Origin of the sequence: Fructobacillus fructosus KCTC 3544 (assembly GCF_001438695.1) — a bacterium.
In the GTDB taxonomy this organism is placed as follows: Bacteria; Bacillota; Bacilli; order Lactobacillales; family Lactobacillaceae; genus Fructobacillus; species Fructobacillus fructosus.
The window spans coordinates 1-115343 of the sequence record NZ_JQBH01000002.1 but is presented as its reverse complement, the minus strand read 5'-3'; the positions used below and the strand labels follow the sequence as shown (position 1 = coordinate 115343).

108 protein-coding genes, 2 riboswitches and 1 other annotated feature are annotated in these 115343 nt (G+C 45.7%); of the genes, 87 read left to right on the top strand and 21 right to left on the bottom strand.

Annotated features, from left to right (window positions below):
- Positions 1-153 precede the first annotated feature (153 nt).
- Positions 154-375, top strand: coding sequence for a YneF family protein (locus tag IV71_RS01605; RefSeq protein ID WP_010690686.1), 222 nt, complete (start codon positions 154-156; stop codon positions 373-375).
- A gap of 49 nt (positions 376-424) precedes the next feature.
- On the opposite strand, the gene IV71_RS01600 is transcribed toward IV71_RS01605, so the two are convergent.
- Entirely contained in the window at positions 425-1054 is a 630-nt protein-coding gene (locus IV71_RS01600) for a lysophospholipid acyltransferase family protein (RefSeq protein WP_010690687.1), read from the bottom strand.
- Between the two features lie 61 nt (positions 1055-1115).
- Here IV71_RS01600 and IV71_RS01595 point away from each other — a divergent pair, with 61 nt between their 5' ends.
- The 13 genes from IV71_RS01595 to IV71_RS01535 all read left to right on the top strand — a co-directional run bounded on the left by IV71_RS01595 (position 1116) and on the right by IV71_RS01535 (position 14381).
- Positions 1116-1883, top strand: a complete 768-nt coding sequence (locus tag IV71_RS01595; RefSeq protein ID WP_010690689.1) for a tRNA1(Val) (adenine(37)-N6)-methyltransferase — start codon at positions 1116-1118, stop codon at positions 1881-1883.
- Positions 1884-1894: 11 nt separating this feature from the next.
- Positions 1895-2191, top strand: a complete 297-nt coding sequence (locus IV71_RS01590) for a GIY-YIG nuclease family protein (RefSeq protein ID WP_010690690.1) — start codon at positions 1895-1897, stop codon at positions 2189-2191.
- Between the two features lie 54 nt (positions 2192-2245).
- Positions 2246-2455 carry a hypothetical protein gene (locus tag IV71_RS01585; RefSeq protein ID WP_010690692.1) on the top strand — a complete coding sequence of 70 codons (210 nt, stop codon included), beginning with the start codon at positions 2246-2248 and terminating at the stop codon, positions 2453-2455.
- Between the two features lie 44 nt (positions 2456-2499).
- Positions 2500-3327: an SPFH domain-containing protein gene (locus IV71_RS01580; RefSeq protein ID WP_029489768.1), complete on the top strand. Its 828-nt coding sequence runs from the start codon at positions 2500-2502 to the stop codon at positions 3325-3327.
- A gap of 196 nt (positions 3328-3523) precedes the next feature.
- On the top strand, positions 3524-4297 hold the full coding sequence (gene rpsB / locus IV71_RS01575) for a 30S ribosomal protein S2 (protein ID WP_010690696.1): 774 nt from the start codon (positions 3524-3526) through the stop codon (positions 4295-4297).
- An 86-nt stretch (positions 4298-4383) separates the two neighbouring features.
- On the top strand, positions 4384-5262 hold the full coding sequence (tsf, locus tag IV71_RS01570; protein ID WP_010690698.1) for a translation elongation factor Ts: 879 nt from the start codon (positions 4384-4386) through the stop codon (positions 5260-5262).
- Positions 5263-5353: 91 nt separating this feature from the next.
- Positions 5354-6079 (top strand): UMP kinase, encoded by a 726-nt coding sequence (pyrH, locus tag IV71_RS01565; RefSeq protein ID WP_056994995.1) that lies wholly within the window; start codon positions 5354-5356, stop codon positions 6077-6079.
- 2 nt (positions 6080-6081) lie between these two features.
- Positions 6082-6627 (top strand): ribosome recycling factor, encoded by a 546-nt coding sequence (gene frr / locus IV71_RS01560; protein ID WP_010690702.1) that lies wholly within the window; start codon positions 6082-6084, stop codon positions 6625-6627.
- 189 nt (positions 6628-6816) lie between these two features.
- A complete protein-coding gene (locus IV71_RS07710) occupies positions 6817-8307 on the top strand; it encodes a peptidoglycan amidohydrolase family protein (RefSeq protein ID WP_082139151.1) in 1491 nt (496 codons plus the stop codon).
- Between the two features lie 254 nt (positions 8308-8561).
- On the top strand, positions 8562-9977 hold the full coding sequence (locus IV71_RS01550) for a DUF2130 domain-containing protein (RefSeq protein ID WP_010691805.1): 1416 nt from the start codon (positions 8562-8564) through the stop codon (positions 9975-9977).
- A 10-nt stretch (positions 9978-9987) separates the two neighbouring features.
- Positions 9988-10935 carry a glycine--tRNA ligase subunit alpha gene (gene glyQ / locus IV71_RS01545; RefSeq protein ID WP_010691803.1) on the top strand — a complete coding sequence of 316 codons (948 nt, stop codon included), beginning with the start codon at positions 9988-9990 and terminating at the stop codon, positions 10933-10935.
- Positions 10935-12992 carry a glycine--tRNA ligase subunit beta gene (gene glyS, locus IV71_RS01540; protein ID WP_010691801.1) on the top strand — a complete coding sequence of 686 codons (2058 nt, stop codon included), beginning with the start codon at positions 10935-10937 and terminating at the stop codon, positions 12990-12992. The genes glyQ and glyS overlap by 1 nt, the downstream gene beginning before the upstream one ends.
- Before the next feature lie 186 nt (positions 12993-13178).
- On the top strand, positions 13179-14381 hold the full coding sequence (locus IV71_RS01535; RefSeq protein ID WP_010691799.1) for an MrcB family domain-containing protein: 1203 nt from the start codon (positions 13179-13181) through the stop codon (positions 14379-14381).
- Between the two features lie 143 nt (positions 14382-14524).
- On the opposite strand, the gene IV71_RS01530 is transcribed toward IV71_RS01535, so the two are convergent.
- Positions 14525-16483 carry a S9 family peptidase gene (locus IV71_RS01530; RefSeq protein ID WP_010691798.1) on the bottom strand — a complete coding sequence of 653 codons (1959 nt, stop codon included), beginning with the start codon at positions 16481-16483 and terminating at the stop codon, positions 14525-14527.
- Between the two features lie 183 nt (positions 16484-16666).
- Between IV71_RS01530 and lepA the strand changes: the two genes are divergently transcribed.
- The 10 genes from lepA to IV71_RS01480 all read left to right on the top strand — a co-directional run bounded on the left by lepA (position 16667) and on the right by IV71_RS01480 (position 27110).
- A complete protein-coding gene (lepA, locus tag IV71_RS01525) occupies positions 16667-18520 on the top strand; it encodes a translation elongation factor 4 (RefSeq protein ID WP_010691796.1) in 1854 nt (617 codons plus the stop codon).
- 115 nt (positions 18521-18635) lie between these two features.
- A complete protein-coding gene (locus IV71_RS01520; RefSeq protein ID WP_010691794.1) occupies positions 18636-19733 on the top strand; it encodes a zinc-binding alcohol dehydrogenase family protein in 1098 nt (365 codons plus the stop codon).
- 55 nt (positions 19734-19788) lie between these two features.
- Complete coding sequence (gene prmA, locus IV71_RS01515; RefSeq protein WP_010691792.1) at positions 19789-20682, top strand: 50S ribosomal protein L11 methyltransferase; 894 nt, start codon at positions 19789-19791, stop codon at positions 20680-20682.
- A gap of 9 nt (positions 20683-20691) precedes the next feature.
- Positions 20692-21432: an RsmE family RNA methyltransferase gene (locus IV71_RS01510; protein ID WP_010691790.1), complete on the top strand. Its 741-nt coding sequence runs from the start codon at positions 20692-20694 to the stop codon at positions 21430-21432.
- A gap of 97 nt (positions 21433-21529) precedes the next feature.
- Positions 21530-21913 (top strand): hypothetical protein, encoded by a 384-nt coding sequence (locus IV71_RS01505; RefSeq protein ID WP_033444914.1) that lies wholly within the window; start codon positions 21530-21532, stop codon positions 21911-21913.
- Between the two features lie 94 nt (positions 21914-22007).
- Positions 22008-23633 (top strand): ABC-F family ATP-binding cassette domain-containing protein, encoded by a 1626-nt coding sequence (locus IV71_RS01500; protein ID WP_010691788.1) that lies wholly within the window; start codon positions 22008-22010, stop codon positions 23631-23633.
- 51 nt (positions 23634-23684) lie between these two features.
- Complete coding sequence (locus tag IV71_RS01495) at positions 23685-24854, top strand: hydroxymethylglutaryl-CoA synthase (protein ID WP_056994994.1); 1170 nt, start codon at positions 23685-23687, stop codon at positions 24852-24854.
- Positions 24855-24970: 116 nt separating this feature from the next.
- Positions 24971-25414, top strand: coding sequence for a nucleoside 2-deoxyribosyltransferase (locus IV71_RS01490; protein WP_010691780.1), 444 nt, complete (start codon positions 24971-24973; stop codon positions 25412-25414).
- A 55-nt stretch (positions 25415-25469) separates the two neighbouring features.
- On the top strand, positions 25470-25736 hold the full coding sequence (locus IV71_RS01485) for an ACT domain-containing protein (protein WP_010691779.1): 267 nt from the start codon (positions 25470-25472) through the stop codon (positions 25734-25736).
- Between the two features lie 30 nt (positions 25737-25766).
- Positions 25767-27110: a PFL family protein gene (locus IV71_RS01480; protein ID WP_010691778.1), complete on the top strand. Its 1344-nt coding sequence runs from the start codon at positions 25767-25769 to the stop codon at positions 27108-27110.
- Positions 27111-27211: 101 nt separating this feature from the next.
- Here the strand turns inward: IV71_RS01480 and IV71_RS01475 are convergent, their stop codons facing one another.
- The gene (locus tag IV71_RS01475; protein ID WP_010691777.1) at positions 27212-27460 is read right to left on the bottom strand and encodes a hypothetical protein; all 249 of its coding nucleotides are present in this window, start codon (positions 27458-27460) and stop codon (positions 27212-27214) included.
- A 129-nt stretch (positions 27461-27589) separates the two neighbouring features.
- On the opposite strand from IV71_RS01475, the gene xerC reads away from it, so the two are divergent.
- The 5 genes from xerC (at position 27590) to IV71_RS01450 (ending at position 33593) form a co-directional block, all read left to right on the top strand.
- On the top strand, positions 27590-28513 hold the full coding sequence (gene xerC / locus IV71_RS01470) for a tyrosine recombinase XerC (protein ID WP_010691776.1): 924 nt from the start codon (positions 27590-27592) through the stop codon (positions 28511-28513).
- Between the two features lie 71 nt (positions 28514-28584).
- Complete coding sequence (locus IV71_RS01465) at positions 28585-29460, top strand: aldose 1-epimerase family protein (RefSeq protein ID WP_010691775.1); 876 nt, start codon at positions 28585-28587, stop codon at positions 29458-29460.
- A gap of 45 nt (positions 29461-29505) precedes the next feature.
- Positions 29506-30405, top strand: a complete 900-nt coding sequence (locus IV71_RS01460) for a hypothetical protein (protein ID WP_010691773.1) — start codon at positions 29506-29508, stop codon at positions 30403-30405.
- Between the two features lie 221 nt (positions 30406-30626).
- Positions 30627-32594 carry a KUP/HAK/KT family potassium transporter gene (locus tag IV71_RS01455; protein WP_010691771.1) on the top strand — a complete coding sequence of 656 codons (1968 nt, stop codon included), beginning with the start codon at positions 30627-30629 and terminating at the stop codon, positions 32592-32594.
- A 201-nt stretch (positions 32595-32795) separates the two neighbouring features.
- Complete coding sequence (locus tag IV71_RS01450) at positions 32796-33593, top strand: CPBP family intramembrane glutamic endopeptidase (RefSeq protein WP_010691769.1); 798 nt, start codon at positions 32796-32798, stop codon at positions 33591-33593.
- Between the two features lie 38 nt (positions 33594-33631).
- Here the strand turns inward: IV71_RS01450 and IV71_RS01445 are convergent, their stop codons facing one another.
- Positions 33632-34480, bottom strand: coding sequence for an N-acetylmuramoyl-L-alanine amidase (locus IV71_RS01445; RefSeq protein WP_010691767.1), 849 nt, complete (start codon positions 34478-34480; stop codon positions 33632-33634).
- 86 nt (positions 34481-34566) lie between these two features.
- Here IV71_RS01445 and IV71_RS01440 point away from each other — a divergent pair, with 86 nt between their 5' ends.
- From IV71_RS01440 to IV71_RS01415, 6 genes are all read left to right on the top strand, one after another.
- Positions 34567-36462, top strand: a complete 1896-nt coding sequence (locus tag IV71_RS01440; protein ID WP_010691765.1) for an ABC-F family ATP-binding cassette domain-containing protein — start codon at positions 34567-34569, stop codon at positions 36460-36462.
- A 67-nt stretch (positions 36463-36529) separates the two neighbouring features.
- The gene (dprA, locus tag IV71_RS01435) at positions 36530-37405 is read left to right on the top strand and encodes a DNA-processing protein DprA (RefSeq protein WP_010691763.1); all 876 of its coding nucleotides are present in this window, start codon (positions 36530-36532) and stop codon (positions 37403-37405) included.
- Between the two features lie 183 nt (positions 37406-37588).
- Positions 37589-38953: a cytosine permease gene (locus IV71_RS01430; RefSeq protein ID WP_010691757.1), complete on the top strand. Its 1365-nt coding sequence runs from the start codon at positions 37589-37591 to the stop codon at positions 38951-38953.
- Positions 38950-40182, top strand: a complete 1233-nt coding sequence (gene codA / locus IV71_RS01425) for a cytosine deaminase (protein ID WP_010691755.1) — start codon at positions 38950-38952, stop codon at positions 40180-40182. The genes IV71_RS01430 and codA overlap by 4 nt, the downstream gene beginning before the upstream one ends.
- 181 nt (positions 40183-40363) lie before the next feature.
- Positions 40364-42454 carry a type I DNA topoisomerase gene (topA, locus tag IV71_RS01420; protein ID WP_010691753.1) on the top strand — a complete coding sequence of 697 codons (2091 nt, stop codon included), beginning with the start codon at positions 40364-40366 and terminating at the stop codon, positions 42452-42454.
- Positions 42455-42529: 75 nt separating this feature from the next.
- Positions 42530-43339 (top strand): hydroxymethylpyrimidine/phosphomethylpyrimidine kinase, encoded by an 810-nt coding sequence (locus IV71_RS01415; protein ID WP_010691751.1) that lies wholly within the window; start codon positions 42530-42532, stop codon positions 43337-43339.
- Here IV71_RS01415 and IV71_RS01410 read toward each other — a convergent pair.
- On the bottom strand, positions 43311-43925 hold the full coding sequence (locus tag IV71_RS01410) for an Ada metal-binding domain-containing protein (RefSeq protein WP_056994993.1): 615 nt from the start codon (positions 43923-43925) through the stop codon (positions 43311-43313). The genes IV71_RS01415 and IV71_RS01410 overlap by 29 nt on opposite strands.
- Before the next feature lie 167 nt (positions 43926-44092).
- Here IV71_RS01410 and IV71_RS01405 point away from each other — a divergent pair, with 167 nt between their 5' ends.
- The 11 genes from IV71_RS01405 to pepT all read left to right on the top strand — a co-directional run bounded on the left by IV71_RS01405 (position 44093) and on the right by pepT (position 53302).
- Positions 44093-45391 carry a tetratricopeptide repeat protein gene (locus tag IV71_RS01405; RefSeq protein ID WP_438284661.1) on the top strand — a complete coding sequence of 433 codons (1299 nt, stop codon included), beginning with the start codon at positions 44093-44095 and terminating at the stop codon, positions 45389-45391.
- A gap of 90 nt (positions 45392-45481) precedes the next feature.
- Positions 45482-46684, top strand: a complete 1203-nt coding sequence (locus IV71_RS01400; protein WP_010691747.1) for a CCA tRNA nucleotidyltransferase — start codon at positions 45482-45484, stop codon at positions 46682-46684.
- Position 46685: 1 nt separating this feature from the next.
- Positions 46686-47186 carry a dihydrofolate reductase gene (locus tag IV71_RS01395; protein WP_010691746.1) on the top strand — a complete coding sequence of 167 codons (501 nt, stop codon included), beginning with the start codon at positions 46686-46688 and terminating at the stop codon, positions 47184-47186.
- A gap of 9 nt (positions 47187-47195) precedes the next feature.
- Positions 47196-48047, top strand: coding sequence for a DegV family protein (locus IV71_RS01390; protein ID WP_010691745.1), 852 nt, complete (start codon positions 47196-47198; stop codon positions 48045-48047).
- A gap of 26 nt (positions 48048-48073) precedes the next feature.
- Complete coding sequence (locus tag IV71_RS01385; RefSeq protein WP_010691744.1) at positions 48074-48646, top strand: YpmS family protein; 573 nt, start codon at positions 48074-48076, stop codon at positions 48644-48646.
- Complete coding sequence (locus tag IV71_RS01380; RefSeq protein WP_010691743.1) at positions 48639-48866, top strand: YozE family protein; 228 nt, start codon at positions 48639-48641, stop codon at positions 48864-48866. The genes IV71_RS01385 and IV71_RS01380 overlap by 8 nt, the downstream gene beginning before the upstream one ends.
- A 13-nt stretch (positions 48867-48879) precedes the next feature.
- A complete protein-coding gene (gene ylqF, locus IV71_RS01375; RefSeq protein WP_010691737.1) occupies positions 48880-49725 on the top strand; it encodes a ribosome biogenesis GTPase YlqF in 846 nt (281 codons plus the stop codon).
- Entirely contained in the window at positions 49718-50482 is a 765-nt protein-coding gene (locus IV71_RS01370; protein WP_010691735.1) for a ribonuclease HII, read from the top strand. The genes ylqF and IV71_RS01370 overlap by 8 nt, the downstream gene beginning before the upstream one ends.
- A gap of 97 nt (positions 50483-50579) precedes the next feature.
- Positions 50580-51266 carry a tRNA (adenine(22)-N(1))-methyltransferase gene (locus IV71_RS01365; protein ID WP_010691732.1) on the top strand — a complete coding sequence of 229 codons (687 nt, stop codon included), beginning with the start codon at positions 50580-50582 and terminating at the stop codon, positions 51264-51266.
- Positions 51266-52057, top strand: coding sequence for a Nif3-like dinuclear metal center hexameric protein (locus tag IV71_RS01360; protein ID WP_010691729.1), 792 nt, complete (start codon positions 51266-51268; stop codon positions 52055-52057). Before IV71_RS01365 ends, IV71_RS01360 begins: the two co-directional genes overlap by 1 nt.
- 6 nt (positions 52058-52063) lie before the next feature.
- The gene (gene pepT, locus IV71_RS01355; protein WP_029489909.1) at positions 52064-53302 is read left to right on the top strand and encodes a peptidase T; all 1239 of its coding nucleotides are present in this window, start codon (positions 52064-52066) and stop codon (positions 53300-53302) included.
- A 76-nt stretch (positions 53303-53378) separates the two neighbouring features.
- Here pepT and IV71_RS01350 read toward each other — a convergent pair whose 3' ends face one another.
- Positions 53379-53561 carry a YjzD family protein gene (locus IV71_RS01350; RefSeq protein WP_029489907.1) on the bottom strand — a complete coding sequence of 61 codons (183 nt, stop codon included), beginning with the start codon at positions 53559-53561 and terminating at the stop codon, positions 53379-53381.
- Between the two features lie 185 nt (positions 53562-53746).
- On the opposite strand from IV71_RS01350, the gene IV71_RS01345 reads away from it, so the two are divergent.
- The 10 genes from IV71_RS01345 to IV71_RS01300 all read left to right on the top strand — a co-directional run bounded on the left by IV71_RS01345 (position 53747) and on the right by IV71_RS01300 (position 65459).
- Positions 53747-57133, top strand: a complete 3387-nt coding sequence (locus IV71_RS01345; protein ID WP_010691726.1) for a DNA polymerase III subunit alpha — start codon at positions 53747-53749, stop codon at positions 57131-57133.
- Positions 57134-57227: 94 nt separating this feature from the next.
- Positions 57228-58646 (top strand): pyruvate kinase, encoded by a 1419-nt coding sequence (gene pyk, locus IV71_RS01340; RefSeq protein WP_010691725.1) that lies wholly within the window; start codon positions 57228-57230, stop codon positions 58644-58646.
- 92 nt (positions 58647-58738) lie between these two features.
- Positions 58739-59740, top strand: coding sequence for a PhoH family protein (locus IV71_RS01335; RefSeq protein WP_010691724.1), 1002 nt, complete (start codon positions 58739-58741; stop codon positions 59738-59740).
- Complete coding sequence (gene ybeY, locus IV71_RS01330) at positions 59740-60222, top strand: rRNA maturation RNase YbeY (protein ID WP_010691722.1); 483 nt, start codon at positions 59740-59742, stop codon at positions 60220-60222. Before IV71_RS01335 ends, ybeY begins: the two co-directional genes overlap by 1 nt.
- Entirely contained in the window at positions 60200-60754 is a 555-nt protein-coding gene (locus IV71_RS01325; RefSeq protein ID WP_010691718.1) for a diacylglycerol kinase family protein, read from the top strand. Before ybeY ends, IV71_RS01325 begins: the two co-directional genes overlap by 23 nt.
- Positions 60755-60757: 3 nt before the next feature.
- Positions 60758-61669 carry a GTPase Era gene (gene era, locus IV71_RS01320; protein ID WP_010691717.1) on the top strand — a complete coding sequence of 304 codons (912 nt, stop codon included), beginning with the start codon at positions 60758-60760 and terminating at the stop codon, positions 61667-61669.
- Positions 61670-61746: 77 nt separating this feature from the next.
- Positions 61747-62538 (top strand): DNA repair protein RecO, encoded by a 792-nt coding sequence (gene recO / locus IV71_RS01315; RefSeq protein WP_010691714.1) that lies wholly within the window; start codon positions 61747-61749, stop codon positions 62536-62538.
- Entirely contained in the window at positions 62535-63500 is a 966-nt protein-coding gene (locus tag IV71_RS01310; RefSeq protein ID WP_010691713.1) for an asparaginase, read from the top strand. The genes recO and IV71_RS01310 overlap by 4 nt, the downstream gene beginning before the upstream one ends.
- Positions 63501-63660: 160 nt before the next feature.
- On the top strand, positions 63661-64893 hold the full coding sequence (gene glyA / locus IV71_RS01305) for a serine hydroxymethyltransferase (RefSeq protein WP_010691711.1): 1233 nt from the start codon (positions 63661-63663) through the stop codon (positions 64891-64893).
- A gap of 14 nt (positions 64894-64907) precedes the next feature.
- Positions 64908-65459: a 5-formyltetrahydrofolate cyclo-ligase gene (locus tag IV71_RS01300; RefSeq protein ID WP_010691705.1), complete on the top strand. Its 552-nt coding sequence runs from the start codon at positions 64908-64910 to the stop codon at positions 65457-65459.
- Between the two features lie 58 nt (positions 65460-65517).
- Here IV71_RS01300 and IV71_RS01295 read toward each other — a convergent pair whose 3' ends face one another.
- From IV71_RS01295 to IV71_RS01275, 5 genes are all read right to left on the bottom strand, one after another.
- Positions 65518-66219: a TenA family protein gene (locus IV71_RS01295; protein ID WP_010691704.1), complete on the bottom strand. Its 702-nt coding sequence runs from the start codon at positions 66217-66219 to the stop codon at positions 65518-65520.
- Positions 66220-66303: 84 nt separating this feature from the next.
- Positions 66304-66396: riboswitch (TPP riboswitch) on the bottom strand.
- Between the two features lie 133 nt (positions 66397-66529).
- The gene (locus IV71_RS01290; RefSeq protein ID WP_056994992.1) at positions 66530-67924 is read right to left on the bottom strand and encodes a cation:dicarboxylate symporter family transporter; all 1395 of its coding nucleotides are present in this window, start codon (positions 67922-67924) and stop codon (positions 66530-66532) included.
- A 49-nt stretch (positions 67925-67973) separates the two neighbouring features.
- Positions 67974-68891: a methylenetetrahydrofolate reductase [NAD(P)H] gene (gene metF / locus IV71_RS01285; protein WP_082139149.1), complete on the bottom strand. Its 918-nt coding sequence runs from the start codon at positions 68889-68891 to the stop codon at positions 67974-67976.
- Positions 68892-68893: 2 nt separating this feature from the next.
- Positions 68894-71161 carry a 5-methyltetrahydropteroyltriglutamate--homocysteine S-methyltransferase gene (metE, locus tag IV71_RS01280; RefSeq protein WP_010691703.1) on the bottom strand — a complete coding sequence of 756 codons (2268 nt, stop codon included), beginning with the start codon at positions 71159-71161 and terminating at the stop codon, positions 68894-68896.
- 73 nt (positions 71162-71234) lie between these two features.
- Positions 71235-71481 (bottom strand) — a binding site (T-box leader).
- A 52-nt stretch (positions 71482-71533) separates the two neighbouring features.
- Entirely contained in the window at positions 71534-72328 is a 795-nt protein-coding gene (locus IV71_RS01275; RefSeq protein ID WP_010691702.1) for a homoserine O-acetyltransferase/O-succinyltransferase family protein, read from the bottom strand.
- 677 nt (positions 72329-73005) lie between these two features.
- On the opposite strand from IV71_RS01275, the gene IV71_RS01270 reads away from it, so the two are divergent.
- Positions 73006-74166: a trans-sulfuration enzyme family protein gene (locus IV71_RS01270; protein ID WP_010691701.1), complete on the top strand. Its 1161-nt coding sequence runs from the start codon at positions 73006-73008 to the stop codon at positions 74164-74166.
- A gap of 8 nt (positions 74167-74174) precedes the next feature.
- Positions 74175-74999 (top strand): MetQ/NlpA family ABC transporter substrate-binding protein, encoded by an 825-nt coding sequence (locus IV71_RS01265; protein ID WP_010691700.1) that lies wholly within the window; start codon positions 74175-74177, stop codon positions 74997-74999.
- A gap of 101 nt (positions 75000-75100) precedes the next feature.
- Here IV71_RS01265 and IV71_RS01260 read toward each other — a convergent pair whose 3' ends face one another.
- The 3 genes from IV71_RS01260 to IV71_RS01250 are packed head-to-tail and all read right to left on the bottom strand — an operon-like array spanning position 75101 to position 78578.
- Entirely contained in the window at positions 75101-76456 is a 1356-nt protein-coding gene (locus IV71_RS01260) for an aspartate kinase (RefSeq protein WP_010691699.1), read from the bottom strand.
- 17 nt (positions 76457-76473) lie between these two features.
- The gene (gene thrB / locus IV71_RS01255; RefSeq protein ID WP_010691698.1) at positions 76474-77352 is read right to left on the bottom strand and encodes a homoserine kinase; all 879 of its coding nucleotides are present in this window, start codon (positions 77350-77352) and stop codon (positions 76474-76476) included.
- Positions 77349-78578 carry a homoserine dehydrogenase gene (locus IV71_RS01250; RefSeq protein ID WP_010691696.1) on the bottom strand — a complete coding sequence of 410 codons (1230 nt, stop codon included), beginning with the start codon at positions 78576-78578 and terminating at the stop codon, positions 77349-77351. The genes thrB and IV71_RS01250 overlap by 4 nt, the downstream gene beginning before the upstream one ends.
- Positions 78579-78711: 133 nt before the next feature.
- Here IV71_RS01250 and thrC point away from each other — a divergent pair, with 133 nt between their 5' ends.
- From thrC to IV71_RS01210, 8 genes are all read left to right on the top strand, one after another.
- A complete protein-coding gene (gene thrC, locus IV71_RS01245) occupies positions 78712-80172 on the top strand; it encodes a threonine synthase (RefSeq protein WP_010691694.1) in 1461 nt (486 codons plus the stop codon).
- An 11-nt stretch (positions 80173-80183) separates the two neighbouring features.
- Positions 80184-81245, top strand: coding sequence for an aspartate-semialdehyde dehydrogenase (locus tag IV71_RS01240; RefSeq protein ID WP_010691692.1), 1062 nt, complete (start codon positions 80184-80186; stop codon positions 81243-81245).
- A gap of 139 nt (positions 81246-81384) precedes the next feature.
- On the top strand, positions 81385-82722 hold the full coding sequence (locus IV71_RS01235) for a Y-family DNA polymerase (RefSeq protein WP_010691691.1): 1338 nt from the start codon (positions 81385-81387) through the stop codon (positions 82720-82722).
- Positions 82715-83113: a hypothetical protein gene (locus IV71_RS01230; protein WP_010691690.1), complete on the top strand. Its 399-nt coding sequence runs from the start codon at positions 82715-82717 to the stop codon at positions 83111-83113. Before IV71_RS01235 ends, IV71_RS01230 begins: the two co-directional genes overlap by 8 nt.
- Positions 83100-83363, top strand: a complete 264-nt coding sequence (locus IV71_RS01225) for a hypothetical protein (protein ID WP_010691688.1) — start codon at positions 83100-83102, stop codon at positions 83361-83363. Before IV71_RS01230 ends, IV71_RS01225 begins: the two co-directional genes overlap by 14 nt.
- A gap of 93 nt (positions 83364-83456) precedes the next feature.
- Positions 83457-85274, top strand: coding sequence for a pyruvate oxidase (gene spxB, locus IV71_RS01220; RefSeq protein ID WP_010691686.1), 1818 nt, complete (start codon positions 83457-83459; stop codon positions 85272-85274).
- Between the two features lie 99 nt (positions 85275-85373).
- The gene (locus IV71_RS01215; protein ID WP_010691684.1) at positions 85374-86099 is read left to right on the top strand and encodes a 2,3-bisphosphoglycerate-dependent phosphoglycerate mutase; all 726 of its coding nucleotides are present in this window, start codon (positions 85374-85376) and stop codon (positions 86097-86099) included.
- Positions 86100-86128: 29 nt separating this feature from the next.
- Positions 86129-86782 (top strand): SDR family oxidoreductase, encoded by a 654-nt coding sequence (locus IV71_RS01210; protein ID WP_010691681.1) that lies wholly within the window; start codon positions 86129-86131, stop codon positions 86780-86782.
- A 37-nt stretch (positions 86783-86819) separates the two neighbouring features.
- On the opposite strand, the gene IV71_RS01205 is transcribed toward IV71_RS01210, so the two are convergent.
- Positions 86820-87515 carry a YjjG family noncanonical pyrimidine nucleotidase gene (locus IV71_RS01205; protein ID WP_010691679.1) on the bottom strand — a complete coding sequence of 232 codons (696 nt, stop codon included), beginning with the start codon at positions 87513-87515 and terminating at the stop codon, positions 86820-86822.
- A 161-nt stretch (positions 87516-87676) separates the two neighbouring features.
- Between IV71_RS01205 and IV71_RS01200 the strand changes: the two genes are divergently transcribed.
- Entirely contained in the window at positions 87677-88378 is a 702-nt protein-coding gene (locus IV71_RS01200; RefSeq protein ID WP_010691674.1) for a type 1 glutamine amidotransferase, read from the top strand.
- The gene (locus IV71_RS01195; RefSeq protein WP_010691673.1) at positions 88375-88941 is read left to right on the top strand and encodes an NAD(P)H-dependent oxidoreductase; all 567 of its coding nucleotides are present in this window, start codon (positions 88375-88377) and stop codon (positions 88939-88941) included. The genes IV71_RS01200 and IV71_RS01195 overlap by 4 nt, the downstream gene beginning before the upstream one ends.
- Before the next feature lie 59 nt (positions 88942-89000).
- Here IV71_RS01195 and IV71_RS01190 read toward each other — a convergent pair whose 3' ends face one another.
- On the bottom strand, positions 89001-90176 hold the full coding sequence (locus IV71_RS01190; protein ID WP_010691672.1) for an ammonium transporter: 1176 nt from the start codon (positions 90174-90176) through the stop codon (positions 89001-89003).
- Between the two features lie 267 nt (positions 90177-90443).
- Between IV71_RS01190 and proB the strand changes: the two genes are divergently transcribed.
- Genes proB through IV71_RS01175 form a run of 3 tightly spaced genes read left to right on the top strand, consistent with a single transcriptional unit; the run spans position 90444 to position 92928 of the window.
- Positions 90444-91229, top strand: coding sequence for a glutamate 5-kinase (proB, locus tag IV71_RS01185; protein ID WP_010691671.1), 786 nt, complete (start codon positions 90444-90446; stop codon positions 91227-91229).
- A 2-nt stretch (positions 91230-91231) separates the two neighbouring features.
- Positions 91232-92473, top strand: a complete 1242-nt coding sequence (locus tag IV71_RS01180; protein ID WP_010691670.1) for a glutamate-5-semialdehyde dehydrogenase — start codon at positions 91232-91234, stop codon at positions 92471-92473.
- Between the two features lie 14 nt (positions 92474-92487).
- Positions 92488-92928, top strand: a complete 441-nt coding sequence (locus IV71_RS01175; protein WP_010691669.1) for a GNAT family N-acetyltransferase — start codon at positions 92488-92490, stop codon at positions 92926-92928.
- 55 nt (positions 92929-92983) lie between these two features.
- On the opposite strand, the gene dapF is transcribed toward IV71_RS01175, so the two are convergent.
- Together dapF and IV71_RS01165 are read right to left on the bottom strand one after the other, a co-directional pair.
- Positions 92984-93967, bottom strand: coding sequence for a diaminopimelate epimerase (gene dapF / locus IV71_RS01170; RefSeq protein ID WP_056994991.1), 984 nt, complete (start codon positions 93965-93967; stop codon positions 92984-92986).
- Positions 93960-95333: an aspartate kinase gene (locus tag IV71_RS01165; protein WP_010691667.1), complete on the bottom strand. Its 1374-nt coding sequence runs from the start codon at positions 95331-95333 to the stop codon at positions 93960-93962. The genes dapF and IV71_RS01165 overlap by 8 nt, the downstream gene beginning before the upstream one ends.
- Positions 95334-95506: 173 nt before the next feature.
- A riboswitch (Lysine riboswitch) is annotated at positions 95507-95685 on the top strand.
- Between the two features lie 102 nt (positions 95686-95787).
- Between IV71_RS01165 and lysA the strand changes: the two genes are divergently transcribed.
- The 12 genes from lysA to IV71_RS01105 all read left to right on the top strand — a co-directional run bounded on the left by lysA (position 95788) and on the right by IV71_RS01105 (position 108205).
- Positions 95788-97110 carry a diaminopimelate decarboxylase gene (lysA, locus tag IV71_RS01160; RefSeq protein WP_010691665.1) on the top strand — a complete coding sequence of 441 codons (1323 nt, stop codon included), beginning with the start codon at positions 95788-95790 and terminating at the stop codon, positions 97108-97110.
- A 38-nt stretch (positions 97111-97148) separates the two neighbouring features.
- Positions 97149-97853, top strand: a complete 705-nt coding sequence (gene dapD / locus IV71_RS01155; RefSeq protein WP_010691663.1) for a 2,3,4,5-tetrahydropyridine-2,6-dicarboxylate N-acetyltransferase — start codon at positions 97149-97151, stop codon at positions 97851-97853.
- A 4-nt stretch (positions 97854-97857) separates the two neighbouring features.
- Positions 97858-99015, top strand: coding sequence for an N-acetyldiaminopimelate deacetylase (locus tag IV71_RS01150; RefSeq protein WP_010691662.1), 1158 nt, complete (start codon positions 97858-97860; stop codon positions 99013-99015).
- A gap of 1 nt (position 99016) precedes the next feature.
- Positions 99017-99901, top strand: a complete 885-nt coding sequence (dapA, locus tag IV71_RS01145; protein WP_010691661.1) for a 4-hydroxy-tetrahydrodipicolinate synthase — start codon at positions 99017-99019, stop codon at positions 99899-99901.
- Positions 99898-100668 carry a 4-hydroxy-tetrahydrodipicolinate reductase gene (dapB, locus tag IV71_RS01140; RefSeq protein WP_010691659.1) on the top strand — a complete coding sequence of 257 codons (771 nt, stop codon included), beginning with the start codon at positions 99898-99900 and terminating at the stop codon, positions 100666-100668. Before dapA ends, dapB begins: the two co-directional genes overlap by 4 nt.
- 8 nt (positions 100669-100676) lie before the next feature.
- Positions 100677-101873 carry an aminotransferase class I/II-fold pyridoxal phosphate-dependent enzyme gene (locus IV71_RS01135; RefSeq protein ID WP_338085894.1) on the top strand — a complete coding sequence of 399 codons (1197 nt, stop codon included), beginning with the start codon at positions 100677-100679 and terminating at the stop codon, positions 101871-101873.
- Positions 101874-101883: 10 nt separating this feature from the next.
- Positions 101884-102939: an aspartate-semialdehyde dehydrogenase gene (locus tag IV71_RS01130; protein ID WP_010691657.1), complete on the top strand. Its 1056-nt coding sequence runs from the start codon at positions 101884-101886 to the stop codon at positions 102937-102939.
- A gap of 255 nt (positions 102940-103194) precedes the next feature.
- Positions 103195-104145, top strand: coding sequence for a phosphate/phosphite/phosphonate ABC transporter substrate-binding protein (locus tag IV71_RS01125; RefSeq protein ID WP_010691656.1), 951 nt, complete (start codon positions 103195-103197; stop codon positions 104143-104145).
- 90 nt (positions 104146-104235) lie between these two features.
- On the top strand, positions 104236-105033 hold the full coding sequence (phnC, locus tag IV71_RS01120; RefSeq protein WP_033444910.1) for a phosphonate ABC transporter ATP-binding protein: 798 nt from the start codon (positions 104236-104238) through the stop codon (positions 105031-105033).
- Positions 105033-105815 (top strand): phosphonate ABC transporter, permease protein PhnE, encoded by a 783-nt coding sequence (gene phnE, locus IV71_RS01115; RefSeq protein ID WP_010691651.1) that lies wholly within the window; start codon positions 105033-105035, stop codon positions 105813-105815. The genes phnC and phnE (IV71_RS01115) overlap by 1 nt, the downstream gene beginning before the upstream one ends.
- Positions 105812-106606 carry a phosphonate ABC transporter, permease protein PhnE gene (phnE, locus tag IV71_RS01110; protein ID WP_010691650.1) on the top strand — a complete coding sequence of 265 codons (795 nt, stop codon included), beginning with the start codon at positions 105812-105814 and terminating at the stop codon, positions 106604-106606. Before phnE (IV71_RS01115) ends, phnE (IV71_RS01110) begins: the two co-directional genes overlap by 4 nt.
- A 39-nt stretch (positions 106607-106645) precedes the next feature.
- Positions 106646-108205, top strand: a complete 1560-nt coding sequence (locus IV71_RS01105) for a bifunctional metallophosphatase/5'-nucleotidase (protein WP_010691649.1) — start codon at positions 106646-106648, stop codon at positions 108203-108205.
- A gap of 41 nt (positions 108206-108246) precedes the next feature.
- Here the strand turns inward: IV71_RS01105 and IV71_RS01100 are convergent, their stop codons facing one another.
- Both IV71_RS01100 and IV71_RS01095 read right to left on the bottom strand, forming a co-directional pair.
- On the bottom strand, positions 108247-108777 hold the full coding sequence (locus tag IV71_RS01100; RefSeq protein ID WP_056994990.1) for a GNAT family N-acetyltransferase: 531 nt from the start codon (positions 108775-108777) through the stop codon (positions 108247-108249).
- 82 nt (positions 108778-108859) lie between these two features.
- Positions 108860-109903, bottom strand: a complete 1044-nt coding sequence (locus IV71_RS01095) for a lactonase family protein (RefSeq protein ID WP_010691648.1) — start codon at positions 109901-109903, stop codon at positions 108860-108862.
- A gap of 283 nt (positions 109904-110186) precedes the next feature.
- On the opposite strand from IV71_RS01095, the gene IV71_RS01090 reads away from it, so the two are divergent.
- From IV71_RS01090 to IV71_RS01080, 3 genes are all read left to right on the top strand, one after another.
- Positions 110187-110921 carry a PspC-like choline-binding domain-containing protein gene (locus IV71_RS01090; protein WP_010691647.1) on the top strand — a complete coding sequence of 245 codons (735 nt, stop codon included), beginning with the start codon at positions 110187-110189 and terminating at the stop codon, positions 110919-110921.
- 180 nt (positions 110922-111101) lie between these two features.
- Entirely contained in the window at positions 111102-113165 is a 2064-nt protein-coding gene (locus IV71_RS01085) for a DNA topoisomerase (RefSeq protein ID WP_010691646.1), read from the top strand.
- Between the two features lie 88 nt (positions 113166-113253).
- Complete coding sequence (locus IV71_RS01080) at positions 113254-113868, top strand: SAP domain-containing protein (protein ID WP_176603701.1); 615 nt, start codon at positions 113254-113256, stop codon at positions 113866-113868.
- 206 nt (positions 113869-114074) lie between these two features.
- Here the strand turns inward: IV71_RS01080 and IV71_RS01075 are convergent, their stop codons facing one another.
- Positions 114075-114473: a type II toxin-antitoxin system HicB family antitoxin gene (locus IV71_RS01075; protein WP_010691644.1), complete on the bottom strand. Its 399-nt coding sequence runs from the start codon at positions 114471-114473 to the stop codon at positions 114075-114077.
- A 632-nt stretch (positions 114474-115105) separates the two neighbouring features.
- Here IV71_RS01075 and IV71_RS01070 point away from each other — a divergent pair.
- Entirely contained in the window at positions 115106-115309 is a 204-nt protein-coding gene (locus tag IV71_RS01070) for a hypothetical protein (protein WP_056994989.1), read from the top strand.
- The last annotated feature ends 34 nt before the right edge of the window (positions 115310-115343 follow it).

The following is a 115343-nucleotide window of genomic DNA, read 5'->3' as shown; positions in this document are numbered from 1 at the left end:
AATAAGGCGAAAAAGCAAACACATGTTCGTAAGATTTTCTTAAGCTTGACTCACACTCTTAAGCATTTTGAAAGGAAGATTAAAAAGTCGAAACGGATGGTGATTGCTTGTGGTATACTTATCATTAGATTTTTAGAGGTAAAGGAGACCACTATGCTTGTACTAGTAGGACTTTTGGCCCTGGTTGTTGGGCTGGTTGGTGGATTCTTCTTGGCGCGCTTCACGATGAAGTCATATTTGGCCAAGAACCCACCAATCTCAGAAGAGATGATGAAGTCAATGATGATGTCGATGGGTCAAAAGCCATCACAGAAGAAGTTGAATCAAATGATGAGCCAGATGAAGGCACAAAGCCAAAAGGCACAAAAGAAGTAATTTTGCTCATCTAAAAAAGTCCCGAAGATTAATTCTTCGGGACTTTTTATTATTGCTTGGCTTTTGGATCAACGTAGACCCAATTTGGGTCGATCTCATCATCGAGCTGGGCAAAGGCTGCTTCAATCTTTTCGTTGTATTTCGCAATCACTTCGTCGGTTAATTTCACTTTCGGATCGATGACAATGGGTTCACCGAAGTTCATTGTGACGCGCTTACGCAAGAAAAGGTGGGAAAACTTGACAGGTCCCTGGTAAACGGCGGGCACGATTGGCTTTTTAGACAGTTTGGCAATCAAGATGGAACCAGACTTGAGCTTTTGTGAGTGCCTTGAACCTGAGGGGAACATGATGAGGGAACGGTCACCCGTCGTTAATTCACTGACGGGTTTGCGAATCACATCGGCACCAACGTTCTTACGGTCGACCGGAAAGGCACCTAACGAAACAATTAGCTTGCGCAGGAAGAAGTTCTTGAACAATTCCTTCTTAGCCATAAAGATAAAACGTTTGGGGTAGGCCGCCATGGCGTACCAAACGGGATCCCACCAGGTACGATGGGGCGCCACGAGGATGTAATTGTCTTCTTTCGGCAAGCGATTTTTGTGCAAATAATAAGTACGTCCGTTTATAATGGAAACCAAGGTCACGACGAAGACCCGGATAAAGCGATAAAGCATAAGCTTGTCCTTTCAATATGATTTAACTGTTTAATTTTACTATAAAAGGGGACAAAGGCAAATGACAGAAGCGAATTTACAGGCTGGCGAACGGCTCGATGGTCTACCATCGCAGCAAGTGAACGTGATTCAAAACCCCGACATGTTCTCCTATTCGTTGGATGCAGTCCTTTTAGCCCACTTTGCTAAGCCGAATAAGAAGGGAAGAGGGGTAACGGTGGACCTCGGAGCGGGAACGGGAGCCGTGGGCCTTTTCTATGCCAAGAAAGTCACGGGACGGGTCATGTTGGTCGAAATACAAGCCGATTTGGCTAAAATGGCCGAACGGTCGGTGAAGTTGAACCAGCTTGACGACCGGGTTTCCGTGATTCATTCGGATATGCAAGAAGTTTTTGACCAGATTAAGCCTGGTTCCGTTGACACCGTGCTCTGTAACCCACCTTATTTTCCGGTCAAGGAAACGACCAAGCAAAATCAGGATGAGCACTACCAGATTGCCAGGCACGAGGTGGCCATTGATTTGCCGAAGTTAGCACAAACCGCTAATAAGTTGCTGAAGAACAAGGGGAAGTTTTTCATGGTGCACCGACCGGAACGACTGGCCGATATTTTTGCTGCACTGACTGCCAGGGGATTAGAAGTCAAACACATTCAGTTCGTCTACGGCAAAGCTGATCGAGAAGCAAACATGGTGCTGGTTGAAGCGATTAAACAGGGGCGTGCTGGTGGCGTACGTGTACTACCACCTATCGTCGCCTACACGGCAACCAATGATTACACCAAGCAGGTGGAAGAGATTCTCTATGGACAACCCTGGACAATTGAATAGGAGTGCTTTTTATGACTGACAAAAAAAGTAAAACCTATGATTTTTACGTACTCTACACGGCGGATGGCTATTTTTATGGTGGTTATTCTGACGATGCCATCCGTCGTTTTCACGTCCACGAATCCGGGAAGGGTGCGAAGTTCACCCGGGTAAAGTCACGGCACCCCTTACAATTGATTTACTATGCGACTTTTGAAAGCAAGCACGACGCGATGCATGCGGAGGCGACTTTTAAAAGGCTAAGCCGTGAGAAAAAGGAAGTCTTTTTAGTCGAACGAGGGGTTCCGGCAACGGTATGGGAGAAATGAGTCGACGAGTTTGTGGAATTCTTGGTAAACTAATGGTGAGGGAGGAATTTGTGCATGCTTGCAAACTTTGAAAAACAAAACATTGTCGGTCAGGTACTGCCAGCAAGTTCCTTTGACTCGCGTGAGGGACTCGTTGAGGTCATCGGCAACTTTTATCACTACCGCTTGGTGGCTGGCCAAAACTGGCAACCGAATGCGGACTACCGGATAAAAGCAGCAGATGGTAATCAGCTGGTCGTCGAAAAAGTAGAAGCGAAAGGATAAACATGCTCGTAATTGTTTCGATTATTGTTATTATCATCTTGATTATGTTCACGTGTTTTCGGATTGTTCCCCAAAACACGGTGGGCCTTTTGGAAACGTTGGGGAAGTATTCATCGACCCGTTCAACTGGGTTGAACTTCCGCTTGCCCGTGATTCAAAAAATCAGGGTCGTGTCACTGGCTTTGCAACCTTTGAAGTTGGCAGGTTATTCCGTGATTACCAAGGATAACGCCGACATTGGTGCCACGGTCACCCTAAACTTCCACGTGACCGATCCAGTAAAGTATCTTTACGAAAACACGAATTCCATTGAGTCCATGCAGCAGTTGGTTCGTGGGCACCTTCGTGATATCATCGGACGAATGGAATTGAACGAAGCGCTTGGTTCAACGTCAAAAATTAACAAGGACTTGGCCGATGCCATTGGCGATTTAACAAACACCTATGGGATTAACGTTGATCGGATTAACATTGACGAGTTGAAGCCTTCAGCTGCCATCCAGTCATCCATGGATACGCAGTTAAAGGCGGATCGTGAACGAGTGGCTGCCATTTCACAAGCGGAAGGGGAGGCCAAGTCCATCGAATTACGGGCTAAGGCCAACAACGATGCCTTAGTGGCAACCGCAAAGGCCAATGCCGAAGCGACGAAAACCCGTGCCGATGCCGAAGCTTACCGGATTGATAAAGTACAAACGGCTCTAAAAAATGCCGACCAAAACTACTTTAATAACCAATCAATCAACGCCTTTGAAACCTTAGCTAGTTCCGACACAAACCTGATTGTTACTAACGGGAATGATTTGGACAAGACTGGTCAAAACGCGACTTTGGCAAAGTTACTAGCCAAAGAAATGAAGCAAGAAGATTAACGGAAACCCGCCAATGTTGTTGGCGGGCTTTTTTCTTAAAGAATTCCCGTAAAAAGCTTGTCAGATAGGTGACTATCCTGTAAACTAATAACCGTTGTGTGAGCAACAAAAATACACACGACCGAGGAGAACGCAGAGGTGCAGAAATGTTCATGCGAACCTTGAATCGGTCGGAGGATAACCTAGGAGGCCTATAATGGCAGTTATTTCAATGAAAGAACTCCTCGAAGCAGGAGTTCACTTCGGACACCAAACACGTCGTTGGAACCCAAAGATGGCACCATACATCTTTACGGAACGTAACGGCATCCACATCATCGACTTGCAAAAGACGGTGAAGATGGTTGATGAAGCCTACAACTTTATGCGTAACGCATCAGCTGATGGCGCAAACATCTTGTTTGTTGGAACGAAGAAGCAAGCTTCAGACGCAATCGCTGAAGAAGCAACGCGTGCCGGTCAATTCTACATCAACCACCGTTGGTTGGGTGGAACGTTGACCAACTGGAACACGATCAAGACTCGTGTCCGCCGTTTGAAGGACTTGAAGAAGATGGCCGAAGATGGCACTTTTGATCGTCTTCCAAAGAAGGAAGTTGTTTTGTTGAAGAAGCAACAAGCCAAGTTGGAAAAGTTCTTGGGTGGAATCGAAGACATGCAGGACTTGCCTGACGTGCTCTTTGTTGTTGATCCTAAGAAGGAAGAAATCGCTGTTAAGGAAGCCAACATGCTCAACATCCCTGTTGTTGCCATGATTGACACGAACGCCAACCCAGATGTTGTTGACGTGAAGATTCCTGCAAACGACGATGCAATCCGTGCCATCCGTTTGATTACGTCAAAGATGGCTGACGCTGTGATCGAAGGCCGTCAAGGTCAAGACCAAGCAGCTGAAGATGCTTTCATCGAAGGCGACGAAAACACAGAATCAATTGAAGAAATCACTGAAATTGTTGAAAAGAACAACTAAGCGATTTGTTATCTGATTTGCCGTTCCGGTGGACCTGCTTGGGACGCTGGTACGGCATTTTTATTTGAAAAAAGGAGCACACATTTATGGCTGTTACAGCAAAGATGGTTAAGGAATTACGTGACAAGACGTCTGTTGGAATGATGGATGCCAAGAAGGCTTTGGTTGAAGCTGAAGGTGACATCGAAAAGGCAATCGACTTGTTGCGTGAAAAGGGAATGGCAAAGGCCGCTAAGAAGGGTGACCGTGTCGCTGCTGAAGGAATGACTTATGTCATGGAAGAAGGCAACAAGGCAGCCATCATCGAATTGAACTCTGAAACGGATTTCGTTGCCGGTAACAAGGAATTTAACGACTTGTTGGCTGCTGTGACGAAGATCATTTTGGAAGCACAACCAAAGGATGTTGAAGCTGCTTTGGCTTTGCCTGGCGAAGATGGTCGTACGGTTAACGACATGATCATCAACGTTTCCCAGATTACTGGTGAAAAGATCACGTTGCGTCGTTTTGAAACGATGGAAAAGAACGACGACCAAGTCTTTGGTGCTTACTCACACATGGGTGGTTCAATCTCTGCCTTGGCATTGTTTGATGGTACGAACGCTGAAGCTGCTCGTGACATCGCCATGCACATTGCGGCCATTGCACCACAATACGTTTCCGATGCAGATGTTCCTGCTGAAGTTGTGTCAAAGGAAAAGGAAGTTCAATTGGCTTCTGAAGACTTGAACGGTAAGCCTGACAACATCAAGGAAAAGATGGTTGAAGGCCGTATCAAGAAGTTCTTGGCTGAAATCTCATTGTTGGACCAACCATTTGTTAAGAACGGTGACCAAAAGGTTGCTCAGTATGCAAAGGAAAACGGTTTGACGGTCAAGGAATTCGTTCGCTACCAAGTTGGTGAAGGAATCGAAAAGCAACAAACAAACTTGGCTGATGAAGTTGCCAAGCAAATCGGTCAATAAGACCAAACAAAAAGTGTCCGTTTTGGGCACTTTTTTTGAGGACGGAAGACCAATCCTTTGCTATAATGGATGGTAAGAAAAAGGAGACACCATGACTGAAAAGAAATACAAACGTGTTCTAATGAAGTTGTCCGGGGAAGCCTTGGCGGGTTCAAAGGGACAGGGCATCGATTTGGAGACAGTTTCGTCCATTGCCAACGAGATTAAAGCCGTTCACGACATGGGAACGGAAATTGCCATCGTTGTTGGTGGTGGTAACTTGTGGCGTGGCGAACCGGCTTCTAAGGTTGGAATGGAACGTTCACGAGCAGACTATACCGGAATGCTTGGGACGACCATGAATGCCTTGGTTTTGCAGGATGCCTTGGAACGTGCTGGTGTGCAGACTCGTGTCCAAACAGCCATTACGATGCAACAAATTGCAGAACCATACATTCGTGGTCGTGCGATTCGTCATCTTGAAAAAGGACGCATTGTTATCTTTGCTGCTGGAATTGGTTCACCATACTTTTCAACGGATACAACGGCTGCACTTCGTGCAAACGAAATCAATGCCGATGCCATTTTGATGGCAAAGAACGGTGTCGATGGTGTCTACGATGCTGATCCAAAGACAAACCCAGAAGCTAAGAAGTTCAGCCATTTGACTCATTTGGATATTATCCAAAAGGGATTGAAGGTGATGGACGCTACGGCTTCAACGATGTCCATGGATAATAACATGCCACTGGTTGTCTTCAACTTGAACCAACCTGGCAATATTCAAAAGGTGATTGCCGGTGAGAATATCGGAACCACTGTAACGGGAGAAGAATAAACATGGCGATTGATTTTAATCAAGCAACTGAAAAGATGAAGGGGGCGCAAGACGCGCTTCGTCGTGAATTGGGTGAAATCCGTACTGGCCGTGCCAACCCACGTATTTTGGACCGTGTGCAGGTTGAATATTACGGTGCCATGGTGCCATTAAACCAGGTGGCCTCTATTTCAGTACCAGAAGCGCGTTTGCTGTTGATCACACCTTTTGATAAGGGCGCTTTGGAAGCAATCGTGACGGCGATTAACGTTTCAGATTTGGGCTTGAACCCAGCCTCTGATGGGAATATCGTTCGTTTGGCTATCCCGCAAATGACGGAAGAGCGACGGAAGGAATTGGTTAAGGAAGTTAAGGCCGAAGCTGAAAAGTCCAAGGTTGCGGTTCGTAACGTTCGTCGTGATGCAATGGACGCCATCAAGAAGGATAAGGAACTAACGGAAGACCAAGTTCACGAATCAGAAGACAAGGTTCAGAAGTTAACGGATGACAACATCAAGGCAATTGACGAGATTGCTGAAGATAAGGAAAAAGAATTGATGACGATTTAATTTCCGAAAAAAAGATGGATTCTATCCATCTTTTTTTAGTTGTTTTAATTATTAAAATAACGTAAAAGCCATTAAGACTGGCAAAAGTAGTTGTTGAATTTAGCCGATTTCTTCTGTTTGTGTTATATTTATTCTTGAAGGTATCTTTAATGGATACAAAGAATGACAAGGAAAAGTAGGCATTTTCTTATGACAAATAAAAATAATCTAAATGGGAAAGCCTGGTTTGGTCTGGCAGTTGCCGCTACTAGTCTTTCTGCTTTTAACCAACAACAGGCTTCGGCCGATGACAACGCGAATCAAAATGGGGAAGTCGCCAATCAGCAGAGTCAACGTGATGCGGCACTAGCTAAGTATGCTGCTGAACACACCTCTGGCTATGTTTACTCACCAGAAGTTTCCACTGAAAACGGTGGTTATAACTGGTTTGAAGACGGTCAACTTTTTACTGGTTTTCGCTTTCACGCTGGTAGTTACTACTGGTTCGTGAACGGTGTTCGGCAAAATGCAGGTTGGCGTGAAGCCTGGGGAAATAAATACTACACGGATAATGATGGTCGTGCTGTGCAAGGAAAGCAGACAATCAATGGTCAGGTGTTCGACTTTGGTGATGACGACACCTTCTATTTGCGTACCTCAGGCTATCTTTACGATGGCTCGGACCAAAATGGTGGTTACCGTTGGTATGAAAATGGCCAACTCTTTACGGGTTTCCGTTATTACACGGGCACTTACTATTGGTTTGTTGATGGCGTTCGGCAAAACGCAGGTTGGCGTGAAGCCTGGGGTCATAAATACTACACGGATGCCGATGGCCGAGCCGTTCAAGGCATTCAAACCATTGACGGCAAGCAGTATAACTTTGGTGATGACAACACTTTCTACCTTCGCGAAGCCGCTTCTTACACGGTTGATGGCAAAGTCTATCACACTGATCAAAATGGTCAATCCGTACCCTGGACAGGTTACATCTACGATGGTTCCTCCCAAAACGGTGGCTACCGTTGGTACGAAGATGGAAAGCTCTACACCGGCTTCCGTTACTATACCGGCACATATTACTGGTTCATCGACGGTGTTCGACAAAACGCTGGCTGGCGACAAGCTTGGGGTCTGACTTATTATACGGATAACGATGGTCGTGCTGTTCAAGGTTCGCAATACATTGATGGCCAGTGGTATTTCTTCGGTGATGACGGTACTTACTACCGTCGTTTTGCCTCGAGTGAAGTGGCCAATTGGTTCTATAAAAATTATGGCAAAATTACCTACTCCATGTATGGTTCTCGTACTGGATCTGACGGCACGGCGGACTGTTCCGGTGCCATGGTTCAGGCGCTCGTTGAGGCCGGAGCAACGAAGCCAGCTTATATCTACAACACGGACAGTATTCATGACTACTTAAAGGCGAATGGCTACCAGTTAGTAGCAGAAAATACTAAAGTCAATAAAGAGGTTGGCGACATTGTGGTCTGGGGTAAGCGTGGTAATTCGGGTGGTGCAAACGGACACATCATGGTGATTAATCAAGCTGACAACAGCAATGGTTCTGGTGCTCGCGAAATTTCGGTTGATTACTGGACTAACGGCGGTTATAATTCCGCGGTTTCCGAACACGATTATAATTACTATGCTGCGGCAAACGATTATCCATACTTCTACGTTTATCGTCATGCCTAAGTAAAAGGGATGCTAACATTTGATTGGTTAGTATCCTTTTTTACTTGCCTTTTTTTCTTTAAAATAGCATAATATGGGTAAGCAACTTGATTGCAATGACCCGGTTTGGCACCCGGCGAGTGATGAAGGAAAACGAAAGTGTCAGGGTAAAAATACCCTGGAAATCAGGTGGAACCGCGCGCAAGCGTCCTGATGTCAAGGAAATTTGGCATTGGACCGTTTGGCGCGGTTTTTTGTCGCATAAAGGAGGGACGATGGCAAAGAAGCTAAAGTACAGTGTCAAGTCTGAGACGGTCTTGGAACTTCAAGAAGCTGGTCAGGTTGGCGACCTGATTGATTTGAAGGATAAGCAAGAAGTCGATACGAATACACTCTCCAGGGCACTTCAAGATAGTCTCGATGAGCGATTGAAGAAAGAGAAAGATGACTGGGAAAAGAGTCATGCGGCTCTCCTTGATTCGAAATTAGCGGAAGAAAAGCAGCGAGCCAGTCTGACTTTGGAAAAGGAAAAACAGGCGGTTGCTGAGAAGACACGGCAAGAGCAGAGTAAGCTGCAAGAGGAATTAGCCGAGCTAAAGGCAGCGTTGAAGAGTCAACAGGATCAGCAAAAAAACCAGCAGGAGCTAGCACTTTCAAAGCAGCGGGAAGAACTGGTTCAAAAGCAGGCCACTGAAAAGGAACAGCTTCAAAAGGAACTGCAGGACGTTCAAGCGCAACTGCAAAAGGATTTGGCTGAACAAAAGGAAAAGGCAAATCAGGAAAAGCAAGCGCTTGAAAAGCAAAAGCTGGCACTCGAAAATCAGGTACAGAACCAAGATCGTGAGAAAGAGCTGGCGTTGGTTCAAACCAAGTCGGAGTATGAAGCCCAACTGAAAGCGGCAGAAGAAAAGGTTGAGTTCTGGAAGGACTTCAAAGCCAAGCAGTCCACCAAAGAAATTGGGGAGTCACTCGAAGTCTACGCTCATCAAGAGTTCAATAAGATTCGGCCCTATGCCTTTCCAAATGCCTACTTTGAAAAAGATAACGAAGTTTCGAAGCAAACGGGTTCGAAGGGAGACTTTATCTTCCGCGATTACGATGATGGCATTGAGTTTATTTCCATCATGTTTGACATGAAAAACGAAGCGGACACAACCGAGAAAAAGCACAAGAACGCCGATTTCTTCAAGGAACTGGATAAGGATCGTCGTGAAAAAGAGACAGAATATGCTGTTTTGGTTTCCTTACTTGAAAGCGATAATGACTACTATAACACCGGGATTGTGCAAGTACCGGATTACCCAAAGATGTACGTCATTCGACCGCAGTTCTTTGTGCATTTCATTGGGTTGTTACGAAACGCTGCTTTAGATTCTGTTCAGTATAAGAAACAACTGGAAGAGGCGAAGGAGCAGAACGTTGATATTACCAATTTCGAGGATAATATCAGCACCTTTAAGGACAAGTTTGCTAAGAACTATCTATCTTACTCAAACAATTTCCAGCAGGCAATCGATGAAATTGATAAAGCCATTCGGCGGATGGAGGAGGTCAAGAAGAAGTTGACGACCTCCGAAAACCAGCTGCGCTTGGCTAACAATAAGCTGGATGATCTTTCCGTCAAGAAATTGACCCGTGGTAATCCAACCATGAAAGCTAAGTTTGACGAATTAAAAAAAGAAAAGGATTAACGAAGTAATTATGACTGATAAAAAACTTTCATTACAGGATATTATCCTGACTTTGCAAGAATTCTGGGCAGCAAAGGGTGCTAACCTCATGCAGGCCTATGATAATGAAGTGGGTGCCGGAACGCAAAGTCCGTACACATTCTTACGTGCTAATGGTCCGGAGCCATGGGCGGCTGCCTATGTACAACCATCTCGTCGCCCCGCCGATGGCCGTTATGGGGATAACCCCAACCGACTCTTTCAACACCACCAGTTCCAAGTGGTGATGAAGCCTTCACCTGACAACATTCAGGAACTTTACCTGGCTTCCTTGGAAGCCTTGGGAATTAATCCCTTGGAACACGATATCCGTTTCGTAGAAGATAACTGGGAAAATCCTTCAATGGGAGCCGCCGGTATCGGTTGGGAAGTCTGGTTAGACGGTATGGAAGTGACGCAGTTTACTTACTTCCAGCAAGTTGGTGGGATTGAGGTTGATTCAGTTACCTCAGAAATCACTTACGGTTTGGAGCGTTTAGCTTCTTATATCCAAGACGTTCCAACGGTTTACGACCTCGAATGGGGACACGGTGTCTTGTATGGTGACATCTTTAAGGAACCGGAATACGAACACTCAAAGTATGCCTTTGAGGAATCAAACCAAGAGATGTTGCTCCGCCATTTCGATGATTACGAAGCCGAAGCCAAGCACTGCTTGGAACTCGGACTTGTGCACCCGGCCTATGACTACATTCTCAAGTCATCTCACACTTTCAACCTTTTGGACGCTCGTGGAACGGTTTCCGTAACGGAACGTGCTGGTTACCTTCACCGTATCCGGACGATGGCCCGTCAGGTTTCCAAAGTCTTTATTGAGGAACGAGCAAAGCTCGGTTTCCCACTGTTGAAGGATGAAGCACTGCGTGAAAAGTACCTTGGTGAAAAGGGAAAGTACGCGAAGAAGGAGGACCAGGACTAATGGCAGACTATATTTTAGAAATTGGATTGGAAGAGATGCCCGCACACTTGGTAACCTCTTCTGAAAAGCAGTTGGTCAAGCGCGTAAAGGACTTTTTGGACGAACATCGCCTAGCTGTTCAAGAAATTAAGCCTTTTTCAACACCACGTCGGTTGGCCGTTGAACTTTCTGGACTAGCGGATGGATCAGAATCCGTTTCCGAAGTAAAACGTGGACCGGCCGTTGACCGGGCCAAGGATGACGAAGGGAACTGGTCAAAGGCGGCGCAGGGCTTTGCCCGCGGCCAGGGTACAACGCCAGAAGCACTGACCGAAAAGGATGGTTATCTCTGGGCTAAAAAAGAGATTCCTGGCGTGCCCGCCAAGGAAATCTTGTCTAAGATTGGTCAAGAAGTGGTTGAGCAAATGACTTTTACCACTTACATGAAGTGGGGTAACCATTCCTTCCACTACATCCGTCCGATTCGTTGGCTGGTTTCAATTTTGGATAACGAAGTGGTGCCATTTTCGGTGCTTGATGTCAAAGCCGGACAGACAACACGCGGTCACCGTTTCTTGTCAACGGACCACGTGGTCATACCAGCCGCAAAGGATTATGAACAGACGTTAATGGCTGCCTTCGTGATGGCCGATGCCGGCAAGCGAAAGGCAACCATTAAAGACCAATTGACCACCATTGCCAAAGATCACGACTGGCAGTTGGATTTGCAATCCGAAATGGCCAAGGACCTTCTAGAAGAAGTTAACAACATCGTTGAATGGCCAACGGCCTTCTCCGGTGACTTTGATAAGAAGTACCTGGCATTGCCAAAGGAAGTCTTGATTACTTCCATGCGTGACCACCAACGCTTCTTCTTCGTCACGAACAAGGAGGGTGACCTCTTGCCACACTTCCTTTCCGTTCGTAACGGAAACGCTGACCACATTGAAAACGTGGCTCGTGGAAACGAAAAAGTCTTGGTTGCTCGTTTGGAAGATGCGGCCTTCTTCTATAAGGAGGACCAAGAAAAGTCAATCAACGACTACATGGACCGTGTTAAGAAGTTGGTCTTCCACGAGAAGATTGGAACGGTATACGAGCACATGGAACGTGTTCAGGGCTTGTCTGCACAGTTGGCACAGGCCTTGGGCTTGTCAAAGGACGAACAAGCGGACTTGAACCGGGCAGCCCAAATCTACAAGTTTGATTTGATGACGGGAATGGTCGGTGAGTTCGACGAACTCCAGGGTGTCATGGGTGAACATTACGCCAAGCTCTTTGGAGAAAACGATGCCGTTGCCAAAGCCATTTACGAGCACTACCTGCCAACCTCTGCCGACGGGGCAGTCGCTCAAACAAAGGTTGGTGCCGTTTTGGCCATCGCCGATAAGCTTGATTCCATCGTGACGTTCTTTGCCCACGATATGATGCCATCTGGTGCCAACGACCCTTACGGTTTGCGCCGTGCAGCCACAGGGGTTGTTCGGACTTTGGAAGCCTTTGATTGGCATTTCAACCTCTTGGACATTCTGACGAGCTTTAAGCAAAAGAACGGTCAAGTTGCTGATGCAAACTTGGACCTTGTTTTGGCCTTCTTAACGGACCGTGTCCGCAAGCAAGCACTTGATGCCGGTATCCGCAAGGATATCGTTTCTGCTGGAACAGCAAACGTTGTCATCGGCGATTACGTCTATGTCGCTGACCGGACCAAAGTCTTGGCTGCCCATTCAACGGATGCGAACTTCCGTGACGTGATGGAATCCTTGTCACGTGTCACTCGCTTGGCTAAGAAGGTGCCCGTCATGACACCGGTTAACCCAAGCTTGTTGGCCAACGATCAGGAAAAAGCCTTGTACGAAGATACTAAGAATCTATCTTTGCAAGCTCTGAAAGCCCAAGGTGCCGAAGCCCTTTACGAGGCTCTGGCCACCTTGCAGGCACCAATCGCTGCCTACTTCGATAACACCATGGTGAACTATGATGATGAAACCATCAAAAACAACCGTTACGCCCAATTGGGTGCCATCAAAACCTTAATTGATGGCCTGGGTGATATTGAGGAAATTGTGATTAAGTAATTTTATCTATCTGTGAAAAAAGTCGGACTCGAAAGAGTCCGACTTTTTGTTAATCAAAATATGAAGCAACTAATAAAATAGACTAATTAAAATGGGGTATTCCTGGTCAATTAATCAACTTCTTTTATTCTAGAATTCATTATTTGTTATACAATAATTCTAGAAAAGTATAAGAGGAAGCAGAAGATGAACATACACGATACGCTGGAAACGGTATTTAATAATTATTTGGCAGAAAAGGAGAAGCCGTTTAAGGCCAACTGGTTAGCAGCAACTTTGCGTCAAGGATTTGATGCAGATGAGTTGTTCTTTAATGCAGATAACGTAAAGATATATGGATCAGGTGGAACAGGCCTGTGGGCAGCAGCCCCTTGGATTGCAATTTGTGATACCGATATTACGAAATCAGTTCAACGTGGCTTCTTCGTGGTTTATCTCTTCTCTGAAGATATGAAACGTGTTTATCTTTCACTTAACCAAGGCTGGACCTTCTGGGAAAAAGAATTTAAAAATGAAACGATTGATATGCCTGCTGAAGAAAAAGCAAGGACAGTTGCTTCGTATTTTCAAAATGAATTATCAATCAGAAATACTGCGCTTCCAATGAAGCTTTCATCAGATAACTCGAAACACAACAGCCTGGCCTTTGGTTATGAGGCGGGAGAGATCTATAGTATTGAGTATGACGCCAATCAACTTCCCACAAATACCGAACTTGTGAAAGATATTGAGTTGATGTGGTCAAAGCTCATGAGTGTTAAGGCCATGATGCAAGACACGAAGGATCTTGAAAAAAGCGCGACCTATATTTTAAATTACCAATGCACTACCACTTATACGGATAATGCTGCAGAAGCTGAAGCGATCACGGACAAGCTGGAGCACGCGTCACTTATTGAAAAGGAGCGTCCTACCCTCCGGAAAAAGTTAAAGCCTACAAAGAATAAGAAGAGAACAGTACGAAGGATAGATTACCTAGCAGAACAAGAAAGAAACCAAAAGTTAGGTTTGAGCGGTGAGGAGTTAGTTCTTGAGTATGAAAAAGAACGGCTCGTTAATTATCCTGAGTTACAAGATAAGGTGAAGCGTGTTTCAAAAGAAGGGGACGGAGATGGTTATGATATCTTTTCCTTTAATTTCGACGGTAGTCCGCTCTATATTGAGGTGAAGACCACGAATCATGAGGCAACGACTCCTTTCTTTATGAGTCAAAACGAGTATGCGTTTGCGTTGGAAAACAAAGAGGACTACGTTATTTATCGACTTTATCGGTTCACAGATCTTGCAAAGAAAAATATTGACCAAGTCAAGTTCTACAAGATTCAAGGACAAAATATTGAACATGAACTCAATCTCACACCTGCAGCTTATCAAGTAAATTTGAAATAATTGTTCTAATTGACCGTAAAGGTCTTTTTTATTTGACTTCATTGTTAATGAGACCGACCCATCAAAAGAATGATTTGAGTATGAAAAAAGCCCTCATCAATTTGATGAGGGCTTTTTGACTGTTTGTGGTCAAGTCAATTTGATTAAAACTTCTTAAACCACTCCACAATGTCTTGCATCCGCTGGACACGGAGGGAAGGCTTGCCGTTTCGTGAGAAGCCATGGAAGGACTTGGGGTAACGGATGTAGTCACATTCTGTCCCTGTTCGCTTAACGGCGGTGAAGAGCGCTTCACTTTGGCTAGGAGGACAGCGTCGGTCAGCTTCACCGTGTTGGATGCGGACAGGCGTCGTGATTTTGTCGGCATAGGCCAAAGGCGACTTTTCCCAGTAGAGTTGATAAGCCTTATCCTTGTAAAGGTCGGCACCGAGTTCCATGGTGACGAAGGGAACGCCAATGTCAGAATTGTGATAGAGATTGAACCAGTCGATGGCGGGGCGCTGCACAATAGCTGCCTGGAAGCGGTCGGTATGACCAATGATCCAGGTTGATAAGAAGCCACCGTAAGAACCACCGGCGACAAAGACTTTGTCGGGGTTGATTCCCTTAAAGTGGGTGAGGGCGTAGTCCACAGCAGTCATAACATCGGCATAGTCGTTTTCGCCATAATGGCCCATGACATCGGTGGCAAAGTCTTCTCCATAGGATGTCGAACCACGAGGGTTAACATAGAGCACGTTGAAGCCTTCTCCGGCAAGTGCTTGGAACTCCTGAAAGAAGGTGTTGGCGAAGGCAGCGTGTGGGCCACCGTGAATGTAGAGAATGAGTGGTGCGGTGTCATTGTTCGTCTGTGCCTTGGTAAACCAACCCTGAACCTCGGCTTTGCCATCCGCCGTTTTGTAGTAGAAGGATTCGGTTGGGGCATACTGGTGCGTTGATTCATAGTCGGCGTTTGGATTGGCTAGTACCCGTTCGGCTTTTGTTTCAATGTTCAGGGCCCGAATTTCGCCGGCTTTTTCGGCGGTCGAATGAACGAAAACAATGTTTTGGTTATCAATCATGGCAAAGTCAACAATGTGGCGGTCGGCTTCATGAACCTTTTCCGTAGTGTTTTCTTGGGCGTGATATCGATAGAGCTGGCTATGGCCATGGTGAACGGCTGTATAGAGATAGGTATCGTTATCCACCCAGAAACCGGAGACATGGCTAGGGTTCTGGGTCCAATCGTCTGCAATTGGATTACCATAACCAACGTTGACCTGTTCGTCTTGTGCCGGTTTTGTCAGTTCGTTGCTCTTGGTGTCATAGACATAGAGCTGATTAACCGTCGCCGAATAGGCATGATAATCCGAACCGATGATGGCCATCCGACTTTGGTCAGGCGAAAAGGCGGCATCGGTGAAAACACCGTTGGGGATGCTTGCAGTTACCCAGGTGGTTTGATCCGTCTGGCGGTTGTATACGTAAACGGCCTGACTGGTATCAAATTTGTCGGTCCAGTCGGGGTGCTCAGCCGCAAGGTAGGCAACTTCTTGGGTGTCGGCTGAAACGTCCTGTAGGTGAAAGTCATGGGAAAAACTCTTAATTAGTTTTGTTTCACCGGTTTCCTGATCAAAGGTCTTCAATTCGTAGACGTTTTCAGTTGGTAACCAGCCAATCCCGTCGGCCTTGTTTTGAACTTTGGTGAGATGCCGGGGCGTTAAACCTTGGTCTTTTTCTTCATCTTTTTCTGGACTGAGTGTGACTTTTAAGAAAGCTAATGTTCCATCTGGACTAAAACGTAGGTCGTCGACAGAGCCGTTTTCCTTTGTAACTGGTGTGGCAACACCGCCGTCCACAGGCATTTTCATCAGCTGGTAGTGGCTCTGATTATCTTGATGGCGGTAGTAAAGGCTGTTGCCAACAACGATGGGTTGCAGATTCTTTCCACCGTTGGTGTAGGGCTGAACTGTACCAGTTTCTTCAATTGCCAAGATGTTTGCCTGGTAGTCGTTTTTTTCTTTATTCATCTGGGTTTGAACAAAGAAGGTACGGTCGGACGTCCCAAAAGGTTGACTGAAACTTTTGAGCTTGTAGAGATCGGTGATTTGGATAGCTGTCATGTCGTTACTCGCTTTCTTCTTGAATTCTTTGTCTTATTTTAACAAAGTAACGGTCTTTTATGTGAAAATAATGAGAGAAATTCAAAGATGATTAAAATCACACTTCCGCCGTTAGCTCTTTTTTTGACGGCCTTTTTCGTGTAAAATAAGAAAGACTAAAAACTCTTTAAAAAGCAGGTAAACATGGCTGATTTTACAATTGACCAATTAAAAGAACGACAGAAGCGTATTCGTAATTTTTCGATTGTGGCTCATATCGACCATGGGAAGTCCACGATTGCCGATCGAATTTTGGAACAGACGCAAACGGTTGCCGAACGCGATATGCAAAACCAGTTGTTGGATACCATGGAACTCGAGCGTGAACGTGGGATTACCATTAAGCTGAATGCCGTTGAGGTGAACTATAAGGCCAATGATGGTCAGGAATATATTTTCCACTTGATTGATACGCCGGGACACGTCGACTTTTCATACGAAGTGTCGCGTTCGTTGGCCGCTGCCGAAGGGGCCATTTTGGTTGTGGATGCGGCACAGGGGGTCGAGGCGCAAACTTTGGCTAACGTTTATTTGGCCATTGATAACGACTTGGAAATCCTGCCGGTCTTAAACAAAATTGATTTGCCATCAGCCGATGTTCCAAAGGTTAAAAAAGAAATTGAAGACATGATTGGACTGGATGCTGAAGATGCTGTCTTGGTCTCAGCCAAAAAGGGCATTGGGATTCCCGAACTGTTGGAACGAATTGTTTCTGACTTTCCCGCACCTGATGGAGACCTGGATGCCCCCTTACGTGCGTTGATTTTTGATTCACAATATGACCCTTACCGTGGGGTTGTGATTAACCTTCGTGTTCGCGAAGGGGTGGTTAAGCCCGGCGATAAGGTACGCATGATGAATACCGGTGCGGAGTACGAAGTAACCGAGGTCGGAGTGATGTCGCCAAACGCCCAAAAGCGTAATTATCTGATGGCGGGGGATGTTGGCTATCTGACAGCTGCCATTAAGGATATTTCGACGACGCATTCTGGGGATACGGTGACCTTGGTCAATAATCCGGCAAGTGAACCGCTTCCCGGTTATAAGCCTATGACGCCAATGGTGTACTCTGGACTTTATCCAGCTGATAACGCCAAGTACGGTGATTTACGTGAGGCCTTGGAAAAGTTGCAACTAAACGATGCGGCTTTGACCTTTGAACCGGAAACGTCACAGGCTTTGGGCTTTGGTTTCCGTGTTGGATTCCTTGGGCTGTTGCACATGGACGTCATTCAGGAACGACTCGAGCGAGAGTTCGACTTGGACCTCGTGACGACGGCGCCTTCCGTGACTTATAAAGTCGAAACGGTGGACGGTGAAACTTTGATGATTGAAAACCCCTCAGAGTTACCCGAATCGCAAAACATTCGTCAGATTGAAGAGCCCTATGTGCACGCCCAGATTATGGTGCCAAATGATTATGTTGGTGCCGTCATGGAGTTGGCACAACGGAAGCGTGGTGAATTTGACACCATGGAATACCTTGATGATAGCCGGGTGAACGTGAAGTACTACTTGCCATTGTCTGAAATTATCTTTAATTTCTTCGACAAGTTGAAGTCCTCGACCCGCGGTTTCGCGTCGTTGGACTACGAACTGTCTGGCTACCGAGCAGCTGATTTGGTCAAAATTGATATTCTATTGAACGGGGACCGGGTGGATGCTTTGTCCTTCATCGTTCATCGCGACTTTGCTGCTGAGCGTGGTCGAATCATCACGTCGAAGTTAAAGGAAATTATTCCTCGGCAGAACTTTGAAATTCCAGTACAGGCCGCCATTGGTAACAAGATTTTGGCCCGAACGAACATCAAGGCTTATCGTAAGGACGTTACATCGAAGATTCACACGGGGGATCCCGACCGTCGTGCCAAGCTCTTGAACAAGCAGAAGCGTGGTAAGGCCCGAATGAAGGATGTTGGAACGGTTTCTGTTCCACAAGAAGCCTTCATGGCGGTTTTGAAGACGGAAGATGATGAAAAGTACGCCAAAGGAAACTAAGGGGACTGCTGGCAACGTGAGCAAACGGCGCTGACTTTGGCAAAAGAAAAACAAGAAAGACTGGGAACTGGGTTAAAATTGACCAATCTGGATGGATATTTTAAAGGAGTGAACCATGCCTTTTAAAAATGTTATGGATACAATAATGGGTGGCTTTCACCAAAAAATGCGAGCTGTTGGGATTACCCATGTAAGTCCACTTTCTGATGAGGAATCGTTTAGTGAACGAACACTGCCCGTACCAGACCCGAAGAGCAATGAGTTACTCGTTCAGGTTTTGGCCACCTCAGTGAACCCGGTCGACGTTAAAATGCGGTCGGGTTATAAGGAAAAGGGCGACTTCCGTATTTTCGGTTTGGATGTCGTTGGCCGTGTCATGGCAATGGGGCAGGATGTGAGTGGCTTTACCATTGGTGACCGCGTCTACTATGCTGGCAAGCAACAAAAGCAGGGTGCTGATGCTGAGTATCAAGTGATTGATTACCAAATGGTCGCCAAGGCCCCCGAGAGTTTGTCGGATAGTGAGGCCGCTGCGATGCCTTTGACGGCGATTACGGCCCATGATATTTTGCACCATGGCTTTAGTCTTCCAGTGGAAAAAGACGCGGCCAAGGGACAGTCGTTGCTTGTGATCAACGGAGCCGGCGGTGTTGGTTCAATCTTGATTCAACTAGCTAAATACATGGGCTTAACGGTCATTGCGACGGCTGGTCAAAAGGAATCAACGCAATGGGTGCGGCAAATGGGAGCCGACTTCGTCGTTAATTATCATGACGATTTGCCAACACAACTGGCTGATGCTGGTTTCCACCAGGTTGATTACATTGCTAATCTACAGGACACCATGACCTATTGGGACGCCATGGTGCAGTTGATTCGTCCTTACGGTCGGATTGCGGCCATTGTGGGATCGACTTTGCCATTGGAATTGGGAGAGTTGAAACCCAAGTCCGCTAGCTTTACCTGGGTCTTCATGTTGGCTCGTGGTAATAACGACCTCTTTTTGTCCGAACAGGGACAAATGCTACAACAAATGGCGACGCTCTTTGATCAGGGCGTTCTCCATTCAACGGTGACGAAGGTGTACGCTGGCTTATCAGTCGATAACGTTCGTTTGGCCTTCCAAGACGTGGCCAGTCACCATAGTCTGGGTAAAGTCGTTATCGATGTGGCAACGGATGGTGTAGAAGCCAAAGAAGGAAACAAAAACTAGGATGCAAAACGCAGAAGGGACAGTTGGTCCCTTTTTTCAGTCAAGGAGGACCTTAATGGCCACGTATCAAGAAGTTACTTGGAAAGTGCCGGCGGAGTTACAGGATTTTGTTGTCTCCGTGTTAATTGATTTAGGTGCCGATGGGGTACAACAGGACGAGCAAAAGCTGACGATTTACGAGGATCAGAGCAAAGAAGGTTGGCAGGAGCGTGTACAGGCCTACCAAATTGGCTTACAGTTATTGGAAGAGCAGGGTTTGGCGGTTCAATCAAAGCCAGTGGTGAATGAAGCGCTGTCGTCGACGACTTTTGAAAACGAATGGAAGAATTATTACCATGCCAGTCGGGTAACCAACCGCTTTACGGTGGTGCCAAAATGGGAAGAATATCAACCAGAGCAAGCGAGCGAACAACTGATTGTCATGGATCCGGACCAAGCCTTCGGGACTGGTACGCACCCAACGACGGCACTGATGTTGCAAGCCTTGGAAACGGTCGTTCGCGGTGGTGAAAAAACCATAGACGTGGGAACTGGGTCTGGCGTTCTGGCCGTGGCCGCCAAGTACCTTGGCGTTGGTGAGTTATTGGCAACCGATATCGATGCGGCTGCGGTTCAAACGGCCGAAGAAAATTTGGCACTCAATCCAGTGGCAAAGGATGTTCAAGTGGTTGCCTCGGATTTGATGCAAGACGTTCCAACCGACTTTATTAATACCGGCATCGATTTGGTGTTGGCGAATATTTTAGCGGACGTCATTTTGCCTTTAATTCCGCAAGTTCGTCAGGTCCTCAAAAAGGGCGGCTTGTTCTTGGTTTCTGGAATCTACGACGACGTCGAGGAAGAGATTGAACAAGCGCTGCAAGACGCCGGTTTCGCGATTGAACAAAAGATGCAGTCCGCCACTTGGCACGCCTTCATTTGCCGATTGCCAGAAGACGTGACGGCCTAGGAGAAACAGATGCACCGATATTTCTTAGATGAACCAATTGAACAAGTCATTCATTTGAATAAAAACCAGCCGGTTTTCCATCATTTGGTCCGAGTGCGCCGTGCCAAAGTCGGAACGAAGGCTGAATTTGTGGATAATAACCAGCGATTAGTGATTGCTGAATTAACGACTTTGTCAGGCGATGAAGCCGAGGTAACGGTACTCGAAGAGAAAGAGCAGTCGGTCGAGCTACCGGTTGATGTAACCCTCATTGTTTCACCGGTCAAAAACGACCGAACGGACTGGTTTGTTCAAAAGGCGACGGAATTGGGCGTTAACCGAATTGTTTTAACCAAGATGGCGCGGACGGTCGTGGATTGGGGCAAGCAGCAGGAAAAAAAGCTGGCACGACTACAAAAAATCGCTTTGAACGCTGCCGAACAATCGCACCGGCTCGTGGTTCCTGAAATTCTCTTTATGTCCTATGAGGACGCTTTGCAAACTGATAAAGACCTGGGCTTGGTCGCCTGGGAAGAGTCAGCGAAGGAAGGGGAGAAGGCGACGCTTTTAAAAGTCGCTGAGTCGGCCCAGGCCGGTCAGCGATTGGCGGTTCTTTTTGGTCCGGAAGGTGGCCTTTCGGAAGCGGAAGTGGCGCAACTCCAACAGGAGGGCTTTCAGCCGGCAGGTCTTGGTCCGCGAATTCTTCGAGCAGAAACGGCACCATTGTATACACTGAGTGCGCTATCCGTGGTTTGGGAGTTAGCAGATTAACTGTTGATTTCATGATTTGCTTGCCCCGTCAGTTGAAAGCACATATAATGGAGAACGAATAAACAAGAGTAAACGGGGACAGTTGATGCAAATGAACATGAACAAGTTATTTCGAAATAAGGTCGGGAATTGGTTGTTGGGGCTTCTCGTTGTGACGCTCGTTCTGCCTTTCATTGCTTCCTATTTTGATTGGTCAACCCTGACAAAGGTCACTTTTGTGTACTTTTTTCTAAATGGTGGCTTTGCATTAGCCTTTGGCTATGCCATTCGCAAACGCGGCTTTCGCTTTTACTATGTCTTTGTCCAGCCATTGGTTTTTGCTCTTTTGTCAAATTGGCTCTTTAGTTTAGTTAACGATACTTATGGCTATTATTTGGCATTTTTGTACCTGGTACTCACTTTCTTTACCTATTTGGCAAACACGAGTGATGATCCTGACGAAAACGAGCTCCCCGTCGATGGTGGCTACCGCGATATTTAATGATTCGATTGAGAAAAGCGCCCAATTAAGGGCGCTTTTCTGTTAGACTATTATAAGGTTAATATCACATTTATTGAATACGGAGGGAAACACCGTGATTACAGTTTCAGATATGTCTTTTTCATTTTCTGGTAAGAAGCTCTATCAGGACGTGAACTTAAAATTAGTTCCGGGCCACACTTATGGCATTATCGGTGCCAATGGTGCTGGTAAGTCGACTTTTCTAAAGCTCTTGCAGGGTGAGTTGGAACCAACCGAGGGCTCGATTAACATTACTGCGGGTTCTCGTATGTCGTCCTTGCAACAGGACCACTTTGCCTTTGATGAATATACGGTATTGGATACGGTTATTCAGGGACACAAACGCCTTCACGAAGTGAAGACGGAGATGGATGCCATTTATGCAAAGCCTGATTTTTCGGATGAAGATGGTGTTCGCGTCGGGGACTTGTCAGCCGAATTCGAAGAGTTGGATGGTTGGAATGCCGAAGCGGAAGCAGCTCAGCTGCTCACGAAACTGGGAATCGATGAATCCATGCACTACACGTTGATGGGCGAGTTGACTGAAAACGACAAGGTGAAGGTGCTGTTGGCACAAGCTTTGTTTGGCAATCCCGACATTCTGGTTCTTGATGAGCCGACTAACGGATTGGACGTGCAAACCATTGCCTGGTTAGAGAACTTCCTAGCCGACTTTGAAAACCTGGTTATTGTTGTTTCCCACGATCGACACTTCTTGAACGTGGTTTCAACAAACATCCTGGATGTTGACTACGGCAAGATTACGCCATTTGTTGGAAACTATGACTTTTGGCGTGAGTCTGCTGAGCTGGCCCAACGTTTGGCTTCACAGCAAAACGCCAAGAAGGAAGAGCAAATTAAGCAGTTGCAAGAATTCGTGGCCCGTTTTTCTGCTAACGCGTCGAAGTCCAAGCAAGCCACGGCTCGTAAGAAGCAGTTGGATAAGATTACTTTGGATGATATCAAGCCTTCATCACGTAAGTATCCTTACATTTCTTTCCCAATTAACCGAGAAATGGGAAACGATTTGGTTAAAGTCGAAGGCATTTCAAAGTCCATTGATGGTGAAAAAGTCTTGGACAACATCAGCTTTACCGGCCGTCCTGGTGATAAAATTGCCATTTTGTCCCGTTCGGATTTGGCCACGACGACTTTGATGCAAATTCTTGCCGGTACAATGGAACCGGATACTGGTTCGGTTACCTGGGGTGTGACGACGTCCCAGTCCTACCTTGCTAAAGATTTGAATGACAACTTTGATGATCAGGAAAAGGTCATCTTGGATTGGTTGCGCGACTTTGCCGAAGAAGAACAAAAGGACAACACATCGCTGCGCGGTATGCTTGGTCAAATGCTCTTCAAGGGCGACGATGCCTTGAAGCAAATCAAGGTATTATCCGGGGGCGAGAAGGTCCGCATCGTCTTAGCCAAGTTGATGCTTTTGAAGGCCAATGTCTTGCTACTGGATGACCCAACGAACCACTTGGATTTGGAATCCATCCAATCGCTGAACGAAGCCGTAACAGCCTTCAAGGGCTCCGTCATCATGACGTCACACGATCATGAATTCCTGGAAACGACGGCTAACCACATTGTTGAAGTTTCGAACAAGGGCGTGGTGGATCGTTTGGATACCACTTATGATGAATTTATTTCTTCTGATGCTATCCAAGCAAAGGTTAAAGCACTTTACGATTAAAAAATACGGCAAGGGCTCATGAGCCCTTTTTGTATTGAAAGGATTGTTAAAATGACTGTTGGAATCGAACAAATGACGTTTTATACGCCTGGCTTTTCGCTCGACATGGTTGAGCTAGCGAAAGCCCGGGGGGAAGAACCCGATAAGTACACAATCGGTATCGGGCAAAGTCAACAGTCCGTTCTGCCAAACTATGAAGACGTGGTGACGATGGGGGTCAATGCGGCAGCGACTTTGTTAAAAACGGTTTCAACCGTTGACATCGAGATGCTCCTCTTTGGAACGGAATCGGGCGTCGATAACTCCAAGTCGGCTGCTATCTTTGCGAAAAATTTTCTCGGTCTAAAGGATGACATCCGAGCGATTGAAGTCAAACAGGCCTGTTACGGCGGTACCTTTGCCCTGATGCAGGCGAAAGACTTTGTTTCGCTTCATCCCGATAAAAAAGTCCTGGTGATTGCAGCGGACGTGGCGCGTTATGGCTTACACACACCGGGCGAAGTTACCCAGGGAGCTGGGGCGGTGGCCATGCTGATTTCGACTGATCCAAAGATTGCCGAAATTAATGATGACAGCGTTTATATGGTGCAAGACGAACCTGACTTTTGGCGACCAATTGACTCTGACATTGCCCTAGTGGATGGTCATCAGTCAACCGATGTTTACAAGGACATGTTTTTGGCTCTTTGGCAGCGCTATAAGGTACAAAACCAGCGTTCTTTGTCCGATTTTGCCGGTTTTGCTTTCCATTTGCCCTATACCAAGATGGGGAAGAAAGCCCTCGAACAAATCCTGCCAGAAGTGGATGAGGAGCGACAAGTGGCATTACGAAAGCGATTGACGGAATCCCAGTACTACAACCGTTTGGTGGGAAATCTTTACACTGGTTCCTTGTATCTATCGCTTTTGTCTCTCTTGGACCGTTCGGAGGAGCTGGCAGCCGGTGATCGGATTGGACTCTTCTCCTTTGGCTCTGGTGCCGAAGCGGAACTCTTCTCCCTAACGTTGACGATTGGCTATCAGAAAGTGTTGTCGCAGCAGAATGTCCAAGAAATGCTGGATAAGCGGCGACAGTTATCGCTTTTTGAATACGAAACCATGTTTACAAGTCAGCTCTTTGATTCAAGTGGGGATGTTCGATCAGAAGCACCTGGTCAGACGGGTCGTTGTGAGTTTCTGGGCTGGCAGGGGCATTACCGTCAGTACCAATACAAAAAATAGGGTAAGTAAAAAAGTCGGGTTTGCCGACTTTTTTGTTACAATTTTTTGCGAAAGTCATCGCCTTGACATCGTTTTTTTTGATAAACTAGTTTCAAGACAGAAAGAAGGAGTTTATCATGGCAAAACGAGTTTATCTAGCTGGTCCCTTTTTTTCAAAAACGCAGGTCGCACAGGTCGAGCGTTTGGAAAAAGTGTTAGCTGAACATCCCCAAATCGGTGATGTTTTCTCTCCACGTAAGCATCAACACGAAGAGTACGAAATGTTTTCACCGGAATGGCAGAAGGTGACTTACGCTTCGGACGTTCAGGCAATTGATGATTGTGACTTGGTTGTTGCCTTGTCTGACTTTGACGGTGCCGATGCTGATTCTGGAACGGCCTGGGAATTAGGCTATGCCTATGCCAAGAAAATCCCGGTGATTGTCATTAAAGAAGACGACGTAACGTTGAACCTCATGATTGCCCAGGCGTTAACGGCTTATTTGCACTCAGTCGAAGACGTGGCCGATTATGACTTTGAAAAACTCGAAAAAATTCCTTACGATGGGGCAGTCGTCTAATCAAACGACTTGTTTGCTACCCATTAATTACATGCGACCGAAAGGCGGAGAAAGAATGAAAGCTGTTGTAACCGTTGTTGGACAAGATAAGGCCGGAATCGTGGCCGGCATTGCCACTGAACTAGCTACCCATGGCGTGAATATTTTGGATTTGTCACAGACAATTATGTCGTCAACCTTCACAATGTCCATGCTGGTGGGAATTGCTGGTGAAGATTCCTTTAACGAAATTCACGCTGCTTTGAAGGAAAAGGGAACGGCCATGGGCGTGTCAGTTCACGTTCAGCGAGAAGAAATTTTTGACGCAATGGCCCATATCTAAGTCGGCGAAGCAAACTAAAGGATAACTGTCATGGAAACGACGCAAATTGAAGAAACCATTAAGATGGTCGAAGAGGACAATTTTGATATTCGAACGGTGACGATGGGGATTTCTCTCCTTGACACTGTCGGCGGATCTGTCCAAGAAACGGCTCAAAACATTTACAAAAAGATTACCACTTACGCTAAAGATTTAGTGGCGGTTGCCGAACAAATTGAACGTGAGTACGGTGTGCCCATCACGAATAAGCGAATTTCGGTCACGCCCATTTCCTTGGTGGCTGGTTCTGCTAACGAGGAAGAGATTTTGCTCCTAGCACACGCACTTGACGATGCAGCTAAGACCGTTGGTGTTGATTATGTTGGTGGCTACTCAGCCCTTGTTCAAAAAGGCTTTTCACACGGGGACTTGGCGTTAATCAAGTCATTGCCAAGGGCCTTGACTGAAACGGATTTGGTCATGTCATCGGTGAACATTGGTTCTTCTAAGGCTGGAATGAACCTTGATGCGGTAAAGTTGATGGGCGAAACGGTCAAGAAGATTACCGACCTTTCGGATACAGCTAACGCTAAAATGGTTATTTTTGCCAATGCCGTGGAAGACAATCCCTTCATGGCTGGTGCCTTTCATGGTGTAACGGAACCAGATGTTGTGATTAACGTTGGGGTTTCAGGTCCCGGTGTTGTTAAGCGTGCCTTGGATAAAGTCAAGGGACAGTCCATTACAACGGTGGCCGAAACCATTAAGAAGACGGCTTTCAAGATTACTCGAGTTGGCCAATTGGTTGGTTCCTTAGCCGCCGAACGCCTCGGGGTTGAATTTGGCATCGTCGATCTTTCCTTGGCGCCAACACCGGCCCGGGGGGATTCGGTTGCCGAAGTCTTGGAAGCCATTGGCTTGGAACAAGTTGGTGCGCACGGTACTACGGCTGCATTGATGCTCCTAAACGATGCCGTTAAGAAGGGTGGCGTGATGGCTGCTCAGGGTGTTGGTGGCTTGTCTGGCGCTTTCATTCCAGTTTCCGAAGATGCCGGCATGATTGACGCCGTGAAGGCCGGAACACTTTCATTAGCGAAATTGGAAGCGATGACTTCCGTTTGTTCGGTTGGGTTGGATATGATTGCCATTCCTGGTGAAACACCAGCCACGACCATTTCTGCGATGATTGCGGATGAAGCAGCCATCGGTATTCAAAACAATAAGACTACGGCTGTTCGTATTTTGCCAACAAACGGTACCAAGGTCGGCGACATGGTTGACTATGGTGGTTTACTTGGTACTGCACCGGTTATGCCCGTGGTGGAAAAGTCTTCTGCTGCATTTATCAACCGTGGGGGACACGTACCAGCGCCAATTCATTCCTTTAAGAACTAAATTGTGACCATAAAAAACGATTCGCTTATCTTAAACGAATCGTTTTTATTTGTATATAAATTTGCAAATAAAAAAGCCCCGATAAAGGGGACTTTGTAATCTTAATGACGGCGTGTAGCACGTGAACCGTAAGCGTAACGATCGTTTGCCGCAATCACGCGCTTTGTGAGCAAGTCGTCTGCTTGGTGATGCTTCGCTTCGTATTGGCGGCCAGCTTCAAGAGCAACGCGCTTGTCACGGTTGTTTAGGATATTGTCACGAAAACGGAGGAAGAAGGCAGAAAACTTAACCCGCTTCATTTCGAGATTGTGACGCAAGTAGTCCGTGTTTGAATTCATTGGTAAGTTCATGTTTTTGCCTCCTAGCACTTGTTAAACTATGTTCACTATACCGCGTGTTTTACTCGTTATGTTGTGCTTTTGATGAATCGTAAGGGTCTTTACTTCTTCTTAAGAATTACTTTAGCGTATAATGAAGTTATGCAAGAGGAAGTAACACAATACCAATCTTATTTATCAGCCGAACGAGGCTATTCGCCGTTGACCATTAAGGCCTATATAAAGGATATTCTGGCCTTTGTGGCCTATTTAAATGACAACGGTGGGTTTACGACTTTTCAAAACGTTCAGCCGCTCGATGTCCGGGTTTATTTAAGCAGTCTTTATGAACATAACCTGGCGAGAACAACCATTGCACGGAAGGTTTCGAGTCTGAAAAACTTCTATTCGTACTTGGTCAAGGAGGACCTCGCAACAGATAATCCTTTTGAGGGTGTGACGCTTCGCAAACACCAGGCTCACTTACCGGAATTTCTGTACGATAATGAATTGAAAGCGCTCTTCAAGGTTGCTTACGATCAAGCTGACCATCCCCAATACCTTCGCGATGCTGCGCTGTTAGAATTTCTTTTTGCTACTGGGGTCCGTGTTTCAGAGTTAGCCAATTTAACCATTGCGCAATTGAACCTAAACAATCAGCTTGTTTTAATTCATGGGAAAGGGGACAAAGATCGCTACGTTCCCTTTGGTTCAATGGCCAAAAAGGCTTTGCAAAATTATCTGGAAAACGACCGACCCGCGTTATTGGCCAAAAATAAAACAACCGAGCCACCAGAAGAGGTTTTTCTAAATGTACACGGTGGGGCGTTAACGCCAGCTGGCATCACCTATATTCTTCAAGAGTTGATGAACAAAACGGCGCTAACGACCAAAATTCATCCCCATATGTTGCGGCACACCTTTGCCACGACTTTGCTCAATCGAGGAGCTGATATGCGAACGGTTCAAGAGCTATTGGGGCATGCCAATTTATCAACGACACAAATCTACACCCACGTGTCAAAAGCCATGTTGCAATCCTCCTATCAAAGCTATTTTCCACGAGCAAAACGAGATTCAGAGTAACCGCTTTCAATTCCTATCTAAAGGCGTTGATTCTTATTGTCAGAACTCAGTAGAGGTAGTAAAATAGAATTATGATAACTCTAGAAAACGACCAATTAATCGTAAAAATTAACCAGCACGGTGCTGAGCTTGTTTCAGCCTGGAATAAAGAGGCCAAGCTCGAGTACATTTGGTATGGCGACCCCATGTACTGGGGTCGGCACGCGCCGAATCTCTTTCCAATTGTTGGCCGACTCCAGGGCGATCAATACCATCTCGCCGGTCAAACTTATTACATGAACCAACACGGTTTTGCTCGAAACATGGATTTCGAAATTGTTGACCACGACGTTGATTACGTTCGTTTTTCGCTTTCTGATTCTGAACAAACTTGGCGAATCTATCCCTTTGCTTTCCGGTTTGATGTTATTTTCCGGTTAAAGGGAACGGAACTGTTTGTTGACTACGAAGTACATAACCCTGACAAGCAGAAATCGCTTTTCTTTTCCGTTGGCGGACATCCCGCCTTTAACTTGCCGCTAGACGGTGGGAAGTTCTCAGATTACTATTTGTCGGTTAAGCCCGAGAAGGTGTATGACCGTCTTCGCTTAGTTGGTCCGTTTTCAAACCCGAACATGCCGACACCGTTTAACGCAGATATCCCACTGCGCCTGCGGCAGGAAGACTATCATGACGATGCCATTATTTTGAAGCTCGATCGACAAAAGACGACTTTTCTATTAGCCCGTCTGGCCAATCAGCACGGCATGGAAATGACGGTCGACAACGCTCAATACCTCGGAATTTGGACGCCCGCTGGGAAAGACGCACCGTTCATCGCCGTTGAACCTTGGTGGGGAATTGCGGACACGGTTGATGCCACAGGTAATTTCAAGGAAAAGTTCGGTAACAATGTGTTAGCCGCCGGCGACACATTCAATGGTACCTATTCAATGAACTTCTTTTAAAAAAGGAAAGCCAGGCGCTTTGCACCTGGCTTTTGTGTGATAAAAATGGATTTTTTGACTTTACTAAACGAGAAGAAAACAATTAACCAAGCGGCCTTGGCCGTACCGATGGCTCTGGGACCAAATGACAAGTTTACCCCCTATAAGAACTTGTTAAACGAGGAAAATCCCGATGTGGTAATCTGGCAAGCCGATGCCATTGCGGACGACTTTTCCAAAGAGGTCATTTGGGACCAGGTCAAGCAGGGGGGCGCCCAAGCCGTTGACGAAGGTGATTTATCAGTGATGAAAAAGGCGGCGTTAAAGTCCGAGTTGGACCAGGCACACCAGGAATTTCTCGCAAATTGGCCAGGTATTCAAAAGCAAATTGTGCAGGAATTAGTGCAAAATGCTAAGGAAACTGCTGGGGAACGCTCCCTTTTTCTTGCCTATTCAACTAAGGCGGAGGGGGGGCTTGGTGAAATGGGCCCTGCTGATCAGGCTTTCTTTTTAACAACGGCTCTGAATGAGAGTAATGGTGCCTTTTCGGCCGTCTTTATCCCAGAATTATTGGACGAAAACCTACAAGAAAAAGTACAAGAATCCGCTCAGAAACAGGGAACTTTAGTAATCCGGACAACGACGCTTCAGGAGTTGACGGAAATGGAATTGTCAAAGGCCTTTGACGGCGCTGCTGATAAGGGAACGAATCTCTTAAACCTTGAAATGGCGGCTGCTTCGGTTTCTGAAATTGAGCCGGCTGATTTGGATGCCGCTTTGGTCGACTTGATGAACCGGCCTGCTGCTGATCAGTTACACGTTATGTTAACCCTGACGGGGCAGTTGTCGAAGGATCAGATTGAAACCTGGTTGATTTTACCATCGGCGCTTGTCACATTGGCCCTCTCAGCGAATTACCAAACGCCAAAAATTAAATCAACGATTAAAGAATTGGGTTGGAATTAAGGGCGTTTTGCTAAAAATGTGGTATACTAGTTCTTGACCAACTGGGTAGTATCTATCTACCTACCCGGCACCCGTATGGGTGCCGTTTTTTTTATTCTTTTTTGTTTGAAATGATTGTTTTCTGTGATAACTAGCGTTAGACTGAATCTCGAATCAAAAAAGTCCATTCAAGACTGACTCATTTTTATCGAACGATTTAATTGGATTCTGGAGAAGCAAACATGGTCAAAGAGAAGAAAACAGGCTTTCAATACGCCGCCTTCCTAATTGCACTTGGAATTGTCTATGGTGATATCGGAACATCGCCCCTCTATACGATGAATGCCATTATTGCCGGGAATGCCCACACCGCCGATTTAAAGGCCCTTGTCATTGGTTCCATTTCACTGGTCTTTTGGACGTTAATGCTGATTACAACGGTTAAGTACGTTCTCATCGCCTTACGAGCAGATAACCACGGCGAAGGTGGCATCTTTTCGCTTTATAGCAAGGTTCGAACTAGTCGATTAAAGTGGCTTATCCTACCAGCGATGATTGGTGGAGCGGCCTTACTAGCTGACGGAGCCTTGACGCCTGCCGTGACCGTTACCTCGGCAGTTGAGGGATTGGCTGGCCAGCGCTTTGGCGACCTCGTTTTTCCGACCGGTGTTGACTTTGTTGTGCCAGTTGTTTTGATTATCTTACTCGTCGTCTTTGCCTTACAGCGAAAGGGGACAACGAAAATTGGTAAGTTGTTTGGCCCCTTGATGCTGATTTGGTTTTCCTTCATCGGTTTTTTTGGTCTTTTACAGGTCATCCAATACCCTGAAATTTTAAAAGCGCTCTCACCGGTCTATGCCCTTGAAATTCTCTTTTCACCTGATAACCAGTTGGGGCTATTGATTCTTGGTAATGTGTTCTTAGCAACAACGGGGGCCGAAGCCCTTTACTCAGATATGGGGCACGTGGGAAAGAAAAACATTTACTTTAGCTGGCCCTTCGTCTACACCATGTTGGTCCTCAATTACATGGGGCAGGGGGCCTGGGTCGTCTTGCATCAAGCCAGTGGGACAAACTTAAACCTTTTCTTTGATATTTTGCCCAATAACTGGCGCTTAGTCGGCGTCGTCTTAAGTACGATTGCTGCTGTGATTGCATCTCAGGCTTTGATTACTGGGGCTTTCACTTTGGTATCGGAGGCTATTTCGCTCAAAATGATGCCCCGCCTCCGGATTGCATACCCCAATGCGTTTCGTGGACAAATGTACATTTCATTTGTCAATTGGTTGCTCTTTTTAGCAGGTTGTGCTGTCGTTTTGCTCTTTCAAACTTCCCACAACATGGAGTCGGCATACGGTTTGGCCATCACAGTGACCATGTTAATGACGACGCTGCTCCTGTTTGAATTCATTCGTTCAAAGACAAAGTTGGTGTACGCCGTCTTGTTCGCCGTTGTCTTTGCCTCGATTGAAAGTCTTTTCCTGTTCGCTAGCTTAACGAAGTTTATTCATGGCGGCTATTTCACGGTCATTTTGATGCTTGCTATTCTTTCAGTGATGGTCTTTTGGTACTACGGTAACAAGCGGCGGGAGGCCCTATCCTTTAATAATGATTACCTTTCCCTAAAGGACTATCGGCGTCAATTGATGCAGCTATCGACCGATCCAGAAGAACCGTTAATGGCTAATAATCTGGTCTACATCGTGAATGTTCATGACGATTATCGGATTAAAAAATCAGTGATTTACTCCTTGTTGGGCGCTCGGCCAAAGCGGGCAAAACTTTACTGGTTTGTCACCATTAAGGAATCGATTAACCCGTACGAAAAATCCTATTCTGTTGATTTTATGGGAAGTACAAACATGGTTCGAGTTGTTTTGAATCTTGGTTTTAAAGTCGACCCGCAAGTGGAATACTACATTCGGCAAATTGCCAAATCACTGATGAAACAAGGCTACTTGGAGCCGCAAAAAGTTCGTTATGGTTTGGACAAAAACCGGGCCATCGGTGATTTTAAGTACGTATTGACCAATAACTACTACACAGACTTGAAGACGGTTTCCCAAATCTCTTCTTGGGACCGTTTCCTAATCGGCGGCCGGATTTGGTTACAATCCCATTCGGTTCACCTGCGCTATTTCTACCGTCTGCGCCGTTCGGATACCATAGAGGAGGTCGTGCCTCTCTTTATTGAAATCAACCAAGAATGAAGTTGAAGCAACTGATTGTGAAGAACGAAGTTAAAAGATAAATAAAGAGCAAAAAAGCCATCAGTGAAAAACTGATGGCTTTTTTATTTCTAAATGGATTGGAGAGCATTCAGCGGAAGGTAAATGATTTTGCTATACTGTAAAAGTCAATGTCTTAGGACAATCTACTTGTCGAAAAACAGTAAGGGAGGAAGCAGTACGATGTCGTTATTTAAAAAACGGAAGAGTGATAAAAAGCACCACGGTGTGCTCATTTTATTTTTGTTCATTTTGGGGTTAACCTTTTATCCAAATTACCCGACAGTAATATCATTACAGGGAACCGTTTTCTTGTGTGTTATCTTGTCCGTTATTCTTGTGCTATTTATCTGGTTAGTTCGGCGAGTGACAAACCATGAAAAGGTTTTTGCTACCCGCCTTTCACTGGATCGAAAAGAAAGGGGACTCGCAGTCGTTCTGGTCTTGTACTTTCTTTTTCTTTATCTGATGAATGGCAACATTCAGAGTGGTCTAAATGTCTTTCGATCGCCCATGAAAATTCTTTTGAGCTGTGTCTTTATTGCCATTGGGGCCGGCTGCTTTGAGGAGTACTTTGTCCGGGGCTATCTTTTCAACTTAGTTCAGCGAATGTTGAATCGCTACCAAGTGAAGCAGCATCGCTTAACCATTATTGCGGTGGTCACTAGCTTCCTCTTTTGTTTGCTACACTTAGCGAATTTGGCTGATGAACCGGCCGAAGCCGTGGCACAGCAGGTTGTGTATACTTTCGCCATTGGGATGATTTTTGTCACACTCCGGATTGTTAGCAACCAAATTTGGCCACTTGCAATAGCCCACTTCCTCTTTGATTTGCAAGATAACATTGTGCAACCCCTCGTTGTTGGTAGCTGGACGGAGATGTTAGTATCCTTTTTACCGTCCGTTATCCTTTCCTTGTTCTTACTTTTTTATCTCGATCGTTCGGTCGAAGAAAAGCAAGCCACTGTCTTACAACCATGAGCATAATAAAAGTCAGTCGATTGATTCGACTGACTTTTTTAGTTGCTTTGAATGTAGTTCATTAAACCACTCCGGATGTCCTTTGCGACCTTTTCTTGATAGGTGCTTGATCTGATGTAGGAAAGATCCTTGTCGGAATCAATAAAACCGAGTTCAAGAAGTACGGCTGGACGACTGACGTCCTTAATCACTAGGTAGGGGGTTGAATCATAGCCGCGGTTTTCTAAGGGAAGATTGTTTAACGACGAGGAAAGACTTTTAACCAAGGCGAGGGAGTTACTGTTGTAATAATACTGTGAAATGCCAGAAGCAGAGTTATGAGTGCCGGAAGCATCAAAGTGGAAGGAAATTTGAGCGTCTGCCTGATACTTTTCAGCTTGTCGGGGGATGTATAGAAGGGGAACAACAACATCGGTGGTTCTGGTCATGAATACCCGGGCCCCTGTCTTTTCTAATTCTTTACGGGTGGCGAGGGCTGTTTTGAGTGTGTAAGTTTTTTCGTAATACTTATTGTTGTAGGATAGGGCACCGGTGTCACTACCACCATGGCCCGGATCCAAGACGATGGTTGCTTCTGAAAGGGCCGTTGGCTTTTTTAAGAAGGTGTTGTTGGCTACCCAGGAAGCCACCCATCCCTTGGTGTCATCCTTGGAATCGCGTACGTACCACCAACCGTTCTGGCGCTTCAAAACGGTTAGTTTGGTGCCGGACTTTAAGGATACAATTTTTTTACTGGTTCGATTTGGTTCTTTTCTTAAAGGCACGTCGTCTGGTCTAGTGGTTAGCTGGTTCTGTTGAGCTAAAGAAAGAACTAACAGGAAAGTCGCTAGGCTAATCAAGGCGAGAACGGATAAGCCGATTTTATTTTTTTGGATACTATTAATCATAATCTGTCCCGTTTTTGGTGAACTTTTCTTTCAATAGTTTACCACGATAATCGGCAAAACTAGTTGGTTTTCAGTATAATAAGAGTATGAAACAATTTCGAGTTGATAACTTAACATCAGTTTATGGCGAAAAGGTCTTGTTTGACGACCTTTCTTTTTTGATTTCTTCCGGTGATCGGGTTGGATTAGTTGGCGTGAATGGCTCTGGGAAGACCACACTGCTCAACGCTTTGTCTGGAAAACATCCCGCAGACAAGGGAACCATTACGACACAAAACGACTATCGAATTGGCTATTTGGAGCAAGAACCAAACCTAGACGGTCATTTAACCGTCCTTGATGCCGTCTATTCTGGTGACCAGCCCATTTTTCAAACGGTTCGTCATTATCAAGAGGCGCTGGATTTCTTTTCGTTACATCCAGAGGATGAAAAGGCGGCCGACCGCTTCGAAAAGGCGCAGGCAGCCATGGATCGTGATGATGCATGGACAATTGAATCGCAGATTAAAACGATTTTGACACAATTGCATTTAACCGATTTGAAGGCCGAAGTGAAAAACTTGTCCGGTGGTCAAAAAAAACGTGTCGGCATGGCGCAAGTGTTGATTCAAGAGCCTGATTTACTGATTTTGGACGAGCCAACCAACCACCTAGACTTTGATTCCATCGCTTGGTTGGAGCAGTATTTGGCCAAGTACAAGGGCGCCCTGTTAACCGTGACGCACGACCGCTATTTCTTGGATCGGGTGACGAATCGTATTTTTGAGCTCTCGTTTGGGAAACTATACGAGTACGAAGGCAATTACCAAGACTACTTAAGTGGTAAATCTGAACGACAGGCTGACGAAGCACTCGCTGAACACAAACGAGAAAAGAAGTACGAACAAGAGAAAATCTGGATGAATAAGTCCGCTCGTGCCCGCACAACGAAACAAAAGGGACGTGAAAAAGCCTTCGCGAAGTTAGAAGAGTCCATGGGACAGGTCAAACAAGACGAAGACATCGAACTCTCACTTGGCCAATCGCGCCTTGGGAAAAAGGTTTTGAAATTAGACCATGGCACGCTTTCCTTTGGCGATCGACTGATTTTCAAGGATTTGTCCATGCTACTTGGCCAGCGTGACCGAATCGGTATCACCGGTCCGAATGGCGTGGGAAAGTCTTCCTTACTGAATGTTTTGGCTGGCCGACTACCACTGACTGATGGTACTTATGAAATCGGTCAAACGGTTAAAATCGGCTACTACACTCAGGTTACGGAAGAGATTCCGGATGATAAACGGGTCATTGAATACTTGACTGACGTTGCGTCAACAATTCAAGACGAAAATGGTCAATCCGTCTCTGCTAAAGACTTGTTGGAACAGTTCCTTTTTCCTTCCTTCATGCACGGCACATTGGTTCGAAAGCTATCGGGTGGCGAACGGCGGCGACTTTACCTGTTGAAGATTCTAATGCAAGCGCCCAATGTTTTGCTTCTTGATGAGCCGACAAACGATTTGGACATTGGAACACTGACTGTTTTGGAGCAATTTTTAGCCCGGTTTTCCGGTACCATCGTCACGGTGTCACACGATCGTTACTTTCTTGATTCAGTCGCTGACTATGGTTATTACTTATCGGGCCATGGTCAGGTTGACCGCTATAACGGTGCCTTTTCTGATTATTTGACAGACGTAATCTTACCCAAGGAGACGACCGATAAGAAAGTGAAGATGACCAATGATCAGAAAGCGGAAAAACCAAAGCCGGAAAGCAAGAAACGTAAGTTGACTTATAAAGAGAAACAAGATTGGTCAACAATTGAGGATGAAATTGCTGAACTGGAAGCGGCGGTTGAGAAATTGAATCAAGCCATGGCTGACAATGGTTCTGACTACGAAAAAGTCGTGAGTCTCCAGTCGGAGTTGGAAGAAAAGCAACAAGTCCTCGAACAAAAAATGGATCGTTGGGCTGAGTTGTCTGAGATTGTTGAGGGATAGAATTTTCTATCCTTTTTTGTTTGATTTTTATCGTTGTCCTTCGTGATACTTTATGAAGGAGGGCGGTATGGAAGAAAGAGATTTTTTATTGGCAATACAGCTCACCACAGGCTTAGCTTTGGCTCGTAAGGCACAAATCATTAAGGGAATTGAAGAAAAACGGGCACCAACTGGTTATCCATGGTCTGAAATGACTTTAGCCGTCATCGTTGGTCTTGATCCGACGAGTCAGATTTTTGCTCGAATTGCAGGCGCCTACCGGGCGGCCCTTCGACGTGTCGAGGAGCAGCGGGGGGTGTTCTCCTATGTTACTTATTTTGATGATGCCTACCCCGAACAATTACGGCAAATCTTTCAGCCACCATTGATTTTGTTTTATCGCGGGGACCTGCGCGCTTTGCGTCTTCCAGCGCTTGCCGTTGTTGGTACTAGAACGGCAACGCCTTACGGCTTTTCCTGCCTGCGCCGACTACTTCCTGGAGTGATTGAGCACGGCGTTGCCATCGTTTCAGGCTTGGCAAGGGGAATCGACGTGATGGCCCATCAGGTGACTTTTTCAAACCGAGGGGTTCCGGTTGCTGTTATTGGTAGTGGCCTAAACCATGCCTATCCGGTTCGAAACCGTCAGCTACAAGAGGAGGTCGCGCTACAGGGACTCCTTTTGTCTGAATACCCTGATGACGTGCCCTCCCATAGGGGACATTTTCCAGAACGAAATCGAATTATTGCTGGTTTGGCCTCTGCAACCATGGTGGTGGAAGCAAAGCATCATTCTGGTTCGTTAATTACGGCCAATAGTGCGTTGCAAAATAACCGGAACGTGCTCGCGGTTCCAGGGTCAATCTTTTCTGATGAATCCAGTGGTTGTCATGAACTGATTCAAGCCGGGGCAACCGTTGTTCAATCAAGCAGTGATATTCTCGCTAATCTTTCAGGTTTCTAACCTGAATAAATTTTTTTCTATTTGTAACATTAATTATGTTATCCTTGATTAAACTTTAATTGGTTCAGAGAAATCAAAAGTTGTCATAAATTGGATGAATAGGGGCTTATTCCCTGCTTTTTGATGACACACTGAGCAATTATTGTTTGGGGTGTTTTTTTGATGGAGAAGAAAGGAGTTAAAATGGCAGAAAAGCGGTTTCAGGTAAATCCTGTTGGAAAAGGTCAACGAAACTTAGGTCGTTGGGATATGTTTGCGACCTGGTTTGGGGCTAACGCAAATAACGGTACTTGGTATATTGGGGGAATTATTGCGGCTTGTGGCTTAGTCGGTGGTTTCTGGGCAATGCTGATTGCCTCCGTAATTTCATACTTATTTTTGAGCTTAGTTTCATTGATGGGTTATGAAACCGGATTGTCTACGACAACCTTGAGTCGAGCTAGTTTCGGTATTCGTGGCAGTGTGATTCCTTCGGTCATTAACTTCATCATGTTCATGGGCTGGACGGCGGTGAACACGTTTATTGCTGCCACCTCGTTATCCTTTATTTTCCACAGTTTCTTTGGTTGGCCACTTTTTGGTCAAAGTGGCGGTAACAAGGGATTAATTGTCGGAATTTTGATTATGAGTGTTTTGCACATCTTGAGTATTATTTCTGGTCAAAAGTCCGTCCGCATTATCGAACGTGTCGGCATCATTCTGGTAATTTTCTTTGTCCTATGGGAAGGAATCGTTGTCTTCCGGCATGTGTCCTTCCATGAATTACTTAACTGGACGGTACCGGTTAAGGACCGGATGCCATTTGGAGCGGCGCTTGATATTTTGGCGGCATTTAACTTAGCATGGGTTACGTCGGCAGCGGACTTTTCCAGGTTTGCAAAGACGAAAAGCGTTTCCACAGTTTCTGCTTTTTGGGGAGCGCTTGTGGGGGTTGTTTCCTTTGCAGCCATGGGCATGAGTACGGCAATTAGTATTGCACTCACATCCGGAATTTATAACCCTGATAATTCTGATCCCAGCACCGTTGCCAATGAACTAGGGTTGGGAACAGTGGCCATGGTGGTGATTGTGTTGACGAGCATGACGTCAAACGCCGTGAACCTGCAAGCTTCTGGATCGGCTCTGAACAACCTCTTTAGTCGGTTGTCACTCCGTTCATCATTGCTAATTGCGACGGTCATTGCGACGTTGCTGACTTTTATTCCACTAATTAATGGGGATTTTCTCGCCGTCTTTACCGCGTTTTTGGACTACATTGGGATGTTGCTTGGACCAATTATTGCAATCATGGTGGTGGACTATTTTTGTGACAAAGAAACGTACGTTCAGCCGAACTTCGAACAAGAGCGGGGCGCCTTCTGGTACAAGGGTGGCTTCAATTACCCGGTTATTATTCTCTTTGCCTTCGGCGTTCTTCTGTACCTCATTTTGTCAAACGTTGCCTTTTTGAAGGAAACAACGGGTGCCACCTTTATTGTTATGGCCATTGTGGCCTTACTGTACTATGGCCTGCTCCAATATCAAAGTAAGCGAAAGGCAAAGCAATGATTATTAAGAACGCACGGATTGAAAATGCCAAGACAACGACCGACTTTCGGATTAAAGATGGTCGGATTATCGAGATGGCGCCAACGTTGTCTGCAGGTGCCGATCAAGTCATTGATTTAAAAGGAAAGTTAGTGATTCCACCCTTTGTTGACTCACACGTTCATCTTGATTCGACGTTAACAGCTGGGCAGCCGGAGTGGAATGAAACCGGAACGCTCTTTGATGGCATCCGGATTTGGTCGGAACGGAAGAAAAGTCTAAATCGAGATGACGTGAAAACACGAGCGACCGAGACACTCAAAAAAATGGCTAGTCACGGCATTCAATATGTCCGGAGTCACGTGGACGTGACGGATCCATCGCTAACCGCTCTGCGTGCACTAATCGAAGTTCGAGAAGAAGTGGCGCCCTTCATTGATTTACAGTTAATTGCCTTTCCACAAGAAGGCATTTTGTCCTTTCCAAACGGCAAAGAATTGATGGAAAAAGCCGTTGCACTTGGTGTCGACGGTATTGGCGGCATCCCGCATTACGAATTTAATCAGCAATACGGTAACGATTCGTTGGCCTACCTTGTTGACTTAGCGGAGAAGAACAACTTACTGGTGGATGTTCACTGTGACGAAATTGATGATCCGAACTCAAGGCACTTAGAAGTTTTGGCAACTCTAGCTCTTGAAAGTGGGTTGAAGGATAAGGTGACCGCAAGCCATACCGTTTCGCTGGGTTCTGTTAACGATGCTTACGCCTATAAATTGATGCGCCTATTACGACTTTCAGAAATTAATATGGTGGCCAATCCACTAGTTAACCTGCACTTGGGTGGCCGTTTTGATACGTATCCAAAGCGCCGGGGCTTAACGCGGGTGAAGGAGTTGCTCGAAAACCACATTAATGTTTCGTTTGGAGAAGATGATGTTAAGGACCCCTGGTATCCAATGGGGGATGGTAATTTACTGGATAGCTTGTACGTTGGTATTTTGGCCAGCGGTTTAATGGGCTGTCAACAAATTCTTTCTTCCTACCAATTGATTGGAATCAACGGGGCTAAGACTTTGCATCGAGCGGAAGGCTATGGACTCGCAGTCGGTAAGGAGGCCAGCTTCTTGGTCTACGACGCCGAAAACTTTTACGATGTTTTGAACGAACGACGAACGATGTTGTATTCATTTCGAAAGGGTCGGTGCCTTGTCGAAAAGCAACCGATGGTTCAACGAATTAATTATTAAATAAAAATGGACGAGGTGTTCCTTGAGCACCTTCGTCATCAATTAAAAGGAAAGGGGCAAAATGCTGAGCTTAATTGGCAAGTTTTGCTCCTTTATTTTATAATATTCTGATGAAAGAGCCTTTGTTTCTGCGCTTTCTATGCTATAATGCAGATAATTTGAAGAACTGTGAGGATCTGTCGTGGCAGAAAAGAAAACGAGCAAGACGACGACTCGTAAGAAAACAGCAGCCAAAAAAACAAGGACTGCTAAGAATAAAAAACTGGTGATTGTTGAGTCACCTTCGAAGGCAAAAACCATTGAAAAGTACCTTGGGTCGACTTATCAAGTGGTTGCTTCAATCGGTCACGTCCGTGATTTACCAAAGTCAACTTTAGGCGTTGACGTTCTAGATAACTACCAACCAAAGTACATTAATATTCGGGGAAAGGGTCCGGTCATTAAGGACCTAAAGAAGGCTGCCAAGAATGCAAAGCAAGTTTACCTCGCATCCGATCCGGATCGTGAAGGGGAAGCCATTGCTTGGCACTTGCAGTACATCCTTGGCTTGGATCCTGAACAGGCCAACCGGGTTGTTTTTAATGAAATTACAAAAGACACCGTTAAAAACGCCTTTAAGGAACCACGGACCATTAACCAAGACCTCGTGGATGCGCAGCAGGCACGTCGAATTATTGACCGACTGGTTGGGTATTCCATTTCACCCGTGCTATGGAAGACGCTGAAGCGAGGCCTTTCTGCAGGACGCGTTCAATCAGTTGCTTTGGGCTTGATTATTGCTCGTGAGAAAGAAATTCAGGCCTTCCGACCGGAAGAGTATTGGACCTTGGATTCCGAATTTAAGAAGGGCCGTTCCAAGTTCAAAGCCAACTTTTACGGCTTTGCTGGCAAGAAACAACCCTTGCCCGACAATGCAGCCGTTCAGGACGTGATGAAACAGCTTGATCAAGAAAAGCCCTTTACGATTTCGGCCGTTAAGGCTAAGGAACGAAAGCGTTCACCACAACCACCGTTCACAACCTCAACGATGCAACAAGCGGCTAACACGCAGCTGAAGTTTCGAACACGGAAAACCATGATGACGGCGCAGCAACTGTATGAAGGAATTAACCTCGGTCGTGGTTTGGGCCAGGTTGGACTGATTACCTATATGCGTACTGATTCGACCCGTCTGTCTGCCGTGGCAAAAAACGCAGCAGCGCAGTACATTCATGATGAATGGGGTGAGGCGTATTCAAGCCATAAGCCCGTTGCGGGAACCCCACAGGAAGGGGCCCAGGATGCCCACGAAGCCATTCGACCAACGGATGTGACCAAGACACCATCATCGATTAAGGACAAGCTGACCCCTGATCAATTCAAGCTCTATTCCTTGATTTGGTCTCGTTTTGTTGCCTCCTTGATGACACCTGAAATTCTTGATACAATGGCCGTCACGGTTGAGCAAAACGGGGTGCTTTTCCACGCCAATGGATCAAAGACGAAGTTCCCTGGTTTTACCAAAGCGTATCCTGCTGCTAAGGAAAAGGATAACTTACTGCCAGATTTGGCAGAAGGGGACGTTGTTGATTTGGCGAAGACGGATCCGGAGCAACACTTTACGATGCCACCAGCTCGTTATTCGGAAGCGGCTTTGATTAAAGCCTTAGAAGAAAACGGGGTTGGTCGTCCATCAACTTATGCGCCAACGCTTGATACGATTCAGCGAAGGAACTATGTTCGAGTTGATGCCCGTAAATTTGTTCCCACGGAACTGGGTGAAATCGTTCAAAACATTGTGGATGATAAGTTCCCAGACATTACGGATACCAAGTTTACTGCCCAAGTTGAACACTCACTTGACGAGATTGAAGTGGGCGATAAAAAATGGGTACCGGTTGTCGATGAGTTCTACAAGCCGTTTTCAAAGGAAGTCGAATCGGCCGAGAAAACGCTTGAAAAAATCACCATGCATGATGAACTGGCTGGAATGGATTGTGAAGTCTGCGGCGCACCGATGGTCGTTAAGATGGGACGGTATGGCAAGTTCTACGCCTGTTCCCGTTTCCCTGACTGCCGGAATACCAAAGCCATTGTCCAAGAAATTGGCATTGAATGCCCGAAGTGCCATAAGGGTCAGGTCGTTGAACGCAAGACCAAACGTGGTCGAAAGTTCTATGGTTGTTCCCGTTACCCTGACTGTGACTTTGTCTCATGGGAAAAGCCGAAGGCAGATAGCGATGTTCAGAAAAACGGTGACAAGCCGTCTAAGAAAGAAACCAGCAAGCAATAATGTTGCTGGTTGGCGGTAATGAATCAACAGTTTCGGGCCCTTTAGCTCGTTTTTTATCGGAGGATGAAGGTAAGTATGGTCAAAAAAGTCTTGACAATTGCAGGGTCTGATTCCCTTTCAGGGGGTGGGCTCCAAGCTGATTTAGCGACTTTTGCGACGCAAGGCGTGGCTGGCTTCTCCGTTATTTCATCCTTAGCGATTATTGAAAAAGATGGCGTTCGGATTAAGCCGGTGGATCAGTCAACTTTTGATGCCCAATTGGCTTCGGTCGGACAAGTGGATCACTTTGATGCCATCAAAGTCGGCTTACTCTGTTCGCTGGAACAAATCCATTCGGTTGTTCGCTTCTTAAAAGATTACATTGGTCCAGTGGTTGTTGATCCCGTTCTTTTCTTTAAAGAGGGCAATTTGACTTTGGAACGTTCCATCATCAAGGCCTATATTGAGCAGCTATTTCCGTTAGCAACGGTCGCAACTCCCAATTTGCGAGAGGCCATGTCTCTTCTAGGAGAAGATGAAATTCCGAAGTCTAAGGGAGCGGCTTTGAATTTTACGAAGCAGTTAAGTTTGTCTGCGCGCTGTGCCATTTTGTTTAAGGCTGGCGACGAGGTCTTGGCTGACCAATTCGTTGACTTATTAGTTGATGAAGAAGGGCATCCCGCTGTTATCCGTCACAAGCTCATTCAATCCGACTATCGGGATGGTGCGGGTTGCACACTGGCTGCCATGTTAACGGCTCGACTGGCCCAAAATGAAGAACTGAAAGATGCTGCGAAAACGTCGATTGACTTTGCAAGACAATCGATTCTACATGGTTACACGATTTCTTCAGACCGTGAGGAGGGCAATGTCTTTCCTAACTGGTCACTGGCAAATGATGACTAAAAAACGACTCACCGAACAGGTGAGTCGCTTTTTGCTTAGTTATTTTTTTTCGATATTGAACCGCCGTTTGCCCAACCTGTTGCTTGAACACGGTGTTAAAGTAGGAGAGGTTCGGAATGCCCACTTTTAGGCCAATGAGTGCGACGGCTTCGTTTCCATCACGTAGCATTTTCTTAGCGTGGTACATCCTAAGACGGACAAGGTACGCTTGGGGGCTCTCATCAGTAAGGGTCATAAAGGCACGGTGAAGAACGCCGGTCGAAACCTGAAACGCTTCAGCCAATGATTCAAGGGTGATTCGATCTTGGTAATGATGGGCTAAGTAAACTTTCACCTGATTGACCAATTCGGCCTTTTCGGACAAATCCCCGAAAGGATGACAATCCGGACAGGGGATGAATCCCTCAAAGAGCGCCTCATCACTTGTTTTAAAAATACGAATATCTTCAGGTGAACAGTCTTTTTCACGTTGACAAGATGGGCAACATACCCGGTGGTCGGTCATGACACCGTAGATAAATCGGCCATCATAATCGCTATCGCGATCGTTGATTGCTTGCCAACGCTTTTTGGTTAGTGAGTACATGGCATCTCCTTTCAATAATGCTTGGTGCTGACAAAAGCCACAGCACGTTCATTTATAGTTTAACATGAATTGGTCTATTTGGTAATTGGTCCCTTGTCTAGGTGGAAGGATTGTGGCAATCCATGCTTTATACTTAACGATTGACAGGCTATAATGGTTGTAGACTTTTGTTTAAAAATGAAAAGAGGAAAGCGCACATGACAAGCAATGCAGAGGAAATGATGAGTGCTTTAAACCTTGGGCAGGTTGATCGCGCCCACCGTGCCTTCGAACAATCCTTGAAAGAGGATGCCGATGATTTGGTGTTTTCACTCGCCGAAGATTTGTATGCGATGGGCTTTGTCGAAGAATCAAAACGGGCCTACCAACAGCTTTTAGAAAAGCATCCAGAAGAGGACCAGTTGAAATCCGCTCTTGCCGAGCTTGCAATTGAAGAAGATCAGTTGGAGGAGGCGCAAGAATATTTGGCGCAAATTCCGACTGATTCACCCGCTTATCTTCAGGCACTGTTGGTTAAGGCTGACTTGTACCAACAAGAAGGGTTACAAGAATCCGCCGAGTTTGCCTTAAAGCAAGCGCGCCAACTTGCGCCTGATGAGCCAGTCGTTACCTTTGCTCTAGCCGAATTTTATTTTGCCATGAGTGAATATAACAAAGCCATTGCGCTTTACCGTGAACTGCTTCTACAAGGTCAACGTCGGATCGCACAAGTTGATATGGCGGCACGGATTGGAACCGCCTACGCCGCCGTGGGCAATGTCGACCATGCGATTGCCTATTTGGAACAAATTAAACCGATTGATTTAACAACCGATACAAAGTTTCAATTGGCTTTCCTTTATCAAGAGAAGGGTGACATTGATCAGGCCATTAAGTTGTATGAGGAAATCCTCGAACAGGATCCGCATTACACGTCCGTATATCCATTGCTTGGTCAAGCACAGGAAAAGTCAGGGGAACAAAAGGCTGCTTTACAGACCTATCAAGCTGGCTTGTCCTACGATCAAACGAACCCAATCTTGTACCGTTTAACTGGTAACTTAGCTTTTCAAACAGGTGATGATCAATTGGCCGAGTCTTCTTACCAAAAAGCACTGGCGTTAGACGACTTGGATTTGACCAGTATTGCGGCACTTGCCGACTTTTACTTGGCCCAACACGATTACGATGCCGTCATTAAGACAATTGAAGAAGCGAACGAGAAAGATCTGGTTGACCCCAAATTCAACTGGGATTTGGCGCGTGCCTACCATGCTAAGGAAGAGGACGAAAAGGCTGCCGGTTACTTTGAGCAGGCAAAGAATGATTACCCTGAGGATGTTGACTTTTTGCATGATTTAGCCGATTGGTACCATGAAAGTGGTCAGGTTCAGGCTGAGCGAGAAACCTTGGCCAAAGCGGTTCGACTAAATCCTGAGGAAATGGAATTGGCTAATCGATTAGCAGAGTTAGAAGCTGATTACTAAGCATTTCTCTCTGAGTAATCGAGTGGTAATCGTGCATTTGTCTTGAATTCTTGCTAAGATATTGGTAAGAATGAACAGTTGAGGTGGCGTATGCATTTTGATGAATTACCTAGTCAGTTAGTGGCAGCCAAACCGATCTTAGAAAAAATCAATCAGGCCGGCTATGAGGCCTATTTTGTTGGCGGCTGTGTTCGCGACATGATTTTAGGCCAAGAACTCCATGATGTTGATATCGCCAGTTCGGCCTACCCTGAAGAGATTAAACAAATTTTTGACAAAACCGTTGACACCGGTATCCAACACGGGACGGTGATGGTCTTAGATCACGGCGAAGGGTATGAAATCACGACGTTCCGAACTGAATCCACCTATACGGATTTTAGACGACCGGATTCGGTGACGTTCGTTCGTTCACTTGAAGAGGACTTGAAACGGCGCGACTTTACCATTAACGCCTTTGCCTTGGACGCGGATGGTCAGGTCATTGACCTGTTCAATGGCTTGGGAGATTTGGAAAAAAAGCAGATTCGGGCCGTTGGGGATGCCAAGGAGCGGTTTACAGAAGATGCCTTGCGCATGATGCGGGCGCTGCGTTTCGCCTCGAAACTCGACTTTACCATCGAGGAGAAAACGCTGGAGGCTCTGGAAGCCTTAGCGCCCAATCTCGAAAAGATTGCTGTCGAGCGGATCCAAGTTGAATTTGAAAAAATGTTAATGGGGCAGGCAGCAGGTCAGGCCTTATTAACGATGGTAGAAGTTGACCTGTTGCCATATTTGCCTGGTCAAGCGGAATTCGTTACAAATGAACACTTATTGTACCTAGCTTCCCATTTACAAAACAGGCAGCCTCAATCGCTTGCCCAAGTCTGGACTCTTTATTTAGCGACGATTGTGCGACCCGCTGTGGACTTGCAGAAGGAACTCCGTTCTTGGAAGCTCTCACGAGAAATCATGGCGACGGTTGGACGGTTAGCACCGGCTATTCAAAAGGCTGATTCGTTAACCATTTGGGACGTCTATCAAATCAATGATTTAGCTGAGACTTTGTTGGCTGTTTTGAAGATTTTGTCATTTTCTCCAACACTCCTCCGACACATTGAGGAGCTGTTTTTCAATCTTCCCATTTGGTCGGCAAAGGACTTGGCTGTGAACGGCGGACAGTTGATCAAAGCTGGTCTTGCCACGCCTGGTCCTCTGTTGGGCAAGCAACTGTCTGCCATCGAGCTGGCCGTTGTGGAGGGTCGACTAGAAAACGAACAAGAAGCCATTTTTGACTTTGTGAAGGAGCAGTAGAATGCCAGTATTGCGGATGGTCTGGGCCGAAGATGATCGGCATGCCATCGGGAAAGATGGTCAATTACCTTGGCGGATTCCCGCTGATTTGAAACACTTTAAAAACGAAACGCTTCATTCAACAATGTTGATGGGGAGGGCGACTTGGGATAGCATCGGTCGTCCATTGAAGGACCGCCATACCGTTGTGTTAACGAGACAGCAGGATTTTGATCCTGGTTTTGATGAAGTGACGGTTGTCCATTCTCTTGAAGAATTGCAACGATTGATTCGCGCTGAGTGGGCAAAGGATCACCTAGTAACCGTTGCTGGTGGGGCACAGCTTTACAAAGCATTGCTGCCCACGGCAACGGAACTTTCCATCACCAAAGTCGCAGGCGACTTTGATGGAGACACTTTTATGGAGCCCGTTAATTTTGCTGATTTCACACTGGTTAATCAGGTTGAGATGCAGGATAATGGACATGAAATCAAATTTTTGACTTATAAACGGAAAGCCTAGGAGGCAGCAATGACGAAGGTTAAGATTGTAACTGATTCAGGCGCAAAACTGACAAAACAAGAATTAAAAGACTTTGACATTCCGGTTATTCCATTATCTGTGGAAATTGATGGTACGATCTACCAGGATGGTGTAACGATAACACCCGAGGAATTTTTGGATGAGATGGCCAAGAGTAAGGAGATTCCTAGGACTTCTCAACCTCCAATCGGTGCTTTTCAAGAAGCTTACGAGCAAGCAGCTGACGGTGATGACAGCGTTCAAATCCTGTCCATGCACATTTCTTCCGGATTGTCCGGGACCGTGAATGCGGCGCACCAGGCAGCCACGATGGTTAAGAACGAAGTCGTGACTTTTGATACGTATTCGGCGGACCGTTCACAAGGCTTTGTCGTATTGGCTGCTGCCCGGGTAGCCCAGGCCGGTGGAAGCATGGAAGAAGTGTTGGCTGCTGCCGAAAAAGCCCGCGCCAATGCATACATTTACTTATCTTTCCGAAATCTTGATAACATGGTGGCCGGTGGTCGTTTGTCTAAAACACAGGGCTTAATTGGTAATTTGTTGAATATCAAGGTCGGTGCTTTTGTTGACAAGGAAGGAAAAGTCGATGTGGCTGTTAAGGGCCGCGGGATGAAGACTTTGAACAAGTTTAACGACGACGTGATTGAAAAGATGAAGGGTTTCAAACAGATGAAGGGCATTGGTGTAACCCATGCCGGAATTCCTGAAGAAGCCCAAGCCATGGCTGAACGGTTAAACGCAATTTGGCCGGATATTGATATCTTAGTTTCGGTCGCCACTCCGCTCATTTCAACACACACTGGTTTGGGTGCTTTGGCCATTTTGTTCGAAGCAGAATAAGTAAGGAAAAGAAGGAGTATTTGATTATGAAGAAGCGCCGTTCCGTATGGTTTTGGTTCTTTTGGTTATTAGTTCTAGCAATTTTAGCAGGGAGTGCCTACACGGCCTACTTGGCGTTGGTGCCAACCCGTGCTAATTACACGGCAGTTACCAATAACAAGACAACGAATATTGATTTGACGCTAAATCGCGATCAAATTAACGCTTTGTCAAAAACTTATTTGACAGACGAAACGAATGGTAAGTACACGGTCACAGTAACGGACCAGGATGTTTTGGCTCAGACAACCGTAACGATTTTTGGTCAAAAGATGGATGCTAAGTTAACGATGGATCCTCAAACAACGGCTGATGGCAACGTCGTAATGGCGGTTAAGAAGGTCGAGTTAGGCAAGTTGGACTTGCCGGTTAACGTGGCAATGGGCTACATCAAGTCCATGTATTCTGGTCCAAAGGGCGTGACGATTCAGCCTGATCAGCAGCAAATTGCCCTGGATTTGAACCAATTGACGAAGAAGAATGGTTGGACCGTTCGTGCTGATCAATTGGACGTAAAGGGCAACCGCTTTACCTTCACTGGGGTGATGCAAAATGCCTAGTCGTTCGCGAAGCTTTTACGGTTGGTTGATGACAAACCGTAATTCAGTGGCTGCGACTGAAATTCAACAGTTTGCAAATAACGCCTTTTTGGATGCTTCTTTTCCAAAACAATCAACCGATTTTGATGAAATTTCGAACTATTTGGAAACGGATGCACCTTACCTAATGTCAATGACGATTTTTGATGAAGCCTGGTCGGAGTACCAGGCTTCTCGTTAGTTTTGGGGGAATTATGGGACAAAATATTCAATGGTATCCTGGCCACATGGCCAAAGCTTTTCGTTTAATGCGTGAAAACCTTTCACTGGTCGATATTGTTTTTGAACTTGTTGACGCCCGTTTACCGCTTTCCTCACGTAATCCCGAAGTGGATAAACTCATTGAAAAGAAACCACGTTTGCTTGTTTTAACGAAAGCTGACTTGGCCGATCCAAAGGAGACCAGTGCTTGGAAAGCGTACTTTGAACGACAGGGCTTAGCCGTTGTTGTACTAGATACTCGTGGTCCAAAAACAGCTCAGGTGATGACAAAGGCCGCCAAGCAGGTGTTGAAAGAACAGTTGGCCGCACAAGAAGCCAAAGGCATTAAGAACCGGCCAATTCGTGTCATGCTGGCTGGTATTCCAAATGTTGGTAAATCGACTTTGTTAAACCACCTCGTGCAAAAGAACGTCGCCATTACGGCCAATAAACCGGGGGTAACCAAAAAAGTCGCTTGGTTGAAAACGGCAACGGGTCTCGAAATTTTGGATTCTCCAGGTGTTCTTTGGCCAAAGTTTGAAGATCAAAAGATTGGGCAACGGTTGGCCTTGACTGGTGCGGTCAAGGATACAATTTTTGCAAAAGATGATGCAGCGCTTTCGATGCTGGCCTATTTTCGAAATTACAATCAACAGGCCATCATTGACCGTTATCATTTGAATGCCGACGCCTTTGATTTATCGGATGTTGATCTTTTGTTGACCATCACGGAGAAGCTCGGCTTTAAGGACGACTATGATAAGGCCGCTGTCCGGATGTTAAACGACCTTCGCTCAGGGAAATTAGGGCGCTATACATTGGATCGCGAACATGACTGAAACCATTACGACAATTCGAACGGCTTTAAAAACTGCCCAACATGATGATCCACGATTGACCGCTTGGCGTTTGGATCCGCGTGCAGGGGTCCAAGCGGCACTCCGCTCTTTTGACCGGCGAATTGAAAGAGCAGCCAAACAAAAAGCCGATTTCATGACTCGTTTTTCCTTTGAATCCGAACTTTGGGAGCAGGGCTACCAAGCGGTGGCAGGTACCGATGAAGTGGGACGGGGGCCGCTTGCGGGTCCAGTGGTAGCGGCTGCCGTCATTTTACCAAGGGACTTTGATGTTTACGGTGTTATTGATTCAAAGCAGCTATCCGAGAAGGTGCGGGATCTTCTTGTCAACGAAATCAAAGAAAAGGCGATTGCCTACGGTGTGGGTATCGTTTCTGCTGAACGGATTGATGAAATTAACATTTATGAAGCGAGTCGTGAAGCAATGAAGCAGGCGGTGGAGGCTTTGGCGGTTCCGGCTGATTATTTGCTGGTCGATGCCATGGTTGTGGATGTCCCTCTCCCGCAATGGAAGCTAATTAAGGGCGATGCGCGCTCCAATACAATTGGTGCAGCCTCAATCTTAGCGAAGGTTACGCGTGATGCCATCATGGTGGCTTATGATAAAGAGTATCCGGGGTACGACTTTGCTAATAACGATGGTTATGGAACAAAAAAGCATTTGCTGGCCCTAAAAACACTAGGACCGACCCCGATTCATCGAAAGACTTTTGCACCCGTTAAGAATTTATTGTCTTAAAAAACCGCGTAAGCGGTTTTTTAATTTGTTTCTCATTTACCTTGTCGTTTGCCTAGGTAAACAGTATAATAAAGTGAATAATTAAAGGAGAATATCCATGTCCCACATTAAGTTGAGCCCGCGTCTAGCAGCGGTCGCCCAATTGGTCGAAGCGAAGCAAAAGATGGCCGATATTGGTTCGGACCACGCCTATTTAGCCAGTGCATTGGTCGAACAAGGAAAAGTTGCCAAGGCCATCGTCGGTGAAGTGGCGGAGGGGCCTTTGCAAAACGCCAAATCCACTGTTTTCTCACAGGGATTGACTGGTTTAATCGATTGTCGTTTAGCCGATGGTCTAGCGGCCCTGTCGAAAACAGATGAGGTGGAAACGGTTGTCATTGCCGGCATGGGTGGTTTGTTAATTAAAAAAATTTTAGAGGATGGTCAGGCACTCGGACCGTTTCAGCAACTTGTTCTCCAACCCAATACTGATCAGGATGCTCTGCGCGCTTGGTTAGTTCAAAATGGGTACCGGATTTCTCAAGAAAAAATGGTGGCTGAGGGTGTCCATCGCTATGAAATCATCGTGGCGCATCCTGGACAACAGAAACTATCTGCTGAAGATTTGACTTTTGGTCCTTTTTTGAGAAAGGACAAGGGACCGGTTTTTGTGGCCAAGTGGCAGCATGAGCGAGACAGATTAGCGTTGGTTTTGAAAAGACTCGAAGAAGCCCAGCAGACCAACAGTATGAAATACGCGGAAGTAAAACGGGCGGTTGGTCAGATTGAAAAGGAGCTTGATTAATGATTCTAGCGAGTGATTTAATTCAAAAAATCGAATCTTTCGCACCGAAAGAGCTGGCGGAAGAGGGGGATCCAACTGGTTTACAGATTGGGGATCCCAAACAAGCCATTCACCGTGTGATGACGACTTTGGATGTACGACCGGAAACGGTTCAAGAGGCGATTGAGCAGCAAGTTGATTTTATTTGGGCGCACCATGAACCAATGTTTTTTCCGGCCAAAAATCTGGATTTGTCGAATCCGCAAAACAAGATGTACGCTGACTTAATCAAACAAAACATTGTGGTTTATTCTTCCCATACCAACTTAGATGCGGCAGCTGGTGGATTGAATGATTGGCTTTGCACGGCTTTTGACATTGAGGATGCAACACCACTAGTAGTCGATGAGCGGAATCCAAAAGCAGGCTTAGGTCGAATCGGGACCTTAAAAAAGCCGCTTTCGATGGCGGATTATTCACGGCAAGTCAAAAGTAAGTGTGGGGTAGCGGCCGTTCGATTAATCGCCAATGATCCTAACCGAATGATTCAAAGGGTCGCCGTTCTTGGTGGGGACGGAGGCAAGTTTTGGCCTCAAGCACAGGCAGCGGGTGCTGACCTGTACGTCACGGCTGATTTGTATTATCACGTTGGTCATGATGTCTTGGCTGAGGATTTTGCCGTTTTGGACCCGGATCACCACATGGAGGCCATTGCCAAAGAACCCATGGCAGAAAAAGTCCGTGAGTGGTTTTCCCAGGATTTGTCTGTTGTGACTAGCCAAGTAAACACTGACCCATATCGATACCTGTAGGAGGTTATGATGTCTGAAAAGTTTCCGAAGTTAATTGAACGATTTAAGCGTTTTGTCAAGGTGGATACTCGCTCGAACGAGGAGTCGACGAGTACGCCATCTGATCCTAAAGAAGTGGCTTTTTTGAAAGAGCTAGCCGATGAATTGCAGGCCCTTGGATTAACCGATGTGCAAACCATGGCTGACGGATACGTCTTTGCAAAATTGCCGGCAAATGTCGACAGTGTTGCCGTACCAACCATCGGCTTCATTTCACACGTTGATACAGCCGACTTTGAAAGCCAGAACGTTCAGCCACAAGAAGTAAAGAATTATGACGGAGCTTCGATTATTTCATTGAGCGATTCTGGATATGTTCTTGATCCAAAAGATTTTCCTAATTTGAAAAACTATAAGGGACACGATTTAATTACGACTGATGGCCGGACGTTACTTGGCGCCGACGATAAAGCGGGTGTCGCTGAAATTTTTGCATTAATTGATTACTTGATGGCCCACCCAGAAGTCAAGCACGGGCCTTTGGCCTTTGCCTTTGGTCCGGATGAAGAAATCGGTCGGGGAGCTAACCAGTTTGATGTGGAGCGTTTTGGCGCTGATTTTGCCTATACAGTGGATGGTGGTCCACTTGGTGAACTGGAATGGGAAACCTTTAACGCTGCGGGTGCCAAGATTAATATTACGGGTCGCAACGTTCATCCAGGTACGGCCAAAGATACCATGGTTAATGCCTTGCAATTGGCCATTGATTTGCACAATGAATTACCTGTAGATGAGCGACCTGAAAAGACGGAAGGGCGTCAAGGCTTTTACCATCTTTGCTCACTAGATGGTACACCAGATGAAGCAACGATGGCCTACATCATTCGTGACCACGATAAAAAAGCGTTTGAAGCCAAAAAAGAAGGGCTACGCTTGATTGTCGATGAACTCAATACACGTTTTGAAACCGAACGAGTGCATGTGGACATACAAGATCAGTACTATAACATGGGGGATGTACTGAAAGATCATCAAGAAGTCGTCGCGTTAGCTGAGAGCGCGATGAAGGCGCTCGGCATCGAACCAAAGATTGAACCAGTTCGTGGTGGAACCGATGGTTCAAAGATTACTTACCTCGGCTTACCAACCCCCAACCTCTTTGCTGGTGGTGAAAACATGCACGGTCGCTTTGAATTTGTTTCTGAACAAGTAATGGAACAAGCAACAGCTGTTTTGTTAGAAATTGTTCAGCAGGCCGTTCAATAAAATCACCGTGATTTGAAACACAAAAAAGGACTTTTCGAGATTATTTTCTCAAAAAGTCCTTTTTAAATTAAATAGTTTATTTTGCTGTCTTCTTTTCTTTTGAAATGGCGGGAACTACAACCGTTGCCAATTCACCAATAATAATGGTAACGAGTGCAGACATTGCCGGATTATAAGCAACACTGGTCATCTGAGCAATTAAGTAGCCGAGCAGCAATCCAAAGAGTGCCGACCAGATTGCGGTTACGATATAGCGCATTTTTTCACCACCTTTTTTATTTACTGACAATCTTACGCCTCTTTTAGAATTGGTCAAGTTGTTTTGTCAAAAAGAGGGTGAAAAACAATTGATTTCAAGTGCACTGACCAGAGATTGACCGACGATGAGAACAAAATTTCGGTATAATAAACATAGCTAATTGTCTATTTTTATTGGAGGTTCCCATGTACGCACCGCTTCAGGTAAAAAGCGCCTATTCATTACTGCAAAGTCCTAGTAGTGTCAACCAAATCGTTGAAACGGCCAAGGCACGTGGGTACCAAGCAGTTTCATTGGCCGAAAAGAACGTCATGTATTCGCTCGTTGACTTTTACAAGGAAGCCAAGAAACGGGACGTGCTCCCCATTTTTTCTGTCCAATTGATGGTGAACGGTCTCGTGAACTTGGCAACGACCTTTCCGGTTTTGTTGTCGGCCTACAACCAAAAGGGGTACCAAAACTTACTGTATCTATCCTCAACAAAGATGACCCTTGATGACCAGCCAATGACTTGGTCGATGTTGGCCAAGCACCTCGAAGGGGTGGCGCTCATTTTGACGCCTGAATCAGAATTAGGGCAACTCATTACTTCGTCCGATCCCGCTGCTGACCATTATTTGGAACAGTTGACCAGCCAGATTGGTTCAGTCGAAAAACAGTACCTTGGTATTAATCCGCAACTTTCCTTCGTTCAGCAAAAGTCTTTGACGGCTTATTCAGATAAAAAGAAGTTGCCACTGATTGCCTGGGACCGTGTTGATTATTTGAACCCAGAAGATGCCTTTACGACTCAGGTACTTCGGGCCGTTGATACCGGAACAAAGCTTGAAAACTTACCCAGTTTATCACACGAAAAAGGCGCTTTTTACCTAAAAGACCAAGCAACACTGGCACAGGAGTATCAACAAACCCTTCACCTAAAAAAAGCATACGAGAACAACGAGGCTTTTGTTGCTTCGGTGGCGGTTTCTTTGACCTTTAAAAAACCTGCCTTACCTCATTATCAGCAGGATTCCACCTTGTCTTCTGCTGACTTTTTACGGGAACTAGCACAAGCTGGTTTGAAAAGGCGGATGGCCTTGGATAGTATTTCAGATGCACAACCCTATTTAGCTCGTTTAGAGCGGGAATTATCAGCCATTATTGACTTGGGCTTTGCTGACTATTTCTTAATTGTCTGGGATATTTTAAAGTTCGCCAGAAACCAACACGTTCAAACCGGTTCCGGTCGTGGTTCTGCCGCTGGCTCACTCGTTGCCTATTGCTTGGGAATTACCAATGTTGACCCGATTCGCTCTGGGTTGCTTTTTGAACGTTTTTTGAATCCTGAACGTGCACAAATGCCAGACATTGATATTGATTGGCCAGACGATCGGCGGGATGAATTGTTGGCTTACCTGCATGATAAGTACGGTCAAGAAGACTTTGCCCAAATTATCACCTTTGGTACTTTGGCAGCAAAGCAAGTTCTTCGTGATGTGGGCCGTGTTTTTGGACTCGACGCTAAAGCGCAAAAAAGACTAACGGACACCATACCAGCTGGTAAAAATGGTCGAAAAGTCTCGTTAAATGAGACCCTGTCAGATCCCAAAAACCGACTTGAACCTGAATTACGAAAGTTTGAATTTGGCGACTTGCTGTTAAAAACAGCCCTTAAGATGGAAAATCTGCCGCGTAACTACTCGACGCACGCTGCCGGTGTCGTGTTGTCCGATTCGCCGTTAGTGGATACGCTACCAGTTCAACGCGGGAATGATGGCTATTTAATGACCCAGTTACCGAAGGGGCCGGTTGAAGAGCTTGGGCTGTTAAAAATCGATGTACTTGGTCTGACGACTTTGAAGATATTGGCGAAGGGCGTGGCGTTGGCCGCACCGGTGCTTGGTCAAGACTTTGACATTAAAAAGATTTCCTTTGAGGATAAAGAAACATTGGCTTTATTTGCGTCGGGTCAAACAAACGGCGTCTTCCAATTTGAATCGCCCGGAATGCAGCGAATGTTACGCCGGTTAAAAATTGACCGTTTTTCCTTGATTACGGCCTCGACTGCACTGTATCGTCCGGGTCCTAGTCAGCACATCGAAACCTTTATTAAGCGCCGGCTAGGTCAAGAGGCGGTGCCAAAGTCGGATCCTGTTGTGGACCGAATTTTGGCCGATACCTACGGTATTTTGGTCTATCAAGAACAAGTGATGCAGGTTGCCGAAGCTTATGCGGGGTTTAGCTTATCCCAGGCGGACTTTTTAAGGTCGGCTATGTCAAAAAAGAAGCTGAAGCAAATGGCGCAAGCAAAGGAAAGCTTTTTAGCGGGGGCCAAGCAGAAAGGGCATAGTGAGCAGGAGGCGGAACGACTTTTTGCCTATATTGATCAGTTTGCTAACTATGGCTTTAACAAGTCCCATGCCGTTGCTTATTCGGAATTATCCTTTTCCCTTGCCTACTTAAAAGCCCATGCACCCTTGGCTTTCTACACCGCTCTTCTAAATGTCCATCAGGGAGGAGCAGCGAAAGCGCAGGGATATCTTCAAGAAGCAAGGCGACGTCAAATCAAGGTCCTCGGCCCGGACATCAATCGTTCGCAAGCGGACTGGTCCATTGATGACCAATCCTTACAAATGGGGCTAGGCAATTTTGCTGGACTGCCGTCACCTTTTGTTCAAGATATCCTGCAAATTCGTGAGCAGTTAGGACCATTTAAGACTTTGCATGCCTTTTTGCTGGCTCTTCCTGAAAAATGGCGGAAAGAAAAAATTCTTAATCTGCTAACCTACGCCGGTGCCTTCGATCACTTTGGCTTTAATCGGGCTGAATTAATTGGTAATTGGCAGGATTTGTTGACTGCCGCTGCCTTTGGTGATCAGGTTTTGCAAGAAACCAAGATGAAACTTTTACCGGACTTTGGTTTGGTTGAACGCTTGCAAAAGGAAAAAGAGGTGCTTGGCTTTAATTTATCGGGACACCCGACGGAAGCCTTTCAAAGTGACTATGATCGAAACGAAGTGCAGGTTATCGCTGACTTGCAGTCGAATCAGCAAGTTAAAATCTACGGCTTGGTTAAACAAGTTAAGGTGATTAAAACGAAGAAAGGGGACCAAATGGCCTTCCTTTCCGTTTCTGATATGACGGGTTCCATCGATGTCACGGTCTTTCCGAAAATGTACGAGCGTTTGGCGGAACAATTAAAAGTCGGTCGTGTTCTGAAAGTTGCCGGAAAGACTGAGCAACGGCAGGGGCTTTCCTTGATTGCGAATCAAATACAAGTTGCTAATCCTGATGAGGGGAACGCTAAACGAAGTTCGGATGACCTCGTAAAAAAGGCGGAAACTTCCGGAAAAGGCGGCACTTGGTTTCTGCGTTTAACTGATGAAACGGTCGAAGAAAAGCAGAAGGCAGCGCTTTGGGAATTAATGAAGCGCCATGCTGGTCATCATCTGGTTACCCTTTACTGGCCAAGTACTCGTAAGCGACAAAATTTACCAAGTCAATATGCACTATCAAATGACAGCACGGTTTTTAGCCAACTAAAAAGCATCTTTGGCGAGAAAAATGTCCTTTTTAAAGAAAAAGGTTAGATTCTAGCTTGTGAAATGGTTGCCTAGTGTATTACAATGTCTGTAGGAAGTTGTTTGTCGCAACTCACCAAGATATCAAAGGAGCAATATACCCATGAAAAAGACGAAAATCGTCTCAACGCTTGGTCCGTCATCAAATGATGTCGAAACCATTGTGAAGTTAATTGAAGCTGGTGCTAACGTATTCCGTTTCAACTTCTCCCACGGTGATCATGAAGAACACTTGGGCCGCATGCAAAAGGTGGCTGAAGCCGAAAAGATTACTGGTAAGACTGTTGGACGTTTGCTTGACACGAAGGGTGCGGAAATCCGTACCACGAAGCAAGCAGATGGTAAGATTCAATTCGCCACTGGTGATGTATTCCGCATCTCAATGGACGCAAGCTTGGAAGGTACACACGACAAGATCGCCGTTACTTACCCAGGTTTGTTCGATGATGTAAAGGTTGGCGGAAAGGTTCTCTTTGATGATGGTTTGCTTGGAACGACTATCATGGAAAAGGACGAAGCTAACAAGGAATTGGTCGTAAAGGCTGATAACCATGGTTTGCTTGGTTCACGTAAGGGTGTTAACGCCCCTGGCGTATCAATCAACTTGCCAGGTATCACTGAAAAGGATGCTGATGACATTCGTTTCGGTTTGGATCACGAAATCAACTACATCGCGGCTTCATTTGTTCGTAAGCCTGAAGATGTTTTGGAAATCCGTGCTTTGTTGAAGGAAAAGAACATGGAACATGTTCAAATCATTCCTAAGATTGAGTCACAAGAAGGTATCGACAACTTGGATGCTGTCTTGGACGTATCTGACGGTTTGATGATTCCTCGTGGAGACATGGGTGTTGAAATTCCTGCCGAAAACGTTCCTTTGATTCAAAAGGAAATGATGGCTAACATGAACAAGCGTGGTTTGCCAGTTATCACTGCCACTCAAATGCTTGACTCAATGGAAGACAACCCACGTCCTACACGTGCCGAAGCATCTGACGTTGCCAACGCGGTTTGGGATGGTACTGATGCAACGATGTTGTCTGGTGAATCAGCTAACGGTGAATACCCAGTTGAAGCTGTTACAATGATGGCTAAGTTGGATGAAAAGGCAGAAACTGTTTTGCCTCTTTACTCACGTCACCAAGACACGTTCTACCACAACGATTCAGTTGAATCAGTTGCTTCAGCAGCTGCTCGTTTGGCTGATTCAGTTTCAGCCAAGGCCGTTGTTGTTTTGACTGACACTGGTTACGAAGCTCGTATGGTTTCAAAGCACCGTCCATTGGCACCAATCGTTGCCTTGACTGCTGAAGAACGCGTACAACGTGGTTTGACTTTGAACAACGGCGTTCTTCCTATCTTGGCCGAAACACCAAAGTCAGTTGATGACTTGATTGTTGAAGCTAAGCAAGTTGCAAAGGACCAAGGTTTGGCCGAATCAGGTGACAAGATTGTTGTGATGACAGTTGCCCCACTTGACAAGACAAAGTCAGCTAACAACGTTTCTGTTGAAACACTCTAATTAGAGCTGTAAAAATCACGAAAAGTCCGACTCTGTCGGGCTTTTTTTGTGTTAAAATGAAGAAAGTTCCAAGCAAATGAGGGATATGATTTTTGACAAAACAAAACGAAAAGATTTTTACCTTTCAAAACGTTGAACAGCAAAGCGTCTTAACTGGTGCTAACGATCAACTGCTCATCCTGATTGAGGAAGCATTAGCAGTTTCCCTACGCACTCGTGGCACCCAAGTAGCCATTGAAGGTGATGAGGAGGCTGTATCGAAGGCGCTTTCTGTTTTGAACGTGTTAACACAATTAGTAAAAAAGCAGGTGTCGGTTGGTCCGGCTGATGTTGTTTCTGCTACAACAATGGCTAAGAAGGGAACGTTGGAGTACTTCTTGGACTTTTACCAAGAATCTATTCTAAAAGACCGACGTGGTCGTGCCATTCGTGTGAAAAACTATGGACAGCGGCAATATGTTTCTGCCATCAAGCACAATGATTTAACCTTTGGGATTGGGGCTGCTGGTACCGGTAAGACGTTCTTGGCCGTGGCAATGGCCGTGGCAGCGCTTAAAAAAGGCGACGTCGAGCGGATTATTATTGCTCGACCGGCTGTCGAGGCGGGTGAGTCACTTGGCTTTTTGCCAGGTGATTTAAAAGAAAAAGTTGACCCATACATGCGGCCAATTTATGATGCGATGAATACCTTAATCGGTGCCGAACATGTGGAGCGCTTAATTGAGCGAGGCGTTTTAGAAATTGCGCCACTGGCTTACATGCGTGGTCGAACGCTCGATGATGCTTTTATTATTGTTGATGAAGCGCAAAACACCACGAACGCCCAAATGAAGATGGTGCTGACTCGTTTAGGATTCCAATCTAAAATGGTTGTCAATGGCGATCCATCGCAGATTGATTTACCAAAGGGCGTGAAGTCCGGCTTGTTAGCAGCCCAAAAAATCTTGCAAGGATTGAATCGGGTTGACTTTGTCCACTTTGACAGTCAAGATGTCGTTCGACACCCAGTGGTTGGCCAGATAGTTTCTGCCTACGACGAAGCAGATGAAAAAATCAAAGCTTTAAAACAAGCACGTGAAGAAGGAAAAGCATAATGGATTTAGCGTTAATTGATCAAACCAAAGACGGGGTCACGCAGTACCATAAAGACTTGGTGACTTATGTTTTAGACTATGCCGGTCGATATTTAAAATTGCCTGACAACACTGAAATGTCCGTGACGTTTATGAATAACGATGCCATTCAGGCATATAACCGCGATTATCGCGGACTTGATAAACCAACAGATGTCATTTCCTTCGCCATTGAAGAAGACGGCGATGATAGCCCAATTTTGGACGACGAAGAAATGGATGAAGAAATTGCTAAGAACATTGGCGATATTTTAGTTTCCGTTGACATTATTGAGAGTCAGGCTGAATACCTCGGCCATTCCTTTGAGCGGGAATTGGGTTTCCTTGTCGTTCATGGGTTCTTACACCTTAATGGTTATGACCATATGTTGGGTGAAAAAGAAGAGAAAGAAATGTTTGATTTGCAAAGGAATATTTTAGATGACTATGGACTCCGACGCTAAGCGGGGGGATAACCTCCAACGTGACGAACTTGCGACTTTCCAAGACGAACTGGACTCAGCAAACAAGGTTCAGCAGAAGAGCCAACAAGTGGAGGTTTCTTCGGAGCATGGGCGTGAAACCGGTCGTAATCGTAATTTTTTTAAATCGCTTTTTAATGCACTAAAGGGGATTTTTCTCGTTCTTGTACGGGAGCGCAACATGCGCTTTCACGTCGGCTTTGCTCTCGTTGTCTTGGCTGGTGGCCTCTACCTTGGGTTAAACCGTTCCGAATGGTTGTGGGTGGTCATTGGCGTTTTTCTAGCCATTTACGGCGAATTTGTTAACACGGTTGTGGAAGCGGTGATTGACCTCATGGTTGATAAACGCTACCATCCCCTCGCTGGTTTGGTAAAAGATGTCTCCGCAGGAATGGTCTTGGTTTCGGTTGCTGCCGAAATGGTGATTCTCTTCATCATTTTCCAGCCCCATCTCTGGCATTTCTTCGGTATCCAAACTGATTTTTCACGTTTCATTCATCGTTTGAAAGGATAATTCATGACAAAAGAAGGATTTAAATCCGGTTTCGTGGCCATCATTGGTCGGCCAAACGTTGGTAAATCAACGCTTCTAAATCGCATTGTTGGTGAAAAGATTGCCATCATGTCGAACAAGGCGCAAACCACTCGTAATAAAATTCAGGGAATCTACACGACAGATGACGCCCAAGTTGTCTTTATTGATACACCCGGTGTTCATAAGCCACAAAATTCATTGGGTGATTACATGGTGAAGTCTGCCTTTTCTGCCCTTCATGAAGCCGATGCCATTTGGTTTGTGGTCGATGCTTCAAAGAAGCGTGGGGCGGGTGATAACTTTATTATTAATCGCTTGAAAGAAGTGAAGAATACGCCAATCTTTCTTTTGGTGAACAAGGTTGACTTGTTAAAGAAGGAAGACCTTTTTGAAGTCATTAAGACTTACCAAGAAGATGCTCCTGAATGGACGGAAATTTTCCCTATTTCAGCAACTGAGGGTGACAACGTTCCTGAATTGCTAGAAACGGTCATCAAGGACCTGGACGAAGGCCCACAGTACTTTGATTCTGATCAATTGACGGATCACCCAGAACGGTTCGTTATTTCGGAATTGATTCGTGAAAAAGTCTTGCAATTAACGCAACAAGAAGTGCCTCATTCGGTAGCCGTGGTCATTGACAAAATTGCGACGGAAGCCGATGGGATTGTCCACATTCAAGCCTCCATTATCGTGGAGCGACCAACGCAAAAGAACATCGTGATTGGTAAGCAGGGGAAGATGATTAAACAAATCGGAACCCGTGCTCGTAAGGATATCGAGCGTTTGCTCGGTTCACGTGTCTTTTTGGAAACCTGGGTGAAGGTTGAAGAACGCTGGCGTGACCGTCCACAGGCCTTGCAGTCACTTGGTTATCGCAAGGACGACTTTTAAATTAAATAAGACATTGCGGCTGGTCGCATACTGGCCGCTTTTTCGTACATTATCATTTTTTGAAAGGGGGGGCAGCCATGGCACTGATTGAAGGACTTATTCTAAACACTATGCCATATCGAGAAAATGATCTGCTAGTAAAAATTTTCTCAAAGGAGCAGGGAATCATCACGGCCATGGCACGTGGTGCCAAAAAACAAAAATCGCAGTTGGCGGCAGTGAGTCAGCCCTTCACCTGGTTGGTGGTGGACGGGGCTTACCCTAAGAATCAACAGGGCTTGGCCTTCATTAATTCTGTTCAGGAAAGTCGCATTTATAAAAACGTGGTAGTGGACCTCACGACTGCGGCTTACGCGGCTCTAATTGCAAAGGATTTGACCGTGGCGTTTGAAGAAAACGTGCCGCAGCCAGAATGGTATGCTAAGACGTTGGCCGCCTTTGACCAATTAAATGCACAAAAGGATCCCCAAGTGATTGCTAACGTTGTGGAGCTACAACTATTACCGGTTTTTGGCATTTCACCGAATTGGCAGCGGGATCCGTTGTCCGGCGCACAGACTGGCGATTTTGATTATTCAGAAAAATACAACGGGATTATTGAAAAGGCTCATTTCGACATGGATGACCATCGCCTTCATTTAGACCAAAAAACGGTTTATTACTTGCGACTTTTTTCAACAATTGATCTTGCAAAGATGGGAAAAGTCAATTTGTCACCGGTTACCAAGCGTGGCATTCAACGAGTGGTGGACTATTTATATGACCGGCAGCTTGGCTTTCAACCAAAAGAAAAGCGTTTTATTCAGAAAATGGCCGCTTTTGAGAGGCAATTAACGATTAAACCACGTCCAAAGGAGAACGAATCATGAAAAAAATTCTAGTTTTGCATACTGGCGGGACCATTGCCATGCACGCTGATGAAGACGGCGATGTTGAAGTTGGGGTTGAGAACCCATTGAATCAAGCGCAATTTGATTTGCCGGCTGTCGACCTTGACATTGAAAACATCTTTAATTTGCCCTCAGAGCATATTACGCCCCAGCACATGTTGCAGCTCTATAACCGTCTCAAGGATGCTGACAAGGACTATGACGGAGTTGTGATAACACATGGAACGGACACGCTCGAAGAAACGTCTTTTTTCCTGGACAAAACACTTGATTTGGCCATTCCCATTGTGATGACCGGGGCCATGCGTTCCTCGAATGAACTTGGATCCGACGGTCTCTATAATTTCCAATCAGCGCTTCGGGTTGCGATTGATAGTGAAGCGGCTAACCGTGGTGTCATGGTCGTGTTGAATGATGAAATTCATGCGGCCCGCTTTGTAACTAAGACTCATGCCACGAACGTAGCGACTTTTGCATCACCCATTTCTGGACCAATGGGGATGATTACGAAGCGTCAGATTATCTTCTTTTACGATCTACCAAAGACGATGACCTATCCAATTGCTGATGTTAGCAAGAAAATTCCGGTTATGAAGGCTTACGCTGGGATGGACGGTCAAATTCTCTCGCTTTTTGCTGAGAGTGAACACATCGATGGCATCATTATTGAAGCCTTGGGTGCCGGTAATTTAGGGGAGGACGCGGCCCGTGGGGTGCAGAAGTTATTAGATGCTGATATTCCAGTTGTTATTGTTTCTCGTTCTTATAACGGCATTGCCGAACCCGTCTATGACTACCTGGGTGGTGGAATTCAATTAGAAAAGGCCGGTGCTATTTTTGCACGAGCGGTCAACGGTCAAAAGGCTCGTTTGAAATTGTTGATTGGATTAGAAAACGGTTTATCCTCGTCGGCATTAACCAACTTTTTGCATGAATTTTAACCATTCGATTGTCTTTCAACAGTGGATTAGCAGCGAATTTATTTTTTAAAAAGACCCAGGTAAATGGATAAATATCGTATACTAAACATATGTTTTTAAAGGATTGAACAATCGTGTTCAGTCATTTTGTCCGGACCACATTCACGTAGGAGAAAAGTAAATGACATTTATGGAACAAGATCCCTTGATTTTTTCGGGAATTGAACAGGAAGCAGCACGCCAGAATCGAACGATTGAATTGATTGCTTCTGAAAACTTTGCCTCACCAGCTGTACGAGCAGCACAAGGCTCTGTGTTAACCAACAAGTATGCGGAGGGGTATCCCTACAAGCGCTACTACGGGGGAACGGAATACGTCGATGTGATTGAACAGGCAGCCATCGACCGTTTGAAGGCGCTTTTCGGTGCTGAATACGCGAACGTACAGCCACATTCTGGCTCACAAGCCAATGCGGCAGCTTACATGGCCTTTTTGAACCCGGGTGATACCATTCTTGGAATGGATTTGGACGCTGGGGGACATTTGACGCACGGTGCAAAGGTTTCCTTTTCGGGTAAAATCTATCATTCAGAAACGTACGGTTTGGATTCTGAAACTGAGTTATTAGACTATGAAGCGATTTTGGCTAAGGCCAAGGCTGTCCAACCTAAAATGATTGTAGCGGGTGCTTCAGCTTATTCACGTGCCATCGATTTTAGAAAGTTCCGAGAAATTGCAGATGAAGTCGGTGCCTACTTGATGGTTGATATGGCGCACATTGCTGGTTTGGTTGCTGCGGGATTGCACCAAAATCCAGTGGGCATTGCGGACGTGGTGACATCCACGACACACAAGACCCTTCGTGGCCCACGAGGTGGGGTCATCTTGTCGCAGGAAAAGTATGCCAAGAAGTTAAATTCCGCCATTTTCCCTGGTTCTCAGGGTGGACCTTTGGAGCACGTGATTGCAGCCAAAGCCGTTGCTTTTGGTGAGGCCATGCAGCCGGCTTTTAAGACCTACGCAGAACAGGTCATTAAAAACGCTCAGGCAATGGTTGAAGTCTTTCACGAAGCCCCAACAATCCGAGTGGTTGCGGGTGGCACTGATAACCACCTCTTTAACCTGGATTTGACAGCGACGGGTCTGACGGGTAAGGAAGCGCAAGAGTTACTTGATTCGGTCGCCATTACAACGAATAAGGAAGCTTTGCCAAACGAACAACGGTCGCCATTCGTGACTTCTGGCATTCGAATCGGAACTGCGGCCATTACGACACGTGGCTTTGATGAGGCAGCGGCTCGAAAGGTCGCTCGTTTAATTGTTGGTGCTCTGGAAAACCCTGAAGACCCAAAGGTGTTGAAGGAAATTAAGCAAGATGCTGAAAAGCTCGCCATGATGCATGGTATGCCATAAGTGAACTGATTAAAATGTTTGAATCAAAAGGGTTAGCAAGGCAACATCAGCAAAACCGTTTAAAAAAACTGGTAGCTGATCATCCTGACAAAAAGGCGGCAGAAGAAAAGCAACTGCACCAAAAACTCTTCGCCAGTTCGTTCTGGCAGCAGGCCAACCACGTCGCTTTGACGCATGCCATGGCTTTTGAAGTCGCAACAGAACCAATTATTCAGAGGGCCTGGCAAGAGGGAAAGTTTGTCTACCTGGCCAAAGTCGAGGCGAACCGTGCCCTGTCATTTCGTTTAGTGACAGAAAAAACGCCATTGGTTCAATCAGGAAAGCTTGGCTTATGGGAACCGACTAGTGAAGTGACCATTGCTAAAGACAGTCTGGATTTAGTCATTGTACCGGCACTGGCCTTTGACTTTGTTAGCCACCATCGTCTAGGCTTCGGTGGTGGTTATTATGATCGCTTCCTATTTGAGTACGAGGGGGCTTCTGTTGGCTTAGTTCTTGAGGAACAAAGCGGCTTGACTTGGCCGGTTGACCAGCATGATCAGGCAGTCCAGTATTTAATTAAGTAGGCAAAAAGAGCAGAAACATATCAATGTTTCTGCTCTTTTTTACTGAATTCGTTACGCGTTATTTAGTCATTTCAAGACGACTAGCTTCTAACACTTCTTTGAAGTGCCAGTCTTGTTGGTAATAGGCCTGTTCCCAGAATTGCCACTCTAATTCGCAAGTCTTCAAAAAGAATTGGCTGGCTTCGGCTAATTCTTCCTTAGTTGCCGTTTCAGCCATTTCATCGATAAACTTGAACGTCGGACCAGCATAGTTTTCCTCGTTCAGGTAAAAGTCCAAGACCGGCTTGAATGGATTGTTGGTCATGTCGGCATCCGAATCTAAAATGTGCCTCGTAAACTCAAGATAGGTCCATGGCGTTGGCGCAAAGGCAGCCAGTAAGTAGAACATGTTTCCTGAAAGAACGGCCTGGTCCAAGTGTGCTTCATACAGATAGGCTTTTGGAGAGGGAATGGCGTTTTTCATGTCTTCCATCTTGACGCCTGCTTGTTCACAGAACGCATCGTAGGCATCGCACTCGGCATCCAAAATGACTTCGATAATTCCCCAGAAAAAGCGAACTTGTTCGTCATTTTTGCTCATTCGAATGGCCGAGGCCCAAACTTCACGCAACTTCTTCAAGAAGAGGTAGTCCTGTTGGACATAGCTAATCAACGCTTCCTTTGGAAGGTCGCCCTTAGCCAATCCTTCGACGAATGGATGCTTGTTGATGGCGTCCATAATCGGCTTAGCCTGTGCCTGTAGTTGTTCTGAAAATTTCATGTTTCCTCCGTCTGTCCAACGGGTAGCCGCAAAAAAAGCACTTTCCACGCTTGGCAGAAAGTGCTGACACTGAATCCATTAAAAAAAGATCAAGTGACCACGTTCCTACGCTAGTATTAACTAGAATCAGGTTCAATGGGTATCATCTCAGCCGTATTGGCACCCCAGTGGACAATTTTTATTTTGTAGCTTTGCTACTCCAATAAGATAGCATATTCAAGACGACTTTGTCGACTGTTTTTTAGAAGGGGCGAAAAAGAGTTTTTGTGATAATAAAAAAGTCACCACGATGGTGACTTTTTCGGTGACATTAATCGATGATAAGTGGTGATTTGGATTGGCTCTCCGCTAATACTTTTGTATCAAGTAAGTGATTGTGTTTGGCGGTTAATAAACCAGCGATGATACTATCGTTTACGTTCACTAATGTCCGACCCATGTCGACAATTGGATCAACAGCAATGACCAATGCCATGATGCTGAGTGGAAGATTTAGTGTTCCTAAGACAATCAGACTGGCGAAGGTAGCGCCACCCCCTGAACCGGCAACTCCAAAGGAAGCAACGGTTACAACAGCGACCAGCGTTATCACAAATTGTAGGGAGAGGATGTTCGTTCCGGAGAGGGTTGCGGAAATGGCGGCCAGAATAGCTGGATAAACACCGGCACAACCGTTTTGGCCGATTGACAAGCCGAAACTGGCTGAAAAGTCGGCAATACCGGGATTCACACCGAGTTGATTCTTTTGAATATCGATGTTTAATGGAAGGACACCGGCCGAACTACGTGAGGTGAAGGCAAAAATTAGTGCTGGCCAGACTTTCTGATAGTAAATGATTGGGTTAATGTGGTTCAAGATGAGGAGCACGGTATGCACAACCAACACAAGGACTAGGGCGAAGTAAACAGTAATGATGAAAATACCAAGGCTAGTAATGGTTTTCAGGCTACTAATTGCAACTGTTTTGGTCATCAACGAAAAGATACCGTATGGTGTTAACGAAATAATGATGCGTACCAATTTGGTTATAATTCCGTCAATCACGTCAATGCCATAGGCAAAGGAATTCGCTAACTTTGTGTTTTCCTTTCGTAACTGAAGGTAGGCAAGGCCAACGAAAAAGGAAAAAATAACAATGGCGATGGTACTGGTTACTCGGCTTGCTGACAGATCTGCAAAAATGTTTTTTGGAAGGAAGGAAACGATTTTTTGTGGCACCGTTTGCTCAGTTAAAGTCGATTGCTTTTGGTTAAGGACGGCGAGTGTGTCAGAGTTTGCCGCGTGATTGATAAACGACGTACCTTTCAAATGGAAGAGACTGACCGAAAGGATGCCGATTAGGGCAGCAATGGCCGTAGTTCCTAACAAAACTAATAGTACGTTTAGTGTGATCTTCAAGAAATTTTTATTTGTGTTGAGTTTTGTAAAAGCAGCAATAATCGATATCAAAATCAGCGGAGCAACCAGTACTTGCAGGAGGGCAAGGTAGCCGTTGCCAACAATGTTAATCCAATCGACGGCTTGCAAGACACTTTGATTTTTGGTTCCCCAAATGATTTGAGTCACGATGCCAAAGGTGATTCCTAACGCCAAACCAAGTAGTACGATTCGGTTAAAGCTGACGCCTTTCTTTTGTAAAGCGGCTAACCCAAATAAAATGAGAATGGCCGCACTGACGATGATGATTGTGATCGTAATGGAGATAGGACCTCCTATTATTTTTCAAATGACAACTAGACGAGGAATGCTGACCCTAGCCACGAACACGTTCTTTTTCAACAAAAGTACATTGGCTTTGACTAACCGTTTGGTCGGGAAGTAGGTTTTTGATGGCATTCCAAATGTGTCGAGTATTTTCCATGTTGTTCATGGTATAGAGGTGAATTCCGTCAACGCCATTGGCAATCAAGTCAACAATTTGGTCGATTGCATAGGCGAGGCCCGCATCACGCATGGCGACGGGATCGTCTGCGTAACGCTCGGTGATGGCCAGGAATTTTTTGGGGAGTTTAATGCCAGACATTTTGGTAATTCGTTTGATTTGCCTGGAGTTGGTGCAGGGCAATATGCCCACTTCAACAGGGACATGAATGTCGGCAAGGGCCAGTCGCTCCTTAAATTCCCAGTAGTCTTGGTTATCAAAGACCATTTGGGTGATTAAGTGCTTGGCTCCTGCCTGCACTTTTTCCTTTAGATGCAGTGTATCGGACACAACGTCACTCGATTCGGGGTGCTTTTGCGGGTAGGCAGCGGCAGAAATATCAAAGTGTCCGTTCCTGTTAATGAAGTTAATGAGATCACTGGCATAGGTAAAGTCTCTTGGACAAATTTGCTGATTACCTGCATCCCCACGCAGCGCCAGAATATTCTGCACACCGGCTGCCTCTAGGTCCGTTAAGTAGTCTTTGACCTCTTCTTTCGTTCGGTAAAGGCAGGGGACGTGAGCAATGGTCGCAATACCAAGCTTTTGCTGGATTGCTTGGGCTATGGCTAACGTTCGTTGCTCGTTAAAACAGGCGGCCGCTGATTGCGTGATTGAAATGAAATCAGGTTGAATATCTCTAATTTCTAACAGAGAAGTCATTAATTTTTCTCGTCCCAAAGCTGTTTTTGGTGGGAAAATTTCGATTGAAAAGACCGTCTTGTTCTTAAAAAGTTCGGACACATCCATTGCTAATCCTTTCTGAGAGCTGCCCGTGTTTCCCGTGTTGCTGTAATTAAGTTTTCGAGACTTGTAAAGACGTCTGCCTCGGCACGGGTCTTCAAACCACAGTCCGGATTGATCCAGACTTTAGCAACTGGTAACTTGGCGAGAATATTTTGGATAATACCATGAATTTCTTCGGCACTTGGGATACGGGGAGAGTGAATATCATAGACACCTGGTCCAACTTCTGTCTCAAAATGATGCTTCTTAAGCTCATCAATAATGGACAAATCAGATCGCGATGCTTCAAAAGAAATGACGTCGGCATCGAGGGCATCAATGGCTTGAATGATATCGTTAAATTCGCTGTAGCACATGTGCGTGTGAATTTGTGTGCTTTCCTGGACCTTACTGTGGACCAACTTAAAGGCGGGGATGGCCCAGTCGAGGTATTGGCTGTACCAATCCGTCTTGCGTAACGGTAGCTTTTCGCGAAGGGCGGCTTCATCAATCTGAATGATGGCAATGCCGTTTTTTTCCAGGTCTAAGACTTCGTCTTGAATGGCCAACGCAATCTGGGTAACCGATTCTTTGGCAGAAATATCCTCGCGAGGGAAAGACCAGTTGAAGATGGTAACTGGTCCAGTCAACATTCCCTTCACAGGCTTATTCGTCAGGGATTGTGCGTAAACAGAAGTAGCGACTGTGATGGCTTTTTTCCGACTAACGTCTCCCCAAATAATTGGTGGCTTAACGGCACGGCTACCGTATGACTGTACCCAAGCCTTCTTCGTGAAGACAAAACCATCGAGGTTTTCGCCGAAATACTCGACCATGTCATTTCGCTCGTATTCACCATGCACTAAGACATCAAAGCCAGCTTCTTCTTGCCAGTTAATGATGCGTTTGATTTTTTCATCAATGAAAGTCTGGTATTCAGCTTGGCTAATTTCGCCCTTACGGAACCGAGAACGGTTTGTCCGCACATCTTGTGTTTGCGGGAAAGAACCAATCGTTGTGGTTGGTAACTCAGGTAAGTTAAAACGTTTCTTTTGAATTACTTCGCGTTTTGCACGTTCTGGTTGGCGAATAAAGTCGGCCTCCGTTAATTGTTGCAGACGGGTTGTAACGTTTTGGTTAGTGGGGTGCTTAATGTTTTCAAACAACTGATCATTTTTGAATTGTGCCTCCGTTTCACCACGGAAGAAAATGCCTTCCAAATCGTGTAATTCAGTTAGTTTTTGGTAGGCAAAGGAAAGGTGGCCTTGAATGTCTTCTGACAACTCACTTTCGTTTTCAACGTTGTAGGGAACATGGAGTAAAGAAGAGGAAGTGGAGATGACCAAGTTATTGCGTACTGGTAGCTCTTTTAGTAAGCTAACGGTTTTGCTATAGTGATTGCGCCAAATGTTTTTTCCGTTCAAGACACCGGCAAAGAGTGTTTTGTTCGCAGGGAAACCGTGTTCTTGAACAAGCGCCAAGCTTTCCTTTCCTTCGACGAAATCTAAGCCAATACCGTCAAAGTCCAAGGCTAACAAATCCGTATAGACGTCCCGGACGTCCCCAAAGTAAGTTTGTAAATTGACTTTGAACGAGTGCTTTTCGGATAATAATTCCTGGTAAAGCTTATTAAACAACTGGCGATCTTCTTTTGTTAAATCAAAGACTAATGCCGGTTCATCAATCTGTAACCAGGCCAATTTCGTTTGGCTGAGTCGTTTGAAGATGTCTTGATAAGCCTGAATGATTGCTGGTACGAAATCGTTTGCCTGTTTCTGACCTGTAAAATTAGCAAGCTTTAATAGCGTGAATGGTCCGATTAGTGAAGCTTTCACCTGATTGTGTTGGACAAGAGCCTGTTCGACGTCTTCGAAGAAGAAACTGTCTTGAATTTTGATGATCGTTTGGTCGTCAAATTCAGGAACTAAGTAATGATAGTTGGTATTGAACCACTTCTTTAAGGGTAAAGCCTTCACCGATGCTTGCTTCGATTGGTACCCACGTGCCTGGGCGAAGTAGGTGTCCAATGCATCAAGTCCCAATTTTTGGTAGCGCTTGGGCACGATATTTAGTAAGTTAGCTAAATCGAGCAGGTTGTCGAAGAAAGAAAAATCCCCAGCGGCAACGTATGATAAGCCGGCCTCCGCTTGCTTATGCCAGTTTTTTTCTTTTAATTCCTGCGCTACTTGTTTCAATTCAGCTTGATTGATTTCTTGTTTCCAATACTTTTCGAGCGCACGCTTCAATTCGCGATTTTCTCCAATGCGGGGGAATCCAATAATTGTTGTAGCCATTTCCTAACCTCCTCAGGTTTTCTTCAGTTTTTCTGCTAACTACTTGCAATAAAAAAGTCCCGTAGTCAAAAGACTACGGGACGACGGAATCGTGTTACCACCCAGGTTCTAGTTAGCATCACTACTAACTACTTGATAGGTACGTCAAAAGTGAGATACCCTAACGCGATAACGGGCGCACCCGAATCAGGCTCATGTCAAAACTCACCCGATTACACAACTCCAAGACCATTTTCAAGTCCTTGACAAGACCAACTTTCACCAAACGTTGGCTCTCTTTACTTGCCGCTGAACTTTACTTATCTCATCAACGTTTCATAATTTACCAAAAATATACCGGTATAACATCCCTTTGTCAACAAAAAAATTAATTTATTTTAATTTTCGTTCTTGAAAAGGAGCTAGCCATTCACGAAAGAAGCGTCTGGTTGAGCGCTGCCAGGTATTTTTTGGTGCCCCTTGTAACAAGAAATAATTTTCTGGCGCTTTGACCTTCTTTTGCTGTTGTTGGTCCCGCGCAAATTCATTGGCCAGGGTTTGGGTGCTGTATTCCAAGTGTCCAGTCACGTAATAACTGGCACTCTGTTCTTCTTTAACGATTGTCGCACCCAATTGTTTTGTGCCAGCTAGTACCGTTGCGGAATGGGTGATACTATCTTGGTCAATTGTAAAATAACGGGAATGGGGAATGGTGTAGCCATTGCTTTGGTAGATACCGCAGATTTTATGTGAAAGCGCTTGTCCCTTAAAAAGCCGGTCGATTTCGCCCGCTGCCCAAGCGGCCCAACAGGTAAAGAGGGACGTTTGGACATGTTCTTTCCGCCAATTCACCCAATCTTGAAACTCAGCCCAGTAATCGACTTCTGAAAAAGGGATTTGGTCGAGGGGCGCACCAGTTATAATCAGGGCATCGAACTTTTGGTCACGAATTTGATCCAAAGTTGTGTAAATTGCCCGAATGTCTCGTTCAAAATGACGATAACGGTGAGTGGCCATCCCAGCAAAAGTCAGGTTAAAGTTGTAAGGGGTTAACTTCAAAACCGAAATAAATTGGTGTTCGGTTTCTGCCCGAGTGGGCATTAAATTGACAATAACGAGGTCAATTGCCTGTTTTTCCCGTTCATCCGCGTTCTTGTTATAGCCATTTAAAATGTTGATTCGTCCCATTTTTTTCTCCTTACGTACAAATAAAAAAAGCAGTCATTCCATGATTTTTAAACCATGGGACGAATGCTTTCGTGGTACCACCCAATTTCGCTGGCACTTTGCAGTGCGAGCCTCTACAACACAAACATGTCAGGGAAAATAACGGTTCCTACCGGACAGCTGCTTGCACAGTCTGCCTTTAATAATTGAGCCCATCCATTCTTCAGTATAAGGGCGCCTTCTCACTTTACGACGTTCACTTTAACCTTAATGTTCCGAAGAAATCTTCTCTAAAAAAGTTCATTTTATGAAATTGTGAGTTAGTTTATACGTGAAATTAAAAATTGTCAACTATCATTTTATTTTAATTTTTAACTTGACAAAACAAAAAAAGTCTTGATAGACTGTCTTCAACAAACCGCGACAGGAAAAGTAAAAGGTGGCTGTTGCCCAGAGAATCAACGTTGGTGTGAGTTGATGAACGAAAACCTTTGAAAAATGGTCCTCGAGTTTTGTATAGGTGAGCGTGAATGCTAGCTTGTACCGGGTGCGCCCGTTATCGCGTTAGGGTATCTCTTTTTGACGTACCCATCGAGTGATTAGTAGTGATGCTAATTAGAATCAGGGTGGTAACACGATTTAGTCGTCCCGTAGTCTTTTGACTACGGGACTTTTTTAATTAGAGAGGAAAGATAAACATGACAGGATTTAACACGAAACTCATTTTTGGTAAGGGTCTGAATAAGTTAACGGATAACAATACGGGTGCGGTGAACGTCCCCATCTATCATTCATCGACTTTTGCATTTAAAGATATTGATGCGGTGAATAAGTATGATTACTCACGGTCTCTTAATCCCACACGAGAATATTTGGAAAACCAAATTGCCGCTCTCGAAGGGGCTAGCCGGGGTTTTGCCTTTGCCTCTGGAAGCGCCGCCATTCACGCGACTTTTTCAGCTTTTCGGCCTGGCGACCACATCATTGTGGCTAAGCACATTTATGGCGGTACGTTTCGTTTAATTTATGACTACTTGACGCAGTTGAACATCGACTTTACGGCCGTCGATACGCAAAATCTGGCAGAAGTGGCGGATGCTTTCCAAGAAAACACCAAGGCGATTTACTTTGAGCCGATTGACAATCCCTTCCTGAAAGTCACGAGTATCCGCCAAATTGCCAACATTGCCCACGACCGTTCTGCCAAAGTCATCGTGGATAATACCTTCTTGACCCCATACTTGCAGCAGCCACTGCAACTGGGCGCCGACGTGGTCATTCACTCGGCTACTAAGTATTTGGCTGGCCACTCCGACGTGATTGCTGGCTTAGTTGTGACAAATGATCAAGATTTCGGTGATCAACTTTACTTTGCCCAAAACGCCATTGGAGGGATTCTGTCACCGCAAGACTCGGCCCTTGTTATTCGTGGTATCAAGACGTTGTCAGTGCGTTTGGACCGTCATTTGGCAAACGCACGTCAGGTATTGGACTATTTGGAAACAAGAACGGATGTCATTGATAACCTTTATTATCCTGGTCAAGCTGGGGATGAATCAGACCAGATTGCCAAGACGGAACTACGTGGTTTTGGGGGTGTCATTTCCTTTGAAGTGAAGGAAGGCGTTGACGCTAAGAAGTTGGTGAACAATACAAAGTTAATCTGGCTGGCCGTCAGCCTTGGATCGGTTGAAAGTCTGATTGAGCTGCCATACTTCATGACCCACCTCGAACTACCCGTTGAAGAACGGGAAAAAGCCGGTATTAAGCCGAATTTGGTCCGGCTGTCCGTTGGCTTGGAAGACCCTGAGGACTTGATTGCCGACTTGGAACAGTCCTTTCAAGTTGCACAGAATTAGGGGGAGAGATGAGTAAGAAAAAAATAATTTTTAGTACCCTAGCTGCATTCGTAGTCGTTGGCGTGGCCTACTTTTCTTTTGCACCTAAGCATGACAAAAATGCGGATAAAATCATTACCGTTGCCACTTCACCTTGTCCCTATAGTGAAATGTTTTTGGATGGGGTGAAACCAATCCTTGAAAAAGAGGGGTATCAAGTTCGTTCAAAGAATTTTAGCGTGCTATTGAACGCCGACATTGCTTTAAATAATGGCGAAGCCGATTTAAATGTTGACCAACACACAGCCTACCTCGATAATTTTAATAAAGAGAAGCATGGTCATTTAACAGGCATTGTCAAGATCCCGACAGTACCAATGGGACTTTATACTGGGGAAAAACATAACTTGAACGATGTAGCAGCAGGCGATACCATCGCCATTCCAAACGATCCATCCAACATGTCACGTGCTTACCGATTGCTTGCCCAGGCTGGCTTAATTAAGTTAAAGTCAGGTGTCAACGAAATCAAGTTAACTCAAAAGGATATTGCTGAAAATCCAAATGGATTGAAGTTTAAGGAAATGGAATCATACACAATTCCACGTGTTCGAAACGAATTTGCCTACGTGGTCTTGCCTGGTTCGGATTCCTATCCGGCTAAGGTGCCATCTTCTGACATTCTTTATCAAGAGAAGTTGGCGGATGCTTACTACCTCGTGGCAACAGTCAACCAGAAGGATAAAAATAAGGCATGGGCGAAAGCGGTTAAAAAGGCTTACCAATCAAAAGACTTTGCAGAGTTTGTTCAAAAACATAACGATACGAAGTATTGGGTTGTGCCGAAGCAATAGATAATTTGGTGAAAACATTTTTCAATGATGAACCGAATAGAAAAAACAGTCGATACGTTGTTAATGGCGTATCGGCTGTTTTAGTAATCAGAAATTAAAATTTAAGCAAACTCCGAGTCGTAAATGGCCTTAATGGCCCGCTTTGCATCCTCTTCGTCGACGGCTAGCATAATGGCAATTTCGGAAGCACCCTGGTTGACCATTTGTAAGGAAATTTTTTCTTTTGCCAGTGGGGCAATGATTTGTTCAAGAGCACCGGACCGGTTTTTCATTCCCTGACCAACGACCATAATGATGGCGAGTTGGTCGTGCAAACGGATGATGTCGGGAGCTAGTTCCTGCCGAACAGCCTGTACAAATTCTTGGAGCTGTTTTTCGCTGAGGTTTTCGCGGTTGAAAATAACCGTTAAATCATCAATTCCACTGGGCATGTGCTCATAAGAAATCTTGTAGTCAGCCATGAGTGCAAGAAGTCGGCGGGTAAACTGGCTATCACGGTTTAGCAAGTAACGATGCAAGTAGAGGGCAGCGAAGTGCTTGGTGCAGGCAATTCCGGTGATGTTACGAGAATCCTTGAGTTGACTAGCCGGACCAATCCAAGTACCCAAGGCATCTGGATCGTTGGTGTTTTTGACGCAAATCGGTACCTGCCCGTGAATGGCTGGGATAATCGCTTCGTCGTGAAAGACGTTAAAACCGGCGTAGGAAAGTTCCCGCATTTCGGAATAAGACATGGCCTGAATCGGCTCTGGGTTGGCAATAACGTTTGGGTCAACCGTCGCAATGGCTGAAACATCGGTGAAGTTTTCGTATAGACTAGCCTGCAAACCCTCCGCGAGGATGGCGCCCGTGATGTCCGAACCACCGCGTGAAAAAGTTCGAATGCGATTGTGCTGGTCGAAACCAAAGAAACCAGGAAAGACATAGACCACGTCTTTTTCCACAGGAAAGGTAGCTAAACGATCCAAACTCTTTTCTTCATCAAAGACGGCTTCATCATTCTTTTTAGACTCGAAACGAATCTGGGTGGGTAAGACGAAGCGTGCCGGCACGCCCTGTGATTGAAGAATCAGTGCTAACAGCTGGGCGTTGAGCAGTTCACCATGGGCAGCAAAGTATTCGCGTAGTTGTCGATAACTAGGGTAGTGTGCCTGGTTCAGGGCATCTAACTGGTCGGTAATCGTCGCTAAATCTACTTCGCTGACGTCAAAGTTGTCAGCAATTTGGCGGTAACGCACCTTAATCGCTTTGAGTAGCTGCTCATCAGGATGGCCACTAATACAAGATTCGGCGTATTGTAACAGCATGTCCGTGACTTTGACTGATTCGGTGGCGGATTTCCCAGGAGCGGAGGTTACGACAACCTGCCTTTGGGAATCTTCTCGAATAATGTTCACGACACGCTCAAATTGTTGTCCGTTGGCCAATGATGAACCACCAAACTTAATGACTTTCATATTCAATTCACTGCCTTTCACTGTTGAATGATTTGATAACCTTGCTGACTAATCGGCATCTTTTGAACGATTGCGTCTTTTTGGAGCTCAGCCAATGGTGCTTGTAGTCGCTTTATTTCGTCTGCCGTAGCCAAGGTCATGATGGTTGGACCAGCTCCCGAAAGATAGGAGCCGTGAATCCCCATGCTGGCTTCCAATTCGCGCACTTTCGGAAGGGCAGGACAAAGTCGTGCTCGGTACTGTTCATGGATTTGATCTTCTTCGACCAGTTGGCGAAGCGCTCCAGCATCGGTGGTATAACAGGCTGCAATCAAGCGAGCCAGAGCATTTCCCTGTTGGACCACCTGCTTGTAGCGGAGTTTTTTTGGTAAGATGGCCCGTGCTTTTTTAGTCGAAACGGCATAGTTGGGGATGAGTGCCAATCCAATTAATTCTTCGGGGAAAGGAAGGGTCGTGCTTGAAAAGCGCCCCTCTTCGGTGACTGAAGAAAGTTGTAAGCCACCAAAAACAGCGGGCGCCACGTTATCGGGATGGCCTTCGATGGCCGCTGCTTCTTGAAAAACCTGCTGTCGACTCACGGTTTCGTTTCTTAACACATGGGCCAAGACAATACCAGCCACGATGGCTGATGAAGAGGAGCCCAAGCCTCTGGCAAGGGGAATGGGCGAATGAACCTGTAAGGTATGGGCGGGGAGGTTAGCGTCTATCGACAGAGCTGAAGAAACAATTAGGTTTTGCTCGTCTGTTGGAATATGTGGACCAAAGGCGTGTTTGATGAACCAGTTTGGGCTTTTTTGTTCAATTGTGAGTTCCAAATAGGAGTCAAGAGCTAGCCCGAGTGTATCGAAACCTGGACCGAGGTTGGCGGATGTCGCCGGGACTTTTATGGTAATCATTTGTAAATTGGATACTCCTTTACGCCAGTATTTGTTGATTGGAGTTGGTCACGAACCGCTTCAAAGTCCTGTTGGCTAATGGCCTTCGTGAAGATGGCCAGTTGCTTTTGCTCCGGTACCCAAACGGTATGGTCAATGAGGGCTTGGTTGATTAGTAACTGATTGAAAAGGGCTTCGCCTTGTTCGGTAGTCAATAGGAATAAGTGACTTTGGGTTGTTTCATGTTGGAACTGCCATTCACCCTGACGGGGCAGTGCCGGATAGAAGCGCCTTTCGGCAGTGGTCAATAAGTCGGCTAGTACGGCTTGGGCAGTTGGTAGTGCGCCTGCACCGGGGCCAAAGAGCAGACTGTTGTTCAGACTTTGGCTATTAATTAAGATAGCGTTATTTTCGTTTTCCACTGAGGCCAGCAAATTATCTTGATGTAAGAAATGGGGGCGAACCGAAACACTCACGCCGTTTTGTGTCTGGTTAATGGCAAAAATGAGCTTGATTTTGCCGTTTAGCTGTTCGGCGGTTGCTAGGTCGGTTGGGTGAACGGCGGTGATTCCTTCAATGGGAAAGTCTGCTAGTGATAAATCAAGGCCAAAGACGAGGCGTGCCAGAATGATGGCCTTATAGGCGGCGTCAATCCCCTCAACGTCGTTTTTAGGGTCGGCTTCAGCAAAGCCCAATTCTTGCGCTTTTGTCAGGGCCTGCTCGTAATCCCAGCCCTTTTGACTCATTTGGCTAAGCATGTAGTTCGTGGTACCGTTGACGATTCCAGCTAACGAATGAATCTGGTCGGTGGCATAATAGTCAGTCAGATTGGCGATAATTGGAATACCACCAGCCACAGCCGCTTCATAGGCCAGACCGACTTTTTCTTGCTTGGCAAGGGCAATCAGTTCACTCCCATGGCTGGCAATGAGATCTTTATTTGCCGTGACCACGGACCGGCCGTTTTCCAGTGCCCATTGCAGCCACTCCTTAGCGGGATGAATGCCACCGGCCACTTCAATGATAATATCGAGGTTCGAATTTTTAGTAAAGTCGTTAAAGGAATCCGTGAGCAAGACGTTTTTGGGTAAGTTGTCACGTTTCTTTTCTAAATTTCGAACTAAAATTTGGTCAACCTGAATGGCTTCACCAAGCTTATTTTGGATGTAATCTTTGTTTCGATTGAGTAGGGTAAGCAAACCTTGTCCTACCGTGCCAAGGCCAATCAATCCAACATGAATTGTCATAAGTTAATCCTTTACTTGTTTTTTTAATTTATCATAGCTTACCATGCTAGGTAATGGAATGAAACGTTCGATTATGATAAAATAACCTAAATTATGATAAGAAAATGAAATCAAAATAGATTGAGAGGCATGTATGATTTCTTATATTTCAACGCGGGGGAACAGCCCAGCCGTTTCATCTGCTCAGGCAATTTTGAAGGGCTTGGCCGATGATGGTGGTTTGTACGTACCGGACGCTTGGCCAACCCTTGATTTGACCCTGGCCGACTTGAAAAGTCTGTCCTACCAAGAAATCGCCGTGAAGGTGTTCACTGCCTTTTTACCGGATTTTGCGGAAGAAGACCTTCGCGAAGCCATTCGAAAGGCCTATGGCTCACAATGGCAAAACGATCAAATTGTGCCCTTAGCTGATTTTGGTCACTTACACTATTTGGAGCTGTTTCATGGACCAACCATGGCCTTTAAAGATGTGGCGCTACAGGCCTTGCCACAGCTTGTAAAATTAGCGGCTAAAAAAGAGGGATTAGACAAAGAGATTGCCATCTTAACGGCAACGTCCGGTGACACAGGAACGGCAGCCATGGCCGGATTCGCGGATGTTCCTAAGACAAAAATTGCTGTTTTGTATCCTAAGAAGGGCATATCCGACATCCAACGGCAGCAAATGCAGTCCGAGCCTGGTAAAAACACCTATGTTTATGGATTGGAAGGTAATTTTGACCAGGCACAACGGGCGGTCAAAGAACTATTGTCAGACGCTGGCTTTCACGACTTTCTCGAGAAAGAACAAATTCAATTGTCATCGGCCAATTCCATCAATATCGGGCGACTCATTCCTCAGATTGTTTACTATTTTGCCGGCTATGGGCAACTGATTGCTAAGGGAGATATTGCACCCGGGGAAGCGATTGATATTGTTGTCCCAACGGGAAACTTCGGTAATATGCTGGCGGCTTACTATGCTAGTCAAGTTGGTTTACCAGTTCACCACTTTACCGTTGCTTCAAATGAAAACAATGTGCTGACCGACTTTTTCAATCAAGGGGTTTATGACCGGCGCCGGGATTTCAAGGTGACTAACGCACCGGCCATGGATATTTTGGTTTCTTCCAACCTCGAGCGCCTGCTGTATTTTGCCACAGATCGCAATAGCGACGTTGTTCGCCAATTAATGACGGATCTACAAGAAAAGGGCCAGTATTACTTACCAGCCGAAAGTCGCACTGCTCTGCAAGACTTTTCAGCGGGTTGGACTAGTCAAGAAACGGTTTTGCAAACAATACAAGAAACCTATGGAAAAGATCATTACCTCATTGATCCCCACACGGCCGTTGCGAAGGCCTTGTACAGCGAGGGTAGTCGACACACGTTGCTGGCGTCAACGGCAAGCCCTTATAAGTTTGCCCAGACGGTATTAACTGCTTTGGGTAAAGAAGCGGTAGCGGGCCAAGCCGGTTTGGTGGCTCTATCGGAAGCAACGAAGACCACGATTCCCGTTCAGATGGCGAACCTTTATGAACGGCCAATTCGGCACCGCCAAGTCATTACGACGGATCAAATTAAGGCAACGATTCAAGCTGCCTTTAAGCACTAAGGAGAAAAAGCATGTCAGAGAAGAAGTTAACCGTTGCGGTTTTAGGTGCCACTGGTGCCGTTGGTCGCCGCATTTTGGATCAATTACAGCAGTCCACCATTCCTTATGGGACTGTTCGGGCACTCGCATCGGCGAAGTCTGCTGGTGAAAAAGTGCCCTTTGGACACGAGGTTCTTACGGTGGAAGAAGCAACACCATCCTCATTTGAAGGGGTTGACCTTGTTCTGGCATCGGCTGGCGGCTCGGTTTCAAAGAACTTGGCACCGGCTGCAGTCAAGGCTGGGGCCGTTGTGATTGATAATTCTTCCTACTGGCGCATGGATAACAACGTGCCCTTAGTGGTGCCGGAAGTTAATCCCGAAGCCCTGCTTCATCATAAGGGCATTATTGCAAACCCCAACTGTTCAACGACACAGCTGGTCATGGCGTTAAAGCCAATTCATGATCGTTTTGGCCTGGATCAGGTGATTATTTCAACTTACCAAGCGGCATCTGGTGCTGGTCAAGCGGCGATTGATGAAGTTAAAGCGGAGGCGCAGGCTCGGTTGAACGGTCAATCAATGGCTGAACATGCTAAGATTCTACCCGTTAAGTCCGATAAAAAGCACTATCCACTGGCCTTTAACTTACTGCCTCAGATTGATGTCTTTGAAGACGGTGACTACACGCACGAAGAATACAAGATGATTCATGAAACGAAGAAAATCCTGTTGGATGATAAGGATAGTAGGGAAATGAAAGTCACGGGGACTGCCGTACGTGTTCCAGTCATTATCGGACACGGAGAGAGTGTCTATGTGCAGACGGGGGATGAACAAGCCACGGTAGCTGACATTCGCCAGTTGATGGTCGATTTTCCTGGTGTTGTCTTGGAAGACGATGTGGCGCACCAGGTTTACCCACAGCCGGTTGAGGCGGAAGGAAAGCGGGAGACTTTCGTCGGACGTATTCGGGCCGATTTGGAAAATCCAGGCGCCTTTCATCTTTGGATCGTTTCGGACAATCTGTTGAAGGGTGCGGCTTGGAACACCGTTGAAATTGCCGAAAAAATGGTCGAAATGAACTTGCTATAGTCAAAAAAGTAAGTCCACTTATAATAAATCAATAAATAAATCAGCATCGATTAAATTATTTTGGTCGATGCCTTTTTTTGCTTGAAAATACGAACATCTGTTCGTATAATTGAATAAGCAGTTAAGGAGGTGAACGGGGATGGTCAACAAAGCGCTTGAAACGATTTATGCAAATGAAGAGCGACGAGTCGTTTTTCTAATTGACTCGAAGAGCTTTTATGCGAGCGTGGAGTGCGTGGAGCGAAAGTTGAATCCATTGAAAGCCTTGCTTGTCGTCATGTCCCATCAGGAGAACTTGAAGGGGGGGCTCGTACTGGCCTCTTCTCCCATGGCTAAGAAGATGTTAGGGATTTCCAACGTTACTAGACAAAAGGACGTCCCGGATATTCCCCAGTTGATTAAGGCTGAACCGAGAATGAACCTTTACATCAAAAGGAATTTGGAAATTAACGCCATTTACCAGCAGTATGTGGACGAGGCGCACTTGCTTCCGTATTCCATTGACGAATCCATTCTCGATATGACGAACTTTTGGCCACTTTTTGGTGATTCGCCAAATGCAGTGGCTGAACGGATTCAAAAGCATGTTCTTAAAGAAACTGGCATTTACCTGTCCATCGGGATTGGGGACAGTCCGGCATTAGCTAAGTTAGCGCTTGATTTGGAGGCAAAATCCGCTCGTCACTTATTGGCAGAATGGCATTATGAAGACGTACCAGACAAGCTATGGCCGGTTATGGATTTTGGCAAGGTCTGGTCGATTGGCCGAAAAACGGCTAAGAAGCTGCAGAGTTGGGGAATCAATTCAATGGGCGACCTTGCCCATTACAACCCCTATCAATTAAGGAAGAAGCTGGGGCTGATGGGCGAACAACTCTTCGCTTTAGCCTGGGGAATTGACCGCTCTGACCTCACTGAAAAAATTCAAGTTAAAAATAAGTCCTACGGCAATTCGCAGGTTTTACCCTACAACTATCGAGATCGGGAAGCGATTCGGGTGGTGATTTTAGAAATGGCGGACCAGGTAGCTTCTCGTTTGAGAGCCCACGGGGTACAAGCGGCTCTCGTTTCGCTCTATCTCGGTTATGCCGAACAAAAGATTGACTTCGATGAACGTCACGATCGTTCGGCCGGTCTACACAAAACGGTTCGAATTGATCCGAGCAATCGAAGCACAACCATGATGAGCGTCTTAGAAAAAATATTTAATCAGCATTGGAATGGCCGCCCGGTCCGACATATCGGCGTAGCGATGAGTGATTTGGGTAGCGATAAAGTCCAACCAATTTCCCTCTTTGAGGAAGCACCGCTCACTGAAACAGAAGAACAGGATCCGATTGATCAAGTGGTGGACCAACTACGAAAACGCTTTGGTTCGGCTGCCATCGTACGGTCCTTATCCCTTGAACGCGGTGCACGGGCAATTGAGCGAGCGGGATTAGTTGGCGGACATAACGGAGGGAATGCTTATGACTAGTGATTTTTTAGAGGAAGATGAATGGATTCAAACCGTCGATTGCTATTTTCGAAATGACTATCGTGAGCGTGGAAAAATTAAGTGGAACGGCTTCTTTTTATCCGATCATACGGCGAAAATGCAACAGGATAGTCAGCTTCATGAAAATCAGGAGCGAGCTAGTTGGCTGGAAAAGCAACCACTGACGCTGATTAGGGAACAGGTACTGCTCGCTTCTCAATACGGCTGGCGATTGCGATTACAAGAAAATACGGTCGATGCTAATCGTCAGATTCCGCTACCCATTGTTGGTGTCGTCACCGACTTTTTCGATGGTGGATTTTATCTTGGGGAGTCAAAAGTGGAATGGGCAAATATCCGTTTTGCGGAGGTGCAACGTGGTCAACACTAAGCTAGTTGCCGATATTTTACGCCTCATTAATCCGCTATTTGAAAAAAAGCGAAACGTGATTTATGAAGTTCGTCTCGTCATTCAACCGTTCTCCCACGAATTAAACGTTTTCTTTGAATGGGGGCGGATTGGTCATGCTACTGTCTCTAGACAAATTAAGTCCGTTCAGCATGTGACCGAAAAGCAGGCGGTGCAGTTAAAGGAAGAATTAGCCAAACAATTAGGAATAGCAGTTTCTTTAATGGCCTAATGAAAATTGACAAAACTTTTTAAAACTTTACTTCACATATGTGTAGTAAACGACTATACTGTGGGTAACAAAAAAGGAAAAAGGAGATGTCTAATGTCTGAGAACACTGTAGCTGCAAGCGTCGCCATGTTAAAGGTATTGGAAGAATGGGGAGTTAACCACATTTATGGTTATCCTGGTGGTTCTTTCAACTCAACAATGGCTGCTTTAGCTGATGAAAAGGAACGTTTACAATACGTTCAGATTCGTCACGAACAGGTTGGCGCAATGGCCGCATCTGCCGATGCCAAGTTAACTGGTAAAATTGGTGTTGCCTTTGGTTCCGCTGGACCAGGTGCCACCAACCTTTTGACTGGTTTATACGATGCGCGTGAAGACCACGCCCCCGTTCTGGCTTTGGTTGGTCAAACAGGCACAAAGGTGATGAACTCGAACTTCTTCCAGGAGTTTAATGAAGATCCCATCTTTGAAGATGTCTCCGTTTACTGCCGGACGGTGATGACTGCTGAAAGCTTGCCACACGTTGTTGATCAAGCGATTCGCGAAGCCTACAAGCACCGTGGTGTTGCCGTTGTGATTATTCCAAATGACTTAGGTTATGTTCAGATTCCCGATTTGGCATACGGTTCTCATGGACCTAGTGATGACAAACAAGTACCGGCCGTGCAACCAACTGCCAAGGAAATCGACAAGTTCCTTGAGATGGTCGCTCACGCAAAGCGCCCCGTCTTCCACGTTGGCCGTGGAATTCAGGACGGTGGCGATGCCATCATCGAATTGTCAAAGAAGCTTCAGATTCCAATTGTGATGACTGGACTGGCTAAGGGGCACATCAGTGAGGCCTACGAGGGGAACTTAGGAATGGCCAATCGTGCTGCTCACAAGGCAGCCGATGAAATCATGGCAAGTGCCGATTTGGTGATTACCATTGGAGCGGATTTCCCGTTTGCTGATTTGATTTACACGACTCATCCATTTAAATTCGTCCAGGTTGATAACGACCGTGTCGAACTTGGTCGTCACCACAACCTCGGCTTTGGCATCTGGGCAGATGCGACGGCCTTCGTTGAGGCAGCTCTTGCGAAAGCGGATCAGGTTCCTGAACGTCCATTCATGCAGGCGGCCATTGCGGATAATAAGAACTGGCAAGAATACATGAAGGCACAAGAAAATAGTGAGGCTGATCCAATCAATCCAGCCGCTATTTACAAGCAGGTTAATCGGATTGCCGAGGATGATGCCATCTTCTCCATCGATGTCGGGGACAACATCATCAATGCCTTCCGGCACTTGCAGGTTTCAAAGAAGCAAAAGATGGTTATTTCAGCACTCTTTGCATCAATGGGTACGGGTCTTCCAGGTGCTCTAGCCGCAAAGTTATCCTTCCCTGACCGTCAAGCAATTCAAGTTGCCGGTGATGGTGCCTTCTCGATGATTATGCAAGATCTCATTACGGAGCGGAAGTACCACTTGCCAATCATTAACGTCATTACATCGAACAAAGTACTTGACTTTATCAAGTCCGAACAAGATGATGTGGCCATGCACCGTTCAGGAATTGATTTGGAAGATCAAAACTTTGCTAAGATTGCTGAAGGGATGGGTGTTGAATCAGTTCAAGTGACGGAACCAGCTGAATTGCCAGCAGCCTTTGACAAGGCGGTTGAGGTAACGAAAGCTGGTCGGCCATTCTTGATTGACATCAAGATTTCGCCAAAGCGTGCATTGCCGGTAGAAGAGCTTCAGTTGAAGCCAGAAGGCGATCACTACGTTGAAACACTTAACCCAAATTACAATGCTAACTTCGATGTACCAAAGGCTAAGAATGTTCGTGACTTCCTTGATTCATACGATGGCCAGTCATTGAAGACTTTACCTGAATTCTTTGAAGAATACGGTATTAAGTTGTAATGCCGATTGAAAAAGACGCTGCGGCGTCTTTTTCTAGTTAGGGACTTGTCCCGACGGGCTTCTAAAGTGTAGAATAGGGCAGAATAAAAGGAGTTACTTATGCCAACACTTGTCTTAATTCGTCATGGTCAAAGCGAATGGAACCAATCGAACCGTTTCAATGGGTGGATTGATACGCAGCTATCAGAAACGGGAAAGGAACAGGCGAGAAAAGCTGGCCGTCTTTTGCAAGATCAAGGCCTGCAGTTTTCGAGTGCCTATTCATCTGTTCTATCACGAACCATTATGACGATTAACCGGGTTCTTGAGGAACTAGGACAATCATTTGTTCCGCAACGAAAGAGTTGGCGATTAAATGAACGCCATTACGGGATTCTTCAAGGCGAGGATAAGGATGAGATGCGGCAGAAATATGGCCGAGACCAGGTGCAAACTTGGCGTCGCTCCTATTCTGTTCTGCCACCAGACGCCGAAGGAATCCACCCCGAGGTTACGATTGATGGTCAAACCTATCCCGCCTTTGATCATCGCTATGCAAAAGTACCATACGGTCTTTTACCAAAGAGTGAAAACATCCAGACAACTGAAAATCGTGTCCGACCAATTTTTGAAAACGGTATTTTAACCGATTTGAAACAGGGAAAGGATGTGCTGGTTGTCGCTCACGGGACCTCCATTCGGGCACTAACAAAATTGATTGAAGGTTTAACAGCTGAGGAAGTGACGAAGGTGGAGATTCCAAATGGTCAGCCGATTCTTTATGACTTTTCGGATGATTTACAAATTCGTCAAAAAACGGTGTTGACCGAAGAATCAGTAAGGTGATTATTTAAGACAAAAGAAGGGAGTTTGCTATGGCAAATATTTTAGTAATTGGTGCACACGGAAAAGTCGGTTCATTGGCAGCCGCTGATTTGGCTGCTACCGGTGATCATGTTTACGCTGGTTTTCGGGACCCTAACCAGTTCGATGACTTAGCAACGGAAGATCGGTTGAATCCCGTACTCTTCGACTTGACGAAGTCAGCTGATGAAATGGCCAAAATCATGACGGATTATCAGATTGATCAGGTTGTTTTTTCGGCTGGTGCTGGCGGTAAGGGCGGCGCAGAACGGACAACGGAAATTGACCTGGACGGTGCTGTCAAGTCGATGGAAGCTGCTAAGAAAGCGGATGTTCAGCAATTCGTCATGGTGTCGGCTGCCGGGGCAGATAACCGGGCGGTCTGGGTTAAGTCTGGCATTTACACTTACTTTATGATGAAACACTATGCCGATCGACTTTTGCAGCAATCTGGATTGAACTACACCATTCTCAGACCAACGACGCTAACTGATGAGGCTGGGACTGGCACAATCAAGCAGATTACGGACCAGGAAGCCGGAGCAGGCACAGTCAGCCGCGCCGACGTGGCAGCAATGATTGTTGCAGCCTTACACGACGATAAGGCCATGCACCGAATCATCACTTTTGAACAGGGTGATGAAAACATTTCTTCCGTCTTTTAAAGAAATAAAAAACGACACCTTTTCGGGTGTCGTTTTTTTAGAGAATTTCTGCTAATTCGTTCAGTGAATGCACTTGCTTGGAAGGATGAATATCGGTTGGTAGCTCCTTATGTTTTAAGTTCACCCAGATAGTAGCCATCTGAGCATTTTGTCCACCTAATATATCCGAATAGAGGCCATCCCCAATCATAATGGTTTCCTCTTTTTGAACGGCTGCTTCGGCACTAAAAATTTTTTCAAAGAAGCTGGCATCCGGCTTGGCAACCCCTAAGCCTTCGGAAGTGTATACCTTAGTAAAATAGGGGAGTAAGCCCGTTGCCTTCAGTCGGCGGTATTGGGTTTCTTCCTGACCGTTTGTCCCTGCAAAGAGCATATAACGCTTGCTAAGGGTTTCGAGAAGCTCCTTTGCCCCGTCAAGCATGCGGTAGTTATGATCACGTAAGTAGGCGTAGTCTTCTTCCAGTTGTTTAGCGTCAGCTTGCTCTGTCAGGCCGAGAGCGGCCAAGGTTTTGGGGAAGCGGCTAGTAAAGATTTCTTCTCGATCAATTTCTTTCATCTCATACTGATACCAAAGTCGGCTGTTAATGCCCTGATAAGTTGCTAAGGCTTTTTCTAGTGCTGGCCCCTCTAAGTGACAATGAGTAGCAAAAAGTTCTTTAATGTCGGCCACTTCGCCACCCTTAAAGTCAAGTAGGGTATCATCGAGGTCAAAAATAAGGTTTTTTATCGACATGTTTTCCTCCAAAAGTTATAAAAGGCTAGTGATATTATAACAGTCGCATGAATAATCGCTAAAGAAATTAGACTCTTTTTCATTCTCTGCTATAATAGAGGCAAATAAGGGCAGATGCAGGCGAAACCCATATCAAATTGCCGTCGATGGAAAGGTTTTTTATGCGCATTAATGTCTTACAGCACACACCAGACGAAGGCCCTGGCACAATCGCTGATTGGTCGAAGCGAAATGATCACGAGATGACGGTTTACCATCCGGCCCATTTCTCAGGTGTGTTGCCAAAGGAAGAACAAACGGACTTTCTGGTCGTGCTCGGCAGCCCGCAGTCACCGAACGATTCGGATGACTATATCAAAAACGAACGATCATTGATTGCTGACATGTTAGCTGCGGGAAAGCCCGTGCTTGGCATCTGCTACGGCGCGCAACAAATTGTCAAAGTGCTGGGTTATCCCATCAGCAAAGCTGCCCATAAAGAAGTTGGCTGGGCGCCAGTTCGCCGACAGAGTAATCGAATTCCAGGCTTACCTGATCAAATGACCGTTTTACATTGGCACGAGGATCAGTTTGTCATTCCAAAGGAAGCGGAGTTACTTTTCTCTTCTGATTTAGTGGCGAACCAAGGCTTTGTCATGGGCAACGTCGTTGGCTTACAGTTTCACTTTGAGCCGGATGCGGATGCTGTTCGTGAAATGGTGGCAAACGACGGTCAGTACGCTGATGAAGGGAATGACTTACACCAAACTGCTAATGACCTCTTGACACATGGTGTGCCTGAAGAAAATAAGGTCGTCTTAGCTAAAATCTTGGATTACTTAGTTAAGCAACCAGTAGTGGCACAAAAAGGAGAGATTAGATGAAACTATTAATCATTCAAGGACATCCTGATAGTCAGTCCTTTAACCACGCTAATGCCGTTAATTATTACGAAAAAGCACAAGCGGCCGGTCACGAGGTCAAGATGATTGATTTAGCAGAAGAGGACTTTAATCCAAATCTTGAATACGGCTTCCGTCAGCACATGGAAGACGAAAGTAAGCCTAACCACTATCAGGAACTGATTAAAGAAGCCGATCAGCTAGTCTTCTTCTTTCCAACATGGTGGGGGGCCGAACCAGCCATGTTAAAGGGCTTTTTGGATCGCACGTTGACACCGCACTTCGCCTATCACTATCAATCAGCAACCAAAATTGATAAGCTGCTAACTGGCAAAACGGCCAAACTCTTCATTACGAGTCGTGGCCCAGCTTTCTTTACAAAGTCCATTTACGGTAGCGTTGTTTACCGTTGGAAGCACCTCGTCCTTGGCTTCTGTGGCATCAAGGTCACCAAAACTTTGGTCCTTGGGAACATGAATACTCAGAAAAGTACGGAAGCACAGCGAAAAGAGTTTATCGAGCGTTGTGCAGCGAATATCGACTAATAAAAAATCCTAGTAACGTGTTTAAATCGATACGTTACTAGGATTTTTGTTTCACTCAATTAATTTAAGCCACGGTCTTCAATAGCTGCCGAGACACGGAGTGAGCCCTTGGTAAACAGCGAAACGACTTTTGCAAGGAGGTAGGAAAGAGCGGCGGTGAATGCAACCGTCAACAGAACAGCCAGGGCTTGTTCGCCCAGTAAAGTCCAATTGCCATGGATGACACCTTGGACGGGTGAGAAGAAGGATTTATCCGCGAAGATAGCGGTTAGTAAGGCGCCGAGGATGCCGCCCACACCGTGAATGCCGAAGGCATCGAGCGTGTCGTCATACTGACACTTCGTTTTCAAAGTTGCAAGTGACCAATAGATAACGGGCGCTGCAACCATACCAAAGAGCAAGGCTGCCCAAGGTGCCACAAATCCGGCTGCTGGTGTGATGGCAACTAATCCAGCTAGTGCACCGTTGAATAGGTCACTGATTGTGATGTTGCTTTGCTTTCGGTAGGCACAGTAAGAAAAGCCAAGAAGACCTGCGGCCGAGGCAATGGCACTGTTAAACATGGCCAGGATTCCCTGTCCGTTTGCGGCTAAGGCGGAACCACCATTGAATCCAAACCAACCGAGCCAAAGTAGGAGGCCGCCAATAAAGGTGTATGAACTTTTAGCGGGGATTACCTTCATATCGCGACGACGGCCAAGCAGCAGCGCTAAGACCAGTCCCGTCACACCGGACGAGATGTGGACAACGGTCCCGCCGGCAAAGTCAATGGCTCCCAGGCGTGCGATAAAGCCGTTATCCCAAACCATATGAGCTAAGGGCGCGTAAACAACGAGCAACCAGAAGCTGAGAAAGAGCAAAAGGGCCTTTGTTTTCATTCGACCAAGAACTGACCCAACAATAATGAGCACCGTAATCATGGCGAAGGTGCCTTGAAAGAAGGCGAAGAGGGCGTCTGGAATGGTTAGCTCACGTGTTGAATGAGTAAATGAAACGCCATTAAAGAAAAGTTGGTTGAACACTTTTGAAAAGTTCTCGCTACCGGTAAAGGCAAAGGAATAGCCGAAGGCAAACCAGAGGATACTGACTAGACCAATTATAATTAGACCGAGTCGCAACATGTATAAACGGTTCTTTTCATCAGCCACACCGGCATAAAAGAAAGCCAGTCCAGGGGTCATTAACCAAACTAAAAGTGATGATATCAATATAAAAGCAATGTCTCCAGCCTGCATAAGTCATTTCCTTTCGAAAGTTCTTGATTAACATTGTTTTTAGTTTACGTCTTTTTTTATTAGACCAATTAAATCTTGATAACTTTTCTAACATCCTACGATACGTAATTTTTAAAATAGTCTTGAATCGTCAGGCCGTTGATTGGTTTTGGAACGAACGATTGATTGCCACTCCTTTTAATGGCAGTCGAACGACTTTTTCTGAAATGATTAATTTAAGAATTGTTTACTGCTATAATTGAAAGAAAAACAATTGAGGGAAAGTTCATGGCAGATTGGCAACGTATTCTTGTAAAGGTTGGAACGAGCACCATTGTGGATTCGACTGGACAGGTAAACTATCCAGTCATTAACCGTTTAGCACAGGTGTTAACGACTTTGGAAAAAGATGGACACGAAATCCTTTTTGTCACTTCAGGGGCCATTGGGGTGGCCATTGATCAAATGGGACTCGACAGTCGGCCAAAGGAGATTCCGCAGCAACAAGCCTTAGCTGCCATTGGTCAGGGGTACTTAATGACTATCTATAATCAGGCTTTTTCTTTCTACCAGCAACTCATTGGTCAGGTCTTACTGACGTATGATGTCTTTGAAAACCCGGCGATGTTAGCTAATACGAAGGCTGCCATCAATGAGTTGCTGATGCAAAAGGTGATTCCAATTGTTAATGAAAACGATGTCATTGCTGTGGATGAACTTGATCACCAGCACTCTTTTGGTGATAACGATCGGTTGGCTGCCTTATTGGCAGAAGAAATGGGTGCTGATCTGATTGTCTTATCGGACGTGGATGCGCTGTATACTGCTAATCCGAACACCAATCCGCAGGCTAAGCCCTTACGAAAAATTCATGAAGTGACGGATGCCATCAGGCAAGCAGCCACTGGATCGACTTCTGGCCTCGGCACCGGCGGGATGGCAACCAAGTTGAAAGCGGCTGAGTACATGATGGCCCATGGTCGGGAAATGGCCCTTATCAACGGAAATAATCCAGAAAATATTCGTGCAGTGATTGAAGGTAAGGCAATTGGAACACATTTTCAAGGAGAATAAGCATGATGACGATGGAAACGATTGGGCAACAAGCAAAGGCTGCCAGCCAGGCGGTTGCCCAACTGAGTAACGAAGAGCGAAACCAGCTACTTCAAGCAATGGCAACGGCTTTGCTTAGCCAACAGGAAGAAATTATTCGGGCTAATGATGAAGACTTGGCGGCTGCTAGTGACTTGTCTGGTCCCATGCGGAATCGACTAACCGTTAATCAATTAGTGATTCAAGGCATCGCCGCGTCTCTGCGCGCGGTGGCGACTTTACCAGATCCACTAGCTGGGCCATATGATTCCTGGGAGCATTCAACGGGTTTTAAAATAACCAAGAAAACGGTCCCACTTGGTGTGGTGGCCATGATTTATGAAGCGCGTCCAAATGTGACGGTTGATGCCGCCGCCTTAGCCATTAAATCTGGTAACGCAGTTATTCTACGGGGTGGCAAGGAGGCCATTCGAACGAATAAAGTACTAGCAAAAGTCTTGCGGAACGTGCTGTCTGACAATGGGTTGAATCGTAACATCATTCAACTAATTGAAGATACCTCTCATGAGAGCGTTAACCAATTATTAGGTATGCGCAAGTACGTTGACGTACTTATTCCACGTGGTTCTAAAGCCTTTATTGACTTTGTTGTTCAAAATGCAACCGTTCCCGTGATTGAAACAGGTGCTGGCAATACCCATATTTTTGTGGATGAATCAGCAGATCAAGACCAAGCGATTTCAGTGATTACAAACGCTAAAACGTCAAAACCAGCAGTCTGTAATTCAGCCGAAAAGTTGCTGGTTCATGAGGCGATTGCGAAGGACTTTTTACCAAAGGTTGTGCAAACCCTGATTGAAAAAGGTGTTGAGTTGCGTGGTGATGAGCAGTCACGGACGATTGATACTCGAATTTTAGCAGCCAATGAAAAGGATTGGGATACGGAATATAACGATTTGATTATGGCTATCAAAGTTGTGAAGGACTGCGAGCAAGCTATCGACTGGATTAACGAGCACACAACCCATCATTCCGAAACAATTTTATCTGAAAACGTTCAAAATGTGACAAACTTTATGAATCAAGTGGACGCCGCCGTTGTTTATCAGAACGTTTCTTCTCGTTTCACGGATGGTTTTGAATTTGGCTTCGGTGCGGAAATCGGTATTTCAACGCAAAAACTGCATGCCCGCGGACCAATGGGACTTGCTGCACTAACCACCATTAAGTATGAAGTGTTTGGTGACGGACAAGTGAGAGAGTAAAAAAAGGATTTCACATGATTATTCGTTCAGCTGCAATAAGTGATGCCGTGTGGCTTCAAAAGATCAATCGACAAGCCCTAGGCTACGATCAGTCACTGGAATTTACTAAACAACAGCTCCAACTTACTTTGAATGATGCGAATCATTATCTAATTGCCGTTGCGGTCGACGAACGTAACGGGGAAGTAGTCGGTTATGTTCACGCGGAATTGTATCGTGAGTTGTACGCAGAAGATGCGATGAACGTACTTGCCTTAGCCGTGCAAAACGAACGACGAGGAACCGGCATTGGCCGACAGCTGATGAGGTGGTTATCAGAAGAAGCTGAAAAATTGCAAATATTGACGATACGTTTAAATTCGGGCATCGAACGAACGGCAGCGCATGACTTTTACCGACATATTGGCTTTACCGAGGTCAAAACACAAAAGAAATTCCTCAAGAAAATGAAATAATTAATTGAAAAAAGAGCGTCAGTCATCAAAACGGATGACTGGCGCTATTTTAACTTTAGTGGGGTAGATTGGCCACAAAACGGTTATAATTTGTTTCTTCTCCCGTTTGAACAGGCCTCAACTGGGCTAAATCAAAATGACCACTGGACAGGTATTCTTCTGGAATGGTGACTTTATCAATAAACGTTGCATTACCAATTAATTCAATCCATGGTTGTTCTTTATCTTGATGAATCCGTGTCTTTACCATGCCTCCCGGATTATAAATCGTCAGTTCCTTACTTACATCGACTAGTTCGGGATGAATCATGGAAAAGGCATAGGAAGTGGCGGACATACCGGTACCACAGGCGTTGGTAAAGCCGACGCCCCGTTCATAGGTATGAACGAATAAAATATTTTTGTCTAAAATTTTGGCGAAATTGACATTGACGCCATCCGGGAAGTAGGGATTTTCTGCATTCAAACGCTGACCCAGTTGACCGAGGGTATCCGTTAAGTCCTCATCCGTTTCAACAAAACTAATCAAATGGGGGTTGGGAACGGCAATGGCGGTAAAGTGTAGATAATCGTGTAAAACGGGAAGTTTTGTATCGAAGATTCTTTCCTTTTCCAAATGATCAAATGGGAAAGCTTTCTTGTTAAAGCGAATCGGTGAAATCTCAACCGAAAACGCCGGTACCCCGGGCACAAAGTCAGCTTCTCGTCGGACTTTTAAATCACTTTCAGCCGTTTCAACGGTAAAAGCCGTTTGGCCCTCGCGTTCTGATAAGTAGCGGGCCACCGTCCGTAATCCATTGCCACACATCGAAGCGATACTACCATCGGCATTAACGACTGTCATTTTGCCCAAGGGGCCTGCATGTGTTGGCTCATCGATGACGAGTAAGCCATCCGCACCAGGCCAATCGCCTTTTTTCTGACAAAGTTTTTGAGCAAGTTGGATTAACTGCTTTTGCGACAAGGGTGTTTCGAATAACGTTTGGTCTAAGAGATAAAAAGAATTATGTGATCCGTGGACATGGACAAGTTCAGTCATGGTTATCCTCCTGAAAAAAATGCTGGTAAATTGTGGCAACGGCGTGTTTGGCGTCCTTTTTCTTCGTACCAATCATGGCTGAAATTTGTGAGGCTCCTTGGTTAATCATGTTCACCTCGATACCATTCATCGTTAGGGCCGAAATGGCTTCAGCTACGGTTGTTGGCTTTAAAAACATACCCTCACCAACAATCATGATGATTGTGTAATCTTCAATCCATTGCATGGCATCCGGTTCAAGCGTTTCTTCGATATCGGCACAAAGTGCTTGAATTTTATCCTCCGTTAACTGCCGATTATCAAAAATAATGGTTAAATCGTCAATTCCAGAAGGCATGTGTTCATAAGAGATGTTATAGCGGTAAAAAATTTGCAGTAATTTGAGCGTCAAACCGACCTCTTGGTTTAGTAAGTAGCGGTGCAAGTACAAGGCTGAAAAGTGATCAGAATTGCTGACACCGGTGATGGGGTGGCTGGGGTGAAAGTCATGTTCGGGAATGATTCGTGTTCCAGGATCATTGGGACGGTTTGTATTCTTAACATTGATGGTGACCTGTCCTTGAATGGCAGGAATAATGGCTTCATCGTTAAAAACGGAAAAGCCGGCATAGGAAAGCTCTCGCATTTCACGATACGTCATTTGTTCGATGGCGACTGGTCGGTCGACGATGTTCGGATTCGCTGCGTAAACCGAAGAGACGTCCGTAAAGTTTTCGTACAAATGAACACCAAACCCTCTAGCCACAATGGAGCCAGTAATGTCCGAACCACCACGAGCGAAGGTGGCAATATCGCCTTTTTTGGTCACGCCATAAAAGCCAGGAATCACCAAGATTTCATCGTCACTTATTTTGAAATGTTTTATGTTGGTATAGCTTTCTTCTGTAATGGTTGCACTATCGGGTTGTCCGGTCACAACCAACCCAAGTTCGGCTGGGTCCACAAAGCGAGCCCGCTGACCCAGTTTTTGCAAAATAAGCGCCATTAGCATCGCGTTTAATTTCTCACCATGGGCCTTAAAATAAGCAAGACGGTCATTTCCCTTCCCTGCAAAGAGATGGGGTAACTGGATGATTGTCTCACGAATTGTTTTGAAATCACTGGGTGATAGCTTAAAATACTGAGCAATCGCTTCGTATCTCGCGACCAGTGTTTTTTGAATGTTTTCAATATTTTGGTCTAGTTCTGATAAAGTCGCGTATTGGATTAAGAGATCGGTGACCTTTTGATCATTTTCGTCTCGTTTACCTGGTGCAGAAACCACCACAATCCGACGCTCATGATTCGCCATGATAATCTGAGTAACTTTCTCATACTGTGGTCCGTTCGCTAGGGAAGAACCCCCAAATTTCACAACCCTTGTCATTTTCTCATGCTCCTTTTGTTTTTAATTTGTTTGCATTGTATCAGCACTTTTTGAGAAAACAACTTGAAAAAAGAACTAAAAACCGTCCTTTTTTGTGGCGGTATATGAAGAAAAATGATTAAAAATTTTTAATAAAAAGGGTTGACGAGATTAAAAAATTAGTTTACTATTTGAGACATCGAAGAGGTTGCAACCGCGATGAGTAAGTTAGTCGAGTTCCTGTGTGGACAACGACGCTAACCGAAAGGCAAGGTTGCCGAAGCGCTTCAGCTACACAGGCTGGGGTAAGCTGGGACATCGTTCAATAGGCGATGGACTGTCACGATTTAATCGTGTTGCGCTTTCGACATTTGAAACCAGTTAATTTTTTGTGAACCATTGGATTCTCTTGTATGAAGTGTTAACCACTTCGTACAGGAGTTTTTTTTATGCCATTTTGACAAGGAGAGAACGGATGAACGAACAAATACAGGGAAATCAAATCAACGCTTCAGGCCATTTGACGATTGGCGGCTGTGATGCCGTGGCTCTAGCAGACGAGTACGGCACACCGGTTCTCGTCTACGATACGGCAAAAATACGCCACCAAATTCGAGCTTTCCAAGAGGTCTTCGAAGAAAACGAAGTCGATTACGCCGTTTGTTACGCCAGTAAGGCCTTTGCCAATACGGCCATGTACCAACTCGTCAACCAAATGAATGGGCATGTCGATGTCGTGTCAGCAGGCGAGATTCAAATGGCCCTGCATGCAGGTTTTCCAGCAAAGAAAATGACTTTTCATGGCAATAATAAATCCGAAGAGGAGCTGCGACTGGCTTTAAAAGTCGGAATCGGGCTCATTGCCTTAGACAATTTTCATGAAATTGCCTTGTTACATCGTTTACTAGAGGAAACAGGAGGACGGGCTAACGTCATTCTACGCATCACACCAGGGATTTCGGCCCACACCCATGAGTACATTCAAACCGGACAGGTTGATAGTAAGTTTGGCTTTGACTTGGCTTCCGGGCAAGCTGATGAAGCCTTACAAAGAGTTTTACAAGAACCAAGGATGACCATGCTTGGGATTCACGCCCACATCGGTTCACAAATCTTTGAATTAGCGGGTTTTGAAGGGGCAAGCGAAAAGTTAGTCGACTTGGCCGCCCGGTGGGCAAGGGATTATGGCTATCAAACCAAAATTTTAAATGTTGGGGGCGGTTTTGGCATTCGCTATGTGAGTGCCGATCGACCACTTGCTCCACAAGACTTTGTCAATCTAATTATTCAAACTGTTAAACAGCGGACAAGGTCGTTGAACATCCCCACACCCGGCATTTGGATTGAACCGGGCCGGTCCATTGTCGGTCCTGCTGGCTACAGTCTTTACACGGTTGGGGCACGAAAGGATGTGCAGGGAATTCGTTCATACCTCGCCGTTGACGGTGGGATGGGCGATAACATTCGACCCGCTCTCTATGATGCTAAGTATGAAGCTGTTTTGGCCAACAATCCGTTGGCACCAGTAATGGAGACGGTTAGAGTGGCCGGTAAATATTGTGAATCAGGAGATGTTTTAATTCAGGAACAAGCCTTGCCGCAAACGAAGCCCGGCGACATTTTGGCAATTTTGAATACCGGAGCCTATGGCTATTCAATGGCCTCCAATTACAACTTGAATGTTAAGCCAGCGGTTGTCTTTGTCGAAAACGGTCGAAGTACCCTAGTCACACGCCGTGAACGAATTGACGATCTTGAACGACTTGATTTTAATTTGGATGGTAGCTCACGAGCATAGTCTTTTATAGAAGAAAACGAAGAAAAGAGGGAAGAACAATGACAGAAACGAACGCAGAAGAAATTATCCAATACATTGGTTCCGCAAAGAAGAAAACACCGACAAAAGCATATATTAAAGGCAATTTAAGTAAGTTGACTTATCCAAATACGGTGAAAGTTTTTGGTGATGACCGGGTGGCAACGGTTTTTGGTGACTGGACCGACCTGGCTGTGGTTTTGAAGCAGGAGGGCGTTACCGATTACGAAATTGAAAACAACGCACGTAATTCGGCCGTGCCCCTCCTTGATTTAAAGAACATTAATGCCCGGATTGAACCAGGGACGGTCATTCGAGACCAGGTCACAATCGGTCACAATGCGGTGATCATGATGGGGGCAGTTATCAACATTGGCTGTGAAATCGGCGAAAATTCCATGATTGACATGGGTGTTGTCATGGGTGGCCGGGCCATTGTTGGCAAGCACGCTCACATCGGTGCAGGCGCCGTCTTGGCAGGGGTTATTGAGCCTGCTTCCGCCCAGCCTGTCGTCATTGAAGACAATGTCTTAATCGGGGCCAATGCCGTTGTGATTGAAGGCGTTCGAGTTGGTGAGGGGGCAGTTGTTGCCGCTGGTTCCATCGTGACGAAGGATGTTATGCCACACACCGTGGTAGCTGGTAATCCTGCCCGCAAAGTCAAGGACGTTGATGCACAGACCGAGTCAAAGACGACTTTGGAAGATGATTTAAGAAAGTTGTGATGCTATGTTAACCGAAAACGATCTGATTCAGATTCGCCGTGATTTACACCAAATTCCCGAATTGGCTTTGGCCGAGCACGAAACACATGCCTATTTATTCGATAAGGTGCGCTCTTTTAATCAGGAGCACCTAACGATTCGAGAAATTGAAGAACTTCCGACTACTTTATTGGTTCGAATTGCTGGTTCCAAGCCAAAGCGAACCATTGGCTACCGTGCCGATATCGATGCTTTGCCTGTTACGGAGGACACCGATTTGCCTTTTGCTTCAACTCATGAAGGGCGGATGCACGCTTGTGGTCATGACATGCACATGACAGTCGCCCTTGGTTTAATCGCTTATTTTGCCGAAAACCAGCCAGAAGATAATCTTCTCTTCTTTTTTCAACCAGCAGAGGAAGAAGAAAACGGTGGGTTACTTGCGTATGAACGCGGTGTCTTTGAAGAAGAATGGCGGCCTGATGAATTTTACGCCCTTCACGATACTCCGAACTTGCCCGCCGGCACAATTGGATGCCGGATGGGGACCTTATTCGCTGGGTCTGCCGAAGTCGATATCGACTTTATCGGTAAAAGTGGTCACGCTGCCTTTCCACAGGATGCCAACGACATGGTCGTGGCCGCTGCAGCCTTTATTGGACAGATTCAAAGCATTGTTGCCCGTCGGATTGATCCCATCCGGTCTGGTGTCATCACCTTTGGCCGTTTCAACGCCGGTAGCATTCGAAATGTAATTGCTGGCTCTGCCCGCTTGGAAGGCACCATTCGTGGCTTGGAACAGACGATGTTAGTTGACTTAATGGAACAAATTAACGCGATTGCTCAAGGGATTGCCAAGAGTTACGGTTGTCAGGTCGTGCCAACCTTCACGCAGGGCGGCTATCTTCCCGTGGAGAACACATCGGAACTGACAAAGAATTTCATCGATTTCATGCAGGCTAAGCACCCTGAGCAATTCAAGCTGACGGAACCAGCGATGACTGGTGAGGACTTTGGGTACTTATTATCAAAAATTCCCGGCACCATGTTTTGGCTGGGGGTTGAGGATGAACATCCATTGCACGCTGCGACTTTTTCGCCAAAGGAAGAAGCACTGGCACCTGCTGTTTCAACGATTCGCGACTTTTTAACGTTCCGCATGTTGCAGGAAGAAGGAGAATGATATGTTTGAAAATGCCGATTTAATGACCGCTATTGTGACCCCGTTTGATGAAAACAACCAAATTGACTTTGCTAGCCTAGCCGCCCTAACGGAACGGTATCTCGAAGAAGGACACCGTGGCTTTGTAATTGGTGGTACGACGGGTGAAACGCCTACCTTGAGTCACGCAGAAAAGTTGGCTCTTTACCAAGGCTTTGCCGAAATTGTGAACGGTCGAGTACCCATCATTGCTGGTACGGGTTCGAACAACACGGCCGAAACCATTGCCTTTACAAAAGAAGTGAGTCAAATTTCTGGTATCGATGCCGCCTTGGTGGTGGTTCCTTACTATAACAAACCTGATCAGCGGCGGATGATGGCGCACTACCTGGCGGTTGCCGAAGAGGGAGGGTTACCAGTTGTGATGTATAACGTTCCCGGTCGAACGGCCGTGACGATGCAAAACGACACCATTGTCGCACTCTCTGCCCACCCAAACATCGTGGGTGTTAAGCAGTGTACTAGCATGGCGGATTTAGAATACTTAGTTGACCATGTAAAAGACGACTTCGCGGTCTACTCTGGTGAGGACGCCCAAGCACTCTTTGCCCTGGTGATTGGCGCACGTGGTGTTATTTCCGTGGCTTCCCATCTTTATGGGAGTCAAATGCGGGGCATGTATGATGCCTTCTACGCTGGCAACTTTCAAGAAGCCGGTCGATTGCAGCGTTGGCTGACCCCAAAGATGGCGGCCTTGTTCATGTACCCATCCCCAGCGCCCGTCAAAGCAATGCTGAATGCAGCCGGCTACCAAGTTGGCGCCTGCCGGTTACCAATTCTACCGCTTGATGAAAATGAACAAGCACACTTACTTGATGCGTTGAAGACAGAAGGAGCATTTTCATGATTAAAGTCATTGTCGCCGGTTTCTTAGGTTCCATGGGCCAGCAAGCCATTCAAACGATTACCCAGCAAAAGTCCATGACGATTGTGGCGGTTTATTCTCCCCACGCCGACCAACAGGCAACGGCCTACGGTCTGGACGAAAGCGTACAAGTTTACCAGCAATTGTCCGAAATTGACGTGCCGGCGGATGTCTGGCTTGACTTCACGACTCCCGCGGCCGTGTTTGAGAACACACGCTTCGCCATTGAGCATGGCATCCAGCCCGTCATTGGAACCACTGGCTTAAGCGATGCTGAAGAAGACGAGCTACTGTCGTTGTCAAAAGAAAAGGGCGTCGCTGGTTTAATTGTCCCCAACTTCTCTTTGTCGGCCGTTTTGTTAATGAAGTTTTCGGAGGAGGCTGCCCATTACTTCTCCGAAGTGGAAGTGATTGAAATGCATCATGAGGATAAAAAGGATGCGCCTTCCGGAACGGCTTTCATGACGGCCAAACGAATCGACCAGGTACGCCGAGCACACGAACAGGGTGCCTCAAAAGAGACACTTCCCGGTGCCCGCGGGGCAGATTACCATGGAATCCGGATTCATGCCGTTCGCTTGCCGGGCTACGTTGCTCATGAACAAGTCCTGTTTGGTGGCGAAGGGGAAGCGCTGACGATACGCCAAGATAGTTTCAGCCGTTCGTCATTCATGAAGGGTGTTGTGCTGGCCATTGAAAAAGTCGGACAGTTGGACCAACTATGCGTTGGTCTTGAACACGTCATGTAAAGGAGAGAATGTCTAATATGCCAGAATTACTAAAGACGCTCCAGAAAAGTTATAACCAGCGACTCGATTTGGTCAAGGCTTCCAAGATTCGTTCCTTCGATAACCAAGTTTCCAATATTCCTGGATTGGTGAAGCTAACGATTGGGGAACCCGATTTGGATACCCCTGCCCACATCAAACAAGCCGTTGTTTCCGCAATGGACCAAAACCAAACCCATTACACGGCACAGGCGGGAACCAAACAGCTTCAATCAGCCATCACTGGATACCTAAGGCGCAACCATGGCTTGAATTATCAAGACGAAACGGACATTTTGGTTACGGTTGGTGCTACTGAGGCCATTTATGGCGTACTCGAAACCTTAATCAATCCCGGTGATCAGTTCATTATTCCAACACCCGCCTTTGCCCTTTACGAGCCCATCATCACGCTGCTTGGTGGGGAAGTGATTGACATCGATACCTCAACCAGCGACTTTAAATTGGATCCCACCATTTTGGAAAAGACGTTGGCCGAAAATAAAAGGGTTAAGGCAGTCATGCTCAGTTACCCGAACAATCCTTCGGGTGTGACTTTGTCAGAAGAAGAAGTGCATGCACTGGCCCAGGTGGTGAAGAATCGCGATCTTTTCGTTATCACGGATGAGATTTATAGTGATTTGACTTATGACCAGCGGCCCTATTCCATTGCCCGGGACTTGCCGGAGCAAACCGTCTATATTTCGGGCGTTTCCAAATCTTACGCCATGACCGGCTGGCGGGTTGGCTTTGTGGCAGCGCCTGCTGCTTTCATCGACCGACTTCGAAAAGTGCACGCCTTCATGGTGACCTGCCCATCATCCATTGATCAAGCGGCCGCCGCCGAAGCCTTTGAAAACGGCGACGCCGACATTGAAGCCATGCTTGCGACATACCAAGAGCGGCGTGACGTTCTTTATCAGGGCTTGACTGACATTGGACTCAAAGCACTCTATCCTGACGGAGCCTTCTACTTGTTCGTGAAGATCCCCGAACAGTTCGGAAATGACGACGAAGCCTTTGCTCTGCACATGGCCCAGATTGCCAAAGTCGGACTGATTCCTGGCTCTGCCTTTGGGAAAGGGGGCCGCGGGTACGTCCGGCTGTCCTATGCTGCTTCAATGACCAACATCAAGGAGGCGTTGAGAAGGATAAGAACGGCGCTTTCGACAGGATTACTAAACTAGGAGAAGAGAAATGAAAACATACACCGTCGCTATTCTTGGCGCAACAGGCGCCGTTGGCACCCGTCTAATCGAACAGCTCGAGCAATCAACGATTCCGGTCGGAACCATCAAACTTCTCGCTTCAGCGCAATCAGCTGGAAAGACCTTGCCTTTTAAGGGAAAAGCCGTTGTGATTGAGGAGGCAACAGCTGACGCCTTTGACGGTGTTGACATTGTCTTGGCCTCTGCAGGAGGCGCCGTTTCCAAGCGTTTATTACCGGAAGCGATGAAACGCGGGGCGGTCTGCATTGATAACACATCCGCCTTCCGAATGGACCCAACGGTTCCACTGGTTGTCCCAGAGGTGAATCCGGAACAACTCCGAAATCACCAGGGAATCATTGCCAACCCGAACTGTTCGACCATTCAAATGGTCGTGGCCTTGAAACCAATTTTCGAACGTTTTGGCTTAAAACAGATCATTGTTTCCACTTATCAAGCAGCCTCCGGAGCAGGGCAATCTGCTCTTAACGAATTCTTCCAAGAAAGCCGTGATTATCTTGCCGGAAAGGAAATGACGGCCAATATTTTACCAACAGCCAGTGACAAAAAACACTATCCATTGGCCTTTAACCTCCTGCCACAGATTGATGTCTTCGAAGAAGATGGTTACACCCATGAAGAGTGGAAGATGATTCATGAGACAAAGAAGATTTTGTTGAACGACATGGATGCCGAAGACCTTAAAGTGACGGCAACCTGTGTTCGGGTTCCTGTACCCATTTCACACGGTGAATCCGTCTACATTGAAGTGAACGATGAAAAGGCAACCGCACAAGCGATTCGCTCAGTTCTTTCTGCAGGGGAGGGTCTGGTCCTCCAAGGCGATTCCAGTCAGCAGCTCTACCCGCAGCCACTAACAGCTGAGGGAAAGCGTGAAACGTTTGTTGGACGTGTTCGAGCTGATCAAGAGAATCCAAACGCCTTTCACCTCTGGGTTGTTTCGGATAACTTACTCAAGGGAGCGGCATGGAATACGGTCGAAATTGCTGAACGTTTGGTTGCCGAAAAGCTATTAAAAAACTGATAAAAAAGTCGAGCACATTTGCTCGACTTTTTTAGTGCTCAATAATCGAAAATGTTCGGTATTCACTGATTATTATATAAATTTTAATTTAATGTTCGCTTATTTTTGATTTAAATTTCAAATATTGGGTTGATTGTCCGCTAAAAATACGTGATACTGTTTAAGTACCGAACGAAAATCGTTTGGGGGAATATTTTCGAGCATAAACACGAACAATATAAACAAGATGTTGTTTATTTAGGAGAGAAAAGGAACATGAAAAAATTTCTTGTCGCTGCTGCTGTTTTCGTCATTGTGATTGGTGGTTTCTTCGCCTTTACCATGGGTGGAAAAAAATCAGATTCGAGCCAATCATCTAGTAAGACCGAATCTAAAATGGACTTAAAGGAACTGAACGTTCAGTTCACTCCCTCCATTAATTCTGGTACTTTGCTGGCAAAAGCCAAGCCATTGGAAACACTTTTGAGTAAGCAACTGGGCATTCCGGTTCACGTTTCGCTATCAACGGATACAAACTCCATGATTGAAGCCATGGGTTCAAAGAAGATTGACATGGGCTTCTTGTCACCCGATGCTTACGTCACTGCGCATAAGCAGTATGGTACCAAAGTCATTTTGCAATCGACACGTTACGGCATCAAAGACGACAACACTGGTGGTTCAACGGGTAAGTTAGTTGACCACTATAAGTCCATGATCATCGTTAAGAAAGACTCAAACATCAAGTCGGCAAAGGATTTGAAGGGTAAGAAGATTGCGGTGCAGAGCCCAACATCGGCTGCTGGCTATGTCTATCCAATTGACGAATTGAACAAGAAGGGCATCAACGTAATTAAAGATTCAACACTCGTTCAAATTAAGGGACATGATCAAGCTGTTCTGTCCGTTTTGAATGGCGACACAGATGCCGCCTTTATCTTTGGGGATGCTCGAAACGTTGTGAAGAAGGACCAACCGGACGTCTTTGATAAGACACGCATTCTGTACACGACGGACAACATTCCAAACGATACCATTTCCCTTCGGAAGGGCGTTTCATCGGCGGATTCAAAAAAGATTGCAGAAGCAATGAAAGAAATCGCCAAGACGGATGAAGGAAAGCAAATCCTGCATAACATCTATTCATGGGATGGTGTTTCCGATTCCAAGGATGCTAATTTTGATACAGTTCGCAAGCACAATCAACAGATTGAAAAGTTGCGCTAATCACTAATAAAGTCTTAGATGGTTACCGCCGATTGGCTGGTAGCCATTTTATATGAAAAAAACGCTGGTAGCAGCGCTGAAGAGGTTCTTATGTTAGACAAAAAGGGAAACATTGAGTTAAAAGACGTATCGAAGGTTTATCCAAACGGGGTCGTTGGGTTAAAGGACGTTAACCTGACCATTGGCCATGGTGAATTCGTCATGATTGTTGGGTTATCGGGTTCTGGTAAATCGACTTTGCTACGGGCCATCAACCGGCTTCACGATGTCACGGAAGGTGCGATTCTTATTGATGGTCAAGACATCACGAAGGCGTCAGGTGATAAGCTCCACAAGATTCGTCGCTCGGCTGCCATGATTTTCCAAAATTACAACCTAGTGAAGACCTCTTCGGTCTACCGTAACGTGATGTCGGGACGAGTAGGTTACTATCCAGCCTGGCAAGCCGCTTTTGGCCTTTTTAAGAAGGAAGACCAGGAAATGGCCGCTGCGAACCTGGCCCGGGTCAACCTGCTTGATAAGTACTACGTCAAGGCAAGGGACCTCTCCGGGGGTCAGCAACAGCGTGTTGGCATTGCCCGAGCGCTCATGCAGGAACCCTCGGTTATTCTGGCGGACGAACCCGTTTCCGGGTTGGATCCGAAGACGACAAAAGTCGTTATGAACGATTTGAAGAAATTAAATGAAGAAGATGGCATGACCATCATTCTAAACGTTCACTCCATCGGCTTGGCCTTGAAGTATGCCAGTCGCATTGTCGGCCTAAAGGAGGGTCAGATTATTTACGACAAGCCAATTGCCGAAGTGGACAAACGCGACTTTAAGGAAATCTACCGGGAAGCGGGGGATGACCACGCAACGGCGACTGACGAGGCGGAGGAAGATTAATGAACAAATCGATACCAAAACGCCCATTTATGAAGGAGTGGCACGTCACGGGTTTTACGGTCTTTTTGCTGCTTTTCATCGCTGTGGTGCTATCCGCTCAAGCCACTCAGGTCGGGCAGGACTTTTCAATGGAGCAGTTTGCTGATCTTTGGATTAAAATGGCAAACCCAGACTGGTCTTATCTGCCAAGGGTGTTGACTCCCTTAGCTCAAACCGTGCAGATGGCCATCGTGGGAACCTTAATTGGCGGCATTGCCGCCATTCCGTTCGCTTTTTTAGCCGCCAGTAACATTGTGCGGAACGCTTTTGTTCGGGGCATCATTCGCTTTGTGATGAACCTGATTCGCTCCATTCCACAAATGCTGTTAGCTGCGCTATTCGTCGCTGTTGTCGGCATTGGGACCTTGTCTGGTGTCTTGGCCTTGGCCGTTTTCTCGTTTGGGATGATGTTTAAGTTACTGTACGAGGCCATTGAAACGGTTGACCAAGGACCAATCGAAGCCATGCGGGCGGCCGGCGGTAAACGCTCCCAGGTCATTGTTTTCGCCGTCATCCCTCAGGTCTTAAACCAATACTTGTCTTTCTTCCTCTACACACTGGAAATCAACGTTCGCGCTTCGGCCGTGCTTGGTTATCTGGGTGCTGGTGGGATTGGCTTATACTTGAACACAACTTTGGACACATTCCGCTACGATCAAACATCCGTCGTGATTCTAGCCATCTTAGTGGTTATTGTCCTGGTCGATGCACTGTCAAATAAACTCAGGGAGGCGCTCTCATGATGGTTCAAAAACGCTCATTATCTAGTCGCCTGAAGCCCTATGCGGCAGGAGTCATTGCCTTAATCATTGTTATTTGGGCCTTTTCAGGAATTGAGTTTAAGGGCATGAAGGATTCAGCCGGCCAGATTTTAGGCGCCATTTTTGCTGGTCTTTTTAATCCTGATTGGTCCTATGTTTACAGTGGCCATGGGGAAGACCTCATCTCGGCACTGTTTGAAACGCTAGCAATCGCCTTTCTTGGCACCATTATTTCGTCATTCATTGCCGTTCCTTTCGCCTTTTGGGCAGCGAAAACGAGTAAGAAATTTTCCGTCCGGTCAACCACTGGTAAATTCTTATTAACACTGATTCGTGTTTTTCCTGAACTTGTTTTAGCCATTATGTTCATTAAAGCCGTTGGGCCAGGAGCCTTTGCCGGTGTCTTGGCAATGGGGGTCCACTCAATTGGAATGATGGGAAAACTCTTCTCTGAAGCAATTGAAAACATTGATCGCGGTCCGGAAGAAGCCATCATTTCAGCAGGTGGGAACCGGCTCGATGCATTAAGTTGGGCGACTTTACCAGCCGTCTTACCGGAATTCATTAACTTCACCCTTTACCGGTTTGAGATTGCCGTCCGTTCAGCTTCCATTCTTGGAATTGTTGGTGCGGGTGGTGTCGGGGCTCCTTTGATTTTCGCCCTGTCTAACCGTTCTTGGTCACGCGTTGGGATCATTTTGATTGGCATCATCTTAATGGTGACGGTCATTGATTGGTTATCCGGTGCCATTCGAAAGCACCTACTGAAATAAAAAAGGGCAAGCAGGTGTTGCTTTCTAGAGGAGAACAAGATGAATTTACAGATTCTTTCGACATCGGATAGTCATACTTTTTGGTGGGGAGAGGAAACCATTGCAAAGGACGTTGCGGCACCATACGGATTGTTTCGGGCAGCAAGTGTGCTTTCGACAATGACGAAAGATGCCGAAAAAAACGGCGATTTTCTAATTAAAATTGACAATGGTGACTTCATTCAGGGACCCTTGCTGGGAAACTACATTGCTGAATCGGCCCCTGATCAGGCAACGATTTTCAGTGAGTTGCCCAAGCAAATCGCCTATGACGTTCGCACGTTAGGTAACCATGAATTCAACTTTGGAATCGACTATCTAAAGAAGATTTTTGAAGACGATCAGACACTATTAAACGCCAATGTGCTGGATAAAAAAACCGGTCAACCATTTATCGGGCAACCCTACAAAATCTTTGAAAAAAAAGGTAAAAAAGTCGCCGTCATTGGTTTAACAACCAAGTACGTGCCGAACTGGGAAAAGCCTGAAAACATTCGAGGAATCGAATTTGTTGATCCTGTTCAAGTGGCCAAAAAATTGATTAAACAATTAGAAAGTCGTGTCGACGCCATCGTCATTGCCTATCATGGTGGCTTTGCCAGGGATTTGACGACCGATGCCATCCTTGAACCCGAAACGGGAGAAAACCAGGGGAATCAGTTACTGAAACTTCCTGGATTATCTGCCTTAGTTACGGGGCATCAACACCGCCAAATTGCCGGAGTTTACAACGGTGTCCCGGTTAGTCAGCCTGGCTATCGTGCTGAAGCCGTGGGGCAACTAACCATCCCTTTTACTGATGAAAAAAATCAGAAGGGGCAAACACAACCGGCGGTCGCTAACCTGGTTCACACGAATAATTGGCCAGAAGATGCCAAACTACTGGCACAGTATCAGTCATTAAAACAAGAGTTGGATGCTTGGCTCGACCAAGTCCTCGCGAATTCCGGAATCGACCTGACCATACAGTCAGTCCCCCGGGCCCGTCAAACGGGACATCCCTTTGTTGACTTGATTAATCACATCCAACTGGAAGCCACTGGGGCCGATCTCTCAGCGACCGCACTTTTCAATGATGAAGTGGCTGGTTTCGGCCACACCATCACACGGCGTAGCATTTTGGGTAATTATCCCTTTCCCAATACACTGGTTACAATCGCCATGACTGGAAAGCAAGTCCAGAAAGCACTTGAAACCAATGCAGCTTATTTTACCCTTATCGATCAGCAAATCGCTGTCAACCCGGCTTACCACCTTTCAAAGAAACAAGACTATAATTACGATCTTTGGCTAGGACTGGACTACCGTTTTGACCTCACTAAACCCATCGGTCAACGGGTGACGATTGAGGCCATCCAACAACAGCCCTTTGATCCTTATAAAACCTATCGAATCGTTGTCAATAACTACCGTGCCACGGGGGCCGGTAACCAAGTCTTTAAGGAAGGAAAAGTCCTATCGGAAGGCAGGCAAACCATCAGTGAACTGATTGAAAATTATTTTCAAAATCACGACGAGATCTTCTCGACTAAACAAAGACATTTTCACATTGACTATTAAAAAAGTCCGGTATGCAATACCGGACTTTTTGTTTCATATTGTTATAGCTCTGAAAAGGGGAGAAAGGGTTGCGGTTTGTCATCTTTTGACAAGCGTTTTTGTAACCAGTAAGTGTCTAACCACTGACCGTCTTTGAAGCCAATTTTTTGAAAGTTTGCCACAATGGCATACCCCATGTGCTGGTGAAAGGCAATGCTGTTTTGGTTCTTGCCAGTCACACAGGCCGTTACGGTGACAACGTGCTGCTTTTTTAAAAGTTCTTCGATGGCGAGATAGAGCGCCTTGCCAACGCCCTTTTTCTGAGCCGCTTGACTGACGTAGACACTCACTTCAGCTGCCCATTGGTAAGCTGCGCGTTCACCATAGGGATGGGCATAGGCGTAACCAAGGATTTGGCCGTCTTCCACCACCACCAGGTAAGGGTAAGCAATGAGTGTCTGTTTAATTCGCCTTTCAAATTCAGCAACCGAGGGGACTTCATATTCAAAACTCGTTGTATTTTGTTGAACATATGGTCGATAAATGGCCACTAGTTCTTGCGCATCGGTTACTTTTGCCGTTCGAATGAACATTTGTCTTCTCCCTCAGGTAATTTATCCCTATTCTACTAAAAGAAATATAAAAAAAGCAAAAGGATTCAATCCTTTTGCTAGCTTACAGACGGCGCATGACACACGTGCCTTCAGGAACGGCGAAATCTTTTTGGCAAAGCGTGAGGCGGCCAGTGACTTGATCACGCTCAAAAAGGGCCATGTTATCAGAGTTTTGGTTGGCGACAATCAACAGACTTTCATCAGCACTGAAGTTAAAGTCGCGCGGGAATTCTCCCTCGCTCGGCGTCCGTTCCACCAGGGCCAGTTCACCATCCCCAACAATCGCAAAGACAGCAATGGAATCGTGGCCACGGTTTGTGATGTAGACAAAGCGCTGATCGTGGCTAATCTTGATTGCCGCAGCGCCGTTGTGCGCTGTCCAATCGGATGGAATCGTGGAATAGGTGTTTAAAATCGCTAGCGAACCATCCTGAGGATTATAGCGAACGACCGAGACTTGGCTGGCCAGCTCTCCAACGAGGTAGCCTAGGTTCGTTTCATTCACAAAGGAAATGTTTCGTGGACCAAAACCAGGGGTTGTTTTCAGTTCGGAAACCGCTGTTAGTTTACCTTCGTCTGAAATATCATAAACGTGCACGCGGTCCGTTCCCAAATCACAAACAATCAAGCGACCGTCCGGTGTTAGGTTAGCATAGTGGGGGTGGGCACCATCAGCCTGCTGTGGTCGTGGCCCAACGTCCCCAAGACTTTGTACACGGTCAGCTAGACGAAGGCGACCATCGTCTTGAATTGCGTAGACCGAAACGTAGCCCATGTGGTAGTTGGCCGTGAAGACTAACTGTCGCTCTTCATCAATCGCCACGTAGGCATCTGACGTGCCCGTTTCGATTTCTTCTTGTAACAGTTCGGCTGGTGTCTGGTTAAAGTCAAAAGTCGCCACACCACCACGCAGGTCGGGTTCTTCCATGTTCCGGTCAACGGCATAGACGATGTGTTTCTTTGACTCAGCCAAGTAGGTTGGACTATCAATCTTGGCCACTAAGTGGGCGTTCTCCAAGACCTTGCGGTCCGTATCGAGATCGACCTCAAAAATTCCTTCACTATCGTTAATGGTATAAGTACCGATTAAAAACTTTTCAATCATGGGCTACCTCCTGTTCAATACTGAACATATCTTCGATTTATGTATATTGTACGCTAGTTGGACCCATTAGGGGAGGGGGGAGTTATTAAAACAAAAGAATGTGTCCTGGATCAGGTAGTTACACGTCGTTAATGTATAAGAAAAAATAACGTTATTGTCTATTCTATTAAAACGAACGAAAGGAACACTTTTTCCATAAAGAATTTGCTATAACAATGGAGTAGAGTTTTTTTGGAAAGATACTTGTGATAATTAAAACAAATAAAAAAGAAAGAGGCACTAAATGTTATTGAGAAAAAAGAAAACAGTTAAGACAATGCTGATTGGGCTACTGGCTCTCGCAGCTCTGGTTATCACATTGTCTGCTGGAAAAGCCAGCGCCGATGATACTCGAAGCGGTTACGTCTACTCACCAAACGTGTCGACAGCTAACGGTGGTTGGAATTGGCTGGAGAACGGTCACCCATACACTGGCTTCCGCTACCATGCTGGAACCTACTACTGGTTCGTTAACGGTGTGCGCCAAAATGAGGGTTGGCGCCAGGCGTGGGGCTTAACTTACTATACAGACCAAGATGGTCGCGCAGTTCAAGGAACACGCGTTATTGATGGTAAAGTCGCCAACTTTGGAACCGATAATACCTACTACGAACGTCCAGTGCAAGGCTATGTCTGGGATGGTTCAGCTGAAAACGGTGGCTACCGTTGGTATGAAAATGGTCAGCTCTTTACTGGTTTCCGTTACTATGCAGGAACCTATTACTGGTTCGTTAACGGTGTCCGCCAAAACGAAGGCTGGCGCCAAGCATGGGGACTGACCTACTATACGGATCCGGATGGCCGCGCAGTCCAGGGTTACCAAAATATTCACGGCACAACGTATTACTTTGGTAACGATAATACTTACTATATGCGTAATCCCCAAACGAATGAGCCCCTTAATCCAGGATTCGGTGGTGCCTACTTGAGTCCAACCGAACATGGCTGGGTACCAAATCTTGAGGTAGATGCCAATTAAAGCAGTGTTGTGAAGGTAACACTGCTTTTTTTATCAAAAGGGATGCTCGCTGACACCATGCTATAATCAGATGATGCAAACAAGTTAGAGAAGCGGTGTTGTTTCAGCAGCACCGCTTTTCTTATATAATGGTTATAGCATCAGTCCAAAAGAGCACTAAATTCATCCTAGGAGGTCAACATGCCACGTTACTTAATCATCACAGAAAAGCCGAGTGCACGCAAAAATTTTGCGAAGGCACTCGGCGGGCAACGTGGCCATTTGGCCGATTACGACTTTGAACTGACAAATTTACGTGGTCATCTGATGACCTTGAAGGAACCGGAGCAACAGGTATCAGCCGATTTAAAAGATAAGTATGCCTCTTGGAAATTAAAGGATCTACCATGGAACCTAAGCGATTTATCATGGAAGCGTACTTATATTAAGGCCTATAATTCGCATAGTAAACGGACTGAAAGCACTAAGAAAATCATCGATGAACTAAAGTCGCAAGCAAAAAACACCGACGGGCTGATTATCGCGACCGATACCGATCCGTCGGGGGAGGGGGACTTGCTTGCCTGGGAAGCCATTGATGCTATTCAGTGGCAGGGGCCCGTTTTCCGTGCGACTTTTACAGATGAAAGTTCCAAAAGTTTGATTAATGCGCTGACCCACCTTCAGCCAATCGAAAGTAAAGCCACCCACAGCGCTTACCAGAAAGGACTGGCCCGAAACAAATGGGACTTTGCTTCCATGCAGCTCACCCGTGCCGCCACTACCTTAACCAAAAAAGAAGGCTATCCAATCGTGTCACGACAGGGCCGGCTGAAATCAGCGATGCTCTTGCGAATTTATCAGCAACTGCAGGCCATCCAAAACTACGTGAAAGTGCCATACTTTGAGTATCGCTTTAAGGATGATCAGGGGAATGTTTATGCTCGAAAAGTAGACGTAAAAGCCGAAACGGTACCTTTTCGTTTTCCAAGTGAAGCCGCGTTAAAGGACAACGAGCATTTTAACAAACAGTCAGCCGTTCAAGAGGATTCCCGTAAGAATAAAGTCACCCGGCCACCCAAGCTCCTCGATTTGTCTTCGTTATCGGCCATTCTGGCCAAAGAGGGCTTCAAGGCTAAGGAAGTTCTGACAACCTATCAAAAGCTCTACGAGGCACAGATTGTCTCCTATCCCCGTACGGAAGACAAGACAATTACCAAAGAACAGTTTAACGACATGCTGCCATTAGTAGACAAAATTGCCGCAGTTGTTCATGCCGACAGTAGTCAACTCACGCACCGCACACCACGGCCGACCCACGTTCAAGACAAGGGCGCCCACGGGGCCAACCGACCAGGTCCTAAGGTACCGACGTCTTTGGATGCACTTCAATCCTATGGTCCTTCAGCCAAGCGAATCTACCAAGTACTTGGTAAGAACTTCTTGGCCATGTTCGCAGAAGATTACCGTTACCAGCAAATTATCGGGTCATTAGTGGACTACCCAGCCTTCAAAACCACCGTTAACACGCCGATTGCAATGGGCTGGAAACAGATTTATGACGATCAAAATGCCGATCAAGAAAGTGAGACAACAACCAAGCAATTAGGTACAACAGGGCATCTTTTTGTTTATGAAGGGCAAAACCCAAAGCCTGCAACACCAACTTGGAAGTGGCTCAAGACTTTCCTTGAAAAATATAACATTGGAACCGGTGCCACACGAACCAGCACCTATGGCGAACTCTCCAGTGGCCAAAAAGCCTATATTCAAGACAAAAAGGGTAAAATCACTCTCACAAACGACGGTATCGCCGTCGCCATCATGGCTCAAAACACCTGGTTGGCACACCCCAAAACCACCAAACGAGTCTTTGACATCTTCGACCAGGTTGGCAAGTTCGAAATGACCGCCGACCAAGCCCTTGATTCCATCGTCAAAACCGTTGACCACGACATCCCAGTCATGGCCGAAAACGCTAAATTACTTAAACAAGCGCTCGGCGAACCTAAGAAAAGAACCCGTAAAAAAGTCGCGCCCAAAGACAAAATCACTGGTATCTGGCGTGGCCAAGATGTGACCTTCACCAGTGAATTTTCCGGACACAAATTTACGCCAGAAGAGGTGCAAGCCTTACTAAACGATCAAACCATTTCCTTCAGAGCTAAAAGCAAGCGAGGAAAGGTACTTAATATCTCAGGAAAACTGGCGAACCAGGTCTACCGTAAACGTAAGTACGTGGGCTTTAAGCCAGAGTTTAAGTGAGAAAGTAGTGATAAGAAAGATTCAAACAATAAAAGTTAACTCATGAAAGGATGTGATTGACGTGGTAAGACCGGAATTTAATCGATATATGAATGCAAATGAGTTTAATAAATATTATTGGTATAAGACTGAATTGCAAGAAATTTGTCGACGTTATCACTTACCAACATATGGGACAAAGTATGAATTAACGCTCTATATCACTGCTCTTTTAGAAGGAAAAGCAGTGGATCAAATAAAGCCAGTCAGAATTAGTAGAAGAAGTAAAAAAAGACTGAATGCCAGTGACATTACAGTATCGACCCCAATATTAGATTCCGGATTCAGTTTGAATAACGAAGCAAGAAAATTCTTTTGTCGTTACTATGATCTTGATAAATTTTCGTTTACAAAATCAATGGGAATCAAAATGCGCGAAATTGAAAAAAGTAATGACAAAAAGGCAACAGTACAAGACTTAATCCAAGCTTATGAAAATAAAGAATCAAGTTATCAATCCAGAAGCGAAGAAGAAAAAACCTATCAATGGAATAATTTTGTGAAAGATTTTAGACAAGATCCAAATTCAACTAACTTTAAATCTCCCATGAAGGTTGCAGCCATCCTATGGAAACATGTAAAAAACAGTGACTCTGATAAAACATATAATATGAATTTAATTCGTCAACATTATGACGAAATAAAATCATACTTAAAAGAATAAATAAGTTACTAAAAGCTATGATGTAAAGGATTGCTTGGTAAGGAACAACATCAAGAGTTAATAGTTACAAGTAAAAGTTAATTTAATGGGATTTAAGAAATAATCAAATGTGAAGCGTTAATCAATAGCCGGTTAATGCTTTTTCTTTGAGTAAGCAAGGTAAAAGAAAAGCACATGAATCGAAAGGGAAACATGTGCAAATTTTTTTAGCTTAACTTTTTTTGAAGAGCATCTACTAACACACGGGAAAAATTGATGTTATGCTCTTTCGCCAATTCATTCAAACGGCTAGGAATCGTCAACGTTTTCTTAACCAAACGATTATCGTGTTTTCGGATATAGTCATCAATATCAATATCAATCAGAGTGACCAATGAATTGGGGTCTTTAACAGTTGGTAGACTTTCATTAGAAGGGGGAAGAGACTCACCAGTATCTAAATTATCGATAGCCATCTCACCAATGTAACTTCTAGCCATTTCTAATGCTTCTTCAATCGTGTTTCCTTCAGTGAAACCATCAACATCAGGAATTTCAACAAAATAGCGATAATCATCACTGTCAGTTCGTTTAATGATAATAGGATAAATAACAATATTAGCCATAATAAAAAGACCTCCTTGTTTTTAAAATATAAAGGATCACGAGTATAGCTAGCCTAAATGCCATGCTTTTTAAACAACGCCATTGCCAATTTATCATTGAATTTTGGGTGTCGAGGTAATCTTTCGGTATCCCTACCGTCACTTGATTGCCAAATATCATGATTAGCCCCGTGCCTTTTCAACGACCAGCCTGCATTTTTAAAGCGTTGCTCGACTGCTCTTCGTTGCATTGATTCGTTCCCTTCATGTAATCTTATCACATTACAAATACGTGTTCAATACGTGTAATATTCTGCTAAAAAAAACAGTTTAATTGTTATTTCGACCAATTAAACAGAAAAATCGAACTAATCAAACACTTTAAATAATATTACGTAAAAATTCTTTATAAATATAAAAATAAGCTTCTAGCCATCAGAAGAGAGAAAAATTTTCAACATACTGGCAGTTTTCAGGACACCGCTTTATTGATGAGGAAGTTGAAATGCTTTAGCTGGAACAACAATCCATTTTGAGGCTAAGAGTAGTAAAGAAAAGATCTATCAAGCAGAAGGCTTGCTTAAAGAACAAATTTACAAAGAGAACAAGTATATTGGCTTTAGCTTGAATAAAAAATAAGGAGGTTAAGTATTATGAATCAATCAATTACTAAGAAGTTGGCGCAACAAAAGGCTAAGGAAGAGAGGGCTAAGCTTCAGTTATCAAGAGCCAAAGCTGAGTCAAAAAAGATACGTGATGAGATCATGATTTTCCTTGGTGAGGACGTTTTGAAGCAGCTTCACACCGATGACGTTGAACTTGCTTTCAATGAGGTTGCTCGTATGTCAATAAGTTAGACACTTTTTTTACATCACTAGGTTCGATTCATAG

Bases quoted from the DNA above. Each gene is read 5' to 3' on its own strand.
- IV71_RS01605 (WP_010690686.1), top strand. From the start codon at position 154: ATGCTTGTACTAGTAGGACTTTTGGCCCTGGTTGTTGGGCTGGTTGGT.
- IV71_RS01600 (WP_010690687.1), bottom strand. From the start codon at position 1,054: ATGCTTTATCGCTTTATCCGGGTCTTCGTCGTGACCTTGGTTTCCATT.
- IV71_RS01595 (WP_010690689.1), top strand. From the start codon at position 1,116: ATGACAGAAGCGAATTTACAGGCTGGCGAACGGCTCGATGGTCTACCA.
- IV71_RS01590 (WP_010690690.1), top strand. From the start codon at position 1,895: ATGACTGACAAAAAAAGTAAAACCTATGATTTTTACGTACTCTACACG.
- IV71_RS01585 (WP_010690692.1), top strand. From the start codon at position 2,246: ATGCTTGCAAACTTTGAAAAACAAAACATTGTCGGTCAGGTACTGCCA.
- IV71_RS01580 (WP_029489768.1), top strand. From the start codon at position 2,500: ATGTTCACGTGTTTTCGGATTGTTCCCCAAAACACGGTGGGCCTTTTG.
- rpsB (WP_010690696.1), top strand. From the start codon at position 3,524: ATGGCAGTTATTTCAATGAAAGAACTCCTCGAAGCAGGAGTTCACTTC.
- tsf (WP_010690698.1), top strand. From the start codon at position 4,384: ATGGCTGTTACAGCAAAGATGGTTAAGGAATTACGTGACAAGACGTCT.
- pyrH (WP_056994995.1), top strand. From the start codon at position 5,354: ATGACTGAAAAGAAATACAAACGTGTTCTAATGAAGTTGTCCGGGGAA.
- frr (WP_010690702.1), top strand. From the start codon at position 6,082: ATGGCGATTGATTTTAATCAAGCAACTGAAAAGATGAAGGGGGCGCAA.
- IV71_RS07710 (WP_082139151.1), top strand. From the start codon at position 6,817: ATGACAAATAAAAATAATCTAAATGGGAAAGCCTGGTTTGGTCTGGCA.
- IV71_RS01550 (WP_010691805.1), top strand. From the start codon at position 8,562: ATGGCAAAGAAGCTAAAGTACAGTGTCAAGTCTGAGACGGTCTTGGAA.
- glyQ (WP_010691803.1), top strand. From the start codon at position 9,988: ATGACTGATAAAAAACTTTCATTACAGGATATTATCCTGACTTTGCAA.
- glyS (WP_010691801.1), top strand. From the start codon at position 10,935: ATGGCAGACTATATTTTAGAAATTGGATTGGAAGAGATGCCCGCACAC.
- IV71_RS01535 (WP_010691799.1), top strand. From the start codon at position 13,179: ATGAACATACACGATACGCTGGAAACGGTATTTAATAATTATTTGGCA.
- IV71_RS01530 (WP_010691798.1), bottom strand. From the start codon at position 16,483: ATGACAGCTATCCAAATCACCGATCTCTACAAGCTCAAAAGTTTCAGT.
- lepA (WP_010691796.1), top strand. From the start codon at position 16,667: ATGGCTGATTTTACAATTGACCAATTAAAAGAACGACAGAAGCGTATT.
- IV71_RS01520 (WP_010691794.1), top strand. From the start codon at position 18,636: ATGCCTTTTAAAAATGTTATGGATACAATAATGGGTGGCTTTCACCAA.
- prmA (WP_010691792.1), top strand. From the start codon at position 19,789: ATGGCCACGTATCAAGAAGTTACTTGGAAAGTGCCGGCGGAGTTACAG.
- IV71_RS01510 (WP_010691790.1), top strand. From the start codon at position 20,692: ATGCACCGATATTTCTTAGATGAACCAATTGAACAAGTCATTCATTTG.
- IV71_RS01505 (WP_033444914.1), top strand. From the start codon at position 21,530: ATGAACAAGTTATTTCGAAATAAGGTCGGGAATTGGTTGTTGGGGCTT.
- IV71_RS01495 (WP_056994994.1), top strand. From the start codon at position 23,685: ATGACTGTTGGAATCGAACAAATGACGTTTTATACGCCTGGCTTTTCG.
- IV71_RS01490 (WP_010691780.1), top strand. From the start codon at position 24,971: ATGGCAAAACGAGTTTATCTAGCTGGTCCCTTTTTTTCAAAAACGCAG.
- IV71_RS01485 (WP_010691779.1), top strand. From the start codon at position 25,470: ATGAAAGCTGTTGTAACCGTTGTTGGACAAGATAAGGCCGGAATCGTG.
- IV71_RS01480 (WP_010691778.1), top strand. From the start codon at position 25,767: ATGGAAACGACGCAAATTGAAGAAACCATTAAGATGGTCGAAGAGGAC.
- IV71_RS01475 (WP_010691777.1), bottom strand. From the start codon at position 27,460: ATGAACTTACCAATGAATTCAAACACGGACTACTTGCGTCACAATCTC.
- xerC (WP_010691776.1), top strand. From the start codon at position 27,590: ATGCAAGAGGAAGTAACACAATACCAATCTTATTTATCAGCCGAACGA.
- IV71_RS01465 (WP_010691775.1), top strand. From the start codon at position 28,585: ATGATAACTCTAGAAAACGACCAATTAATCGTAAAAATTAACCAGCAC.
- IV71_RS01460 (WP_010691773.1), top strand. From the start codon at position 29,506: ATGGATTTTTTGACTTTACTAAACGAGAAGAAAACAATTAACCAAGCG.
- IV71_RS01455 (WP_010691771.1), top strand. From the start codon at position 30,627: ATGGTCAAAGAGAAGAAAACAGGCTTTCAATACGCCGCCTTCCTAATT.
- IV71_RS01450 (WP_010691769.1), top strand. From the start codon at position 32,796: ATGTCGTTATTTAAAAAACGGAAGAGTGATAAAAAGCACCACGGTGTG.
- IV71_RS01445 (WP_010691767.1), bottom strand. From the start codon at position 34,480: ATGATTAATAGTATCCAAAAAAATAAAATCGGCTTATCCGTTCTCGCC.
- IV71_RS01440 (WP_010691765.1), top strand. From the start codon at position 34,567: ATGAAACAATTTCGAGTTGATAACTTAACATCAGTTTATGGCGAAAAG.
- dprA (WP_010691763.1), top strand. From the start codon at position 36,530: ATGGAAGAAAGAGATTTTTTATTGGCAATACAGCTCACCACAGGCTTA.
- IV71_RS01430 (WP_010691757.1), top strand. From the start codon at position 37,589: ATGGCAGAAAAGCGGTTTCAGGTAAATCCTGTTGGAAAAGGTCAACGA.
- codA (WP_010691755.1), top strand. From the start codon at position 38,950: ATGATTATTAAGAACGCACGGATTGAAAATGCCAAGACAACGACCGAC.
- IV71_RS01415 (WP_010691751.1), top strand. From the start codon at position 42,530: ATGGTCAAAAAAGTCTTGACAATTGCAGGGTCTGATTCCCTTTCAGGG.
- IV71_RS01410 (WP_056994993.1), bottom strand. From the start codon at position 43,925: ATGTACTCACTAACCAAAAAGCGTTGGCAAGCAATCAACGATCGCGAT.
- IV71_RS01400 (WP_010691747.1), top strand. From the start codon at position 45,482: ATGCATTTTGATGAATTACCTAGTCAGTTAGTGGCAGCCAAACCGATC.
- IV71_RS01395 (WP_010691746.1), top strand. From the start codon at position 46,686: ATGCCAGTATTGCGGATGGTCTGGGCCGAAGATGATCGGCATGCCATC.
- IV71_RS01390 (WP_010691745.1), top strand. From the start codon at position 47,196: ATGACGAAGGTTAAGATTGTAACTGATTCAGGCGCAAAACTGACAAAA.
- IV71_RS01385 (WP_010691744.1), top strand. From the start codon at position 48,074: ATGAAGAAGCGCCGTTCCGTATGGTTTTGGTTCTTTTGGTTATTAGTT.
- IV71_RS01380 (WP_010691743.1), top strand. From the start codon at position 48,639: ATGCCTAGTCGTTCGCGAAGCTTTTACGGTTGGTTGATGACAAACCGT.
- ylqF (WP_010691737.1), top strand. From the start codon at position 48,880: ATGGGACAAAATATTCAATGGTATCCTGGCCACATGGCCAAAGCTTTT.
- IV71_RS01370 (WP_010691735.1), top strand. From the start codon at position 49,718: ATGACTGAAACCATTACGACAATTCGAACGGCTTTAAAAACTGCCCAA.
- IV71_RS01365 (WP_010691732.1), top strand. From the start codon at position 50,580: ATGTCCCACATTAAGTTGAGCCCGCGTCTAGCAGCGGTCGCCCAATTG.
- IV71_RS01360 (WP_010691729.1), top strand. From the start codon at position 51,266: ATGATTCTAGCGAGTGATTTAATTCAAAAAATCGAATCTTTCGCACCG.
- pepT (WP_029489909.1), top strand. From the start codon at position 52,064: ATGATGTCTGAAAAGTTTCCGAAGTTAATTGAACGATTTAAGCGTTTT.
- IV71_RS01350 (WP_029489907.1), bottom strand. From the start codon at position 53,561: ATGCGCTATATCGTAACCGCAATCTGGTCGGCACTCTTTGGATTGCTG.
- IV71_RS01345 (WP_010691726.1), top strand. From the start codon at position 53,747: ATGTACGCACCGCTTCAGGTAAAAAGCGCCTATTCATTACTGCAAAGT.
- pyk (WP_010691725.1), top strand. From the start codon at position 57,228: ATGAAAAAGACGAAAATCGTCTCAACGCTTGGTCCGTCATCAAATGAT.
- ybeY (WP_010691722.1), top strand. From the start codon at position 59,740: ATGGATTTAGCGTTAATTGATCAAACCAAAGACGGGGTCACGCAGTAC.
- IV71_RS01325 (WP_010691718.1), top strand. From the start codon at position 60,200: ATGACTATGGACTCCGACGCTAAGCGGGGGGATAACCTCCAACGTGAC.
- era (WP_010691717.1), top strand. From the start codon at position 60,758: ATGACAAAAGAAGGATTTAAATCCGGTTTCGTGGCCATCATTGGTCGG.
- recO (WP_010691714.1), top strand. From the start codon at position 61,747: ATGGCACTGATTGAAGGACTTATTCTAAACACTATGCCATATCGAGAA.
- IV71_RS01310 (WP_010691713.1), top strand. From the start codon at position 62,535: ATGAAAAAAATTCTAGTTTTGCATACTGGCGGGACCATTGCCATGCAC.
- glyA (WP_010691711.1), top strand. From the start codon at position 63,661: ATGACATTTATGGAACAAGATCCCTTGATTTTTTCGGGAATTGAACAG.
- IV71_RS01300 (WP_010691705.1), top strand. From the start codon at position 64,908: ATGTTTGAATCAAAAGGGTTAGCAAGGCAACATCAGCAAAACCGTTTA.
- IV71_RS01295 (WP_010691704.1), bottom strand. From the start codon at position 66,219: ATGAAATTTTCAGAACAACTACAGGCACAGGCTAAGCCGATTATGGAC.
- metF (WP_082139149.1), bottom strand. From the start codon at position 68,891: ATGGATGTGTCCGAACTTTTTAAGAACAAGACGGTCTTTTCAATCGAA.
- metE (WP_010691703.1), bottom strand. From the start codon at position 71,161: ATGGCTACAACAATTATTGGATTCCCCCGCATTGGAGAAAATCGCGAA.
- IV71_RS01275 (WP_010691702.1), bottom strand. From the start codon at position 72,328: ATGGGACGAATCAACATTTTAAATGGCTATAACAAGAACGCGGATGAA.
- IV71_RS01270 (WP_010691701.1), top strand. From the start codon at position 73,006: ATGACAGGATTTAACACGAAACTCATTTTTGGTAAGGGTCTGAATAAG.
- IV71_RS01265 (WP_010691700.1), top strand. From the start codon at position 74,175: ATGAGTAAGAAAAAAATAATTTTTAGTACCCTAGCTGCATTCGTAGTC.
- IV71_RS01260 (WP_010691699.1), bottom strand. From the start codon at position 76,456: ATGAAAGTCATTAAGTTTGGTGGTTCATCATTGGCCAACGGACAACAA.
- thrB (WP_010691698.1), bottom strand. From the start codon at position 77,352: ATGATTACCATAAAAGTCCCGGCGACATCCGCCAACCTCGGTCCAGGT.
- IV71_RS01250 (WP_010691696.1), bottom strand. From the start codon at position 78,578: ATGACAATTCATGTTGGATTGATTGGCCTTGGCACGGTAGGACAAGGT.
- thrC (WP_010691694.1), top strand. From the start codon at position 78,712: ATGATTTCTTATATTTCAACGCGGGGGAACAGCCCAGCCGTTTCATCT.
- IV71_RS01240 (WP_010691692.1), top strand. From the start codon at position 80,184: ATGTCAGAGAAGAAGTTAACCGTTGCGGTTTTAGGTGCCACTGGTGCC.
- IV71_RS01235 (WP_010691691.1), top strand. From the start codon at position 81,385: ATGGTCAACAAAGCGCTTGAAACGATTTATGCAAATGAAGAGCGACGA.
- IV71_RS01230 (WP_010691690.1), top strand. From the start codon at position 82,715: ATGACTAGTGATTTTTTAGAGGAAGATGAATGGATTCAAACCGTCGAT.
- spxB (WP_010691686.1), top strand. From the start codon at position 83,457: ATGTCTGAGAACACTGTAGCTGCAAGCGTCGCCATGTTAAAGGTATTG.
- IV71_RS01215 (WP_010691684.1), top strand. From the start codon at position 85,374: ATGCCAACACTTGTCTTAATTCGTCATGGTCAAAGCGAATGGAACCAA.
- IV71_RS01210 (WP_010691681.1), top strand. From the start codon at position 86,129: ATGGCAAATATTTTAGTAATTGGTGCACACGGAAAAGTCGGTTCATTG.
- IV71_RS01205 (WP_010691679.1), bottom strand. From the start codon at position 87,515: ATGTCGATAAAAAACCTTATTTTTGACCTCGATGATACCCTACTTGAC.
- IV71_RS01200 (WP_010691674.1), top strand. From the start codon at position 87,677: ATGCGCATTAATGTCTTACAGCACACACCAGACGAAGGCCCTGGCACA.
- IV71_RS01195 (WP_010691673.1), top strand. From the start codon at position 88,375: ATGAAACTATTAATCATTCAAGGACATCCTGATAGTCAGTCCTTTAAC.
- IV71_RS01190 (WP_010691672.1), bottom strand. From the start codon at position 90,176: ATGCAGGCTGGAGACATTGCTTTTATATTGATATCATCACTTTTAGTT.
- proB (WP_010691671.1), top strand. From the start codon at position 90,444: ATGGCAGATTGGCAACGTATTCTTGTAAAGGTTGGAACGAGCACCATT.
- IV71_RS01180 (WP_010691670.1), top strand. From the start codon at position 91,232: ATGATGACGATGGAAACGATTGGGCAACAAGCAAAGGCTGCCAGCCAG.
- IV71_RS01175 (WP_010691669.1), top strand. From the start codon at position 92,488: ATGATTATTCGTTCAGCTGCAATAAGTGATGCCGTGTGGCTTCAAAAG.
- dapF (WP_056994991.1), bottom strand. From the start codon at position 93,967: ATGACTGAACTTGTCCATGTCCACGGATCACATAATTCTTTTTATCTC.
- IV71_RS01165 (WP_010691667.1), bottom strand. From the start codon at position 95,333: ATGACAAGGGTTGTGAAATTTGGGGGTTCTTCCCTAGCGAACGGACCA.
- lysA (WP_010691665.1), top strand. From the start codon at position 95,788: ATGAACGAACAAATACAGGGAAATCAAATCAACGCTTCAGGCCATTTG.
- dapD (WP_010691663.1), top strand. From the start codon at position 97,149: ATGACAGAAACGAACGCAGAAGAAATTATCCAATACATTGGTTCCGCA.
- IV71_RS01150 (WP_010691662.1), top strand. From the start codon at position 97,858: ATGTTAACCGAAAACGATCTGATTCAGATTCGCCGTGATTTACACCAA.
- dapA (WP_010691661.1), top strand. From the start codon at position 99,017: ATGTTTGAAAATGCCGATTTAATGACCGCTATTGTGACCCCGTTTGAT.
- dapB (WP_010691659.1), top strand. From the start codon at position 99,898: ATGATTAAAGTCATTGTCGCCGGTTTCTTAGGTTCCATGGGCCAGCAA.
- IV71_RS01135 (WP_338085894.1), top strand. From the start codon at position 100,677: ATGTCTAATATGCCAGAATTACTAAAGACGCTCCAGAAAAGTTATAAC.
- IV71_RS01130 (WP_010691657.1), top strand. From the start codon at position 101,884: ATGAAAACATACACCGTCGCTATTCTTGGCGCAACAGGCGCCGTTGGC.
- IV71_RS01125 (WP_010691656.1), top strand. From the start codon at position 103,195: ATGAAAAAATTTCTTGTCGCTGCTGCTGTTTTCGTCATTGTGATTGGT.
- phnC (WP_033444910.1), top strand. From the start codon at position 104,236: ATGTTAGACAAAAAGGGAAACATTGAGTTAAAAGACGTATCGAAGGTT.
- phnE (WP_010691651.1), top strand. From the start codon at position 105,033: ATGAACAAATCGATACCAAAACGCCCATTTATGAAGGAGTGGCACGTC.
- phnE (WP_010691650.1), top strand. From the start codon at position 105,812: ATGATGGTTCAAAAACGCTCATTATCTAGTCGCCTGAAGCCCTATGCG.
- IV71_RS01105 (WP_010691649.1), top strand. From the start codon at position 106,646: ATGAATTTACAGATTCTTTCGACATCGGATAGTCATACTTTTTGGTGG.
- IV71_RS01100 (WP_056994990.1), bottom strand. From the start codon at position 108,777: ATGTTCATTCGAACGGCAAAAGTAACCGATGCGCAAGAACTAGTGGCC.
- IV71_RS01095 (WP_010691648.1), bottom strand. From the start codon at position 109,903: ATGATTGAAAAGTTTTTAATCGGTACTTATACCATTAACGATAGTGAA.
- IV71_RS01090 (WP_010691647.1), top strand. From the start codon at position 110,187: ATGTTATTGAGAAAAAAGAAAACAGTTAAGACAATGCTGATTGGGCTA.
- IV71_RS01085 (WP_010691646.1), top strand. From the start codon at position 111,102: ATGCCACGTTACTTAATCATCACAGAAAAGCCGAGTGCACGCAAAAAT.
- IV71_RS01080 (WP_176603701.1), top strand. From the start codon at position 113,254: ATGAATGCAAATGAGTTTAATAAATATTATTGGTATAAGACTGAATTG.
- IV71_RS01075 (WP_010691644.1), bottom strand. From the start codon at position 114,473: ATGGCTAATATTGTTATTTATCCTATTATCATTAAACGAACTGACAGT.
- IV71_RS01070 (WP_056994989.1), top strand. From the start codon at position 115,106: ATGAATCAATCAATTACTAAGAAGTTGGCGCAACAAAAGGCTAAGGAA.